Source organism: Pseudovibrio axinellae, assembly GCF_900110875.1.
Lineage (GTDB): Bacteria > Pseudomonadota > Alphaproteobacteria > Rhizobiales > Stappiaceae > Pseudovibrio > Pseudovibrio axinellae.
Genome location: NZ_FOFM01000009.1, coordinates 1 through 115,343 on the forward strand (window position 1 = coordinate 1; position 115,343 = coordinate 115,343).

102 protein-coding genes, 1 tRNA gene and 5 pseudogenes (1 of these 108 running past the window's edge) are annotated in these 115,343 nt (G+C 48.9%); 56 read left to right on the top strand and 52 right to left on the bottom strand.

Going from position 1 to position 115,343, the window contains the following annotated elements:
- Positions 1 to 316: 316 nt before the first annotated feature.
- Entirely contained in the window at positions 317 to 1,666 is a 1,350-nt protein-coding gene (locus BMZ51_RS17440; RefSeq protein ID WP_068010486.1) for a class I SAM-dependent methyltransferase, read from the bottom strand.
- A gap of 198 nt (positions 1,667 to 1,864) precedes the next feature.
- On the opposite strand from BMZ51_RS17440, the gene BMZ51_RS17445 reads away from it, so the two are divergent.
- The 7 genes and pseudogenes from BMZ51_RS17445 to BMZ51_RS17480 all read left to right on the top strand — a co-directional run bounded on the left by BMZ51_RS17445 (position 1,865) and on the right by BMZ51_RS17480 (position 12,503).
- A complete protein-coding gene (locus tag BMZ51_RS17445) occupies positions 1,865 to 3,058 on the top strand; it encodes an NAD-dependent epimerase/dehydratase family protein (RefSeq protein ID WP_068010488.1) in 1,194 nt (397 codons plus the stop codon).
- 20 nt (positions 3,059 to 3,078) lie between these two features.
- Entirely contained in the window at positions 3,079 to 4,056 is a 978-nt protein-coding gene (locus BMZ51_RS17450; protein ID WP_068010489.1) for an NAD-dependent epimerase/dehydratase family protein, read from the top strand.
- Positions 4,046 to 7,120, top strand: a complete 3,075-nt coding sequence (locus BMZ51_RS17455; RefSeq protein WP_068010490.1) for a glycosyltransferase family 4 protein — start codon at positions 4,046 to 4,048, stop codon at positions 7,118 to 7,120. The genes BMZ51_RS17450 and BMZ51_RS17455 overlap by 11 nt, the downstream gene beginning before the upstream one ends.
- A gap of 12 nt (positions 7,121 to 7,132) precedes the next feature.
- The gene (locus BMZ51_RS17460) at positions 7,133 to 9,256 is read left to right on the top strand and encodes a glycosyltransferase (RefSeq protein ID WP_068010492.1); all 2,124 of its coding nucleotides are present in this window, start codon (positions 7,133 to 7,135) and stop codon (positions 9,254 to 9,256) included.
- A 26-nt stretch (positions 9,257 to 9,282) separates the two neighbouring features.
- Positions 9,283 to 10,500, top strand: a complete 1,218-nt coding sequence (locus BMZ51_RS17465) for a glycosyltransferase family 2 protein (RefSeq protein ID WP_208979560.1) — start codon at positions 9,283 to 9,285, stop codon at positions 10,498 to 10,500.
- A gap of 597 nt (positions 10,501 to 11,097) precedes the next feature.
- A complete protein-coding gene (locus BMZ51_RS17470) occupies positions 11,098 to 11,316 on the top strand; it encodes a transposase (RefSeq protein ID WP_068010493.1) in 219 nt (72 codons plus the stop codon).
- 49 nt (positions 11,317 to 11,365) lie between these two features.
- Positions 11,366 to 12,503, top strand: a pseudogene (locus BMZ51_RS17480) (IS3 family transposase).
- Between the two features lie 882 nt (positions 12,504 to 13,385).
- On the opposite strand, the gene BMZ51_RS17490 reads toward BMZ51_RS17480, so the two are convergent.
- On the bottom strand, positions 13,386 to 14,603 hold the full coding sequence (locus BMZ51_RS17490) for a serine hydrolase domain-containing protein (RefSeq protein ID WP_203416266.1): 1,218 nt from the start codon (positions 14,601 to 14,603) through the stop codon (positions 13,386 to 13,388).
- Positions 14,604 to 14,892: 289 nt separating this feature from the next.
- Between BMZ51_RS17490 and BMZ51_RS17495 the strand changes: the two genes are divergently transcribed.
- Complete coding sequence (locus tag BMZ51_RS17495) at positions 14,893 to 15,174, top strand: transposase (RefSeq protein WP_082825748.1); 282 nt, start codon at positions 14,893 to 14,895, stop codon at positions 15,172 to 15,174.
- Between the two features lie 37 nt (positions 15,175 to 15,211).
- Here the strand turns inward: BMZ51_RS17495 and BMZ51_RS24520 are convergent.
- Together BMZ51_RS24520 and BMZ51_RS17500 are read right to left on the bottom strand one after the other, a co-directional pair.
- Positions 15,212 to 15,415 (bottom strand): annotated as a pseudogene (locus tag BMZ51_RS24520) (IS6 family transposase); the annotation flags it as partial.
- Positions 15,416 to 16,762, bottom strand: a complete 1,347-nt coding sequence (locus BMZ51_RS17500; RefSeq protein WP_074882195.1) for a sugar porter family MFS transporter — start codon at positions 16,760 to 16,762, stop codon at positions 15,416 to 15,418. It abuts the pseudogene before it with no gap.
- Positions 16,763 to 17,056: 294 nt separating this feature from the next.
- Between BMZ51_RS17500 and BMZ51_RS17505 the strand changes: the two genes are divergently transcribed.
- From BMZ51_RS17505 to BMZ51_RS17515, 3 genes are read left to right on the top strand one after another with little or no spacing between them, the layout of a single operon-like run.
- Positions 17,057 to 17,776: an SDR family NAD(P)-dependent oxidoreductase gene (locus BMZ51_RS17505; protein WP_068010503.1), complete on the top strand. Its 720-nt coding sequence runs from the start codon at positions 17,057 to 17,059 to the stop codon at positions 17,774 to 17,776.
- Between the two features lie 7 nt (positions 17,777 to 17,783).
- Positions 17,784 to 18,197 (top strand): 6-carboxytetrahydropterin synthase, encoded by a 414-nt coding sequence (locus BMZ51_RS17510; RefSeq protein ID WP_068010504.1) that lies wholly within the window; start codon positions 17,784 to 17,786, stop codon positions 18,195 to 18,197.
- Positions 18,197 to 19,270, top strand: a complete 1,074-nt coding sequence (locus BMZ51_RS17515; protein ID WP_068010506.1) for a glycosyltransferase — start codon at positions 18,197 to 18,199, stop codon at positions 19,268 to 19,270. The genes BMZ51_RS17510 and BMZ51_RS17515 overlap by 1 nt, the downstream gene beginning before the upstream one ends.
- 12 nt (positions 19,271 to 19,282) lie before the next feature.
- Here BMZ51_RS17515 and BMZ51_RS17520 read toward each other — a convergent pair whose 3' ends face one another.
- Positions 19,283 to 20,239, bottom strand: coding sequence for a hypothetical protein (locus BMZ51_RS17520; RefSeq protein ID WP_068010508.1), 957 nt, complete (start codon positions 20,237 to 20,239; stop codon positions 19,283 to 19,285).
- 48 nt (positions 20,240 to 20,287) lie between these two features.
- Between BMZ51_RS17520 and BMZ51_RS24525 the strand changes: the two are divergent.
- Together BMZ51_RS24525 and BMZ51_RS17530 are read left to right on the top strand one after the other, a co-directional pair.
- A pseudogene (locus BMZ51_RS24525) lies at positions 20,288 to 20,434 on the top strand (transposase); the annotation flags it as partial.
- Between the two features lie 70 nt (positions 20,435 to 20,504).
- Positions 20,505 to 21,263: an IS5 family transposase gene (locus BMZ51_RS17530; protein ID WP_074882199.1), complete on the top strand. Its 759-nt coding sequence runs from the start codon at positions 20,505 to 20,507 to the stop codon at positions 21,261 to 21,263.
- Here the strand turns inward: BMZ51_RS17530 and BMZ51_RS17535 are convergent.
- From BMZ51_RS17535 to BMZ51_RS17565, 7 genes are all read right to left on the bottom strand, one after another.
- Positions 21,249 to 22,067 carry an alpha/beta hydrolase family protein gene (locus BMZ51_RS17535; protein ID WP_139201419.1) on the bottom strand — a complete coding sequence of 273 codons (819 nt, stop codon included), beginning with the start codon at positions 22,065 to 22,067 and terminating at the stop codon, positions 21,249 to 21,251. The two genes, BMZ51_RS17530 and BMZ51_RS17535, sit on opposite strands and share 15 nt — an antisense overlap.
- 177 nt (positions 22,068 to 22,244) lie before the next feature.
- On the bottom strand, positions 22,245 to 23,216 hold the full coding sequence (locus tag BMZ51_RS17540) for an alpha/beta fold hydrolase (protein ID WP_074882200.1): 972 nt from the start codon (positions 23,214 to 23,216) through the stop codon (positions 22,245 to 22,247).
- A 329-nt stretch (positions 23,217 to 23,545) separates the two neighbouring features.
- Complete coding sequence (locus BMZ51_RS17545) at positions 23,546 to 24,274, bottom strand: RES family NAD+ phosphorylase (RefSeq protein ID WP_082825744.1); 729 nt, start codon at positions 24,272 to 24,274, stop codon at positions 23,546 to 23,548.
- Positions 24,271 to 24,609 (bottom strand): MbcA/ParS/Xre antitoxin family protein, encoded by a 339-nt coding sequence (locus BMZ51_RS17550; RefSeq protein WP_082825749.1) that lies wholly within the window; start codon positions 24,607 to 24,609, stop codon positions 24,271 to 24,273. The genes BMZ51_RS17545 and BMZ51_RS17550 overlap by 4 nt, the downstream gene beginning before the upstream one ends.
- A 367-nt stretch (positions 24,610 to 24,976) precedes the next feature.
- On the bottom strand, positions 24,977 to 25,654 hold the full coding sequence (locus BMZ51_RS17555) for a type 1 glutamine amidotransferase domain-containing protein (RefSeq protein ID WP_068010512.1): 678 nt from the start codon (positions 25,652 to 25,654) through the stop codon (positions 24,977 to 24,979).
- A gap of 95 nt (positions 25,655 to 25,749) precedes the next feature.
- Positions 25,750 to 26,781 carry an NADP-dependent oxidoreductase gene (locus tag BMZ51_RS17560; protein WP_068010513.1) on the bottom strand — a complete coding sequence of 344 codons (1,032 nt, stop codon included), beginning with the start codon at positions 26,779 to 26,781 and terminating at the stop codon, positions 25,750 to 25,752.
- Between the two features lie 122 nt (positions 26,782 to 26,903).
- Complete coding sequence (locus BMZ51_RS17565) at positions 26,904 to 27,494, bottom strand: TetR/AcrR family transcriptional regulator (protein WP_208979561.1); 591 nt, start codon at positions 27,492 to 27,494, stop codon at positions 26,904 to 26,906.
- Between the two features lie 455 nt (positions 27,495 to 27,949).
- Here BMZ51_RS17565 and BMZ51_RS17570 point away from each other — a divergent pair, with 455 nt between their 5' ends.
- From BMZ51_RS17570 to BMZ51_RS17580, 3 genes are all read left to right on the top strand, one after another.
- Positions 27,950 to 28,873, top strand: a complete 924-nt coding sequence (locus tag BMZ51_RS17570; RefSeq protein WP_068010517.1) for an alpha/beta hydrolase — start codon at positions 27,950 to 27,952, stop codon at positions 28,871 to 28,873.
- Between the two features lie 12 nt (positions 28,874 to 28,885).
- The gene (locus BMZ51_RS17575; protein WP_068010518.1) at positions 28,886 to 29,815 is read left to right on the top strand and encodes a nuclear transport factor 2 family protein; all 930 of its coding nucleotides are present in this window, start codon (positions 28,886 to 28,888) and stop codon (positions 29,813 to 29,815) included.
- 72 nt (positions 29,816 to 29,887) lie between these two features.
- Complete coding sequence (locus BMZ51_RS17580) at positions 29,888 to 30,550, top strand: SDR family NAD(P)-dependent oxidoreductase (protein ID WP_068010520.1); 663 nt, start codon at positions 29,888 to 29,890, stop codon at positions 30,548 to 30,550.
- 1 nt (position 30,551) lies between these two features.
- Here BMZ51_RS17580 and BMZ51_RS17585 read toward each other — a convergent pair whose 3' ends face one another.
- A complete protein-coding gene (locus BMZ51_RS17585) occupies positions 30,552 to 31,553 on the bottom strand; it encodes a UDP-glucuronic acid decarboxylase family protein (protein WP_068010523.1) in 1,002 nt (333 codons plus the stop codon).
- 451 nt (positions 31,554 to 32,004) lie between these two features.
- On the opposite strand from BMZ51_RS17585, the gene BMZ51_RS17590 reads away from it, so the two are divergent.
- Entirely contained in the window at positions 32,005 to 33,621 is a 1,617-nt protein-coding gene (locus BMZ51_RS17590; RefSeq protein ID WP_068010525.1) for an ABC-F family ATP-binding cassette domain-containing protein, read from the top strand.
- A 117-nt stretch (positions 33,622 to 33,738) separates the two neighbouring features.
- Here the strand turns inward: BMZ51_RS17590 and BMZ51_RS17595 are convergent, their stop codons facing one another.
- From BMZ51_RS17595 to BMZ51_RS17610, 4 genes are all read right to left on the bottom strand, one after another.
- Positions 33,739 to 34,239, bottom strand: coding sequence for a P-loop nucleotide/nucleoside kinase family protein (locus BMZ51_RS17595; protein ID WP_068010527.1), 501 nt, complete (start codon positions 34,237 to 34,239; stop codon positions 33,739 to 33,741).
- A gap of 373 nt (positions 34,240 to 34,612) precedes the next feature.
- Positions 34,613 to 35,506: a sugar kinase gene (locus tag BMZ51_RS17600; protein ID WP_068010529.1), complete on the bottom strand. Its 894-nt coding sequence runs from the start codon at positions 35,504 to 35,506 to the stop codon at positions 34,613 to 34,615.
- A gap of 57 nt (positions 35,507 to 35,563) precedes the next feature.
- On the bottom strand, positions 35,564 to 36,634 hold the full coding sequence (fbaA, locus tag BMZ51_RS17605; protein WP_068004887.1) for a class II fructose-bisphosphate aldolase: 1,071 nt from the start codon (positions 36,632 to 36,634) through the stop codon (positions 35,564 to 35,566).
- Between the two features lie 736 nt (positions 36,635 to 37,370).
- Positions 37,371 to 38,561: an MFS transporter gene (locus BMZ51_RS17610; protein ID WP_068004886.1), complete on the bottom strand. Its 1,191-nt coding sequence runs from the start codon at positions 38,559 to 38,561 to the stop codon at positions 37,371 to 37,373.
- A 214-nt stretch (positions 38,562 to 38,775) separates the two neighbouring features.
- On the opposite strand from BMZ51_RS17610, the gene BMZ51_RS17615 reads away from it, so the two are divergent.
- Positions 38,776 to 39,684 (top strand): EamA family transporter, encoded by a 909-nt coding sequence (locus BMZ51_RS17615; RefSeq protein ID WP_068004884.1) that lies wholly within the window; start codon positions 38,776 to 38,778, stop codon positions 39,682 to 39,684.
- A 138-nt stretch (positions 39,685 to 39,822) separates the two neighbouring features.
- Here BMZ51_RS17615 and BMZ51_RS24340 read toward each other — a convergent pair whose 3' ends face one another.
- The 4 genes from BMZ51_RS24340 to BMZ51_RS24115 all read right to left on the bottom strand — a co-directional run bounded on the left by BMZ51_RS24340 (position 39,823) and on the right by BMZ51_RS24115 (position 41,533).
- Positions 39,823 to 40,020 carry an NAD(P)-dependent oxidoreductase gene (locus tag BMZ51_RS24340; protein WP_208979562.1) on the bottom strand — a complete coding sequence of 66 codons (198 nt, stop codon included), beginning with the start codon at positions 40,018 to 40,020 and terminating at the stop codon, positions 39,823 to 39,825.
- A 230-nt stretch (positions 40,021 to 40,250) separates the two neighbouring features.
- Positions 40,251 to 40,472, bottom strand: coding sequence for a Rossmann-fold NAD(P)-binding domain-containing protein (locus BMZ51_RS24345; RefSeq protein WP_208979563.1), 222 nt, complete (start codon positions 40,470 to 40,472; stop codon positions 40,251 to 40,253).
- A gap of 186 nt (positions 40,473 to 40,658) precedes the next feature.
- The gene (locus BMZ51_RS17625) at positions 40,659 to 41,045 is read right to left on the bottom strand and encodes a winged helix-turn-helix transcriptional regulator (RefSeq protein ID WP_068004882.1); all 387 of its coding nucleotides are present in this window, start codon (positions 41,043 to 41,045) and stop codon (positions 40,659 to 40,661) included.
- 335 nt (positions 41,046 to 41,380) lie between these two features.
- Positions 41,381 to 41,533 carry a hypothetical protein gene (locus tag BMZ51_RS24115; RefSeq protein ID WP_175485044.1) on the bottom strand — a complete coding sequence of 51 codons (153 nt, stop codon included), beginning with the start codon at positions 41,531 to 41,533 and terminating at the stop codon, positions 41,381 to 41,383.
- On the opposite strand from BMZ51_RS24115, the gene BMZ51_RS24760 reads away from it, so the two are divergent.
- Positions 41,474 to 41,671, top strand: a complete 198-nt coding sequence (locus BMZ51_RS24760) for a hypothetical protein (RefSeq protein WP_483150649.1) — start codon at positions 41,474 to 41,476, stop codon at positions 41,669 to 41,671. The genes BMZ51_RS24115 and BMZ51_RS24760 overlap by 60 nt on opposite strands.
- Before the next feature lie 405 nt (positions 41,672 to 42,076).
- Here BMZ51_RS24760 and BMZ51_RS24765 read toward each other — a convergent pair.
- The 5 genes and pseudogenes from BMZ51_RS24765 to qhpR form a co-directional block, all read right to left on the bottom strand.
- Positions 42,077 to 42,204, bottom strand: a pseudogene (locus BMZ51_RS24765) (IS6 family transposase); the annotation flags it as partial.
- A 1-nt stretch (position 42,205) separates the two neighbouring features.
- Complete coding sequence (locus tag BMZ51_RS17635; protein WP_068004880.1) at positions 42,206 to 42,415, bottom strand: transposase domain-containing protein; 210 nt, start codon at positions 42,413 to 42,415, stop codon at positions 42,206 to 42,208.
- Between the two features lie 30 nt (positions 42,416 to 42,445).
- Positions 42,446 to 43,008: pseudogene (locus BMZ51_RS24770) on the bottom strand (IS66 family transposase); the annotation flags it as partial.
- Positions 42,926 to 43,132: a hypothetical protein gene (locus tag BMZ51_RS24530; protein ID WP_068004875.1), complete on the bottom strand. Its 207-nt coding sequence runs from the start codon at positions 43,130 to 43,132 to the stop codon at positions 42,926 to 42,928. The pseudogene BMZ51_RS24770 and the gene BMZ51_RS24530, both read right to left, overlap by 83 nt.
- 568 nt (positions 43,133 to 43,700) lie before the next feature.
- Positions 43,701 to 44,711 (bottom strand): AraC-like transcriptional regulator QhpR, encoded by a 1,011-nt coding sequence (qhpR, locus tag BMZ51_RS17650; protein ID WP_074882207.1) that lies wholly within the window; start codon positions 44,709 to 44,711, stop codon positions 43,701 to 43,703.
- A 288-nt stretch (positions 44,712 to 44,999) separates the two neighbouring features.
- Between qhpR and qhpG the strand changes: the two genes are divergently transcribed.
- From qhpG to BMZ51_RS17690, 8 genes are all read left to right on the top strand, one after another.
- Positions 45,000 to 46,334 carry a flavin-dependent monooxygenase QhpG gene (qhpG, locus tag BMZ51_RS17655; RefSeq protein WP_068004870.1) on the top strand — a complete coding sequence of 445 codons (1,335 nt, stop codon included), beginning with the start codon at positions 45,000 to 45,002 and terminating at the stop codon, positions 46,332 to 46,334.
- Between the two features lie 110 nt (positions 46,335 to 46,444).
- Complete coding sequence (gene peaA, locus BMZ51_RS17660) at positions 46,445 to 47,989, top strand: quinohemoprotein amine dehydrogenase subunit alpha (protein ID WP_068004869.1); 1,545 nt, start codon at positions 46,445 to 46,447, stop codon at positions 47,987 to 47,989.
- 9 nt (positions 47,990 to 47,998) lie between these two features.
- Positions 47,999 to 49,432, top strand: a complete 1,434-nt coding sequence (gene peaB, locus BMZ51_RS17665; RefSeq protein WP_068004867.1) for a quinohemoprotein amine dehydrogenase maturation protein — start codon at positions 47,999 to 48,001, stop codon at positions 49,430 to 49,432.
- On the top strand, positions 49,429 to 49,752 hold the full coding sequence (gene qhpC, locus BMZ51_RS17670; RefSeq protein ID WP_068004864.1) for a quinohemoprotein amine dehydrogenase subunit gamma: 324 nt from the start codon (positions 49,429 to 49,431) through the stop codon (positions 49,750 to 49,752). Before peaB ends, qhpC begins: the two co-directional genes overlap by 4 nt.
- Before the next feature lie 19 nt (positions 49,753 to 49,771).
- Positions 49,772 to 50,854: a quinohemoprotein amine dehydrogenase subunit beta gene (gene peaD / locus BMZ51_RS17675; protein WP_068004861.1), complete on the top strand. Its 1,083-nt coding sequence runs from the start codon at positions 49,772 to 49,774 to the stop codon at positions 50,852 to 50,854.
- A gap of 113 nt (positions 50,855 to 50,967) precedes the next feature.
- On the top strand, positions 50,968 to 52,596 hold the full coding sequence (locus BMZ51_RS17680; RefSeq protein ID WP_161941211.1) for an ABC transporter ATP-binding protein: 1,629 nt from the start codon (positions 50,968 to 50,970) through the stop codon (positions 52,594 to 52,596).
- A gap of 27 nt (positions 52,597 to 52,623) precedes the next feature.
- Positions 52,624 to 53,337, top strand: coding sequence for a S8/S53 family peptidase (locus BMZ51_RS17685; protein WP_068004858.1), 714 nt, complete (start codon positions 52,624 to 52,626; stop codon positions 53,335 to 53,337).
- A 189-nt stretch (positions 53,338 to 53,526) separates the two neighbouring features.
- Positions 53,527 to 54,723, top strand: a complete 1,197-nt coding sequence (locus BMZ51_RS17690) for a benzoate/H(+) symporter BenE family transporter (protein WP_068004856.1) — start codon at positions 53,527 to 53,529, stop codon at positions 54,721 to 54,723.
- 12 nt (positions 54,724 to 54,735) lie between these two features.
- Here BMZ51_RS17690 and BMZ51_RS17695 read toward each other — a convergent pair whose 3' ends face one another.
- The 6 genes from BMZ51_RS17695 to BMZ51_RS17720 form a co-directional block, all read right to left on the bottom strand.
- A complete protein-coding gene (locus tag BMZ51_RS17695) occupies positions 54,736 to 55,149 on the bottom strand; it encodes a GFA family protein (protein ID WP_068004854.1) in 414 nt (137 codons plus the stop codon).
- Positions 55,150 to 55,279: 130 nt separating this feature from the next.
- Positions 55,280 to 56,140 carry an ATP-binding cassette domain-containing protein gene (locus BMZ51_RS17700; RefSeq protein ID WP_068004852.1) on the bottom strand — a complete coding sequence of 287 codons (861 nt, stop codon included), beginning with the start codon at positions 56,138 to 56,140 and terminating at the stop codon, positions 55,280 to 55,282.
- Complete coding sequence (locus tag BMZ51_RS17705; protein ID WP_068004850.1) at positions 56,137 to 56,997, bottom strand: ATP-binding cassette domain-containing protein; 861 nt, start codon at positions 56,995 to 56,997, stop codon at positions 56,137 to 56,139. The genes BMZ51_RS17700 and BMZ51_RS17705 overlap by 4 nt, the downstream gene beginning before the upstream one ends.
- Before the next feature lie 11 nt (positions 56,998 to 57,008).
- Positions 57,009 to 57,938, bottom strand: coding sequence for an ABC transporter permease subunit (locus BMZ51_RS17710; RefSeq protein ID WP_175485045.1), 930 nt, complete (start codon positions 57,936 to 57,938; stop codon positions 57,009 to 57,011).
- Between the two features lie 11 nt (positions 57,939 to 57,949).
- Positions 57,950 to 58,873 (bottom strand): oligopeptide ABC transporter permease OppB, encoded by a 924-nt coding sequence (oppB, locus tag BMZ51_RS17715; protein WP_068004848.1) that lies wholly within the window; start codon positions 58,871 to 58,873, stop codon positions 57,950 to 57,952.
- 94 nt (positions 58,874 to 58,967) lie between these two features.
- A complete protein-coding gene (locus tag BMZ51_RS17720; RefSeq protein ID WP_068004841.1) occupies positions 58,968 to 60,596 on the bottom strand; it encodes a peptide ABC transporter substrate-binding protein in 1,629 nt (542 codons plus the stop codon).
- A gap of 498 nt (positions 60,597 to 61,094) precedes the next feature.
- Between BMZ51_RS17720 and BMZ51_RS17725 the strand changes: the two genes are divergently transcribed.
- Both BMZ51_RS17725 and BMZ51_RS17730 read left to right on the top strand, forming a co-directional pair.
- Positions 61,095 to 62,573: a UbiA family prenyltransferase gene (locus BMZ51_RS17725; RefSeq protein ID WP_074882209.1), complete on the top strand. Its 1,479-nt coding sequence runs from the start codon at positions 61,095 to 61,097 to the stop codon at positions 62,571 to 62,573.
- A complete protein-coding gene (locus tag BMZ51_RS17730) occupies positions 62,573 to 63,025 on the top strand; it encodes a GtrA family protein (protein WP_068004840.1) in 453 nt (150 codons plus the stop codon). Before BMZ51_RS17725 ends, BMZ51_RS17730 begins: the two co-directional genes overlap by 1 nt.
- A gap of 4 nt (positions 63,026 to 63,029) precedes the next feature.
- Here the strand turns inward: BMZ51_RS17730 and BMZ51_RS17735 are convergent, their stop codons facing one another.
- Positions 63,030 to 64,271, bottom strand: coding sequence for a glycosyltransferase family 39 protein (locus BMZ51_RS17735; protein WP_068004837.1), 1,242 nt, complete (start codon positions 64,269 to 64,271; stop codon positions 63,030 to 63,032).
- A gap of 160 nt (positions 64,272 to 64,431) precedes the next feature.
- Between BMZ51_RS17735 and BMZ51_RS24775 the strand changes: the two genes are divergently transcribed.
- Together BMZ51_RS24775 and BMZ51_RS17745 are read left to right on the top strand one after the other, a co-directional pair.
- The gene (locus BMZ51_RS24775; protein WP_074882211.1) at positions 64,432 to 64,800 is read left to right on the top strand and encodes an MFS transporter; all 369 of its coding nucleotides are present in this window, start codon (positions 64,432 to 64,434) and stop codon (positions 64,798 to 64,800) included.
- A 233-nt stretch (positions 64,801 to 65,033) separates the two neighbouring features.
- A complete protein-coding gene (locus BMZ51_RS17745) occupies positions 65,034 to 66,296 on the top strand; it encodes a multidrug effflux MFS transporter (protein WP_068004835.1) in 1,263 nt (420 codons plus the stop codon).
- 34 nt (positions 66,297 to 66,330) lie between these two features.
- On the opposite strand, the gene BMZ51_RS17750 is transcribed toward BMZ51_RS17745, so the two are convergent.
- Both BMZ51_RS17750 and BMZ51_RS17755 read right to left on the bottom strand, forming a co-directional pair.
- Positions 66,331 to 66,717: a hypothetical protein gene (locus tag BMZ51_RS17750; protein ID WP_068004834.1), complete on the bottom strand. Its 387-nt coding sequence runs from the start codon at positions 66,715 to 66,717 to the stop codon at positions 66,331 to 66,333.
- 157 nt (positions 66,718 to 66,874) lie between these two features.
- A complete protein-coding gene (locus BMZ51_RS17755) occupies positions 66,875 to 67,228 on the bottom strand; it encodes a VOC family protein (RefSeq protein ID WP_068004833.1) in 354 nt (117 codons plus the stop codon).
- 471 nt (positions 67,229 to 67,699) lie between these two features.
- Between BMZ51_RS17755 and BMZ51_RS24350 the strand changes: the two genes are divergently transcribed.
- Positions 67,700 to 67,882 carry an invasion associated locus B family protein gene (locus BMZ51_RS24350; protein ID WP_208979564.1) on the top strand — a complete coding sequence of 61 codons (183 nt, stop codon included), beginning with the start codon at positions 67,700 to 67,702 and terminating at the stop codon, positions 67,880 to 67,882.
- Between the two features lie 415 nt (positions 67,883 to 68,297).
- On the opposite strand, the gene BMZ51_RS17765 is transcribed toward BMZ51_RS24350, so the two are convergent.
- Positions 68,298 to 69,266, bottom strand: coding sequence for a quinone oxidoreductase family protein (locus BMZ51_RS17765; protein ID WP_068004894.1), 969 nt, complete (start codon positions 69,264 to 69,266; stop codon positions 68,298 to 68,300).
- 100 nt (positions 69,267 to 69,366) lie between these two features.
- Between BMZ51_RS17765 and BMZ51_RS17770 the strand changes: the two genes are divergently transcribed.
- The 3 genes from BMZ51_RS17770 to BMZ51_RS17780 all read left to right on the top strand — a co-directional run bounded on the left by BMZ51_RS17770 (position 69,367) and on the right by BMZ51_RS17780 (position 75,277).
- Positions 69,367 to 70,221, top strand: coding sequence for a LysR family transcriptional regulator (locus BMZ51_RS17770; protein ID WP_068004893.1), 855 nt, complete (start codon positions 69,367 to 69,369; stop codon positions 70,219 to 70,221).
- A gap of 307 nt (positions 70,222 to 70,528) precedes the next feature.
- Positions 70,529 to 72,307, top strand: coding sequence for an ABC-F family ATP-binding cassette domain-containing protein (locus tag BMZ51_RS17775; protein ID WP_068004831.1), 1,779 nt, complete (start codon positions 70,529 to 70,531; stop codon positions 72,305 to 72,307).
- A 231-nt stretch (positions 72,308 to 72,538) separates the two neighbouring features.
- Entirely contained in the window at positions 72,539 to 75,277 is a 2,739-nt protein-coding gene (locus BMZ51_RS17780) for a hypothetical protein (RefSeq protein ID WP_068004829.1), read from the top strand.
- Between the two features lie 78 nt (positions 75,278 to 75,355).
- Here BMZ51_RS17780 and BMZ51_RS17785 read toward each other — a convergent pair whose 3' ends face one another.
- Positions 75,356 to 76,192 (bottom strand): ferredoxin--NADP reductase, encoded by an 837-nt coding sequence (locus tag BMZ51_RS17785; RefSeq protein ID WP_082825595.1) that lies wholly within the window; start codon positions 76,190 to 76,192, stop codon positions 75,356 to 75,358.
- Positions 76,193 to 76,574: 382 nt separating this feature from the next.
- Complete coding sequence (locus BMZ51_RS17790; protein ID WP_068004828.1) at positions 76,575 to 76,928, bottom strand: hypothetical protein; 354 nt, start codon at positions 76,926 to 76,928, stop codon at positions 76,575 to 76,577.
- Positions 76,929 to 77,145: 217 nt separating this feature from the next.
- Between BMZ51_RS17790 and BMZ51_RS17795 the strand changes: the two genes are divergently transcribed.
- Positions 77,146 to 78,384, top strand: coding sequence for a serine hydrolase domain-containing protein (locus BMZ51_RS17795; RefSeq protein WP_068004826.1), 1,239 nt, complete (start codon positions 77,146 to 77,148; stop codon positions 78,382 to 78,384).
- A 48-nt stretch (positions 78,385 to 78,432) separates the two neighbouring features.
- Here BMZ51_RS17795 and BMZ51_RS17800 read toward each other — a convergent pair whose 3' ends face one another.
- Positions 78,433 to 79,155, bottom strand: a complete 723-nt coding sequence (locus BMZ51_RS17800) for an SDR family oxidoreductase (protein ID WP_068004824.1) — start codon at positions 79,153 to 79,155, stop codon at positions 78,433 to 78,435.
- 122 nt (positions 79,156 to 79,277) lie between these two features.
- On the opposite strand from BMZ51_RS17800, the gene BMZ51_RS17805 reads away from it, so the two are divergent.
- Positions 79,278 to 80,177 (top strand): LysR family transcriptional regulator, encoded by a 900-nt coding sequence (locus tag BMZ51_RS17805; protein WP_068004823.1) that lies wholly within the window; start codon positions 79,278 to 79,280, stop codon positions 80,175 to 80,177.
- On the opposite strand, the gene BMZ51_RS17810 is transcribed toward BMZ51_RS17805, so the two are convergent.
- Positions 80,174 to 80,605 (bottom strand): hypothetical protein, encoded by a 432-nt coding sequence (locus tag BMZ51_RS17810; RefSeq protein ID WP_139201421.1) that lies wholly within the window; start codon positions 80,603 to 80,605, stop codon positions 80,174 to 80,176. The two genes, BMZ51_RS17805 and BMZ51_RS17810, sit on opposite strands and share 4 nt — an antisense overlap.
- Before the next feature lie 572 nt (positions 80,606 to 81,177).
- On the opposite strand from BMZ51_RS17810, the gene gshA reads away from it, so the two are divergent.
- Together gshA and BMZ51_RS17820 are read left to right on the top strand one after the other, a co-directional pair.
- Positions 81,178 to 82,782, top strand: coding sequence for a glutamate--cysteine ligase (gene gshA, locus BMZ51_RS17815; RefSeq protein WP_068004891.1), 1,605 nt, complete (start codon positions 81,178 to 81,180; stop codon positions 82,780 to 82,782).
- A gap of 303 nt (positions 82,783 to 83,085) precedes the next feature.
- Positions 83,086 to 84,543, top strand: coding sequence for a carotenoid oxygenase family protein (locus BMZ51_RS17820; RefSeq protein WP_068004820.1), 1,458 nt, complete (start codon positions 83,086 to 83,088; stop codon positions 84,541 to 84,543).
- Between the two features lie 83 nt (positions 84,544 to 84,626).
- Here BMZ51_RS17820 and BMZ51_RS17825 read toward each other — a convergent pair whose 3' ends face one another.
- Entirely contained in the window at positions 84,627 to 85,595 is a 969-nt protein-coding gene (locus tag BMZ51_RS17825; protein ID WP_068004890.1) for a winged helix-turn-helix transcriptional regulator, read from the bottom strand.
- 387 nt (positions 85,596 to 85,982) lie between these two features.
- Here BMZ51_RS17825 and BMZ51_RS17830 point away from each other — a divergent pair, with 387 nt between their 5' ends.
- The 16 genes from BMZ51_RS17830 to BMZ51_RS17900 all read left to right on the top strand — a co-directional run bounded on the left by BMZ51_RS17830 (position 85,983) and on the right by BMZ51_RS17900 (position 102,065).
- Entirely contained in the window at positions 85,983 to 86,864 is an 882-nt protein-coding gene (locus BMZ51_RS17830) for a branched-chain amino acid ABC transporter permease (RefSeq protein WP_068004819.1), read from the top strand.
- Between the two features lie 3 nt (positions 86,865 to 86,867).
- Positions 86,868 to 87,941 (top strand): branched-chain amino acid ABC transporter permease, encoded by a 1,074-nt coding sequence (locus tag BMZ51_RS17835; RefSeq protein WP_068004817.1) that lies wholly within the window; start codon positions 86,868 to 86,870, stop codon positions 87,939 to 87,941.
- Positions 87,941 to 88,708, top strand: a complete 768-nt coding sequence (locus tag BMZ51_RS17840; protein ID WP_068004816.1) for an ABC transporter ATP-binding protein — start codon at positions 87,941 to 87,943, stop codon at positions 88,706 to 88,708. Before BMZ51_RS17835 ends, BMZ51_RS17840 begins: the two co-directional genes overlap by 1 nt.
- Positions 88,708 to 89,472: an ABC transporter ATP-binding protein gene (locus BMZ51_RS17845; RefSeq protein ID WP_068004814.1), complete on the top strand. Its 765-nt coding sequence runs from the start codon at positions 88,708 to 88,710 to the stop codon at positions 89,470 to 89,472. Before BMZ51_RS17840 ends, BMZ51_RS17845 begins: the two co-directional genes overlap by 1 nt.
- A complete protein-coding gene (locus tag BMZ51_RS17850; protein WP_068004813.1) occupies positions 89,463 to 91,250 on the top strand; it encodes an AMP-dependent synthetase/ligase in 1,788 nt (595 codons plus the stop codon). The genes BMZ51_RS17845 and BMZ51_RS17850 overlap by 10 nt, the downstream gene beginning before the upstream one ends.
- A 13-nt stretch (positions 91,251 to 91,263) precedes the next feature.
- Positions 91,264 to 92,436, top strand: a complete 1,173-nt coding sequence (locus BMZ51_RS17855; protein WP_161941210.1) for an ABC transporter substrate-binding protein — start codon at positions 91,264 to 91,266, stop codon at positions 92,434 to 92,436.
- A gap of 60 nt (positions 92,437 to 92,496) precedes the next feature.
- Complete coding sequence (locus BMZ51_RS17860) at positions 92,497 to 93,741, top strand: acetyl-CoA acetyltransferase (protein WP_068004810.1); 1,245 nt, start codon at positions 92,497 to 92,499, stop codon at positions 93,739 to 93,741.
- A 4-nt stretch (positions 93,742 to 93,745) separates the two neighbouring features.
- Positions 93,746 to 94,897 carry a thiolase family protein gene (locus BMZ51_RS17865; RefSeq protein WP_068004809.1) on the top strand — a complete coding sequence of 384 codons (1,152 nt, stop codon included), beginning with the start codon at positions 93,746 to 93,748 and terminating at the stop codon, positions 94,895 to 94,897.
- 5 nt (positions 94,898 to 94,902) lie between these two features.
- Complete coding sequence (locus BMZ51_RS24355) at positions 94,903 to 95,160, top strand: nitronate monooxygenase family protein (RefSeq protein ID WP_203416149.1); 258 nt, start codon at positions 94,903 to 94,905, stop codon at positions 95,158 to 95,160.
- On the top strand, positions 95,161 to 95,862 hold the full coding sequence (locus tag BMZ51_RS17870; RefSeq protein ID WP_203416147.1) for an NAD(P)H-dependent flavin oxidoreductase: 702 nt from the start codon (positions 95,161 to 95,163) through the stop codon (positions 95,860 to 95,862).
- Between the two features lie 221 nt (positions 95,863 to 96,083).
- Positions 96,084 to 96,758 (top strand): TetR/AcrR family transcriptional regulator, encoded by a 675-nt coding sequence (locus BMZ51_RS17875; RefSeq protein WP_082825594.1) that lies wholly within the window; start codon positions 96,084 to 96,086, stop codon positions 96,756 to 96,758.
- Between the two features lie 177 nt (positions 96,759 to 96,935).
- Entirely contained in the window at positions 96,936 to 97,346 is a 411-nt protein-coding gene (locus tag BMZ51_RS17880; protein WP_208979565.1) for a c-type cytochrome, read from the top strand.
- Positions 97,343 to 98,797 (top strand): D-arabinono-1,4-lactone oxidase, encoded by a 1,455-nt coding sequence (locus BMZ51_RS17885; RefSeq protein ID WP_068004804.1) that lies wholly within the window; start codon positions 97,343 to 97,345, stop codon positions 98,795 to 98,797. Before BMZ51_RS17880 ends, BMZ51_RS17885 begins: the two co-directional genes overlap by 4 nt.
- Positions 98,798 to 98,813: 16 nt before the next feature.
- Positions 98,814 to 100,055 carry an alanine racemase gene (locus BMZ51_RS17890; protein WP_068004802.1) on the top strand — a complete coding sequence of 414 codons (1,242 nt, stop codon included), beginning with the start codon at positions 98,814 to 98,816 and terminating at the stop codon, positions 100,053 to 100,055.
- Positions 100,040 to 101,221 carry a DUF819 family protein gene (locus BMZ51_RS17895; RefSeq protein ID WP_068004801.1) on the top strand — a complete coding sequence of 394 codons (1,182 nt, stop codon included), beginning with the start codon at positions 100,040 to 100,042 and terminating at the stop codon, positions 101,219 to 101,221. Before BMZ51_RS17890 ends, BMZ51_RS17895 begins: the two co-directional genes overlap by 16 nt.
- Positions 101,222 to 101,441: 220 nt before the next feature.
- Positions 101,442 to 102,065 carry a DUF2971 domain-containing protein gene (locus BMZ51_RS17900; protein ID WP_068004799.1) on the top strand — a complete coding sequence of 208 codons (624 nt, stop codon included), beginning with the start codon at positions 101,442 to 101,444 and terminating at the stop codon, positions 102,063 to 102,065.
- A 430-nt stretch (positions 102,066 to 102,495) separates the two neighbouring features.
- Here BMZ51_RS17900 and BMZ51_RS17905 read toward each other — a convergent pair whose 3' ends face one another.
- The 11 genes from BMZ51_RS17905 to BMZ51_RS17965 form a co-directional block, all read right to left on the bottom strand.
- Entirely contained in the window at positions 102,496 to 102,954 is a 459-nt protein-coding gene (locus BMZ51_RS17905) for an RrF2 family transcriptional regulator (RefSeq protein WP_074882213.1), read from the bottom strand.
- Between the two features lie 688 nt (positions 102,955 to 103,642).
- The gene (locus BMZ51_RS17915; protein ID WP_068004796.1) at positions 103,643 to 104,005 is read right to left on the bottom strand and encodes a VOC family protein; all 363 of its coding nucleotides are present in this window, start codon (positions 104,003 to 104,005) and stop codon (positions 103,643 to 103,645) included.
- 251 nt (positions 104,006 to 104,256) lie between these two features.
- Positions 104,257 to 105,999, bottom strand: a complete 1,743-nt coding sequence (locus BMZ51_RS17920; protein ID WP_068004795.1) for an FAD-dependent oxidoreductase — start codon at positions 105,997 to 105,999, stop codon at positions 104,257 to 104,259.
- Between the two features lie 4 nt (positions 106,000 to 106,003).
- Positions 106,004 to 106,219, bottom strand: a complete 216-nt coding sequence (locus BMZ51_RS17925; protein ID WP_074882215.1) for a 4Fe-4S dicluster domain-containing protein — start codon at positions 106,217 to 106,219, stop codon at positions 106,004 to 106,006.
- 23 nt (positions 106,220 to 106,242) lie between these two features.
- The gene (locus BMZ51_RS17930) at positions 106,243 to 107,607 is read right to left on the bottom strand and encodes a ferredoxin reductase family protein (protein WP_161941209.1); all 1,365 of its coding nucleotides are present in this window, start codon (positions 107,605 to 107,607) and stop codon (positions 106,243 to 106,245) included.
- 554 nt (positions 107,608 to 108,161) lie between these two features.
- A tRNA-Phe gene (locus BMZ51_RS17935) sits at positions 108,162 to 108,237 on the bottom strand.
- A 209-nt stretch (positions 108,238 to 108,446) separates the two neighbouring features.
- On the bottom strand, positions 108,447 to 109,835 hold the full coding sequence (locus tag BMZ51_RS17940) for a M20 family metallopeptidase (RefSeq protein WP_068004888.1): 1,389 nt from the start codon (positions 109,833 to 109,835) through the stop codon (positions 108,447 to 108,449).
- Positions 109,836 to 109,978: 143 nt separating this feature from the next.
- Complete coding sequence (pcaF, locus tag BMZ51_RS17945; protein WP_068004792.1) at positions 109,979 to 111,184, bottom strand: 3-oxoadipyl-CoA thiolase; 1,206 nt, start codon at positions 111,182 to 111,184, stop codon at positions 109,979 to 109,981.
- Complete coding sequence (locus BMZ51_RS17950) at positions 111,184 to 111,975, bottom strand: CoA-transferase subunit beta (protein WP_068004790.1); 792 nt, start codon at positions 111,973 to 111,975, stop codon at positions 111,184 to 111,186. The genes pcaF and BMZ51_RS17950 overlap by 1 nt, the downstream gene beginning before the upstream one ends.
- Complete coding sequence (locus BMZ51_RS17955; protein WP_068004789.1) at positions 111,972 to 112,826, bottom strand: CoA transferase subunit A; 855 nt, start codon at positions 112,824 to 112,826, stop codon at positions 111,972 to 111,974. Before BMZ51_RS17955 ends, BMZ51_RS17950 begins: the two co-directional genes overlap by 4 nt.
- A 794-nt stretch (positions 112,827 to 113,620) precedes the next feature.
- Positions 113,621 to 114,652, bottom strand: a complete 1,032-nt coding sequence (locus BMZ51_RS17965) for a LacI family DNA-binding transcriptional regulator (RefSeq protein WP_068004785.1) — start codon at positions 114,650 to 114,652, stop codon at positions 113,621 to 113,623.
- A gap of 151 nt (positions 114,653 to 114,803) precedes the next feature.
- On the opposite strand from BMZ51_RS17965, the gene BMZ51_RS17970 reads away from it, so the two are divergent.
- Positions 114,804 to 115,343 carry the 5' portion of an ABC transporter substrate-binding protein gene (locus BMZ51_RS17970; RefSeq protein WP_068004784.1) on the top strand. Its footprint extends 492 nt past the window's final position, so only the first 540 of its 1,032 coding nucleotides appear in the window; it begins with the start codon at positions 114,804 to 114,806; the stop codon falls past the right edge of the window.

A 115,343-nucleotide genomic window follows, 5' to 3' on the forward strand; every position in this document is an offset into this window, starting at 1 on the left:
GCGGCACTCGTCGTTAGGCTATCAATCGCCAATCGCGTTCGAGAGACAAAAAAGAAATAGTGAGACAGAGGCTCTCCATTTTCTTTAGGCCAGTCCAATCTCTCGTCGGCGGCAATGTTAGCAGGCTTCTTGAATTAAGTTAGGCAAGTACTGCATGAACTAGGAGTGGAGCCTAACATATTAAGTTGAATAAGCCTCCTTCCTACAGGCTTTAAATCAACTTCCTTTTGATCAAGGAAGGTTCAAACTTGGAGTGATTATAATCGAGGGAATTAAAGCCCGTGAACGCGGCAACTTATTTGTGTAGCCCTATGTTTCATTTCTTACTGGCAACGCAAAAGACAGCATTTGCTTCTAGCTCAGACTTCGAAATGTTTGGGAGTGCAACTCGAACTCTTTCCACAATTTGGGAGGTCAGTCTTTCCAAAACGACGGCAGGTGAATTCCGATTTTCCCAGGCTTCTATCCTAAAAAATTTCTGCGTAAGCTCGTGGAGTTCTTCAATTCGAATGCGATTGAGATTGGTATGAAGATAATGATCTCTAGGCAATTGATTCACAATATTGATATGCTTCCAATCGCAAAATTTCATATGCTCTGGGTTGTTTTCGTCCATTATTGATGGGTGGTGCGGTGGCATGTGATGTCCGCTCCAACCATAAAAATTATGATGCAAAAAGATAACTTTTCCGCCCTTTGCCAATAATGCGGAAATGTCGTGGAATACACTTTCAATCTCGAGTAGGTGCTCGGTCACGTTATGGAGACAAATAACATCAAATGTGCGAGAACCTACCAAATCTCGAGTACTGCCTTGAAAGAGTTCTATATCTGGAATTTCTGTCATTATATCACGGGCTGACCAAGGCATATTTACCCACTTCCTGACACGTTTATTCCGCATTCGCTTTGTATCGAGAGACATGGCTGGGTCAGCGCCAGTGTAACTTTGCGCGCCTGCACAAAGATAGCCCACCGCATACCCACCAAACCCGCACCCTACGTCTAACACACGCCGCCCACGAACGTATGATTCTATCTTACGTGGCCATGTGCAGTAACCGAGCTCAACAGCCGATTCAATAAACTCAGCGTCGAAGTTACTAAGCGCGCGTCTCACATCCTGACAGTTATGAAAGAAGGCAATCTTTGCTTGCATGGCATGTTTGTCCCAGTCATTAATTGGCGGAACTTTCTTTAGCCGCATGGCAGCTTCTATTTTTTGAGGTTGCGGTGTTGCTCTTGTCGTCTGCCTTGGTTCCAATATCGCAATTGCCTGTCGTATTTCTGCCTCTAAACGCATGACTTTAATCTGCTCTAGCGTTCTAAGCGCCCTTGTATGGTGCGGCTTAGTGGCTAACGCGATATTCAAATCCTTTTCTGCTTGGTCCAGATCTCCACGCGCGATGTTTATTAGTGCTGAGATTGTCCTCATCCCGGCATGCCGGGGATGCTTTGAAAGAAAGGTAAGGTGGTATTTTTCGCAATTTACTATCGACCCTTTAGTTGCCTCCACCTGACAAAGAAAGAACGTAGCTGAATGGTGGGGGTGCTGCTCCGCAAGTGGGCGAAGCAACTCTCTTGCCTTGTCGATGTCGCCATCCAGAGCCGCTTGTTTCCCAGCTTCAAAATCAGTCGCAAAATTAGTGTTTTCAGAAACCAACATCGATCCACCTAACTACTTTCATCTAGTATTAATGTGCCTACTCAAAAATAACACACCATATTAATCTACAGTTGCAGAGATATAAAATAAATTCTAGGAAGAAAAAGACGGTGTGCATATCACAAGATACCGTAATGGAAATTATCTATACATAGATAATGTTATAATTACTTGGTTATATTTTAGGGAGCTAGGGCATTGAAGGTATTGGTAATCGGAGGGGATGGGTTTTGCGGGTGGCCAACTTCGCTACATCTGAGCAGCCTTGGTCATGATGTTATTATTATTGATAACTTTTCGCGTCGAAGGATTGATGAGGATCTGAACGTTCAGTCGCTCACACCAATTTGCGAGTTAAGTGAGCGCGTCGACACTTGGTTTGAGTTAACGGGTCGAGTCATTCGGTTTGTAGAATTGGATATTGCTGAAAATTATGATGAGTTTGCAGACCTTATAAAAAATGAAGCGCCTGATAGTGTTGTCCACTTTGCAGAGCAACGTGCCGCACCTTATTCAATGAAGAACGCCACGACCAAAAATTACACGATTTCAAATAATATTTGCGGCACGCACAACATTCTTAATGCGATTGTAGAGAGCACGCTTGATATCCATTTGGTACACCTAGGTACCATGGGTGTTTATGGGTATGGCCATGAAGAACCGATCCCCATTCCTGAGGGTTATCTTGATATAAAAATTGACACGACAGACGGTAGGGAAATTTCTGATTCTATCGTTTATCCGCCAAACCCAGGTTCTATTTACCACATGACGAAGACGATGGATGCGCAGATGTTTCAGTACTATGCGAAGAACGACAGACTTCGCATCACAGACTTACATCAGGGCATTGTTTGGGGAACGCAGACAAACCTCACGAGCATGGATGACAGGCTGATTAATCGCTTTGACTATGATGGCGATTATGGAACAGTTCTTAATCGCTTTCTTATGCAAGCTACGGTCGGCGTACCGCTAACTGTGCATGGAACTGGTGGACAAACCAGAGCCTTCATCCACATTTCAGATACATGCCAGTGCATAGCGCAAGCGCTTTCACACCCACCAGTTTCTGGGGCAAGGCCAATGATCTTGAATCAAATGGCTGAAACTCAAACGCTGGCTGATTTGGCAAAACAGGTGCAATCCATGACGGATTGTAAAATTAGTTATCTCCCCAATCCGCGCAATGAAGCTGAGAGAAATGATCTTAATGTGCGAAACGACCTCTTACGGTCGTTCGGCTGGGAACCTACGTTGATAAAGGACTGCCTGCTCACGGAAATCACTGAGATTACAGAGCGCTACCGTGACAGGATCGATACTGAAAAAATTCCTTGTGTCTCCTGTTGGACAGAGCGGCAAGAGCTTGCTGAGACAACTTCCTAGTAACAACAGACGTATGGGCCATGTTGAAACGAGTTCTCATTACTGGCGGGTGCGGGTTTATTGGGTCGAACCTGATCAAAGCGCTAACCGATGCCAATTTTTGCGAAGAAATTGTAGTCTTAGATAACGAGGTTACGGGAAGTTCGGATTCTCTGAAGAGTTTCCCACATCGCTTTATTCGCGGCGATATCAGAGACCTTGACGTCGTCGAGGAAGCTGCTCGAGATGCAGAAGCTATTGTTCACCTTGCTGCTGATACGCGCGTTCTCGATTCAATCGAAAACCCGACGTATAATTTTGACGTCAATGTCAAAGGGACAATGAACGTTCTTGAAGCGATGCGACAAGAAGGAGTACGCTATCTTATCAATGCTTCAACTGGGGGAGCGATTGTAGGTAATGCTCACCCACCAGTACATGAGGCAATGCCTGTGCGCCCTGCCTCTGCTTATGGGGCGTCCAAAGCGGCGGCTGAAGCCTATTGTTCAGCTTATAGTCAAAGCTATGGTCTCGTTGCTACTTCATTAAGGTTTTCAAATGTCTACGGTCCATTATCGCTGCACAAAGGCAGCGTGGTTGCTGCTTTTATGAAAAATATCCTCAATGGAAAGCCTTGCCGAATCTATGGTGACGGCAGCCAAACGAGAGATTTCATTTTTACTGAAGATCTTTGTCAGGGCATCATCGCAGCTTTGAAGTACAGGCAAAATGGTGTCTTCCAACTGGGTAGCGGTAGGCCGACTTCAGTCAATGAGCTCATCATTCTGCTCAAGGCGGGCTTGAAACAACGCGAGGGTTTTGAGGTGACGTATCATGACTTTAGAGTCGGCGAAGTGCAGCACAACTTTACTGATATCTCAAAAGCTATGAAGGAGCTTCGTTTTAGGCCGGAAACAAACTTGTCAGATGGTCTCATGGCGACCTGGGACTATTTTGAAAAGAACCAAGAGCTTTTCGTTGTAAATGACGTAGACGAGGAGCTTCAGAATGCAGGTTGATACATTTGCAGTGGAGGAGTTTCCGAACCTTAACTCTTATGCTGGCTATAGCTCCAACAAGAAATTACGGGTTTGTATTGCAACTGAAGAAATACTAGGGCCAGTGAGGAATGGGGGAATTGCCTCTACATATTACCACCTAGCTAAAGGGTTGGCAGCTCACGGTCATGAGGTGCATATACTCTATCTGAAAGGTGAGGTGGTTGAAAACGAAACGCCGGAACATTGGGTAGAGCACTTCGCAGGTTTTGGTGTTTCTCTACATTATTTATCTCACACAACTGAGACGATTATCGGCCCATCACAAAACTGGCAGCGAAGATATAGCGGTGCTTATCAATGGCTAGCTAAACAAGAACGATTTGATGTCGTGCATACCTCTGAATGGCGGGGCGGACTTTTCTATGTGCTAATGGTGAAGAAGCTGGGCCTTTCGTTTCAAGACACCCTTTTTATTGTCAAGACGTCATCTCCACATTTATGGAACCGTCACTATCAGATGCAGCCAATAGCGAAGAAAGAGCTATTGCCGGCCAGCTTTGCTGAGCAAAAATGCGTCGAGTTTGGTGATATGGTGATCGGTGGCAGTGCGCACCTACTTTGCTTTATGCGCCATATTGGGTACCAACTTCCTGATGCAACCTATGTTCAGCCGAATATACTGGATTTTTCCGAGGTGCATGTTGAAGATCAACGCCCCAAGCGAAGTTCCGGTGACGTGGTGAAGTCGCAAGAATTGACATTTTTTGGTCGCTTAGAAACCAGGAAGGGAATTGAGTTATTTTGTACAGCACTCGACCTTTTGAAGCGAGAGGGAGTGTCGCCGCAGGCCGTGAATTTCCTCGGAAAATATGGCCAGCCACTTGCTAATCAAAAGAATGAAAAAGTCGCTGATTACATAAGACGGAAAGCGATGGATTGGGACTTTGATGTAAGTTATTTCACTGACTACAACCAACCTGAAGCGCTGTCTTATTTATGCTCAAGAGACATGATAGCCGTGATGCCCTCTCTTATTGAAAATTCTACGATGGCGGTATACGAGGCGTTGGAGAACAGCATCCCATTTATCGCGACGCGCGTTGGTGGAACGGCTGAACTTATCGCAGAGTTTGACCACTCGTCCAGCTTGGTCGCGCCAAATGCACACGAGCTCGCGGACAGTATAAAACGAGCCCTAAAAGACGGCCAAAGGATTGCACAGTCCAGCTTTGATAATAAAAAAAATCTTGAGGCTTGGTATGGTTTTCATGCTTACCTGGCAGAGCAGTTTTCGCAAAAATGCGAGGATGAGGTGGTTGCTGAAATTGCAGGTAAAACGCTTTCCGGTGCGTTGAAAGCCGCGAACAAAAAAACTCCGAAGCTAGAAGTTATTGTCCTGTTACGTGGCGATAATGATGAAATGGCGTTTGCAGAGGCTTTGGTAAGCGACCCGCCAGACAGCGTGAAGCTGGTGATTACTGATCCAGCGTTTGAACGCAGCGCACATCAATTTGTCGAGTATCTGGAAACAATCTCGATTAAGGCTAAAATCCGTAACTATATTGGATTTCCTGCAGGAGATGCAATCAGTCGCGTTATGAATAAGAGCGACGCTGATGCTTGTATTGTGTGTGATGGAACAACGACCCATTTTGTTTCCGGGTTTTGCTCTGATTTGCGTTTGGCTTTAAAAACCAGTCAGCAGTATCTGATCACTAGTTTTGTCTCTTTGCCAGACAACAAGATAGTGATGCCGATGGGTAGTGATATTGTATCAGAAATTTCGATCGGAAATTCAGTTGGGGCAAATGTTGTTTGCATCCCACGAGACCTCACTGCGAAAATTGGCAAGCTCCTGCCCTATGATCTGCGGTACGGTTTATTGAATGAGTATGTATTAAGGGCAAGTCAGCAGCACGGTGTTGACCTCATGATAATACCAGAATGCCGCCTTAAAAGCACTTCCTATTTGGAGGAACTTGCGGACGCCCAAAGGAATGCGAATTCGACCTATTTGCAGTCAATGCCTCTGATAGAAAACGAAAATATCGCATATCGAAAGTTTGCGTTGCTGGCAACTTCACACTCGGACAGTTTCGGTGTCCCGCCAGAGCTTTACCGAGACAAACATCGAGAGGACGAAGATACCGTATGGCTGCTCCATGCTGATCGGCACCGCAAGATGAATACGCCATGGCCAAGAGTCACAATTGGTTTAGATGAAAAGAAGTTTCGTGTTCTTTGTATTGCAAAAGGCCACGGAGAACGTTCAGTTGTTGTGAATGGAGAAAAACAGTCGATTTCTTTGGAACAAGAAAATGGCGAAATTTCATTGCACTGCTTCTGTATTCCGGATCATTGGGAGACCGGTCAACGGTATAATGTCAAGTTCACGCTAACAACAGCAATATCGAGCTATTCGCAAGTTCTTAGAATCATCAAGCTCTCACATAATGTATTTATTGCGGTTTCAGGAAATCCTATTTTGGATGTATTTACGATTGAGGAGATCTTTGAAAGCACGTTGAATAGTTCTCTTTGGACAGGACTACATGTATCGGAGGATAGCTTTGGTAACGAGGATCAAAGTGAACCTAAAAGTAACTTTGATAATGACCTCAGTCGTGAACAGGTCCTATTTGAACATCGGAAGCGTAGCAATCTTGAAAAAAACAGCCAACGGGGTCGTTTATTATCCATCGGTAGAGCGTGCAGAAATTTGCTACGCCTGTTCATGGGCCGTGTAGACAACCCGATTAAGGCATCAATACCGCCACGCGAGCTGCTTGAAATCTCTCCCGACTTCATTCAGGGTTGGGCTTGGGACAGGAAAGATAAAACCAAAAAACTTGTGGTCGTATTAGAGCTCAATGGTGAGCATGTTTCAGAAACGATTGCAGAGCAATATACGCATCGTTTCGGTTCAAGACATGCAGAGCTCGCAGAGCATGGGTTCAAGATTGCACTACCTCCTGAAAGCAAGAAAGAGGGAGCTGAGATTACAGTTCGCGTAAAAGAAGGCGGCAACATCGTACAAAATGGAAAGTTGCGGTATCAGTCACAGATGCTGGTAACAATGTGAGGTGTTGTTATCGTGAAAACGCTAGGACAGGACATTCAGCCTGACGCGCCACGCAGCATCAAACGCATTTGCATTATCTCCTCCGATATTCTTGGTCCAGTTAAGAACGGTGGAATTGGAACGGCCTACTTTCATTTAGCGGTATTTCTTAAGCGAATGGGTCACGATGTGTCAATTTGCTTTGTGAACGGGCTTGCTAGAAACCCTCAGAAAATGCGGCAGTGCCGTAACTTCTTTGAGGGGCAAGGAATCGAGTTTTACTGTGTAGTACCCCGTCCTGTTGCGAAAACAACAATGGCTCGAACGATGGCTCAGCCATACGCAGCTTATGAGTGGCTTAAATGCAATGAGGAGCAGTTTGATCTTGTTCACGTGTCGGAATGGCGGGGCCTAGGATATATTGCTTTACTAAGCAAGAAACTGGGCATTGCTTTTGAAAACATCCATTTTGTCATTAAGGGGTCCTCTCCTACCTTATGGGCTGCAGAGGGCAACCAACAGTTTCTGCGTGAAAAACGCCAACTTGGTTGGGTTTTCATGGAGCGACAAAGTGCAGAGATGGCTGACACGCTTATATGTGGAAGCAAGCATCTTCTAGAGTGGATGGATGCCAACAGGTACAACCTCCCTGCTCGGAGTTTTTTTTGGCCTAATGTATTCCTGGATGACCTAATCAACGAGCCAGCTAAAAACGTTGAAGAGAAACAAGAAGCAGTTAAGGAGTGGGTTTTCTTTGGACGCTTGGAACCTCGAAAAGGTATTGTTTTATTTATAAATGCTATCACCGCGATGGCCTCAAAGCAGGAGACACTGCCAGCGATCACATTTCTCGGAGGGATTTCACATAGGTTTGACGCTCGCAAATTTATCGCAGACAAATGCAAAAACCTACGCTCGCAGATAACATTTAAAACCAACTACAATGCTTTGCAAGCGATTGAGTATTTGCGCGGTGCGGGCCGTTTAGCGGTGATACCAGCCCTTTTAGAAAACTCACCTATCGCTGTATACGAGTGCCTGGCTGCTCAAATCCCTTTCATTGCTGCCGACACAGGTGGAACAGCTGAGTTAATTGATGAGGCAGACAGAGATAGAATTCTATTTAAACCACATTATCTTGCACTTGCAGAGAAATTAGAGCTTTGCAGAAAGGCGCTACCTAAGCCTGGCATCAAACACCAACGACTCGATGGTTCCCTCGCGGTGTGGAGGCATTGGCATGAACAAGACGACCCTGCTTCCAAAACAAAGCCTGTGCTGGGTGCGCATCCACCATTGGTTTCGGTATGTATAACTCACTTTGAACGCCCAGAACTTCTCTCGCAGGCTTTGAAGAGTGTTGACCAACAAAGCTACCAGAAGATTGAAGTCATTATAGTAGATGACGGCAGTCGCTCTGAAGCTGCTCAAAGGTTCCTTAAGAAGCTTAATGAACGTTGCCAAGGCCTTCCGCATTGGAAGCTCATTTATCAAGACAATATGTATGTCGGCGCAGCGCGGAATGCAGCCGCTCGCGAAGCACATGGTGAGTATCTGCTATTCTTTGATGATGATAACGTTATGATGCCGGAGATGGTGGAAAAGCTTGTTTTTGCGGCCCTCTTCTCCAAAGCTGACTGTCTTACCTGCAGTTCAATCAGATTTACTGGAATTGGCGAGCCGCATACAAAAGATAGTAAACTGGGAACACAGATTCAGTTTATGGGGCCGGCCAAAGCCTGGTCTACTAGAGTGAATGTTGTTGGAGATGCTACCTGCATTGTAAAAGCAAATATTTTTAAATCACTTGGAGGCTATACCCAAGAATATCGCACTGGAAAGGAAGATATAGAGCTGTATAATAAAATTATTTTGAATAATAAAAATATTTTTTATTACCCAGATCCATTATATTACTATCGTATTGGTGAAGTTACCATGAAAAGACAAAATAACCTCTCAGAGGAGAGTGATTTTCGACAAGTTAAACCATTTCTGGCAGATAAGGACGCTGAAGACAAAAGCCTAATATTATTTAGAGAGGGAGATTATATCTCTGATGCGTCAGAATTAGTGGGCGGAACCAAATCATATTTTCCAAGTAAAATAAAGAATATTACACGTAAACTCCATAAACTGATTAGGGTCGGATTTTGAAGATTGTCAAATCTCATGAGAATACTATGGAGGTGCAATTTCCCCTCATCTGTGTCCTGCGTGATGAATTTGACATTTTGCCTGCATTCCTAAACCACTATCGATCTATTGGTGTCACCAGCTTCTATTTTGTTGACACTGGCAGCTCAGATGGTACTCGCAATTATCTTCTCAACCAAAACGACGTCCAGCTTTACACAGCTGACGGTGGATACCCGCAAGCAAATGCTGGAGTAGACTGGGTCAACGAAATTGGCCAACAACATTGCATCGGCAAGTGGACAATCGTGGTTGATGCAGATGAGTTTTTGCAACTGCCGAGAACTGAATTGCCAGTGTCGTTGGTAGAAATCACGCAGCTGTTGCAGGCGGAGCTTGCGTTTGCGCTATACACACCATCGATAGACTTCTTTGCAAACAACCTTTCAAGCGCGCTGGAACAGCCAGCAAGTTTGGAGGAGCTCATTGCCCTAACCCCAAATTTTGTTCCTTATTCATGTTTTCGCAAACAACAAACAGTCGCATTCCCGTTCTTTGAGCTTCGATCAGAGGCAAGAGCAAAGATTTCGAAGAAACAGAGTTATCTTGTGAGGTCCCACAAAATCCCACTGGTTTATTGGAGACCTGATTTTCGTTATCTGCGCTCCACACATTCTTGTGCTCCGCTTCCATTAAGTGACAAATGCGGTTACCTGTTTCATTTCAAATACCGACCTGGTTTCGAGCTGCGTCTTGAAAGAGAATTGGAGAATCCGGATCGAATGAATGCAGATGTTTATGGGATTTCAAAAGCAATTTTGAAAAACCAAAAGGACATTATAGCACACACCTCTCAAACAGCAGATGTTGATGGGTTCTATGAGAGTGATTGGTTATCCTATGGGGGATTTTTAGAGACCTGGAAGCGCGAAAACCGCACCAAGGCGAATTACTTTGAGGTTTTCGCGCGCCAGAAAACGCCATCAGATGATGTATTAGAGGATAATTTGGAAAGGCTCACACAAACATTTAGCTGGCGTTTTACGAGGCCACTCCGTTCCTTTCTCTTTAAGCGTGGGCTTTTGCGGCACGATCATTACCCAGAGAGACTGAAGTTTGGTCACCACCCAGTCGCTGACCAAACAGTTGCAATCTATGAATCGTTCTGGTGGCTGATAACTGGGCCTCTCAGAGTACCCGTTGCAGCCTATCGCCTAGTTCTTTGGCACAAACTAAAAAGCTGGAGAAAAGCGAGCCGAAGATAGATTGCATAATTGTCAAGCGTCGTGGGGATGGTTTCAACCTGAAGCCGGAGTGAGCGAATGTAATGCGTATTTGTCTGTCGCTTGTGTTTGGTTCACCTCGTGGTGGTTTTGCCTGGCTAAATTGTGGTTTTTCAAAAAATGAATGCTCTGCCTTCTGAGGTGCCTAGGTTAAGCGCTAACTGGTATTTGACGTTAGCGCTCGGCGAAGGCGACCAGACGGGACTAAGGTTTTACATCTACCTTGCAGACGTATTTATCTGCCAGGAATTTGATCATGAAGAACAGCGAAGATCGGCGGTGGAGTGGTGTCTGCCATGGATTCAGCAAACGCACGTTCCGTCTTGCTTATGTGATTGCATAGATCCATGAAAGAATGGCCGCAAGTGCTCAAAAAACGCTACCGAAGGCCTAAACCCCTGATAGAAATACGCGAATGACCGGTTGTGGGCCACCGCGTCTGCAGTGGCTTGGTGTTGACCTTGATTTTGGCGCTGCAGCTAATGGCCCGTATGTCGTAAGCGCTCGGTAAACCCAACCTGACGATGCTAGCTTTGCTGCTCTATCGTACGTGTAGATTTATCTGCATGGACTATGATTATGACAGAAAGCCAAGGACGGCGCTGGAGTGACGATGAGAAGCGCGCGATTTGCCGTGAGGCAGTTGAAGGAAGCGATCCGGTTGCGCATGTGGCCAAGCGACATGGCATCAGAAAAGCTCGGCTTTATTACTGGCTGAAAGACCCTCGTTTCAATCCCGCCCTTGAAGAGAGGTTGGTAGAACAGAAGTGGCTCGGGATTTTAAGACAGGTAGTGTAAGTGGCTTTTGCTCCTGAAACTGGCATTATGCTGGGAACAGGAGGATGATATGGCAAGACGACCACCGCGCAATCACAGTCCGGCTTTCAAGGCGAAAGTGGCACTGGCGGCTATCCGCGGCGAGAAAACACTGTGCGAGCTGGCTCAGGAATTTGACGTACACCCGAACCAGATCAAGCAATGGAAAGATCAGGCGCTCACTGCCATGCCGGATGTGTTTGGCGCAAATAGCCAAGCCAAAGCAGAACCTGAGGTGAACCTCAAACATCTCCACACCAATCTTGGCGAGCTGACGCTGGAGAACGATTTTTTGTCCGGAGCGCTCACAAAAGCGGGCTTGCTGAGCGCCAAAAAATGATTGACCGCAGCCATAATCTCTCAATAAGCCGCCAGGCCAAAGCTTTAGGTGTTTCGCGCAGCAGCGTTTACTATCTGCCCAAACCGGCCTCACGGCAAGAGCTTGCCCTGATGCGCCGGCTGGATGAGTTACATCTGCACTATCCTTACGCCGGCAGCCGCATGCTGCAACGGCTTTGAAGGCAGAAGGCCATCATGTTGGACGTTTTAAAGTTCGCTCGCTGATGAGGAAGATGGGTATTGCAGCCCTTTATCGGCGCCCCAATACCTCTAAACCGGCACCGGGACATAAAATCTACTCGTATCTGCTGCGCGATATTGAGGTGACAAAGCCCAATCAGGCCTGGGCAACGGACTTGACATATATTCCTATGGAAAAGGGCTTTGTCTATCTGGTTGCCGTTGTTGACTGGCATACCCGCAAGGTGCTGTCGTGGAAGCTGTCCATCACCATGGAGGCCGATTTCTGTATTGAGGTGCTGTTGGAAGCACTTGCCAGATACGGCAAGCCAGAGATTTTCAATAGTGATCAGGGGTCTCAGTTCACCAGCCAGGATTTCATCAAGGTTTTGAAACGAGAAGGCATCAAGATTTCCATGGACGGCAAGGGAGCCTGGCGGGATAATGTGTTTGTCGAGCGGCTCTGGCGCACCATCAAATACGAGGAGGTGTACCGCAAAGCCTATGCCAGCATCCGGGAGGCAAGAGCATCTCTTGCCAATTACATAACCTTTTATAACCAAACAAGACCGCATTCATCGCTTGACGGCCAGACGCCTGATCAGGCTTATTTCAACCACCAGCCGCGGCCTATACAACAAGCGGCATAACAGGAGCGGATCCACTTATAAACCGCGTTCGACTGTCCAAACAAACCGGACCACCTCTGAAGGAATCCTACCGGAAACTGAATCCCCCTATATATTTAAGGAGCTTCAGAGAATAGATGGCCTTGAACCAAACTTGATAATCAACGGGCTCAAACACGGTACGGATTATGACTACGTAGAGGTAGATAAAGCCGAAGCCGTTTTTATAATCGTTCGCGCCATCTCAAAGTTTATTGCAGTTCACCATCAGTCCTGTTCAGCTTATGAAGGTTTTTTAAGGGACGCTCACGAGAAGCACGGTTTCCCTATGAACCTTCGCAAAGAACAGTCCTAAAAAGGAGGCCTTGTTTCCTTCCTCCATTTTTAGCCTAGAGACACTGACTTACAGTTGAAACCTCACCCTAGCTGAGAATGCGTCGGACACCTGCGAATGTCCGCAAATGGTCATCTGAGTAGTTTCAGATCGCCCATCAGAGCCACTGAAAATACTTTGGGTGAGCGTATCTCAACCCATGATAGAACAACCTGAATGGCAATTCATGTCCCGCCTAACAGCGATAGCATGATGTTGAACTAGGGGTTAGTGCACTGCAGCGAATGTCGGCTTTTTCCGCGTCTTACCAGTTCATACTCCGAGTAGCCAACGACAGCTGCTCAGCATGTTCTTTAATTGTTCTGATTTTTGGGCACTTTTGCAGCTTTGAGCCAGTTGGGCCAATTAGGTTGGTTCGTGAGCGCGGACTAACGGTTTTTGCTGTCTGTTACCAATCTCGCGGTGCTTTGCGGTAAGTAATTGAGGACGCCGTATGCGGTTTCCATCAACGCTGCGCTGATGGGGAGCACAGTGCTTTTCCGCGCCCATTGTCAAAAGATGCGCTTTCTTTATTGCCCCATCTGGGCCAGTACAAACAAGGCTCGATCTATTGTCTCTTTGTACTTGGCCGGAACGCCATTGTCTTCCCAGTCCTGCATGAAGACGATCGCCATGCCGGTTGGGCGATGGCTAATGCCAACTTGCCCGTAGGAGCCAAGACTGTAGATGATATCGTGTTCGGGCAGATACCAAGCTTGAGAAGCATAGGTGACTCTGGTTCCCAGCAACGCTGCTGCGCCCTGACCACCCTCCGATTTGCTATAAAGGTCCTTGTCGACATTCTCGATCGAGACATAAAAACTTTGAGGCGCCTTTCCCTGAGCGATCCATTGATGGAACAACGCATAGTCGCGCAAGGTTGCGCTGATACCGTAGGATGGGCTTGCGGTGCCATCGACGGTCAAGGCAATCGACCCTCGGCTGTTTGCGCCAAAGTCATCATAAAGGTTAGACAACAACTTGTTGAATGGCTGGCCTGTGACACTCTCGGCGAGCATCGCCAAAAGGTCGGTGTTTTTGTCATTGTAGTTGTAGACTTCTCCCGGTGCATCTGACGTTTCGGCAGCAATGACCGCCTTGCGATGCCCGGTCGGCTCTCCCGGCTTCAGGCCCTGCTCAGTTTCAAACACATAGGCTTCGCCGCCCGGTACATGATAGTCGCTTGCCGGTAACAATCCTGCCTGCATGTCGAGGACGTGCTGGATCGTTACTTTGCCGATCCCGCTTCCTTTAAAATCAGGGAGATAATTTTCAACGGTTGCAGCGGGATCAATTTTGCTATCATCGATCAGCTTTGAGGCGATGATACCGGCATAAGTTTTGGAGGACGACTGCAGCAATTGCACACTATTGATGTTCAGGAAATTGTCGTAGAACTCTCCGAGGATCAGATTATCCTTCAGAATTAGGAAACCTTTTGTCTGAGTTGCCAAAAGAGACGCGACGAAACTGCGCCCTCCTTGAAACTCCTGACCAATGTCAAAGGTGTCTTCAGCCGTGGTTAAAGTTGCGGGGGTTGCCGATGCCATGATTGGGGTGGTGCCAAAAAGGCCATACTCATCCCAGTGCGTCGATGTGTATTTATAGTAGGGCCAGAGCTGCATGTTTTCCGGTGTGATTTCACTCAACTCGAAACCGCGATAGAAATCGTTGATATTTCCGCGATCAGTTTGTGCTGATGCAATCCCGGACCCAAGAGCTAATAACAAAGCTAGGGCACTGCGCAATGACCAACTCCTCATGAGCTTTTCCCCTTCTTTAATGCAGCGTCTTATCCTGACGCCTGGTCGCAGCGTCATTATTAACCAACCGATTTAAGAAAAGCCTATTGCTACTATCGTGCCGTGATAGCCCCTGGGCTTCGTTACGCGGTGGAACCTGGGAGATGTTTGATGGCATGAGAGCTTTGATCATGCTGTAGAGCAGGAAACCTTACCTGACCTCGAACAATCCACTCTGCTCCAACTCTCAAATAGCTTCATGATCTCTTTCAAGTTTTTTGGGCAGGAGACGGGAATGGGCACGGGCCGCTCGAAATACACTGAAGAGTACAAAGCGGCAGCTGTAGAACGGCTTTATGAACCTGGTGTCACTTTGGGCAAGGTTGCTAAGGAGCTCGGACTTACGCCGACACAGCTGAAGATGTGGCGGCTTGAGATCGAGGCCGCAGGGTTAGTGGAAGCCAAACGGCGCCAGCAGGGTGGGGAAACCATGAGGAACAAGCATCTGTTCATTGCCACCCATGCCAAAGACTATGTGGTTTCCAAGTGCTGCCGTCTGTTGGTGCGATCAACTTAACTTGAATTTGGCAGTAAGAGCTTTCGCCATGCGGGTTTCAAGCGCGAAGCATAGCTGCCTGTTTACATTGTGAGAAAGCGTTGATGCGGTGGAGGTGAATGTCGATTGCAGAACGTTGGTGGCAAGGTGGAACGAACAGATTACGCAGGCCCGAGAAGACGGCCAGAAACCTTTGAAGCTGGCCTGGCGATTTAAATTTTTGCATGGCTCGCTCGCGTTTTCGCAAGGGCAAATGGGGGTTCTATTTCCTGAACAGCTGCTGGATCTGTTCAATAGGTACCCCCTTGGTTTCTGGCGCATATCTTACCGCATAGCACATTCCCAAAAAACAAGTTGTAATAAACATTGCAAACATCCAGAAGATACCGAAAGAGGCAATTAAAACAGGAAACATCAGTACAACTCCGAAATTAAATATCCAGTTGGTCATTACACCAATGACCATACCCTTGGCCCGCGCTTGGACTGGAAAAATCTCAGCGATATAAATCCAAGGTAATGGTCCAATACTCAATGCAAAAGCGGCCATGTATAGACACAGACCAAGCGCTCCTAACCAAGCGAGCTCTCCGTTTTCTAAATAGACGGGTACCATCGCAAGTATTTCCGCAAAGCCACATAGCGGCAGGCCGATTATGAGCAAAGATCTGCGCCCGAATTTATCGAACAAAAAGAGTGCAGGAATAGAAGTTAAGAACATAACCACACCCAGGCTCGTTGTTGCCAATAAGCTGGTTTCGTGTAATGCAAAACCAAGTTGAGACAAGATTTGAGGCGCGTAGTAAATAACCACATTAATACCGCTAAGCTGTTGGATCACGAAGATTGCAATTGCAAAAATCGTAATAGACCTCAACTCTGGCCCTATCAGATCTCTCCATCTGCAGGTACCCCTTGTCGATCTTTCTTCATTAATCGCCGTATTGACAGCTTTCTCACCCCAATCTTCTGCTCCTTTTGAGCCGAGCATATAAAAGACTTCCCGAGCGTCTTGGTTTCTACCGCGTAATAAAAGCCAGCGAGGGCTTCTTGGAGCAAATAGCATACCAACCAGCAAAACAACTGCAGGTATCCCTGATAAGGCAAACATAAGCTGCCAGCGATTGATAACATCGAAATCAGCAGAGATGCCTGAGATAATTTGATTGGCAACATAGGCAGATAGAACGCCTCCTGAGGTCATCATTTGATAGGCACCTATCATTCTACCCCGCACAAGCGGAGGCGCTATTTCTGACAAGTACTGCGGACCAATAGGAGTTACTATTCCAGTAGCAAATCCAACCAGAAACCTTGCTATTATTAGAGTTTCAACATGGTTGGTTGTGCCCGACATAAGCGCGCCGACTACAAAGAGTGATGCAGAAATCAGGATACTCGTGCGTCGTCCCATATGGTCGCTACTGTAAGAGGCAAATATACTCCCTAGTAACCCGCCTAATGGAAGAGCAGATGCAACTACCCCGCCTAAGAAAGGAGTGAAGTGAAACTGCTGAACAAGCAGACTATAAGCGCCGGAAACAACCCCCCCATTATAACCACTCAAGAAGCCACAAAGAACCACAATACCTGTGATAAATATGAGCATTCATCCCCGCCTAAGTTTCCATTTTAACAAAGTAAAAAAATCACACGAATTCACCATAAGCCTACTTTTGCTGTGTTATTGAGGCTTTTAACTCGTAGCATAACGTTACAAAGATATAGATACTTAAAAAAATGGGGTATTTTGCTTAAGTTGTATAGTTATTTAAAGATCATCTCAAATTAACGAGTGTTCACCTCTTACCAGCCGTGAAACTAAATTTTTAGTGTCTTATCTATAAACGTCTTAGGCTGCCTATGCCATAGTTCGCATAAGACGCCGAAGTCGGAAGGTCAGATGGAAAGAACAGCAGTCGTCACGGGAGCTAGCAAAGGTCTGGGCTATGAATTTGCTCGTAATCTTGCAGCAAAGGGATATCGCCTTGCCATTTGCTCCACAAACAAATGTCGAATAGAGCAAACAGCCGATCAACTGCGCCAGGAGCATCCATCACTCCATATCTACTCAAGTCAATGTGATATGACTGATCCGAAGTCTGCAGAGGCATTTTTTCAAAAGACACACGATGTGTTTGGTCGGCTTGACCTTACAATTAACAATGTCGGGTATCTGAAGAAAAATAACTTCATATGTACTTCTTTTGAGGAATGGGACCGATCTATTAGAATAAATTTATACTCGTGCTATTTGGGGTGTAAATATTCTTTCAAATACATGATCGGGCAAGCAGGTGTAAAAAATATCTTAAATGTCAGCTCTCTTTCTGGAATTAGGTTCGTTCAAAAATTCAAGGGTATGTCTGCCTACATAGCAAGTAAACATGGGGTGGTAGGGTTGACTGAGAGCCTTGCTGTCGAGGGGAATGAGTATAACATCAAAGTTAACTGCATTGCACCTGGCTCAATCAAGACTGAAATGTTCAGAGATAATTTCCCCGGAATATCCCCTGCATCTACACCAGAAAATGTTGCAACGCTAGGTTTACAACTTTGCGAAAACTTTAGTACATCGGCTCTAACCGGAGTAACAGTAGAGTTAACCCAGGACACGCTTTGAGGACTACATGGCAGAAGTAATCATAAAAAGAAAATTATCGTTCTCTGCAAGCCATAGGCTACATTCTAAGCATCTATCCGACGCCGAGAACTTAAACATCTATGGAAAATGCAATAACTTTCATGGACATGGTCACAATTACTACGCCACAATTGCCCTAAAAGGAGGTGTCGACCAAAAAACGGGTATGGTGTATAATCTATCTGATGTGAAAAAGGTGATGGAGGAGGTTATTACGGGCCAACTTGATCACAAAAATTTAGATCTTGATGTTGATTATTTTAAAGACAACCCATCAACAGCAGAAAATATTGCAATAGTTATTTGGGATCTCATAAAAGAGACGCCGATTGGAAAATATCTATACTCTGTTGAACTAATAGAGACAGACAATAATAGCGTTGTTTACATGGGGGAGTGATGAAAAAACTTCATCTCCTAGTAATCACGAGTGCCATCGCACCAGTTGGGTTTGGGAAAACCGGAGGTGCAGAAATCACGCTAAACTCTATGATAGAGGCCCTGGTAACCCTGGGTGGTTGTGAGGTTACTGTACTTGCACCAGAAGGATCGGTCGACAATCACCGCTGCGTTAAACTAGAAACAACGCAAGGTAATCTTCAGCCTTCCATGCAGAATAGTCAATACTTAGACGCAATGCAGGTAACGTGCAATGACATGACTTTGTCACTTATCTCCAGGGCTTTTGAAATACAGGACAAATACGATGCCATTATCAATATGTCCTACGATTTCTTTCCTATGTGGTGCAGTCGTTTCTTCAAAACCCCACTGCTCCACATCGTTTCAATGTGCAGCACAACAGCGTACATGGATGCAATAATTTGCCAAATCTACAAAGAAAACCCTCAATCGCTTACGTTTCATACACTTGGCCAATCAGCTACCTATGGAATAAATGATTTTATTGCTCCAATTTATGCAGGGTTCAATCACAAGAAATACAAATTCCATAAGAACCCAGATCAATGTTTGATATGGGCAGGGCGGATTTCTCCTGAGAAAGGTATCGAGGATGCACTGGAAGCCAGTCGTATCCTTTGCATGCCTATAAAAATTGTTGGGCTAGTTGAAGATGAAGATTACAAACTTAGTTTGCTACACAAATTTCAGGATGTTTCAATTAGTTGGCTAGGCTATATGGATCACTGCGAATTCGTCCAGGAGATTGGCAATGCTCAAGCGATGATATCAACTCCTAAATGGCGTGAGGCAATGGGGATCGTAAATATCGAAGCAAACCTAGCTGGTATACCTGTAATAACGTATGACAGCGGCGGGATCTCCGAAGTGGTCGTTTCGGGAGTCACAGGTTATGTGGCATCGAAAGAAACTCCCGCTAGTATTGCCGGATATTTTGAAAAGTCTGTTGCACTAAACAGACAAGAGATTCGCGATTTTGCAAAAAAACGGTTCTCAATTGAGGCATTCTACCAGCGCTTGTGCAAATGGATTAGCCATACAGTATCCTAATTATTCTGTTCGTTAGAATGGTGTCATGACCCACCACTCCCCACAGGAAGAGCGGTTTTCGGACAGAAGTAGCAATCGTTCGTCGTCACTAAAGTCCTTTAGCTCAGGCAATAAGTTTGTGAATCTGAAATTCTGCCGATAAATCTTTTTGAGCTTCCAGTGCTTTATCACGAGTTTTTCAAATTCGTCGTACTTTTTACCAAGATCAATACCAACAGCATCGAAATCAGGATCATTTTTATCCATGACACTCCGAGTATGTATTTCAACGATTAGAGAGGCTGCTCCGAATTGGGCAATAAAATCCCTATCAATAAGCTCATACTCTCCTCCTTCTATATCGATAAGGAACAAAAAATGAGACGGGTCAATCTCAGCAGTTTCCCCAATGTGTCTCAGGGTGTCAGAGGTGGCGTCGCCGTGCAAAACGAACTGATTTTGTTTAACACTATTTAGCTCCATACCTTGAAGTAGGTTTTCACGTGCTCCCTCAGCCCGTTCATAGATGACAGCTCTCTCAAAGAGTTGAGAATATAATACACCTATCGCAAAATACCCATCTGCCGCCCCGATATTAACCAGCACCTTCTTGCCTGCCTTTGAAAAACCAACGAGTTCTTCTTGCACTTCCTTTTCATAGCTTCCTAAAATTTTCGATGTAAGATCAGTTCCACCCCAGTACTGCTTGCGCAACAATCGCAATCCTGAAAACGGACCTTGCAATACTCTATAATTAGAGCGTTCGCCCAATAAGTTAAGCAGTTTCAACTTTATGCGTCCAAGTTCTTCTTGCTCTGTTGGTTTCAACATTAGGTACCTCTTTGAGCTACTCAAATTAAGGGTGCTATCAACTGCTTCTGTCGTAGACTTCGCAGCAATGCAGAATACTCCTGTCATCTGTGCAAATTTTTCGTAACCGTCCGGTGACCCGGCCTGTTCTTTCGGTTCGTCTTCTGACCTGCTGCCCATAGTTTCCTCCATTTTATGATAGGATTCTACCTAACATTGAGGTGGGATATAAAGCGTTCGTGTTTTACGGAGGAGCAGATCATCCGCATGATCCAGGAACTAAAAAGTGGCGTTCCAACAGCAGAAGTTTGTCGCAGGCATGGTATCAGTACAGCGTCGTTGTACAAGTACAAGGCAAAGTATGGCGGCATGGATGCGCCTTGTTGCATATATCGGCCTTTTAGGTATCCTGCGCTCATATTTTTCCTGTTTGAAGCCCTTCCTTATGCCGTTTAAGTACAATGTTGATCGTCGTCACAAGTTTAACAAAGCTGAATACAAGGTGACGAACTGGGCTCTATATAATGAGAGCTTGCGGCGGCGTGGTGATATTGCCATCTGGGTAGACGCCAGCATTGCTAACGGCTGGTTCGCTCCTGCGGGCAAGCACCGCGGGCGACCCTGCATATTTTCAGAACTCGCCATTGAAACCTGTTTGATTGCTCGTTCTGTTTTCGGGCTTGCTCTGCGCCAGGCACAGGGATTTATGCGTTCTATATTCACCTTCATGGGTCTGCTTTTACCGGTTCCTGATTGTTCCACCCTGTCCCGCACAGCTGGAGGATTAAAGCTTTCACCTGCTAAGTCAAAAGGCCAGCGTGCCCCTGCAGCCCTTGTAATTGACAGCACGGGTTTGAAGGTGTTTGGGGCTGGTGAATGGCAGGAGACGAAGTATGGAGTTAAGAGAAAGCGCAGAAAATGGCGCAAACTCCACCTTGGTCTCGATCTTGATACTGGTGAGATCCTTTGTTCTGAGCTGACGGAAGACAATGTTAGCGACCCAACTGTTGTGTCTGATCTGTTGGACCAGGTTGAAGGATCTGTTGCCACGTTTCTCGGTGATGGAGCCTATGACGGCGAACCAACAAGGCGAGAGATAGCCAACCGATATGACGGGGTCGAGATTGTCGTTCCACCGTCCAGATCCAGCGCGGCTGTTGGTTGCCTGGAAACCGCATGCTGGCAAGGCTTATGCGGTGCTTAGCGTGGCGGAGTGAGTTGCGTTGGTGTGATTTTCATTTATTTTAGAGGGTACACTCCGGTCTAAGAAGTCGAGCAGGAGACGGTGGTGCTTGTTTTCTCCCTCGCTTCCAGGGATATGACCCTCTCCTGCATAGTAATGGGCCTCTACTGGGAGTTGGTTTGCCACCCGGCGGTGCTCCAAGCGGCGTGTCATTTCTGGAGACCAGGTTGCATCTTGCAAGCCTACGGCCAAAAATAGTGGACCTGGATAATGCTCGATCGGTATTGGAGTGGTTGGTAGCAGGCTGTCGCTTTCACCGTTCCAGCACCACGCCCGGCGCTTAGCATCCCATGCCTGCCAACCGGGGTCTCCCGGGTCTCGATAGCGCTTTGCATCGAAGGCACCACATACCACATCGGGCGGGGTCAGGCAGGCAACCGCCTCTGGTAGTGCTTCCATGCCTTCTTGCGCCATCAAAGACGCGACAAGTAACGCGTGCTCAGCACCGCGAGAAACGCCGTAGAGCACTACACGGCCATCACACGCATCGAAATTGCGAAGGGCTTGTATTGCCTCAACCGTGCGCATCAGCTCGACATTTTCTATCGAGCCCGCATTCCACGCATTGCCATCAACAGAGTATCCATGTGGGTAGGCCAAAAAACCAGAGGCCGCCAATATAGCTGCATTTCGGTGAGACCAGCCTGACATCCCGCCCTCCGAACCGTGCAAAATCAGCACCGCTGGCAAGGGAGCCTCTGCAGGCGGCCCATACGTGGTGCCCCACTCTGGCAAGAGACGGCGTACAATACCGAGTGACGACATGCTAAGTTCTCCCTACTTGCAAAAAACAACCTTTAAGTGAGACTGACACGGTTTCAACCAAGCCGCAAGCTGGGGTTCCGCCGATAACGACAAGGCACTGGAAGCGATAAGATGTAACCGGATCGCACAACAACTCGAAAAGCTAAGTACCAACTCACGTCGCAACGAGGCCTGTCACTAATAGCTTATTTCAGTCTGGTCATCTGTTTCAATTGAGCTGCTGGGAATGAACTCGTCAAATGCAGTCCAGAACTGCTTTCTGAATAGGTCTGACTCCATCAAAAGCTCGTGCCTGGCATCCTTAATCTGCAGGTATTTCAATGCAGAGCTTCTTTGACACAGCTCTTCAGATGCCTTTGAAGAGACAATTTCTTCTGCGCCCGCAGTGATGATGAGCGATGGAATTGAGTATTGCCGAGCGAAGTGTGGCTGCTTGAAAATTTTGATAGAGTCTGCGGCGGCCTGAAACCAGCCAACTGTTGGTGCGGACAGCCCCAGTCCTGGGTTTTGTTCGATGATTTCCCGCATTCGGGTAAAGCGTTTTGGGCAGCTTGTAAGAATGTTTCCCTCAAATGGACCGTGAAGATCAGGCCCACCGCCTGGGATGTATGACTTGCTCAAGCCGCACATTATCAAAAAGCGCGAAAGAATCTTGCTTGCAGCGAGCAGCGGAAATGGCATGGAGAATTCCACTAGTGGAGAAGACATCACAATACGGTCAACTCTTGTCTTGAGGTGCTCGTGGGCTAAAAGAGAGATAGCACCGCCAGTAGAATGAGAGAGGATGTAATGGGGCCCGGGAAAGTTTGTGAGCGCGACTTCATCAAGAATGCAGTTCAAATCCTGTACAAAGTCACCAAAGCTTTCAACGTGTCCTTTCATAGGGTCTTCAAGGAGGCGGCCCGAGCCACCCTGACCGCGCAGATCATAAGCAACCACATTAAAGCCACGAGCTCTAAGTTCTTCTATAACCTCAAAGTATTTTTCGATATATTCATCAAAGCCTTGGATAATAGTTACGGTCCCGCTCACGGTTTTAGTCGCAGCTGCCCAATTGGCCCATCGCAATTTCATACCATCAGATACCGATAGGAAACCGAGAATAGCGCCGGGCGGTATAGGATTGCCCGGAGTTTCAGTTAAACTCATAAAAAACCCCTTCATCACATCAAGTTCTGCAGTATTTCGGGAAACCCCACAATAAAACCGGCGATAATCAACGTACTCTATAGGTATAAGCTACTATACCATGCGGGTGGTGCAAGGGTAATTATGATTGACTGCCACCTCAGTATTCCCTCAGGCTTACGATGGCGAGGGTTCAAAGTTGCAGCAGGGCCAGGTTAAGCCCCACAGTATGTAAGGCAATCGTGAGGGGAGCTTTGATACTGCTCTGCCTGAACAGCATCACCACCAGATAGAAACGCCTGTAATCAGCTTGGGTGAAGCGCTGCGGTGAGCCTTGCGGGTGGCCTGTTCTATTGTGTGATTTCGAAGACTTCACCAGTGCTGAGGTTTTTTATCATATCTATGACAGAGCCACTCCAGTGGTAGCTAAAATGGCGGGCTTGTTGAGGGGTAACGATTGTATCTGGATAGAACGCTGCGATACATTGACCGCCTGCGTCACGCACGCTTGGGTAAAGAACACCTTCCCCGCCCTTACTGCGCAGAGCGCGGGCGAAACTTTGAGATGCGCTGTAATCGTCTGGTGCATGAAGGGCTTCAAAGCGTGCATCAGTGACATCTGCGAGTTCAGCATCGACACTGCCCACAAGCTCGCGCATCTGAGAGATCCAGCCTGGAGCTTCATCGGTTGCAGCATAAAAAATACCGTTGTGATGAATAGTCTCAAACAGGGCTGTCTCAAATCTACTGGCGGCATAAAACGCGCCAAATGAGCCGTCATGAAATCGTCCAGCACGATCCGGTGAGGCATGCGTAAATGGGGCCATAAGATAAGACGCCCCTGCCCCGCTCACCCGGCGTTCCACCGGAACAAGATCCAAATTTCCAATGGTTGCAGCAAGGCGCGGATTGGTTCGGCTCTCAGCTGCCGCAAGCAACTCCCAGTCTGCCGGGTCTGCTATGTCTTCGAAGAGATCAATAGGGGGATAAGCCGAGTTTACCATGCGATAATATTGAGGCCAGCGAACTTGAATAATCGGTGCATCGAAGGGGCTTTCAACCAATGTTAATGTACTCACCAGCTGCCCCGCTGCGCATCAAGGTAACGACGCACACGCATCAGGTCCGTCAATTGGCCATGCAACATGATCTGGAGCGCGGTCTCTCCCCCAAAATCCTTATTGGGGCGTTTGATCCAGCCGTATCCACGGTTCGCGTCAGTAAATAAAAGGCGCAGAGCTTTATGTACGCCAAGGAGGTTAGAAAGCCGCGCAGCAAGGTCTACGCTCACCCGACCATATTGCTTCACCTTCCAACGTTGATAGGTGCGCGTTGCGATATCGCCCAGCAACGTACTCGCCTGCTCGTCGGTCAGTTGCCAACGGTCAAAAAGATTAATCACTGCCCTTTGCATAGCTTGAACCTCTGCCTCAGTGAAGGTTGGCCCCTCAGGTGCATTGGGTTGTTCTATTTTGCGAAGGATAGGCATGACATCTCCTGCAGCTTGGCGCAGATAGCGAACGACATATGTCATAATATATAAATTATTCGCCAAATGTCAAGAATTACGGTGTAAAGGGGCAAAAAGCTACATTTCAACGCTTGATTGGCGACTTCCGCGCAAACCAGCGCACATAGCAACGCAAATGCTTCTCGCATGGTGCTTGGCTACGACATATTGTTTGAGACAGGTATGACTTATGCCCAGTGTTGGGTGCACACAAAAAAACCGGCACAGAGAATAACTCCGCGCCGGTTTTTGAGCATTTATCTAGCTGAGCTTAACGCAGTTGCGCCAAAATTGCTTTTGCAGCGGCTTCAGAAGACGCTGGATTCTGACCTGAGATCAAGTTTTCATCTTCTAAAACAAATGAGGCCCAGTCTGGACCTTTTTGATAGATAGCGCCCTTTTCTTGCAGGGCATCTTCCACCAGCAGCGGCACAACATCGGTCAGCTGCACAGCATCTTCTTCGCTATTGGTGAAGCCAGTGACGTTTTTGCTTTTGACGAGAGGGGACCCGTCAGCTGCTTTGGTGTTGACCAGCGCCGCGGAGGCATGGCAGACAACACCGACTGGTTTTCCAGCAAAATACATTTTTTCAATCAGTGAGATAGAGTTTGTGTTGTCTACCAGATCCCAAAGCGGGCCATGGCCGCCTGGGTAGAAAACAGCGTCAAACTCGTCAGCTGAAACTGTGTCCAGCTTGACTGTGTTTGCCAAAGCTACATTTGCAGCCTCATCCGCTTTAAAGCGATCAGTTGCTGCGGTCTGGAAATCTGGCAAGTCACTACTTGGGTCCAGCGGAGGCTGACCGCCAGCTGGGGATGCAAGTGTGATTGTTGCACCAGCATCCTTAAACACGTAGTAAGGCGCTGCAAACTCTTCCAGCCAAAAGCCGGTTTTCTTGCCTGTGTTACCAAGCTTATCGTGGGATGTAAGAACCATTAGCACGTTCATAGTGATCTACCTTTCAGCGGGCATAGGGGGAATAGGCACCAGTTGCGGAGTACTGGTGCCTTTGTTGTTATTGTTATTCTCGTCTCGCTTAGAGACTATTCACCAATCTTGACCACAAGCTTGCCGAAGTTTTTACCTTCCAGCAGGCCGATGAAGGCTTCCGGTGCGTTTTCAAGACCGTCAACCATTTGTTCGCGGTACTTCATCTTGCCTTCCGAAATCCACTTTTGCATATCAGCAACAAATTTTGGATACAGGTTCGGGAAGCTATCAAAAATGATGAAGCCTTGCATACGGATCTTCTTGACCAAAAGTGTTCCCATGAGCATTCCCATGCGGTCGGGGCCTTCTGGCAAGCTGGTTGCATTGTATTGGGAAATGAGGCCACACAGTGGAATACGCGCATTGGCATTGAGCAATGGCATCACTGCATCAAACACTGCGCCGCCAACGTTTTCAAAATAAACGTCGATTCCGTCCGGACAAGCGTCTTTCAGGTCCTGCGCAAAGGTTGGAGAATTGCGGTCAAGACAGACGTCAAACCCAAGGTTTTCAACTGCGTGCTTACACTTTTCTTCGCCACCAGCGATGCCAACAACACGGCAACCTTTGATTTTACCAATCTGGCCTACAGTCGCGCCAACTGGCCCTGATGCAGCTGCAACTGCGATCGTCTCGCCTTCCTTCGGCTCACCGATTTCCAAAAGACCAGCATAAGCGGTAAAGCCCGGCATTCCCAAGATACCAAGACCCCAGGATGGCATAGCTGGCTCTTTACCAAGGTTGAACACCATTTCACCATTGGAAACGGAATAGTCCTGCCAACCGCCCATATTGACAACCCAGTCACCTTCACTGAAGCCTTTAAGGTTAGACTTCATGACAACTGAAACGGTACCGCCGACCATAGCATCACCGATCTGAACAGGATCTGCATATGATTTTGCATCACTCATACGGCCGCGCATATACGGGTCCAGTGAAAGGTAGACCGTACGCAGCAGCATTTCACCTTCGCCAGCTACCGGAATTTTAGCTTCTGCGACGCGAAAGTTTTTGGGAGCCGGAGCACCGACAGGACGTTCCGCCAACACAATTTGGCGATTTATTTCAGTATTTTGAGACATTTTAAATTCCTCTAATTAGGTCAGTAAAAGTTGGTTTATGACGTTTTATGAATTTAGTTCAGTGATGGTCCGCAGTCTTGCACATTCGCTTAGGCTACAGGAGTCGAGCACAGAGGTAGGCACTAAGGCGCTGGTAACATCATTTCCGTTACCTCCAGAGCTTTGTATAAAGGCGTCTTTTCCCGTGTGACTTTGCCGACGAGGCTTGCCCCTAACCACATTTGGTAAAGGATTTGAGCTGTCATTCTTGCATCTATTTTTGCAGAGATTGACCCATCCTTTACCCCCACTTCAATTGCATCGCCGATACGCTGCTCAACCTTGGTCGCCATCTGCGCTAAGAGTTCGCGCATATCCTCAGATATATCCGCGATCTCTGCGCTAAGCTTTACGGTCAAGCAGTGTTTCGAAGTATCCTCAGAATGTTGGTAGTTCGCCCAAAGGTGCCAGTATTGCAGCAGTTTCTCGCGCATGCTTGTTCCGTCGGAAGTAAATAGCTCATCCAAGGTATCTAGGTATTCATCCAAGTACTGCTGAACGAGGACACACCCGAAATGTTCTTTAGAATCAAAGTAGTGATAGAATGAACCTTTTGGGACGCCCGCTGTTTTAAGAAGAAGGCTCAACCCCATGCTGGAGAAGCCCTGCTCCGCTATCAACTTACGGCCAGTTTCCAAAATATGTTGTCGTGTTGCATCACTCTTTTTCGTCATCATGTGAATCGTTGTAATATAAAATAGACCGGTCGTCTAGTTAATTTTGAGATATTCTACTGAACGTGTTGTGATTGAGTATTCTGCTAGTTGGCTGGTAGAGCTACACCGGTCATATTACCATTAGCAAAACGTGCAATTATTCGTCGCGAGAAAATGTCACGCATTTTCAATCGGTTACGATCCAATTCTCGATAGAAAAAGTGTTGGGTGATGGTGTAGACCTTGCTCGCCGCCCTCCCCGGAAAATGACATCTCCCCAATCGCTCGAATGTGCCTTCTCTAAAACAACCTGCATTTGAGAGGCAAACCCTAAGGGTTTATGCGATTTTGCAGCGTCTAGGCAGCTTTGTTTTTACGATGCAAACAAACCCGTGTTTTCTATTAAAGCCATTTTTCTAGTCTACGATCCATGTTGTTTCTAACGAGCAGCGCACAGAACCAAGGATCTGCATATGCCTGAAAGGAAAGACCGCGCAAGGAATATCGAAAAGCTTGAAATGAGGCCGGTGGAATTCGAATGCCACGGTGAACTCTTACGTGGTGATCTTTACCTTCCCAAAAACAGGTCACATAACAGCAAACTGCCTTCAGTTATTGTGACTGGCGCCTGGACCTCGATCAAAGAGCAAATGTCTGGTCTTTATGCTTCTGAGTTGGCACTGCGCGGCTTTGCTTCACTTGCCTTTGATTTTCGGGGATGGGGGCTATCTGCACGTGATGACAAGGTCAAATACCTGGAGAACCCAAACCGTAAGATTGATGATATCCGCGCAGCTATCGACTTTATGGGTCGATGCGAAGAGGTCGACCCCGACAAAATCTGTGGACTGGGAATTTGCGGGTCAGCTGGCTATATGAGTGCGGCAACGGGCGGGAACCGGCATATACACTCTTTGGCGCTGGTCGGTCCGCAGCTATATAATTCTGAGATCATTGCTGAAGTTTATGGTGGTGCCGATGAAGTGATTGCACTGCTAAAGCTTGGACGAGATGCGTCAATACACGAGGTGCCGCGCTACATCGTTGCGGCAAGTAAAGTGGACGAAACAGCTCTTATGTATGGCGTTGAGTACTACACCGATGAAGATCGCGGTCTCATTCCTGAATTTGACAATAAATTCAACCTTGCCTCTTGGGAAGAGCTGCTCACCTTTGATGGCGTTGGGACAGCGGAGAAGCAAAATCAGCCTACACTGATCATCCATAGTGAGGCTGCTGCTGCTCCCAAAGGCGTAAAGGAATTTGCGCGGCGCATGGGAGACCGTGCAACAACGCTGTGGTTCGAGGATGTCTCGCAATTTGATTTCTACGATAAGTCAGCACCAATAGACCGGGCCTTGGAGGCGGTGACAGAACACTTCCACTCAACGCTTTAAACAGGACACTACATGCCGGTATCGACCCCAATTGAAAAAGCCAAGGATGTTGCTGCCATAACCTCAGTTATTGAGGGTATGGCAAACTGCTTTGATCGGGGAGACTACGAAAGCTTGGCTCACCTATACAGCGATCATTTCGAGATTGACTACAGCTCGATCTTTGGAGGCAGCGTTCTCAAGAAAACACGTGAGCAACAATTGGCGTGCTGGGCTGAGTTTCTGCCTGGGTTTGATCTTGTTCGCCATTCACTCAGCGACTTTAAAATTCGCATCGAAGAAGGGGTCGCAAATGCATCTTGCTCTGTCCTGGGCCAGTTTTATCTAGGTGAGAAAGTTTGGGAAGTGACCGGGCACTACCAGCTGCGCTTACACAAGCGAAGTAACCACTGGCGCGTATTCCAACACAGTTTCTTTCTCCATAGTGAAAACGGCAACGGAGATTTACTGCAAATTGCAAAGAGCCGTGCGAAATCTCACCCACCTGGTTTTGTCAAACGCCGACGCGCTCAAGCAGCTGTTATAAAATTTCTTAAGGCACTGGAGAATAAGGATATGGAGGCGCTCGCAAGTGTGTGGGCGGACAAAGCAATAAAAGATATGCCTTACTCTCCCGATGGATTCCCTGATGTGATTGAAGGCAAAGCGAACCTCATAGAACACTATAGCTCGTGGCCGGAGAATGCAGGTGAAGCCGATTTCACCTCGCATTTGAGGTTCTACCCCATGGTCTCTCCAGAGTGGGTGTTTGCGGAGTTCAACGGAGAGGTTGAAATTCTGACCACAGGGCGGGAATACAATCAGATTTATGGTGGCCTGTTCCATGTGCCAGACGGGAAAATTCAATATTTCCGAGAGTACTTCAATCCAGAATTATTCAAGTTTGCTTATGCACTTGATGACCATTTTCGACGTCAAGCATTCCTTGGAAAAAATGATTGAACTTGATAAGAAATAAAAAACTTGCTTTATTATCTTGAATGGAATTCGTAATTGGCAGCAGGAGAGAACCTCATGCCCAAGCGTGCGTTGGTCACAGGAGCAAATAGAGGGATCGGTTATGGCATTGCCAAAGGTCTCTTAAAGGAAGGGCTCGACGTTGTTATCGGCGCGCGGGATGCAAGCTCTGGCGCAGAGGCTGCTCAGCAGCTCCAATGCGGGCATATACAACTGGATGTGGCTGACCTTGGCTCGATCGAGCGTGCCATCGATGATATCGGGGCGATCGATGTGTTGGTTAATAATGCAGGTGTTCTTTATGAGGAACCAATGTTGGAGAACCCTGCTCACTTTGAACAAAGCATGCAGGTTATGCTTCATGGGCCGTTTCATCTGATTAGACGTGTTGCTCCTTCCATGGCTGAAAAGCAATATGGGCGCATTGTAAACGTGAGCTCTGAATGGGGCTCCTTTGCACAAGGGCTTGAAGCACCACCAGGCCCATATGGTGTGGCCAAAGCAGCTCTGAACGCGCTCACGCTTGCACTTGCCAGAGAACTCCCATCTTCAGTAAAGATCAACGCTATGTGCCCAGGGTGGGTCGCAACTGAAATGGGCGGGTCCAGCGCTCCGCTCTCGGTCGAGCAAGGCGCGGACACAGCAGTTTGGTTGGCAACTTTGGACGACGACGGCCCGACAGGTGGCTTCTTTCAAAACCGGCACCATATTGGCTGGTGACTTACAGCCTCTCAGAAACTGCAAACTCTGTGGGCTGGAGGGGCTTGGGTGAAGACATCAATTCTTCGAAATAGGCGATTGTTTTTATAAGCCCTTCGTGAATCTCTGTGGTGGGTGACCAGCCTAAGAAGTCGCGGGCTCTTTCAATGTCTGGTTTGCGCTGGAGCGGATCATCTTGCGGAAGTGGTTCCCGGATGATCTGGGACTTGGACCCAGTTAGCTCCAGCACAAGCTCTGCAAGCTGCTTGATCGTGAATTCCCTCGGATTGCCAATATTGATCGGCATCGAGATATCATCGGTGGCGTTCATCAACTTCATCATGCCGTCTACCAGATCATCGCGATAGCAAAATGAGCGGGTTTGAAGCCCATCGCCATAGAGCGTTATTGGTTTATTGGAGAGTGCTTGCATAATGAAGTTTGAAACGACGCGCCCGTCATTGGGGTGCATGCGCGGTCCATAGGTATTGAAAATACGCATCATGCGGATATTGACATTATTTTGCCGATGGTAATCGTAAAACAATGTTTCTGCACAACGCTTCCCCTCGTCATAACAGGAACGCACCCCAATCGGGTTCACATTGCCCCAATACTCTTCAGGTTGCGGATGGATTTGAGGGTCGCCGTACACTTCGGAAGTGGAGGCTTGCAATATCTTTGCCCTTAGGCGTTTTGCCAGACCCAGCATGTTGATGGCGCCGAGGACACTCGTCTTAGTCGTCTGTACCGGATCAAATTGATAATGCACAGGCGAAGCTGGACACGCCAGATTGTAGATCTCATCGACTTCTACAAACAGGGGCTGGCATACATCATGGCGCAGCAGCTCAAAGCGTTTGTGATCAAGCAAATGCTCCACGTTCATCCGGGCGCCGGTGAAGAAATTGTCTAGACAAAGCACTTCATGTCCTGCTTTCAGGAGCATTTCACTTAGGTAGGAGCCAAGGAAACCGGAGCCGCCTGTCACAAGAATTCTACGTCGAGCATCAAGTGAGAACATAAAACTAACCCGCACTACCACCAGATCACGAGAAGCCTATCAGGCTGGAGTGCACGGTAAACAATGAAAAAGCCCCCCCGATTATTGAATGTGAGCTTCCTTAGCCGCCTCTGCGGGGACACTCTGATTGAAGTGTTGTGGTCTACGCGAAAAGGAAATGTGTTCTTGGCATCAGCTGGAACGCAAAAATTACGAAGCCGCATAGGTTTAAACGCCCGTTCTAGGTCCCTATGTCAGTGTTGCAATGCTTTCTGCCATCGTGATTGTTATTGTGCTCTACAAAAAATTGAGGCAAAAAGAACACAGTTTTAAAGAGGCTGAATTCGCTGTTCTTGACTTAATCAAGAAACGGCATAGTCTCGCTACTCGTTCAAAACATAAGGAGATAAAGCGATGAACAAGAACAGGACAATCCACTCGACCTGCCCTGTTTCCGTGAAAGTTCATCACTATGCCTTTATCGATCTCCATCAACAATCTGTCATGGTCTCTTCCTGACGGCACTCCGCTTTTTTCTGATCTCAACCTGCAGTTTCCCCTTGCGCGCACGGGCCTGATTGGGCGCAATGGTACAGGTAAAACGACGCTGCTCAACCTGATTAGCGGTGCGCTGAGCCCTGTCTCCGGTTCCGTCGTTGTCCATGGTTCTATCGGCCTTTTGAAGCAACAGGTTCAAAACACGGGACAAGAAACTGTCGCCGATTTGTTTGGCATAACCGACGCCCTGCGTATCTTAAAGAATGCAGAAAACGGCACGGCTAGTGTGGACGAACTCAGCCGCGCTGACTGGATGCTTGAAAGCAAAGTGGAGACTGCCCTTGCACATATGGGGTTGGAATTTGACATGTTGCACCCACTTTCGGCGCTGTCTGGGGGGCAAGTTACCCGCTGTAGGTTGGCTGCGCTGCAGTTTCACGATGCCGATTTTTTGCTACTGGATGAGCCAACTAATAATTTGGATGCTGATGGGCGTATTGCGTTGTCATCGTTTCTCGCCAGATGGAACAAGGGGGCGATTGTCGTAAGCCATGACCGTCGTCTACTGGAGCAAGTTGACAATATTGTTGAGCTAACTACACTGGGCGCTTCAGCATTTGGCGGCAACTATAGCTTCTATAAGGCTCAAAAAGCCTTGGAACTTAGTGCAGCAAAGCAAAAACTAGCCGATTGTGAAAAGCAGATCAGCGATCTCAACCAAAAGATACAGGGTGTAGCGGAGCGCAAAGCCAGAAAAGATAGCACAGGACAGCACAGCCGCGCAAAGCGTGATCAGCCGAAAGTGCTTCTTAATGCCAGGCGAAATAAAGCGGAGAACACGCTTGGACAAAACACCAACCTAGCTACCAAATTGCGCGAGGACGCGCAAAAAAAGGCAAATGAAGCTCGTCTGAGTATTGAGGTGCTTGAGCCGCTAACTATGAGCATCGCCTCTTCTGGCATAGCGCTCGGGCAGACCGTGCTATGCGCGGAAAATCTGTGTTGCGGTTATAGCGAAGCAGAACCACAGATCGTTTCACTATCCCTCGTAATGATTGGGCCGGAACGTCGCGCAATCAGCGGGCCTAATGGGTCGGGTAAGACCACCCTGCTCAACACGCTAACTGGTCAGCTTCCGCCTTTGTCAGGGCGCTGCAACCTACACCCCACAGCGCGGATTTTAGACCAGCAGGTCAGCTTACTTGATGTAGATCTTTCAATTCTAGAGAACTTCAGGCGTTTAAACCCGGAACTAGAGGAAAATGCTTGTCGTGCGGTCCTTGCCCGCTTTATGTACCGAGGAGATGCGTCAACAAAGCTTGTTAAAACACTCAGCGGCGGCATGCTCCTCAGAGCCGGACTTGCATGCGTTCTCGGTGCAGCTCAACCGCCAAAACTTCTCATATTGGATGAACCTACAAACCATCTCGACATTGAGGCAACAAAGGCTATTGAAACGGGGTTGAATGCTTATGACGGGGCGTTGCTTGTGGTTAGCCACGACGCAGAGTTTTTGCAAAATATTGGAATAACAAGAGAAACAAACCTGAGCGATCTCGCAACCTTGCCCCAAACACTCAAACAGCTTTGACCTTCAAACCTATATTTGAGGTAAGGCCTGATCGCTTTCGCTGCCTCCCAATTAGTCAGGACCTAGGCGCTCAGATTTCGCAACCTCTTATCCCTTTGGAGACTTACAAGGTACATCTTAGACGGTCTGGAAATCGTGCAGGATAAGATTAAACCCTTCATCGGGTGTAGGTGGTTGAAAATACTTGGTAAACTGATCGAACTGCGCTTTGCTTACTGAGAACTGATGCTCACCTACTTCGTTCCGTACCCAAAGTCGCTCTTTGCACACTTCATCTGGCACTGAAAGGTAATGAAGCTCATGGGCAACCCCAGCCGCCCCAAAAAGGCTCTTTAACCATTTGCGATTTTGCACAGTGTTTGCAGGAAAATCTAACGCAACTGACACGCCTTGTTGTAACAAGTCTACTATATGTGGGCCAAGCGCTTGCCGCACGCGAGCCGAATATTTTACGTAATCTTCCAGTGTTTTCATCTCACCAGGAAAAAGCGTTGCATTCCAATGATCTTCACTGAGCAATACCGCACTGTGGTCTCTCACCAAGTGTGTCAACAGTGTTGATTTACCAGAGGCAATCTTCCCACAAACCATCAACAACTTCGTCTCTTGCGCAGTCATACTTCACCCTCAGAAGAGTATTCAAATACCTTTGTATAGAAGCAGGCTACCCAAAAAACCGCAATACAGCAGAGCAGTCTTCTCCCCTACTCCTGTTCGGTCGTAAAATCAGTACCTGATTGTTGGTACATGCTGGAGAGATTTAATGCGTGTGTTTGAAAAGGTCGCTCTTTTCCTCGGCGTATACATTCACCCTGTATGACCAAATAAAAACCCCACCTCAACGTGAGGCGGGGTTCTGTGAGTTTGCGAGTGCCACTTGAACGTTTGCCCAGTGTTGGGCGTATTATTATTTTTTTTCGTTCTTATTCTTTTTGTTTGGCTCTAAATGGCTTCGTCACTGGCGACTTCTGCACCAGAAAAGCCGCTTAGATTAATCACTCGCAGGAAAGTTTTTCTGCACATTGTCCAGATCCTGAACGGTTGGCAGAGAGGCCTCGTTTCCAAGGAACTGAATGGCATGAGCTGAGGCAGAGCGAGCCAGTTTGAAATGGTCCTCCCAGGCCCCCTTAGGGTTGGCCAGGTAACCGTAAACATACGCACCGTGGAACGTATCACCCGCCCCATTGGTGTCCAGTACACGTTCTTTGGGTACGCTCAGCGCAGCCAGACGTTTGATCGGAGACTTTGCTTCGTACCACAGCAGGCCTTTTTCGCCTTGCGTCACGCCGCCCACCTTAACGCCTTTGGCGCGCAGGTATTCCAGTGTGTCTTCAGCAGATTTGCCGAGTTGCTCACAAAAGAGTTCTGAGACGATAGCAACGTCAATATAGTCCAAAAGCTCCTCGGTGTTCTCACGCACAGCGCCGCCATCCAAAGAGGTCATGATACCGTGCTTGCGGCACGCTTTGGCGTAATGCAGAGCCGCTTCAGGAATATGACCGTCCACGTGGAGTGCTTGACAACCAGCAAGGTTCAGATCCGGAACCGGATGCAGAAAGTCGTTGTCGCGGCAGCGTACGATAGCGCGTTTGCCATCTTTGGGCATGATAAAGGAAAGCGAGCTTTCCTTTACCTTTGCGCTGTGGATGGGAATGGAATACTTGGCAGCCATATCGCGGAACATGCGCGACAGCCAATCATCGGCCATGGAACACAAAAGATCTGGAGAGATGCCCAGTTTTGCGCAAACGAAAGCTGCAGTGACGGCGTTACCGCCAAAGCTGACAGCGTAATCTTGCGCGATTGCCTTCTCATCACCTTCCGGCATGGTCTCTGACAAAAAGGTCACGTCGATGTAGGACTGGCCAATGAAAAGCGCTTTCATCCTGTACTCCATTCAAATCCAAGCCACTCAAACCATGAGTGGCTGATCAGGTCGTTCTTATTGCGCTAGAGATTTACCAGCACTTTGAAGGTCACCAAAGGCTTCTGTCAGACGAGTGACGATGCCTTCTTCGCCAGCACGCAATAGTTTGCGCGGGTCGTAGACTTTCTTATAAGGGACACCTGTGTCCGGGTCGATCTGATGTTTGAACGCATTTGGCGTTTCGAACACATAAGCACCAGCTTTTTCTGAGAATGCGAACTGAGTATCGGTGTCGATGTTCATTTTGAATACACCGTAACCAAGGCTCTCAGTGATTTTTGCTTTTTCAGAGCCTGAACCACCATGGAATACCAGTGGCAGCGGGTTTGCGCCCAGGTTGTGAGTTTCGCGAACCAGCTTCTGGCTTTCGCGCAGGATTTCAGGACGAAGCTTTACGTTGCCTGGTTTGTATACACCATGCACGTTGCCAAAGGACGCTGCAACGGAGAAGTGACCCAATGGGTTGAGGCGGTTATAAGCCTCCAGCACATCTTCAGGCTGAGTGTAAAGCTTTGGATTGTCAGAGCCGATGTCGTCGTCAGAACCAACGCCGTCTTCTTCACCACCGGTGCAGCCGAGTTCAATCTCAAGGCTCATCTGCAATGGTGCCATGCGCTTCAGCATACGTTCACTTTCAGACAAGTTCTCTTCCAGAGTTTCCTCTGAAAGGTCAAGCATGTGTGATGTAAACAGCGGGCGGCCATGGGTTCTAAAGTAATCTTCACCGTGCGAAACAAGTGCGTCGAGCCAAGGCACTAGCTTACGGTTTGCGTGGTCAGTGTGCAGAATAACGCATACACCATAATGTTTCGCGAGTAGATGCACATGTTGGGCTGCGGATACCGCGCCAAGAACACGTGCCTGGAAACTATCAGGCATCGCAGCACCAGCGTAGAACTGGGCGCCGCCGTTGGAGAGCTGAACAATAACGTCGGATTTGTTTGCAGCAGCTGCTTCAAGCACAGCGTTGATTGAGCTCGTGCCAACTACGTTAACTGCTGGAAGGGCATATTCGCCTTCACGTGCTGCCTGAATGAGGGTTTTGTATTCTTCGCCAAAAATGACGCCTGGACGCAGCTTTGTCACCTTTAAAGTCTCCCGATCGCATATTTGAGTGAGTTAAAAGCGAAGCCCGGGAGGAGGGAAAGCTGTAATGCAACAGCTGGGAACGGGCTTCGCTTTTACTCGTGTGGTTCGGTTGTTACTGGCCAGCTAAAAGGGAGTATAGCTGGCTGCAAGGCCCCGAATAAGGCCTGCCGAGGGTGGCGGCAAACCTTGTAGGTGAAAAACTTTTCACCGGGTGCAAAAAGATTTGAGCGGAAAATGCATCGAATTGCTGAAGAATGAAATAGGTTTAAATACGTATACCCGAAATGCAGAGGCAGCGACGGCTTAACCCGTGATGCGCTCCGAGACAGCGGGCTCGCTCCTGGTCGAAAAAATGACGAAGGGGAACGCTTGCATTCGTAGCGATCATACACTTCTCAAAGCACTTTGAAAGCACATATATCAGCTTGCCCTGGAGTAATAGGTATTGAAACCAATGACAGATTGTCGCCAAAAACTGTGCAATTGCAGGAATAAATATGGTTTTTGTGTCTGAGTAATGCACATTGCCGAAGAATTTTCAGGAAGCTATCATATTGACGAATAGGTCATCTGATCGAGTCGAGTGCTTTCCACGTGGCTTGCAGTCGAAGCTGGATGATTTCCAGCAAGTTTTTGAGACGCGAGTTTGATTTGTCTGCCCGTAAGCTCAGAAGCCATCGCCTCCGAACTTAACATTGACGTTTAAACTTGAAAACTGGCTGATGTCGCTCTGCTAAGCTTTAACTTCGCTCAGTTCTAAGCGGTTCGAAGACGAATAGATGAAATGGGCAAACAACGTGAACAGACCCAAACAAGTGAACATAAAAACGAACCAATAAAAATTCGAAGAAGGGAAACCCGCAATCATTAAAGCAAGCAGAAAGCCAAAGACGGATCTTTGAATGTAGGTCATGACGTTGATTACAGATAGGTAGCTTCCAAAAATATTCTTATCAACGATGCTCATGGCATAGGTGTTGAATGAGACACGGGTCGCAGAACCCGTTGCACCCAAAATTCCCGCCAAGATTACGATGACTTCCAGTGAAGGCGACAAGCTCATCACGAGCAGTGATAGCGTGAAGGTGGCCAGACAAGACCTCATGATGAGTAGTGCTGAGTGTTGCATGACGATGCGGCTAATCAAGAAACCTGATGCGGCAGCCCCTACGCCAAATGAAATCGAGATCATTGCGACAGAAGAGACTTCCAGTCCCAGTACACTATTAAAGTAGATCGGGTGTATGACATTAAGCATCATGATGGAGACGAAGGAGATGTTTGCGCTTACCCCAAGCAACAGCAAATCCTTACGCTTCAAAATAGCAAGAAAGACAATTTTCGAGACCCTGGTTTGTGGTGGTCTCACTCGTTGCTTAATAGGAATGAAGCTGAGCATAAGTGCCGATAATAAGAGCAGAAAACCATTGATCAATAAAATGAATTCAAAGTCACTGCTCTTAATGCTGTAGATCATCAACAAACCTGCAAGCAAGGTCGAGAGCTGCATTTCTACCTGCATCCAGCCATTGACTTTACCATGTTCCTTTTCAGCAAAGGCTTCCTGAATGAAGGCGGTCAAACTGTTATAAAAGAAGAGGAAAAAGATCTGAGAGGCAAAGTAGAAGACGCTCAGGCTGGTAATCTTTAAAACTGGATTGTTGTAGGCAAGTGATACAAGGTTCAGGACCACCCCCATCAAAACCACGCATACCACCAGAGTGTTGCGCCGAGGCAGACTATCTGTCAGCCGCCCGGCGATTGGCGAGAGAAAAATCAAGACGGTGCTCGCATACGTTGCCGTGAAGGCTAGAACTTTTTCTCCACCAAGAGAATTTGAGAGTTCCCAGGGAACAATCGTAAGTGCGATCCCCATCGCTACTGATGCAATAAAATTTGCAAAGAACAAAATAAGCAATTTCATTTCTATATCCTCCCAATAACAAAGCAACACATAAAGAAATAAAATACTATCTTTATTTATTGATGATTCGAATTCTCTCCGAAAAGTGATGTCAATTATTGTGTCGTTAAACTCAATATTATCTGAGTTTGTGCCCTTACCTTATTGCCATATATGATTTCTAGAGCGTGACTTATGCCTCTATAGTGAAATTGAAGAGTTGAGGAATTTTCAAATGGAACTGTGGATCCCGATCACCATTGCAGCTGCCTTTAGTCAGAACTTACGTTCTGCGTTACAAAAGCATTTGAAGGGAACCGTTGGCACCACAGGGGCTACATTCATCCGCTTTGGATTCGGGTTCCCCATAGCTTTGGCCTATCTTGGCGCTCTCCTGCTTTTTACGGGAGAGGGATTACCGGCAGTTAAGAATAGCTTTTACGCCGCGGCTGCCCTTGGCGGGCTCGCTCAGATCATTGCAACGTTTTTGCTGGTTTATTTGTTTTCTTACCGCAACTTCGCGGTTGGCACCGCCTATTCCAAAACAGAACCAGTGCAAGCGGCATTGTTTGGCTTCATCCTTTTGGGGGAAAAGCTTACGTGGTTTGGCATGACAGCCATTTCCGTTGGTATCATAGGTGTCTTGTGCATCAGCTTGGGAAAGGTCAAATTTACAGGCCGCTCGTTTACTGCCGCATTGTTTGGAAAACCAGCGCTCATTGGACTTTCAGCCGCAGCGTTTTTCGGCGCATCCGCCGCATTCGTCCGCACGGCTTCCTTATCGGTAGACGCAGAGTCCTTTTTGTTAAAGGCAGCCTTCGCGCTTGTTTGTGTCACAGGGTTTCAGTCTGTGGCGATGATGACATGGATGCTACGTGCCTGCCCAAGTGAGCTACGCGCTACGATCAAGAACTGGCGCATGTCCTGGCTTGTGGGTTTTGCAGGTATTGCTGGTTCTATCGGTTGGTTTACCGCGATGACCTTACAGCAAGTGGCTTACGTACGTGCACTGGCCCAAATTGAGCTTGTATTTACTCTTGCTGCATCCTGGATGTTCTTTCGCGAGAAAATCACAGTCATTGAGTTTTTAGGCTGTGTGTTGGTTGCCATCGGCGGCGTCGGTATCGTGCTGGCGGCGCCCTAAGGCATATTGGACCCGACTTGACCAACTGCATTGGTTGGTCTGCCCCTTGCAAAGTTATCAATATGCAAAATAACCTGGTCCCAAAGAGACTGCATTGCTTCTTCTGATGCCCAAGCCACATGCGGAGTAACAATTACATTAGGGCGATCGAGGATGGAAAGTAGCGGATTGTCTGCCTGTGGCAGGTTCGCTCATAAGTACGTCAAATCCAATACCCGACACACGGTTCTCGTTGATGGCAGTTACCAGAGCAAATTCATCCGCCAGACCCCCACGTGAAATATTAATAAGAATGGGCCTTTGACTCATTGCTTCAAATTCACATGTCGCGATCATACCACGTGTTTCAGGGGCAGCGGCGTATGCAAAGAAATTACATCACTGGTTTCCAACACCTCGCGCATGAAGTGTAACCAGCACGAACATCAGCCACCCCTTTCCGCTCAGCAAACACAACATCCATGCCCAAGGCCTTGCCGAGGCGTGCAGTAGCTTTGCCAAGTGTTCCAGCATCCAATGATACCTAAACGCGAACTAGTGAGGTCTTTTATAGGATGGCTAAAAAATCAGAAATTTCCAGATTTTTGCCATTCACCATTAATCACGTCCTGACGATCACCGAACAAAGAGCGGCGCAACGCAAAGATCAAAGCAAACGCAGGTTCTGCTAATGTGTTCACCGCATAACCACGCACGTTGGAAACAGAAATGCTCAGTTCATCACAGGTGGCAATGTCGACTTTGTCATAACCCGTTGCAGCTATGCAAATCAGTCGGAGTTCTGGCAACTGTTTGAGCACCTTGGAGGGAAGGTAACCTTATTAGTAATGCAAACCTGAACACCTTGAAGCCGATCTATCACCTCATCGGCCGTAGCGTTCTCGTATTCCGTCCATTCATAGGTCAAAGTTGGTTTCGAGATCTTAACGTTCGGTCCAGTTGTGTTGGGATCTAGAAAGGCGACTTTCAACTTACTAGCCCCCAAATGTTGGCAGCAACGCGTCGAAGACGGAGGTTGGTTCAATAGTTTCGTCGCTACCATTGCGTGCTTGCCCCCACTCGCTCATCACGTTGAGAACAGGAATCAGCGACATACCATCTTTGGTAAGCGAATATTCCACACGAACCGGCGCACTGGTAAAAACTTCGCGGCGCAAAATAGCATCATTCTCCAATTCTCGTAAGGAACGTGCAAGCATCCGATCAGAAGCTCCCGGCATTAGTTTCTGTAATTCTGAGAAACGCTTTGCGCCTGATAAAAGGTGGAACATAAGAACTGGTTTCCACTTGCCCCCAATCGTTGCAACAGTGGTTTCAATCGCACTTAAGGATTTCTCGAGAGGGATTGTCTCGCCAGCCATATTCTTAAACCGCTCATATTCCTGTCCGTTGCCACTCGTTATGCGAGTAGAACATTATAACTCGCGTTGCTACCTCAATTTTTACTCAAAATCAAATGACGGTTCAGGGGGATAGCAAGTGAAGGAATCTGTTTAAGTTGGAAGTTTTTATCCGTGTTTGAATAGCTGAAGGCCTATTTTAACCTCCGGCCGATTTGATGCGCATCTGATCCAATTGAACTATTAAATTTCTGTAAGAAACTTGGCGGGGCAAGAAGCGCGACTATTCTATGTCGACGAACGGCTACAGCAACTGAGCGATATCGGCAATCATTTGGAGGCTTACGGTCAAACTATCAATTTTGTAATTTTCCGAAATAGTCATCGCCGATGATAGTAGCAGAAGCGGGCGTACCCCTGTCGATCCAGTCCTCGTGTTCAGGACCCTGATCATTCAAGCACAGAACAATCTTCGTGATGAGCATGCCGGACTTATGAAAAATGGCCATCTGTCTTTTGTGCGCTTCCTTGGTTTGAGCTTCTACGACAAAGTGCCCGATGCAAAGACTGAGCTCACCCCCATTTCAGGACCACCCGGCGGTAAGATTTTCCAAGGGCTCCGCCTAGGTCAGGGTATCTTCTACTGAGCATTCACAGCGATGCAGGGGCTTATTTCCAATAATGACATGAGGACGAATCTCGTGTAGTCTCTACGTCAAGTCTCTAACTTTTCACCGGAATCTTAAAGGCTCAAAAACCTGCGCGCATCAAAGCATTCAGCCCCCAGAGAACCGTTAGAGCTTTCAATGACTGCATTGTCTGGCAGTATTTTCTTGTTGTGAAAAGACGAGGAAGTTATCTTTCGCGTGGGCCAAAGCAGGACAAAAACTCGCGTGCTGCAAGTTCAGTCTGGCGCTGGTCACAAAAGTTTTCTCCAGGCGCATCTTAAGCGTCAAACATAGCTGCATGTTCCCATCGCAAGAGAGTGTTGATGCAGTAGAGGTGAATGTCGATTGCGGAGCGTTCCTGGTGACCGGGGACAAATAGATTACGTAAGCCGGCCCGAACTTAAACACCACATGCGGATGGTTTCATACGAGACCACAATGTCCCGCACCAGCAGCACCTCTTCTAGTTCGCGCATGCTAAATGACAAGCGGTCATAAAGCGGAAGCGAGCGGTCAGTGCGCCATGATTTCTTCTTGACTTTGCTGTTTTGAGCACGAGTTCCAGGTTAAGAGCTCTGGAAGGAGGTTGATCTTTTGCTCGTTGATACGTGCAAGGATACCTTCGAGATAGGTTTGCAGGTTGAGACCGTTGAGTTTGACGGTCTCAATCAAAGTCAAGGCGTCAGCCAAAGTTTCACCACCTGCAATAGATCCGGCGGACATCCAGTTTTTCCTGCCCATCACCACTGGCTTGATGGAGCGTTCTGCGGCATTGTTGTCAATGGCGATCCGGCCGTCCGCAAAAACAGGGTAAAGGCGTGCCAGTGTGACAAGCCATAGGGTATGGCCTTTGTCAGGTTCGACTTTCCGGAGATCCGGTCAAGTTGCGTTTGAACCAAGTTTTGAAGTCGTTCGCTATGGGTCTGCTGTATTTCTCACGGAACTCCCGGCGGCTTGTCATTGATCTAGCGCTCGATATTGTAGAGCTTGCCTATTTCATGCAGGGCATGCTCTGCAGGTTACGATTTTGTGGCGGTAAAGATATCATAATAGCCGCGACGCCAATGAATCCAACAGGCCGCTTCTTTTATTCTGCCTGCATCGTAAAGTTGCCCGTAGCCCTCTAGGCAACTGCTAGGAAAATGCCGAAAACTCTTTGAGATAGTCTCCGTGGTTTTCGGTCTTACGATCCGCAGAGAACCACTAGGCTGCAATAGGTGAGGCCGGCGATCATCACATACATAGGTCCAGATCCGCCCTTGCTTCTTTAGCTTCTCCAGACCTGGAGCTTGCGTTGAAGTGCTGACCCAACACATCAATTGGCGTGTCACCGGTGTGCGATCCATCTGACGTCATGATCTGGTTTTTGATGAGCTCGCTTAAAGGATTGAGCGTTTTCATGGAGAGCTTAAACCAGTAGGAAAGCTTGGCGCACGGCACTTCAATGTCATTGCCTCTCTAAGACTTTCCTCTGCCGGTAGAGAGGAAAGTGATCATCAAGTTTGAAGAGCAAAATCTGGAAAAACTGGCCGACTCCAGCACTGGAATGAGCAATAGGTCGTGTTGGGGGGGGGCACTTGCACGGCCTTTTCACAAGAGCAGCAGGGTTTCTTAGGCCTTGCGTTCCATATCCCCACACACTCGAGGCTTGCCGCACATTGGTTTGATTGGCTCACCAAGTGTATCTTGAAATCAGATAAGGAACAGGTGGCTGATCTTCTTCCGCTCATGTGGCGGGTGAGGCATCTGGGCATGTTCCAGCGCCAGTTCAAGCTGCTCAATCTGGCAATCAATCTTTTCCAAAGAAGAGCCAAAACGTTATTTTCGAAGTATTGTTAGTGTCAGGCGCAAGTGGGAAATCAGATCCAAAACAAACACGTAACGCGGCCCTGAGCGGGCACTTACGGTCAAAAAGACCATTGTTTGGTGAAAGCCCACAGCTGTCTCCGTTATTCCAAGTATAGATTCCTTAGTCCACACTCGAAAACCACCCGTTCTACCGATAACCTCATTCTTCTTGGGTGTTGAGGCGGCGGTATTGGGCCGGGGTTATGGATTTCTTTTGTTTGAATGCCCGTTCAAAGGCTGTTGTGTCGGAGTAGCCTAAATTGGAGGCAATTGTGGGTAGCGACAAGGCGCAATCACTCAACAGCCGGGTTGCCACTTGCATTTTGCAGGCGGAGAGAATTTCTGAGTAGGGGCGCTGCGTTTCGTTCAGTTTCCGCCGTAACGTTCTGCGGGACATACCCAATGACTTGGCAATGTCTGTCTGGTCGATATCTCCATGACCTAGCCGGCGCATTATTTCCCGTTGCACCCTGATCTCAAGGGGAGCCATCTTCCCTAGTTGAGCTGCTTCGGAGCAAAATGGTGCGGTGATCGCACCAAAAGAGTTTATCGGTGGATTCTGCAGTGGAGGCCCGAGTAATCGTGCCGGGAACCTTAGCTGATTGACGCTTGAATTAAATATGACCGGACACCGAGGCCCTGCGTACAGGCTTCTTTGAATCGCGCTTGGCCCGTGTTCAAAAGAAACGGAAGAAGGGTACCTGTCATTTCCAGCTGCGTATCTGACCAGGCTCGCAAAGACAGCCATGGTTAGTTCCGCATCCTGCTGGCGTGGCCAGATCGAAAGATCAAGAATGCGATAGGACAGAACTGCCTCGTCCCCATCAATCGTCAACATCAGCTCTGAGTCACTTTGCACGATGGCAAAAGCTCTCTCAAAAAGAGATAAGGCCGCCCAAAGGTTCGGTGCTTCCAAACACAGTTTTCCAACCTCACCAAGGTTTGCAAGGTTGAATCGAGAGCCAACCAGCCAGCCAAAATCTGGTAGTGCAAGTTGCTCAGCAGCGACTTCAGAAAAGCGGACAAATTTGCTTAAAGGAACAGAGCCATTTAGAGCTTGGTTTTCAATGCCTGCGCGATCGCACAGCTCTCGCACGTTCCCTCCCCTCGTGCTTGCCACTTGGAATGGGTCTTTAAGTGCTGTCGAAACGATATTGGAACAATAATCCACGGTCGTTAGTTCTCCAGACGCCTACATCCTCGTAATCCTTTTCGAACGTTTTTTTGCTCTTGCTCTTTTAAGCGCTCTCTTTTCATCAACTGTTGCCGATGCACCGAAAGAAGAAAAGGCCAACTGCTGAAAAAAAGACGGGCTTCGTGTCAAATTGTCGCATTTGTCCGAAATTGTCGGATTGTTGTCCGAAACTGTCGGAGCCATCTGAATGCCTCTCATCCTAAGCTAAATCGCTCAAATTCACGGGGACGGCCGTTTAATACGCCGTGAGGAAGAGAGGCGATCATGTTTGATCTGGTTATTGCCGGAGCAGGCCCGGCTGGAGCGATAGCCGCCACCTTACTGCACCGAGGTGGGTTTCAGGTTGCCCTTGTCAGTCCGCACATCCCTCACGCAGCACCAAGTTTGAAAGAACATGCGCGCATTGAAGGCATGTCTGAACGCGTCTTTAAAATCCTATCCGAGCTTGATCTACCAACTGAGGGCGTTTTCCCGGCTCGGCAACGATCTATATATTGGGGTGGCTTAGAAAGCCGAGTGAACCGGGAGCACCTTGTCGACAGAACGGTTTTTGATCAAGCCTTGCAGGAGAAAGCCCGCAGCACAGGGGTAAGCTTGGTTTCAGGCCTTGTGCGCACCATCACTAAGGACCAAAACGAGTTGCTGCTTGATGATGGCAGCATTCTGAAAGCAGGCCTTGTTGTTGAAGCGCGTGGGCGCAGAGCTCCGAGCCGCACAAATAGCCTTCGTAGCCATCCAACACTTGCGATTTGCGGGTTTACCGCTCCAAGCATGAAAGAAACCGCACAAGCGGCTTCAATTTCTGCTTTGCCAAGCGGGTGGCTCTGGCAGGCGAGCGAGCCAGGTTTGGGCACTTGGAGCCAGCTTGTTGTTGATGCGACGTCCCTTCCCCCAGGGCAAGAGGGGCTTGAAAGTGTCTGGCGTGAGACATTAGCCGCAGCAAGCTCTGCCGCTCCAACTGGTCCACCAGAGTTTCCCAAGGACCCAGTCGTCCGCAGCTGTGAGTTGCGGCTCACCACGCCAGAACTTGACCCTCAACTTCTGACCATCGGTGATGCCGCAATCGCGATTGACCCGCTTTCAGGCCATGGACTGTTTTGGGCAATTTCATCAGCACTTATGTGCCCGGTTCTTGCCAGAGCGGTTTTAGATCGGGAGACAGGTCTTGCGAAGACGTTCTATCGCAACCGGGTGCAGGAAACTTTCTGGCGACAGGCGCGCGTTGGGCGAGACTTCTACCAGCTTGCTCATGAAGAGATGAAAAGCGTTTTTTGGTCCAACCGCGCCTCTTGGCCAGACACCAAACCCTCTCATGCGAACATAGAGAAACCGGCGATAAAACAACAAGTTATTGTGAGAGATGGGAAACTTAAAAAGGCCGATACGCTGCTATCAGCTCTGGACCCCAATGGGGTTGCTTTTATTGAAGGCCACGAGCTGATTCCGATTTTAAAGCGCCTTGGAAAAGGGCCAATGCCAAACCCCGCTGATTTCCATGCGCAAATTCTACCTGACACTGACAGAGCGACTGCTGAACACGTGCATGCATGGATTGCCCATCGAAAGCAGGCTGGTGGCCTGCCGGACACCCTCCTGTGATCGGCGCCAGATTAGCTAATCAGGAGACTACTGAGAAATTTAAACCCAAAGCAATTTGCCCGTGCGTTTTACCCAAAACGATCGAAGCGACCCAGAGGAGAGGACCAAAAATGAGGGCGACAACTTTCCAAGTGTCTGCCGTTGCACTGCTCCTGTTTACAACAGGAACCGCTGCAAATGCAGACGAGCAATTACTCGACCAAGCATGCAATGGCTGTCATAGCGAGACCAGTAATGGTCTCAGCCGGATAGACGGTCAGCGCAAAACTCCTGAAGGCTGGCTCATGACCATTGTACGCATGAGGCAAATTCATGGAATGGAACTGAGCAATAAAGACCAAGCCACACTTGTTGGTTACCTATCCGATACCCAAGGATTAGCGCCATCAGAAGCAGCAGCCTACCGATATGTATTGGAGAGAGATCCGGACATACAAGAGAGTTTTGAGGAGCCTTTCGCCTCAATGTGTACGCGCTGCCATACAGGCGCCCGTGTGGGTCTGCAGCGCCGAAGCGAAGAAGAGTGGCTTCTTCATATGGACTTTCATGTAGGTCAATTTCCAACAATTGAATATCAAGCACTTGGCCGTGATCGTCAGTGGTATGAGATTGCTAAGACAAACATTGCCCCGGCTCTCGCCGAACGTTTCCCATTAGAGACAGAGGCTTGGAAAACCTGGCAGAGCGCCCCTAAAGTCGCCGTGGATGGTGACTGGGTGGTGTTGACCGAACTTCCCGGGCTTGGTCAGGCCTACGGCACCTTCTCGGTAACCGGTTCCTCCTCTCCTCATAAGATCGAAGGCAACATCACGCTGAGCGATGGTACAGAGCATACCGTTTCAGGGAGGATGAACTTTTACACCGGCTATGAATGGCGTGCGAACGTCAAGATAAACGGCAAAACCTATCGTCAAATTTTAGCGATGTCAGAAGATGGAAAGCATCTTAAAGGCCGTCAGTTTCTCCGATCTAAAGACAGCCTGGGCGCACGTTTTACGGGTGTCAAAAAAGGTCAAGGGCCTGCAATTATAGGAACTGTGCCAGCCGCCCTGCCCGCTGGTCAAAACACCTTACAGTTTGTCGGCACTGAACTTGAAAACCTCAGTCTTTCCGATGCATCAGATAGCGCTATTATGGGTTCCGCTTCCACAAATAATGCAGGAGCGTCGCTATCACTGCAAACCACCGGAAACGGTCAGCTCACGTTAGAGGCAGATAACGTTGGCTATAAACTATCCCACTACGACAGCATTGACCGGTTAGTCGTTGAACCAGCCTTCACAATTGCGCGCGTCGGTGGTGGGTCTGATGTCGGCCCGGACCGCGTTCCTGCACGGTTTAAAGCTATCGGATACTGGAATGGTCCGGACGGAGAGCCAGGCACGCAAGACGATGTTCGCATTGGTGAAGTCCCGGCAACTTGGTCCATGAGCAACCATAATGAAGCTGCTGCTGACATGGGAGACGCCAAGTTCGCTGGATATCTCGACCAGACAGGTATTTTCACTCCAGCCGTTGCGGGACCGAATGCTGAGCGTCGCTTTTCAACCAACAATGCTGGTGACCTCAAAATCTCTGCTGAGGCTATGGGACTAAAGGCTGAATCTCAGCTCATTGTCACCGTTCAGCGTTTTGTTGATCCACCGATCCGATAGGAGCTAATAATGGGATATCTTCACTATCACCCATATAACGGGCACCATGTTGAGGTGGAAGGCAAGGAGCTTTTGTTCCATATTCCCACCACTTCACTATTCGAAATTGATGCGCTTGACCGCAAATTGCTGGATTTCTTTGCGCAAAGGGGTTCGGTCAATCAGGACGACATTGCAACCAGTTTCGCAGGGGAAGTACCACAGGATCTGGCTCAGCGTATTCAAGGCTATCAGGAACTGGACCTGATCGGGGACACCATCGATGCCAAGGCAGAGCGTTCGCCTGTTAAGATCGAGAACTTCCCACTCACTACAATCGTTCTCAACGTCAATACGGGCTGCAATCTGGCTTGTAGTTACTGTTACAAGGAAGACTTGGAGACGCCATCACGTGGGCAAAAAATGGCGCTTGAAACTGCGATCAAGTCCATCGACCTGCTGCTGAAAGAAAGTCCAGATCGCGATAGCTACAATATCGTTTTCTTCGGCGGCGAACCCCTTTCAAACCTGAGTCTTATCCGAGACGTTGTCGAGCATGCGGAGCCTCGTTTTGCAAAGCTCGGCAAAAAAGTTGACTTCAGCCTCACAACAAATGCGACCCTATTAACAGAAGACATGGTGGACTGGCTGGATGCCCATCGGTTTGGCCTGACAGTCTCCATGGATGGGCCGAAAGCTCTTCATGACCGAAACCGAAAAACCATCAGCGGCAAAGGGACCTATGACGTCGTGGCAACAAAAGCCAAGATGCTCCTGTCACGTTATCGCTCTCGCCCTGTTGGTGCACGAGTCACACTGACAGCTGGGGTGACAGCGGTTGAGGAAATCTGGGATCACCTGAAAAATGACCTTGGGTTTGCTGAGGTCGGCGTTTCGCCAGTTACATCGGGGGAGTTTGCTGTCTTCAACCTTAGTGGAGAGGAACTCCAGACTGTCTTTGAGGGAATGAAGTCACTTGGCCGTCATTATTTGGCTGAAGCTCTGCAAGGCCGCAATATCGGTTTCTCCAATATGCACCAGTTGATGCAAGACCTTTACGAGGGCCGTTCCAAAGCCCTGCCTTGCGGTGCGGGCGTCGGCATGCTGGCGGTGGACAATGAGGGTGACCTAAACCTTTGTCATCGTTTCACCGGATCAGACATGCAGCGCTATGGCAACGTTGACGATGGCATAGCACGCAAGGAGCTTTCCCAGTTCATAGAAGCGCGCGCAGATCGTACCGATAAAGGGTGCTCCACCTGCCGCATTCGCAACCTGTGCGCCGGAGGGTGTTATCACGAAAGCTACGCTCATTTCTCAGACCCATTGTCACCCACCTATCACTATTGCGACCTGATGCGCGACTGGGTTGATTTTGGGATCGAAATTTATAGCGAGCTGATCAACAAAGCTCCCGAGTTCATCATCACACACATTGCGCCGCGGAGGGCGAACGGAAAATGAAACCGCTTAATCAGAAAGCTGAGCGCGTCCAACGTGCCGCCGCAACAGACAAGATGGATGAAGTCCGCGCAATGCAAACCATAACGGCTGGGTGCTCGGCAACATTTGACCCTGGTTGGGAGGTTGACCCGTTTGGTGGCGTAGCCGCCCTTTGCCAGCCTATGGAAGCTGATCTTTATGGTTGCTCGGACCCGTGCTGGTGGCCTGCACAAGTTCCGGACACGATGGTGAGCCACCCGAAATGGACCAGCGGCGCGGATAACGCGGGCAAGGACTGGCGTTCACTCGGTTCCGTGTTTCCATCTGACTCTGAAACATAATAGCGAGGGAAGACAAACCATGCTGAAACAATCCCTGATAGCGATCGTGTGTACCGTGGTGTTCGCTGGTCCATCGCTCGCAAGAGATTTACTTGTCACCGCGGCTCGACCTGGCAATCTTTACGTTTTTGAAGCCCAGAACAGGAAGCTAATAAAAGACTGCGATCTTGGTTCATCTCCTGTCCCCGGTGTCATCGCCATGTCGCCAGGTGGCAAAGTCGCATACGTGCTCGTGAATTTGTGGCAGGATGTGGTCGGTATCGACATTGAAACATGCGAGAAGGTATTTTTTGCTAAGCAGTCAGAGGGGGACGTTACACGACGCTCCATCGCATCTCTGGCGGTCTCCAAAGATGGAAAAGAGCTGTACACCGTTCGCAATCCGGTTCGAAAACACTCTGACAGACTAGAAGTCATGCCAGCAGAATTTGCTGTATATGACACCAATGCAGGGCTCCAGGCAGAGCCGCGCTTGGTCCATGAGGCACCAAGACGTTCCACTGTTATGGCAACTGATCGCAAAGGGGCGGTCTATGTGGCTGGACATGATATTTACAGTATTGATCCCGCCACAGGGCAGACCGACATCGCGATAGCCAATGCCAGTTGGAACCGGCCAACTTACAGCCCACCAGACGTGTTAGCTTTCTGGCCAATTGGCAGCCAAAATGATGAGTTCATGTTGCTCTATACTGCCGCCATCTTTGCAGATGAGACGAAGTCCGAACTTGCCGATTTTGTGTGGGGCTATCAGAGCGTTGATTTAACAACAGGCGAGAGCGTCATTGAAGACTTTACCTCCATGGAGGTCTTGATGTTCTCTGCTGTGAGGTCACCGGTTGATCAATCTAAGCTCTACGGAGTTTACACTCAGCTCTCCAAGCATGACGTTGAAACAAAGGAGTTGATCAAGCGAATTGATCTGCCACATACCTATTATGTCATCAACATTTCCTCCGATGGTAAAGAGATTTATGTCGGCGGCACATCAGATGACATCGGCGTATATGACGCTGAGAGCTTGGAGCGTATAGGTGAAATGCGAATTCCGTCCGGTGGTGATATGTCCGTTTCCACCATTCAAATTGTTCAGGCCAAATGAGAGTCCCCTCTCAACCATTTGGTTTGAAAAATGTGTATCCCGGCCTTTTCAAGAGGCCGGGTGCAAACAAACCTGATCAGCCTATAAGCCCTTTCCAACGACTTTGCCAACTCGTGTTTGGCACTCAGGCATCGCACTGGCTTGAGCCAATTATTGCGCCATTTCGGCTGAAACTTTTGTTCCTCATCGGGTTGGGGATGTTCTCATCGATCCTCGCCCTGACCCCTCCTTACCTGACTAAGCTGGTAATTGATGATGGCCTAATGGCGGGCGACAGGTCAGCTCTAATCACCTGGTCACTTGCACTTCTTGGTCTTGGTATGCTTGCACTCGCGTTAGGTGCAGTTAATAGCCTGATCCATATGCATTATTCTGTCTCGATGCTTGCGCAATTGCGAGGTTGGCTTGTGCACACAGTCTTGAAATCGCATCCAGGCTGGCGGTCAAACCAGCAGACTGGTGATCTGTTAAGCAGGCTTGATGGTGATGCAGGAGAAGTACAGCAGTTTGCTTTCAATGCCTTACTTACTGGTCTTTCCTCGATGTTCCGCCTCATTGGCGGAGTAGCGATGCTCATGGTCTTGAACTGGCAACTGGGATTAATTGCTATGGTATTGGCACCGATCGAAGGTGCATTTCTGGCATGGGCACGCCCGAAGACAGAAAATCACGCACGAGCAGTACGAACTCAAAAGGGAAAATTTGCCTCCCGCCTTGCTGAGATGCTTCACGGCCTCGTCACAATCAGAATGATCGGTGCTGAAGGCGCATCTAACGAGGCCATCTTGCGTGATCAAACCGGCCTCAACCGTGACCTGTTATCGGCCCAAAGATGGGGCGAATTTACCCGGGCGATACCGCAGGCCCTTTCCGCAGTCATGCGTGCAGCTATATTCCTGATTGGGGGGCTGATGGTTCTTGATGGTCGTTGGCCTCTAGGATCACTCATCGCATTTTTGAGTTATCTCGGTTTTATGACGGGACCAATGCAGTCCCTGCTTGGTCTATGGCATGCACAAGCTCGCGCAAAGGCATCCTTGTCGCGACTAAACGAACTCGTGCAGGAAACACACCAAAACCACCCCCCTCTCAACCTGAGCAATATAGATGGTGAGAGTTCCGTCCTTGATCTTCCAGAGGCCGCAAAAATTCGTCTGGCTGGCCCAAGTGGGTGCGGAAAAACCCGTTTTCTATCGAATTTCAGGTTTCCAACACCCACCTTAAAGGGAGTTGTACGCTTGCACGGAATGAAACTTGAGGATTGGTCTCTTGAAGAGCTTAGGAGGGACGTCGCCTTTGTTCCGCAAGTCCCATTTTTAATTCGCGGCACAGTTCGAGAAAACCTCACGCTGATCAACACCGAAAGCTCAGAGACGGAGCAAATCAAGTGTCTGGAATTGGTTGGGCTTCTCCAACGCTTCACAGGTCGGCAGCGCAAAGGCGAATGTATTCACTCTTGTCTGGACGTGATGATCGGCGAAACTGGCCTCACGCTTTCTGGCGGCGAACGTCAACGCCTTTGTCTGGCGCGGGCGCTTTTGACCAAATTCAGTGTGCTTATACTTGATGAAGCTCTGTCTGAAGTCGATCCTGAACAAGTTGGCCGGATTATCAAGATCATTGATGCAAAGTGGTGCCATACGACCCGCATCATCACTACTCATGGCATGGCTGACGCACATGGTGCGTTCGATATGGTGATTGAGCTACCTGAACACCGTGCCTTGGAGGTTGCAAATTAGGGTGCCGGTTCTGGACGGGAAAGTGATATGAAAAAACTAAGAATTGCGCTTATTGATGGGCCGTTACCAGAGAGTTATCCAGGGCTACGTAAGCAGGTTTGGGTTTCACAACGCGATCAATCAGCCAATTTCAAGTCAACCTCAGAGCATTGTCAAGACACCCCAGCGCGTCAACATGCAATGTCTATGGGTGATGCAATAACCGTGCATCAAGCTTCAATCGAGCTGGTCAATTATGTTGTTTTTTCCGAAAAGCTGACCACCACTCATGACCATGTCCTCGCTGCACTCCGCCTCGCATCAGATGACAACATAGACCTCGTTCACTGTTCCTTAGGTCTGACCCAAAACACGTTCTCGCTCTCTACCACCGTTAAGGCATTGCAAAATAGTGGATGTAGTGTCGTGGCATCAGCTGTTGCACAAGGGGGGCCTGTGTTCCCAGCTGCGCTTCCATGTGTTATATCCGTACAGGGCGATGCTAGGTGTGGAGGGGACGACTGGTCCAACCTTAATCTCCCACATGCAAAATTTGGTGCACATTCAGGTACCAAGGGCGATGCAATTCGCGGAGCCAGTCTAGCCGCGGCTCATTTCACAGGCCTACTTGCCCGTCAGCTACAAAACCGAAGCTTGCTTGCGAGTGGCAACACATCCAACACCTTAGGCCCATGCCTCGATTTTTTCCAAAACAATGCCAAGTATCAGGGGCGTGAGAACCGAACCCTTTCCGGGGTTTAATTAAACCCACCGGAAATTGAAAAGCACGGCGAGTTTTATTGAGGATAATTCACATTATTAAGTCGGTTGAGCCCTTGCTCACCGTACCTGTGCTGATAGCATTGTGGTCATATTACCTCATGCATTAAACCAGCTCTCTGTTCCACGATCGAGAGTGGTTCATACCAAAAAAATTACCGAAGGGCGCAAATGCACTCATCATTTTCAGCCAGCGCTACCAGTGCTGGAATCCTGTCCGCGTTCGTTGGGTTTGCCAGCTCATTTGCAATCGTTTTGCATGGGCTAAGTGCTGTAGGGGCTACGCCTGAGCAAGCGACATCCGGCCTTATGGCGCTTGCAATTGCTATGGGTTTATGCAGTATCCTTTTCAGCTTATGGAAGCGCATGCCAATCACCGTTGCATGGTCAACGCCGAGTGCGGCACTTCTGGCGACTTCAGGCATTCCTGAGCAAGGGTTTTCCGCCGCCGTCGGAGCCTTCATATTTGCCAGTGTTTTGGTCGTCATCACCGGTCTCTGGAGACCTCTTGGACGTTTTGTTGAGCTGATTCCAGTCACTCTTGCACAAGCCATGCTCGCCGGTGTCATTCTGCCGTTATGTTTGATCCCGTTTGAAGCTGTTACACAACTCCCTGCCCTTGCTCTTCCGATCGTTTTGACTTGGTTTGTTATTGGCCAGATCAGCCGTCTTTTTGCCGTGCCTGCCGCCCTCCTGTGCTTTTTTGTCGTTCTATATTTCCAAGCAGATCTGTCCGAACTTACATCACTTGCGGCGGTGCAAGCACCGGTATTTGTAATGCCTGTTTTCTCTTTGAGTGCTTTAATCGGAATAGGGATTCCAATCTATATCGTGACCATGGCCTCCCAGAACATCCCGGGTATCTCAATCCTGCGTTCATTCGGGTATCAGCCAACACCTGGCCCATTATTCAGCTGGACTGGAATAGCGTCTACACTGAGCGCGGTATTCGGTGGGCATGGGGTATGCCTCGCCGCGATCACCGCCGCAATATGCGCAAATGAAGACGCACACAAAGAGCCATCCAAGCGATATTGGGCTGCTGTGGTGGCGGGCATCGTCTGCGTTATTTTCGGAGTATTTGCCGCCGGTTTAGTCGGCTTGGTCGAGCTGGCACCACGCATACTTATCGGAAGCGTTGCAGGACTAGCATTGATCGCGACTTTAACAACTTCCGTTCAAGGAATGCTGAAAGAGGAAAAGGGCCGCGAACCTGCTATTCTAACCTTCCTGATTACAGCATCCGGCTTGTCATTTTTCGGGATCGGCGCGGCATTTTGGGGGCTACTCGTAGGGTTGGTTCTCAAGTTCTGGCTTGATTGGAGACAGAAAGGCCTGCGAAGCGAACCAACGGTGGAAGAGGCATAAGGACGAACCTCTTTATACCTTTTCTGGCAATTCATCGAAGTGCGGTGCAGCTTCTAACTTGTCATCCCAGTTTGCCCTGCTTGCATGAAAAATATGCGCTGAAGGCTCCGTTTTTACAGGTGTATCCAGGGAGCCGGCTGGCACAACAAGAAAGCTATTTTCATGGTCGTAAGTGGGAACTGGAGAACCACAACTTTCACAAAAACTGCGTTTGTGCTGGGTAGAAGGAACGTTGTAGGACTTAACTGCTCCCGCGCCTCTGCTAAAGGAGAACTCAGCGTCAAACGAAAATAGATTTGAGCCATGAGCAGACCCGCTGCCTTTTCGGCAATGACTGCAATGGCAAAAGAAGAACTTTTTGAATGTGCCTTGAACTTCAAATTGAACGGTTCCACAGAGGCACGAGCCCGTATGTGCTGTAGTCATAATAATGGCCTTGAGAAGCAGAGCGTAATGAGGCTCTCACTGTTACAGTGATCAAGCTTAAATGCAAAGCAAAAAAGTGGCGGAGCAAAGGCTCCGCCACTTTTCGTCCCACCCATTCTGATAGGCTTGTTTACGTACCCGCAGCCAGTGCGCGGCGCTCGGCAATGCGCTGGCGCTCCACGATTGGGTCCGGCGTTGGCACGGCGTTGATAAGCTCACGGGTGTACGGGCTTTGCGGATTATGAATAACATCATGCGCATCCCCCAACTCCGCGATATCACCAAACTCCAGAACCATGATGCGGTTGCTGATATGCTTCACAACACTCAGATCATGCGCAATGAACAACAAGGAAAGACCCAGTTCTTTTTGGAGATCCATCAGCAGGTTCACCACCTGCGCCTGAACGGACACATCCAGTGCCGAAACTGGTTCGTCACAAATGATCATCTTTGGATTGGTGATCAAAGCACGGGCGATCCCGATACGCTGACACTGCCCGCCAGAGAATTCGTGAGGGTAACGGTTGATCATTCTCGCAGATAGACCAACCTTCTCCATGAGTTCGCGTACACGTTTTTTAGTTTCATCCTTGGACGTTTTCGGAAAATGCGTCTTCAAAGGCTCCGCGATAATCTGGCCCGCTGTGAGGCGCGGGTTCAAGGATGCAAGCGGATCCTGGAAGATCATCTGGATTTCCTTGCGGATTCCCAAAAGCTCCTTTGGATTCATCTTCATCAAATCACGGCCCTGCCAAATGACCTCGCCAGCCTGCGCCGGGATCATTCGGATGATAGCACGTGCAAGGGTAGACTTACCGCAGCCAGATTCACCGACGATGCCTAGTGTTTCGCCCTCAGCAAGGTCGAATGAAACACCTTTCACAGCGCGCAGGATATCTGGTTTGTGCCAGGGAAGGGCATTTTGTTTTTTGATCTGGAATTCCACCCGCATATCGCGGACGGATAGGATTGGCTCGCTCTTACTCAAAGCTGTTCCTCCGCCATCTGGGCTTCAAAGCTGCGGTCGAGTGTCATCAAACGCTCTTCATCCTGATCCAAACGCGGAACCGCGCTGAGCAGGCCCTTTGTATATGGGTGAGTTGGGCTACCGAAGATGTCTGTTGTCAGGCCCTGCTCCATCACTTCGCCTTGGTACATCACCATTGTACGCTCACAAGAACCTGCAACGATGCCAAGGTTATGAGTGATCAAAACAATTGCCATGTGGAATTCTTCTTGAAGTTCCACCAGCAGGTCCATAATGCGAGCCTGCACGGTTACGTCCAAAGCGGTCGTCGGCTCATCAGCGATCAAGAGCTTTGGCCGACATAGCAATGACATTGCAATCATAACGCGTTGCCGCATTCCACCAGAAAACTCGTGCGGGTATAGGTGAATGCGGTCTTTTGCATCTGGAATCTTAACAGATTCCAGCATCCGTACACATTCGGCAATCGCATCCTTTTTCTTCATGCGTTTGCCGTCAGGCGCATTGTAAATGAGCGTTTCCGCCATCTGATCTGAAATGCGCAAGTACGGGTTCAATGACGTCATCGGATCTTGAAAGATCATCGCGATTTCATTGGAACGCAGCTTATTCATTTCATTTTGAGAAAGCCCGATAACTTCCTGGCCCTGATATTTGATTGAGCCGGAAACCTTTGCATTGTGAGGAAGCAAGCCCATGGTTGCAAACGCCGTCTGGCTTTTGCCCGAACCTGACTCACCAACAATTGCAAGCGTTTCGCCCTTATCAACTGTTAGGCTCACATCTTTTACGGCCTCAACAACACCTTCTGGTGTGTCGTAGGTGATCCGCAGATTTTGGATATCTAAGAGTGCCACGATATCACCTCCTACCGTTCTTTAGGATCGAGTGCATCACGCAGACCGTCGCCGATAAAGAAAAAGCTGAACAGAGTTATGATGAAAAAGAACATCGGGAACACAAGCTGCCATAAAGTGCCGTACTGCATGTTTCCCGCCCCTTCATTGATGAGCGCCCCCCAACTTGTGTTGGGTTCTTGAACACCAAGGCCGAGGAAAGAGATGAAGCTTTCCGTGAGGATCATCTGCGGAACAAGAAGCGTTGCGTACACAACCACGACACCCAACAGGTTCGGCACGATGTGGCGCAGGATGATCGTCAATGGTTTAACACCCGTGGCAATCGCCGCTTCGACAAACTCTTTGTTTTTCAGTGAAAGCGTTTGGCCTCGTGCGATACGCGACATGTCGAGCCATGATATCAATCCAATACCCACGAACAACATAAATAATGAACGCCCGAACACCACCAGAAGCAGGATTAAAACGAACATGTAAGGGATAGATTGGATGATATCTACAAAGCGCATCATCACATTATCGACTTTACCGCCGGTATAGCCCGCAATCGCACCATAAAGTGTTCCCACGATCACAGCGATCAACGCACCAACGACGCCAACCATCAAGGAGACCTGTGTACCTTGAATAACGCGGGAGTATAGATCCCTACCGAGTTGATCAGCCCCAAAAAAGTGACCATTCTCGATGTTTGGCGCGCCCAACTCGGCAATTTGACCCAGAATTCCCCAGTCAATTTCCTCGTTAGACCACACGGCTATGGTCCGACCAAAAACCGAAAAGACAACAACAAGGCTTAGGACAATCAGACTAACAACTGCGGCTTTGTTATGAAAGAAACGGCGTCTTGCGTCCGCCAGCAGCGAGCGGCCTTTAACTTCTTCTTGAGCAGCAAGATTTTCTGCAAACTGCTCCATTTTTTGAACATCTACCATCATGTGCTCAGCCCTCAGTATCTGATCTTAGGGTCGACCCATGCGTACAGGATGTCGACAATCAGGTTGAAGAGAATGGTGAGACCGCCAATGAGAATGGTGATGCCCATCATAACGGCATAGTCGCGGTTGAGCGCAGAGTTGACGTAGGACTGTCCAATACCACCCGTTGAAAAGTACATATCAATGATCACAGAACCAGTGATCATGGAAACAAATGCAGGGCCGAGGTAGGACATGACCGGTAACAGCGCTGGCTTGAGAGCGTGTTTAAAGACGATCACCCGGTATGGCAGCCCTTTTGCCATGGCTGTACGAATGAAATTGGTATGCAGAACTTCCAGCATGGAAGAGCGGGTCAGTCGTGCGATAGAGGCCATATAACTGGTCGACAGTGCAATCACAGGCAAAATCAAGTGGTTCCATTGCCCACCATTCCAGCCCCCACCGGGAAGCCAACCAAGCCATAACGTGAAGACTAGCACAAGAAGAGGCGCCATCACGAAGTTTGGGAGAACCTGCGCACCAACCGAGATGCCTACGGCGAAATAGTCGAGCCAGCTGTTTTGCTTGAGCGCTGCTGCGATACCAAGCGCGCCTCCAACAATAACAGCAACTGCGAATGACAGAAAACCGTAGGTCAGCGTGACCGGGAAGCCGGTCGATATGATATCATTTACACTTCGGTCCTTGTATTTAAAGGACGGGCCGAAGTCGAAACTCGTAATAATTCCACCAATATAGTTGATTATCTGGACGTAAATTGGCTCATCCAGACCATACTTAGCCTCGATATTCGCCAGTACTGCAGGTGGAAGGGGGCGCTCTGATGTGAATGGGCCGCCGGGGGCCGCATGCATGAGCAAGAAGGAGATTATGATGAGTAGCAGCAATGTTGGTATTGCGATGGCTACTCTTCTTAGGATGTAGCTGAGCATTGTTATTAATGTCTCTTATGAAGAACGGGTCTTTCAGCGACAAATTGATGCAAGAACACCGGCGTCATGGACACCGGTGTTCTTGATCGCGGTATTACTTAGCAACCTTGTAAAGGTTCTTGGCATACCAGTTTTGTTCAGCGTTTTTGATTGGCCAGTTCTTCAACTGAGCATTCATCATGTACGTGTTGGTGTAGTGATAGATCGGAATAACAGGCATTTCAGCTGCCATGATCTCTTCAATACGGGTGTAGTTACCCTGTGGTTGTGCAGAGGATTTTGCATCTGCCAACAGCTTATCAACTTCAGCATTGGTAAATTTGCCGTCATTATAACCGGAGTTTGTGTCCATCAGGTCCAAGAAGGTTGATGCTTCGTTGTAGTCACCACACCATGCACCACGAGCAAGTTCAAAGTTCCCGTTGCGGCGCTCATTCAGGAATGTTTTCCATTCCATATTATTCAAGGTAACTTCAACACCTAGCTTTTGCTTCCACATCTGGGTCATCGCAATAGCGACTTTCTTGTGAGCCTCTGAGGTGTTGTAGACCATATCAAATTCGAGCGGATTGTCCTTGGTGTAACCCGCAGCTTCTAAAAGCTCTTTTGCTTTTGCATCACGCTCAGGCTGCGACCACCCGGCATAATCTACTTTAGGCACTTCGAAGCCAGCAGTTACAGCAGGCGTAAAGGTGTAGGCTGGGAACTGGCCACCCTGTATAACAGCGTCGGTGATTACACGACGATCAATTGCGTATGCCAGTGCCTTACGAACCCGAGCATCTTGGAACTTTTCAGGTCCAGATGCAGACTGGTTGAAGGTATAGTAGTAAGAACAAAGACGCGGGAACACCACGGCTTGATCTGGGTATTCTTTCAGGAGACGCGGGAACTGACCAGCTGGCGTTTCAGTACGGTCAGTCTCGCCTGCAAGGTAACGGGTCAAAGCAACGTTTTCATCGTTAATTACAAGGGCTTCAACCTTGTCGATAATGGTACTTTCGTTATCCCAGTAGTTGGTATTACGCTCCATACTAACAGTTTCCTGCGGAACGTGCTTTACCATTTGGTATGCACCGTTGGAAACGATGTTTCCTGGCTTGGTCCACTCAGTACCATGCGCTTCAATAGCCCATTTTGGAGATGGGAATGTGGTCGCATGTGTGGTCATCAATGCAAAGTATGGCAGTGGCTGAGTCAGCTTAACTTCCAATGTATGGTCATCGAGAGCTTTAACACCAAGCGCAGAGGCTTCCATATCCCCGGCAATAACTTCCTTCGCATTTTCCAGCGACATCAGCTCCATGTACCAAGCATATGGTGAGGCATTCGCAGGGTCAGCAGCGCGCTGCCAGCCATATACGAAGTCACCTGCTGTTACAGGCTTGCCATCGGACCATTTTGCATCGTTACGCAGCTTAAAAGTATAAGTCAGGTTGTCATCAGAAACAGCATGGCTCAGAGCAACACCTGGAACCAGATTGCCAAGGTTGTCCTGGTTGTACAGACCTTCAAACAGGTTGCGCACGAGCTCAGAACCAGAGACGTCCTCTACAATAGCCGGATCAACAGAAGAGTGCTCATCAAGAACGCGATATGTAAATGTCTGGTCGTCAGCGAGTTTTTCGCCGGTTTCTGGATGAACGCCCGCAGCAAATGCAGAGGTAGAAAGCAATGCGGTGCCAACTACACTCGCCAAAAGATAGCTTTTGCTGAATTTCATCTAGGAATCTCCTCACTACATCGGTCGCCTGTTCCCCAACAGCGCCGACTTGAATACATATTCTCAATAGGGTCTAGAGCTCACCTCAATCATAAGGTGACCTCGAAAAATTGCATATTTTCCTGAGAGCAACGCAAAATTGAAATTATTTGCACTTTAGCAGCTCCCCACGAGTGGCTTTATGCTCAGTTCCCCTCGCTGCTGGCATATACGCATATCCCGGTACGTACCTTAACGTAGTTTTTATCTTATTCAATTGTATTCTTCGCTAGACGGGCACACTGCGGCTTTTGTCCAAGTAGGTTTCGGTACAATGATTCTCTTTCAACCTTGCTCAATCCTTACGTTCCTAAGTGTTTACGGTGTTTTTTTACCTAATAAATTTTCCAAGGAAAACTATCCGAAACATTCAAAACTCACGTTAACCAAAAAATCGAGTAATTGATTAGGTATTAATGGCACATACTATTTGCAGGGCAGAGTCTTCAGGTGGGGAATATGGAAGACCAACAGGAAGTTTATTCATCTGCGGATACAGATCTACAGATTCCGCTTGTTTTGGACGTCGACTACACGCTCATAAGAACAGATTGTTTCTATGAGGCTCTGGTGCTGTTCATCAAAGCAAACCCATTGAATTTATTAATTGTTTTCTATTGGCTCCTCAAGGGCAGGGCTTATGTAAAACAACAGCTTGCGGTCCATGTAGATTTAAAGATTGATCATTTACCTTTAAACGAGAGTGTTGTTGCTTATGCTCGCTCTGAAGCTGCAAAAGGCCGCAAAGTGCACATGGCAACGGCCGCAGACGAGATTCTCGCTATCGCGATAGCAAAACGACTCGGTTTTGTGGAAGAAATTCTCGCAAGTGATGGCAAGATCAATCTAAAAGCCGAAAACAAAGCTGCCTTACTAAAGCAAAAGTTTCCAGATGGCTTTGCCTACGCGGGAGACAGTATATCTGACCTCCCAGTTTTTAGGAGCGCCGTGCAGTCGCTCATCGTCCATCCCTCCAATAGTTTTTGGCAAAAGGCCGCAAAATGTGGGGTCATTGAGAAGACTTTTATCCGGCCAGACGGATTTTGGCGGCCATTTTTAAAAAGTCTGCGATTGCATCAATGGGCAAAGAACACACTGGTCTTTGTGCCGATGATACTGGGGGGACAGGCTTTAAACGCCTCTGCATGGGCCAGCGCATTGCTTGGCTTTATAGCCCTTGGGGTTCTGGCGTCTTCAACGTATCTGCTCAATGACCTGTGGGATCTGGAGGCAGACCGGCAGCACTGGAGTAAGAAGAACAGGCCGTTAGCGTCGGGAAAATTAAAAATTGTCCACGCCCTGCTCGCCATACCAATTGGCCTTGCACTCAGTTTTACAATTGCAGCATTTTTGGGTGTCGCGGTGGTAATTGGCTGTTTTGTCTATCTGGTCACGACAGTTTCGTATTCCCTTTATTTCAAGCGGCTCCCTCTGCTCGACACAGCTATTTTAGCAGCTCTCTTCACCATGCGCCTTGGTATAGGCGTAGCCCTTGTTGGTGTGCCGCCCTCCCCCTGGCTGTTTGTTTTTTCGATGTACTTGTTCCTCTCGCTGTCTATGGCTAAACGCCACACCGAATTGGCACGCCATATAGAAACAGGAACCAGACACGAACTATCAGGGCGCGGATACCGCAACATAGACCTGCCGGTCTTGCTCGCACTGGGAACCGCAAGTGGCCTTGCGGCGACATTGGTGATGGTCCTTTACCTCACGAATGAAGCATTCAATGCAGCCTTCTACTCTGCTCCAGCTCTTTTATGGGGCATGCCGCCTGTGCTCTTCCTCTGGCTTGGCAGGGTGTGGCTTAAGTGCCAGCGATTGGAACTCAACGACGACCCTGTCGTCTTCGCCCTAAAGGACAAACAAAGTTTAGTCCTCGGCGGCGTGTTGACCCTGCTCTTTCTAAGCGCATCCTTTGGAGGCTATCTAATCTAATGATTGTTGCACGACTTGCCGCGCTCAAAGTTTCTTATGACACCACCCCAGAATTCAAGCAGGTCGTCCGCTTCCTGCTCGCAGGCGGATTTGCTGCCTTCGTAAACTGGGCACTAAGGATCGGCCTAACCGTTTTCATGCCGTTCTGGTTAGCAGTGCTACTGGCCTACTTTTTAGGTATGAGCATCGGCTTCACGCTGTACAAACATTTTGTTTTCAGCAGAGCTGCCAAACCAGAAAGCGTGAAACGACAAATACTCATATTTCTCGGCGTAAACATGTTTTCCGCAACTGTCGTCCTCGGGCTGTCAGTTGGGCTCAGCGCGAGCTTCCAAACAGTTCTGCCACTCTTCATGGCCCAAGCACTCGCCCATGGTCTTGCCATCGGCATAGGGGCTCTGACCAATTATTTTGGGCACAAACTTCTCACTTTCCGCGCAAATTCAACATAACAGCTCAAACGTTCACGGCGAAGGCAAGTACTTGCATAACAACGCTTAAAAACAACGCCTGAGCAACCAGCAACGCAAATATCCCCTTATCAACGCTCCTCACCGTCCTAACAACAAACAACATCATCAACGGCAACCAGTCCAAGGTGTAGCGTTGCACAGAATATTGCGAAAAGCCGTTTGAGTGATAAAAAAGCGTTAGACCGGCGATAAGCAATATGGTCAGAACCGCAAACAAATACTCGCGGCTCCATTGGGCCAGGAAAAAGTAAAACAGGAAGGGAGCGCCGATAAAGAGCGCAATTCCTTTGTCGCCAAAACCGCTTAGCTGTGTCAGGTACCTCCCAGAAAACTCTACATCAGGTCCCTGAACAAAGAAGTGAACCAAATTAAAAAGAAAGTAATCGCGATGGAAAAGCCCTAGCTCCTGCACACGGTGTTCAATCCACGCCGTCAAAGGTTTTCTCAGAGCCTCCCATTCTGGCGGGAAAATGTAGGCGTAACCTGTTTGCAGCGGATCGCCGAACCGCGCGTAGTTGTAAGCAAAGTATACTAAAATGGCGCAGGCTGGAAATACGGCCAGTTTAAGAAATCGCCGGAAACTCTCCACATTGATAGCAAAGACAGATCTATCTGGTGACGACATCAAGACAAAGAAAAAGGGCATATAAAGAATGCTCATCTGGCGGCTCAAAAAGGCAAGCCCGATGAACAAACCAACCAGCCAGGCATTCTTTTTCACCAGAGCGGACCAAAGCGCAAGTGAGGTCAGCATCACCGCAACGGCCTGAGCAAAAAACCAAATTCCATCTGCTCGTAGCACGCTATATTGCAGAGGTGTCGCAAATAAGAATGCGAGAACCAATAAGGCTGCTAGCTGTCTGTCAGTTTGGTAAACTCGAGAAACCTGCCACCACACGACTGCGGTAACGGTAAAGCACAGCGTGCCTAACACAATAAAATGCTGGAAACTGGCACCAAAAATTGCAACGAATGGCAGCGCAATGAGGGCTGGGACTGGCGGGAAGATAACAAAGATTTTTTCTTCAAACAGCGCGCAGTCGAGGTCAAAACAACGAGTAGCATCGAACCTGCCTTGCAAGAAGGCTTCTGCAAGTAACGCATAAGAATTGCTTTCCGGCTGCTCGCCAAGAATACGAAAGACAATCGCTGCCAACAGAATAACAGACAGCCCGCCGACCACAAACGGCAGGAGCGCCTCTCGAAAGCGTTCAATAAAAACCATGATGCCCCCCCAAATATATGAGAGTAATAACATCAAGTTTCCTAGTGTATTCTTAAGAGGCTAACCCGATTTTCAAAGTGGAGCTGATAAGAAACCAACTTAGGGAGAAACCGAAATAAAAAGCCAGGATACGCTGGAATTTGTAGCTCTGATATCAACTTTGATAAGCCTTAAAGCACTTTCGGTCCACGCTGTTTTACCTGCACTTTCAGCCATCGGACGAGACCTGGATATTGTAAGTTCGCAAAACATAGGGCTCATAACTTCAGGATTTTTCCTCGGCCTGAGCCCTGGGCAGCTTATACTTGGTCCTGCCTCGGACCGTTTTGGCAGAAAACCAACCATCTATGCTGGTACTGCTCTGTTCGTTCTTGGTTCAATTTTGACCACAATGGCAACCGTGAGTAAGCACTACAAAAGAGACGAGTTGATCGACGTTTTATTGTGGCACAGATTCACCGGTACAAATTTGCTAAGTGTGGTCCCCCAAGATAGGATACTTGCGTTCCGCCAAGCAAATAAATCCTGAGCCCTTGAACGAATTAAAGAACGGGCAAGCTACCCAGACGTGGACCAACAGGGTCGCTTCATCGCACCGAAATAGCCAAAATGGCCTTTTATTAGAATTTATCTCATTTCTTGATTTCAGCGATGTTGGCTGTTAGGAGAGAAAGCTCACTCCCACAGACTACGCCGAAATCACGGCAGATCCTGAACTAAGGGCTTTAAACCAAATCAGGATCAAGACAGGAATATATTGAAATGTCGGACACTCCCAAAACCGCAGGTGCGAGCCTGGGACCGGTTGAATTTGTCGCCCTTATGGCTTCGCTGACATCCCTCACAGCACTTTCAATCGACGCCGTTCTGCCAGCTTTTTCTGTCATTACAAAAGACCTGAAACTCGAAAATCCCAATAATATCCAGTTTATTATCTCTGCATTATTTCTGGGTTTGAGCCTGGGGCAGTTTATTTTTGGTCCGGTCTCTGATCGGTTTGGAAGGAAACCAGCCGTCTATGCAGGTTCTGTGGTGTTTGCGATTGGCGCAATCCTTGCTGCGACTGCAACATCTTTGCCAATGATGATTTTTGGTCGACTGCTACAGGGCATCGGCGCAAGTGCGCACCGCACAGTGGTTATGGCGATTATTCGCGATAACTATGCTGGTGCTGAGATGGCGCGCATTCTATCATTCGTTACAGCTGTATTTATTATTGTACCCACCTTAGCACCTTTGCTCGGTCAGGCTATCCTGCTTGCAGCGGGGTGGCGTGCGATCTTTGTCATCATGCTCATTATGGCATCTGTTGGATGCATCTGGCTCGCTTTGCGACAACCAGAAACCTTAAAGCCAGAAAACCGCAGGACGATAACTCCCCGTGTTTTATGGGCTGGAGTTTTAGAGGTTACAAAGCACAGGGCAACGCTGTTTTACACGGCGGCAACAGGCTTCATTTTCGGTGCGATGATGAGCTATCTAAGCATGGCCCAGCCAATATTTGCAGATATTTACAACATCCACGAAACGTTTCCACTTTATTTTTCGGGCATTGCGATCGTCTTTGGCATTGCCTCTATTGTGAATGGCAGGCTCGTAAGACGTATCGGCTTGCAGAAAATGTGCCGTCTGGCGCTTAGCGTCCAGCTGGCGGCTAGCATTATCTTTCTTCTCTATCTAGTCCTTGTAAACCCCACGCCTACCCTATGGCAGTTCATGAGTTATCTTTCAGTCGCGCTTTTCTGCCAACCAATGTTGAATGGAAACCTCAACGCGATGTCTATGGAGCCACTTGGTCACTTAGCCGGATTGGCTGCAACCCTGATTGGTGCCTCAACCACCTTCATCGCGCTCATACTCTCAGTAATCGTAGGGCGCTTCTACGATCAAACCTTGTTACCACTATCAGTCGCATTTTTCGTTTTTGGTAGTGTGGCGCTCCTGCTGGTAACCATCGGGTCAAAGCTACAACGAGCTGAAGAAACCGCTTCAAACATTGGTCTATCAGCTAAGGCCAACGCTTAACCTGCAAGATACAACAGAAGATAATTGATGCCGGCTATTGTTTTTTGGGAAGTGTTCTCACCCAAGGAATAGCCGGCATTTCCACGCCAGCTCCAGGGAACCAATCGTCGCGCACGTCTTCATGACCTTCTTTGGTGCAAACGATCTGAGCATCTTTGTACTCTTGCGGAATAACAAGCTGCCCAGGACTCTTAACGTGAAGATTCTCAGCAAACCCATCCAAAACGCACTCGGCACCGGATGGGTTGGTCTCAATGGAAACAACATATGCATCAGACGGTGCCGTCGATAAATCAGGTTCAACATCACTTGATTGGCACGCAACAAGCAGTGTCCCTAATGTAGCTATAAAGCTGGCACCAGCCCCACACGAAATGAAAGAGCGGAAGTGACTGCTTTTTGAAACTTTAGCAAAGCGCACGCGAATCTCCTGAGATGCAGTTCCACTTGGAAGCTACGCGCATTCGCAAAGTTGGGTGAACCCCCAAATTAAACATGACTATTTATGCGGTACCGCTTTGCGAAGGTCACATAACATTACCCGCCTAAATGATTTTGGAAACGGGACCGTCCTTTGTTTAACTGTCTGACCACACCGCCAATTCATTGTTGTTTGGGTCGAGAAAATGAAAGCGGCGCCCTCCAGGAAACGAGAATATTTCACGGCAAATTTTCGCACCGTGTAAGACTAGCGTTTCTCGTAATTTTTCCAGATCATTTGCATATAAAACGACAAGTGCTGCGCCACTTGCCGCGGAGGATGAGAGGGCTGACTTAAAAAATCCACCGTCAAACTCACCATCGTTGAAAGCGATATATTCAGGCCCAAAATCTTTGAATTTCCACCCAAGTGCGTTGCCATAAAAAGTCTTCACAGCTTCTAAGTCTGCGGCTGGCAGTTCGATGTAATTGATCTTTCCAGACCCTGTCATTTTATGACCCTTTAAAGAGTGCAGTAACAATTATCCTAGACCAAATTACACGCAGCGTCTCATATAACGAGCGACATGCTCTCGTCTGCCTGTAAATCTTGAATATTGCGAGCGCTTAATATGAGTGTGATGATACAGCCATCCCCTCATCATAACAGTAAGCAAGGTATCGAGCTGAAAATTCTAGATTTTCTTATCTTCAAAACTGCAACTCTAACGGTGTTCGCTGTTTCTTGTGTTAGCGCGACATCGAGTTTTGCCCAGCCCGCACAAAATGATGTTACGGGAGTGGTTAGCAGCCCCAAAATGACTACTCATCAGCACGGAGACTGCGTATTGGTGTGTTATGACCCGGCAATCAATAGCTTAAGCTGTCAGATTAAGCAGCGCGTAGTGCATTTCGAAAGTAGCCGGAACATTCTTCAAATGATGACCTATAACTCAAAAGACAAGAGTGATATCGCATAATATGTGCTCTCACTCGATTTTCTATTGGGACCAGGTGTCGGTGTAAATGTTGGAGACCACCAGGCAGTAGCACGCATGAGCCGCTGCACTGCAATCGGGTGCGTCATAGAAGGTAAAACGGAAGACGCTTTCACCAAAGCAATGAAGGCGGTAACAGAGCAAGGGCGATTTGTGATTATGTCCTAAGCTGGCACAAAAGTCGGCATCAACTTCTCTACTTCCGGCTTCACAAAAGCCTATAACGAGATGCGAGACCAAAACACTCAATAAGTCTCACAAACGCTTAGAGGCTTAACAACAGAGCTGCTGGCATTCAGACCAATGAATACACATAGGGCATGGTCAGAACAATGCGGTTCGGCAGGCTGGTTTGTCGTTGATGCTCTCTGACTGAAGTGATGGTGGCTCTGGTTTTCGAACAACTCTGGATAAGAGAAAACCGCGCTGTAAGAAACGTCGGCGATTTCCCTTTTTGATAGATGTGCTTGTCGACAGAGATCCTTAGCTGGTTCAGCCGCAGAAAATATAACTATGGCCATGCGATGGAATTCATTATTTGAAGACGCGCTTGCGCTTTATTAAGATAGGAACGAGCCTTGGTTCAGGTTGGCAAGAGAATAGTACTCCCAGTTGTTCTGCCTGCTTCCAATTCTGTATGTGCAAGCGCTGCATCCGTGAGAGCATACTCTGCTCCGATCGCGTTAATGAGCCCCGACCTCAAGGCAGAAAACAAGTCCGTTGCTGCTAACCTATAATCTGCAATGTTCTTGATATAGGCAATCACGCTCGGCTGGCTCAACTTGATAGACCCGATCTCTTCAACGTGGAGGGGAGGAACCGCCCCGGCCGGTTGGCCTAGATTTGCAAGAGTTCCAAACGGCCGTATACAGGCGATGGTTTGCTTCAACATATTTCCACCAATGCCATCGCAGGCAAGGTGAACACCTTGGCCTCCTGTAAACTCTATCACTTTTTTCGCCCAGTTTGGATCACTGTGAAGGAAAACAGCCTTCGCGCCTGCATTTTTTGCGATCGCAATTTTTCTTTCAGAACCAACCGTAGCAATAACGATGGCCCCAAGTTGCGTCGCCCACCGAGATACCAATTGCCCTAACCCACCTGCTCCGGCATGCACAAGGACAAACTCCTTTGCGCTAACCGAATGAACCCGGCGTAAAATCATTTGGGCTGTTAACCCACGTAGCATACTACTGCCTACCAACCTGTTCGAAAGGTCATCTGGCACCCCAATTAAGCAACCTTGCGGAATGTTTCTAGTCTCAGCATAGCTTCCAGGTGGGGTAGCAGCATAAGCAACCCGTTGTCCCACATGGAAATTTGCAACATTGGTCCCCACAGCTACAACGACACCAGCCCCTTCAACACCAAGCACTGCAGCGAATTGAGGGAGAGGGTAAAGGCCTTTGCGATGATAAATATCGACGTAATTAACGCCAATTGTGGTCTGGCGAACTTGAACCTCCTCAGGGGTGGGGTCCGGCACAACAGTGTTCACCGTTGCAAAGACTTCGGGGCCACCAACGGTTTGTAATTCAATAGATAACGACAATTTTCCAGCTCCAGTTGAAACACTTGCTCTGCCAAAATACACATCTGAAAAGAAGAGAAAATTCCTGTAATTTGCCCAGCTCATGTGCAATAATGCACATATGTTTGATTGGCAGGACCTCCAATTCTTTCTAGCACTGTCCCGTTCGGGCTCCCTGTCTGCCGCAGCCCGCGATCTAGGTGTGGATCATGCTACTGTTGGTCGTCGCGTCTCCTCCCTAGAAACGGCCCTTAACCTCAAACTCGTCGATCGCCTTCCGCGTCATTGCCCGTTGACCGACAATGGCCGCCTCATATCTGCACTAGCAGAGGATGTTGACGGGTTGGCTCATGAGATCAAACGCTTGGCAAAAGGTGCAGCCACATCATTGTCAGGTACAGTTCGCATCAGCGTACCGCCCGCTTTGTCAGCTTGCTGTATAGCGCCTCAGCTCGCCTCACTCCGACAACGCTACCCAGAGCTGAAAATCACATTATTGAGCTCGCCCGATTTTGCAGACGTTGGCCGCGGAGAAGCAGACATTGCTTTACGCTTGAGCCAACCCAAAGAAGCTGACGCCATTACCCGCAAAGTCGCGGCAATAGGCTTTGCTGCATACGCAACACCCGAATATATGGCTCGCCCCGCATATTCTTGGGAGTTTATCGCCTTTGACAGTGGTATGGATCAGGCGCCGCAACAGCAGTGGTTACAAGGCATACTGAAGGGCCGTTCCATTGCTTTAGAGGCAAGTGACCTTTTTGCGCAGGAGGTGGCGGCTCAAGCTGGTGCAGGGGTTGCTGTGCTGCCGACCATTGTTGGAGATAAGAATCCAGCGCTATCAAGAGTAGAGACTGACGTTCCTCCGCCAATAAGAGACCTATGGATCATAACCTACCCAGACTTGCGTCGCTCGCCGTTAATTCGCGTGACAATGGACTTTTTGATTGAGTGTTTTCGCGGTAAATCCTCTTGAAAACACAATCAAGTCAAAGGCCTCTAGTGTTGGCGTTACCTTTAAAGGCGGCTTAGCCTCGGCGAAAACCAAAGCCCTTGCATACCGAACTGCGCGATCTTAAGCCAAGATATAAACGCGTTCATATGGTCATGCGGAAGATAGGCCGATCTCGAGATCCAAATAAGATGTGTGATGCAAAGTCCCTTATTCTACCAAAAGCTGTTGTTTTGTTCGTGCACCTTGTTCTGACAACTCTTGGATGCATGACCATCTTTCTCTAAACTGTCGTCTTTGTTCATGTCGGAACATTGGGGGAGAATATTCGATGGCAAAATCCAGTGGCACGCCGTTGATAACCGTGAGCGGTCTTTCGCAGCAATCGCCAGAACAACAGCTATTTGAGGACCTCTCCTGCGGTTTGAATGTCGGTGACCGCATCGGTCTCGTTGGACATAATGGATGTGGTAAATCGACTTTCCTAAACCTTCTTGCAGGTCGAAGTCAGCCAAATGAAGGCAGCATTTCTGTTTCTCGCGCTGCTATAGTTTCGTGTGTTGAACAACACCTTCCCAACCACTTGATTGAATTGAGTCTGGCGGACGCTGTTCGAGAAGCCCTACCAGCAGATAAGCGCGATTGGATGAGCTGGAAGGTGGACATCAAACTCCCGGAAATAGGGTTTGAACCGCATCAGTCGCAAGTGCTTTGTAAAGACTTAAGTGGCGGGCAAGTCACCCGGTTGATGCTTGCACGAGCATTGATGAGTGAACCGAACCTCTTGCTGTTAGATGAGCCAAGCAACCACCTGGACCTGCCAACCATCATTTGGCTTGAGAACTTCCTGAAGTCGTGGAAGGGAAGCTTTCTGATCATTTCCCATGACGCGAACCTGCTGGATGCTGTCACTACCCACACTTGGGTTCTACAGGACCGAAAACTACAGGCGTTCAATTTACCCTGTACCACTGCATTGCAAGTACATCAGGTTTTGCTCGAGGGCAGGATCTCCCAACGCGAGGCAGAAAGCAAAGAAATCAAACGGGTGGAAGCCAGCGCAAAACGTATCGCTGAATGGGGCAAGACATTTGATAACCCAAGCCTTTCCCGCAAGGCCAAGTCTATGGAGAAATTGGTCGACCACATGAAAGAGGACCAAACCGAAGCCGTGGACGGTTACCCTTGGAACCTCTCCATTGGCGGAGAGAAGATTCAAGCGGACCGATTAGTTCAGCTCAAAAACCTCCCTATAACGCCGGCAGGTGTCCCAGTAATTTTATACAGGGTGGAAGAGAGGGTTATTCGGCCTGGAGATCGGATCGCCGTCATGGGTGCCAATGGCTCGGGTAAGTCCAGTCTACTGCGTTGTTGTTGGGAAAAGCGCTTGAGCGAAGCGGGGGAAGTTGCGGTACATCCAAGATGCAAGATCGCCTTTTACGATCAAACACTCCAGCAGTTGCCCAATAATGCAAACCTAGTGGAAGGGATGGTAACAGTAGCTGAAACGCTTGGCGTAGATCTGCGTGCTGAGGATTGTGAAAAGATCATTATTGGCGCCGGTTTCAAATACAGTCAGTTACAGCAAAAAGTTTCACAATTAAGCGGAGGTGAGCGAGCGCGATTGCTTCTCACATCCCTCTCTCAGGCTAAATCAAACCTCTTGATGCTGGATGAGCCAACTAACCATTTGGACCTGTACGGAAGAAACGAGCTCTCCAATCAACTACAATCGTTCAATGGAGCCTTGCTCCTGGTATCGCACGACAGACATCTTGTGGAAGCAACATGCAACCGTTTTTGGGTGGTGCAAAATGGAGCACTACAAGAGGTGAATGACGTTGAAGCAGCTTATTCTATGATCGCAGCCACCGAGCCAAAGCCCCAAGTTGATCCCAGCGTGTTGAAAGAAAGTGTACTGGTCGAACTGGCAGAAACCGCTATTCCGAGCAGCGACGATGCGGAAGAAACCCTTGAACGCTTGATTGAACTGGAAGAGTTGATGGAGGCTGACCTAGCACGCCGCCCAAATCGACAGTCTCCTCATTTACATGGCAAGTGGAAGGACGAAATAGAACAGCTCCAAAAACACCTAGAGTTAGGTAACTAAACTTATTTACTTCAGAAGTACACGTGGAAATTGCGGTCTAGGTATCAAAACATGAGCCAGATTAAGAGTTTATGGGGACTCAACAACCTAAACTCAGCTACCAACATTCCTGAGAGATTCAAATCGTCAACTCGCCTTAATAAACACCAGTTCATATGATTTTTTCAAATATGCTAATAAGTGTAAATTTATCTTTTACGCTTTTAAATTGCACTTTGTGGAGTTCATATTTTGAAAAAGATAGATATATATTCATTATTTTACGCAGTTAAATTTCGACCAACAAGAAGTAAATTAAGGAAGGCAGCAATCAATCTTGTTGCATGCATCGCAGTCGGCTCACAGCTCGAACTGACGTCATCTGTCAACGCTGCTGACCTACCCGAAGAAATATTGATCGGGGTCTCACTACCTAACCTTACCTATTCAGAGCATGGCTTCAAAATAATAGAAGCTTATAGACAACCCCTTGGATTTGGCGTTCCGTTTATCAAAGGCGACATGACCCAGGAGGGTTTTTTGAATACGACGGTTAGTTGTATCGTCGATGAAAAGAGAGAGACAATCCCATCCCATCCACTAGTCAAGAACATTTGGAGCGATGACAGCGTTCGTTGGGCATGGGTGGACTTCTTGTGGGCATCAAATATGTCGGATTGTCACCTCGACACGGGCAATCAACTTGCAACAGGAACGATAGCAGTTAGTAACACGCCCGTTACGACTAAAGATCTTTCTGGCGGTGCACTTGAGGTAGACAACGGCAATCTAAAACTGACATTCGGAACATCAAAACTCTTTCCTGAAGCTATCGAGCAATTTGATGGTGATAGTTACAAGAGCGTGTTGGACGAGACGGTCGACGCAAATTTCTACATCAAGGATCGATATGAATGTGACTCTTCAGAGTGTGATGAGCCTGCTTTGGCAACACTTTCAGGTAACATTCACTGGGTGGTAGAAAGAGACAGTCCATTACGAACGGTTATTAAGGGCACAGCCTCTTACATCACTCAGGATGGAGTTTCGCTCGCCCAAGCAGTTCTTCGCTATACTATTTTTAGCAATGCCAAATACATCGATATCGAGCATCGTTTAGTCAATAATCGAAAAAATGTCGAATACACGGAGATGGGCATTGAGCTTGGCCTTTCACCCGAATTTACGTTGCTAGCACTTGAGGAAGAAAAGGCCGAACAACAAGTTTACGCAGGTCTGCAGAACGTTCTGGCAATCACAAACACGCAAGATCACCGCTTTAAGATCTGGTCCGCCGAGGAAGATGAACGTTTCGACTATATCGACTACAGGCCAGAAACGGTTTTAAAAAGCTTCCCTCAAGACTATCAGGACACCCTTGATGGAATCTTGGGCTACACGTCAGATCTAGATACTGTCGTAGACTGGCTGGAAAATGTCGTCCCGCCAAGCGCCTTAGGTGTCGCACGCACACACAACTTGAGGCTGGCTCTTTCACAAAAATCAAATTACGATCTTGAGAGGGAGAAATTCCTAGTTGGTACGTTTGTTCAACCAATCCTTTCCTCAATTGACCCTAAATACCTAACCCACCGCCACAGCTCTCTATTCCCCGTCATGGCAACGTATGAGGAGGGCAACGAATATAGCTCCGAACTGGAAAACTTACGTTCACAATGGTTCGACAATTACATAAGTCAGGGAGATTGGTACCCTTCAGCCGGGTGGTATGACTATGGTCGTGCGCCTTACAACCGTTTCATGAAAAACGAACAGCCAAATTCAGACGGAAGTGAGCGAATTTACCCCAACTGGTACCGGCAAACAATCTCGCAATATCACATTATCCGAAACAGTATTTTCAGTTGGGCTCGTTCTGGCGACCGCAAGTATATGGATTTTGCGCGTAAATCGAACCGACATACAAGGGACTTTCATTTTGTCCATGATGTGGTAGGCGACCTCAACTCCGTTCAAAAAATTGCAGGCCAGTATATGGGAGGGTTTGATTCACGTTTCCCTATTTACTGGTCAAGGCCTGGTAGCCAGGGGATTCAACAATTCAATGATGGAGAAGATCTTTCTGCATTTATGTATGAATATTTTCTGATGGATAACCTATCAAGCCTCGATGTACTTCAAGGTTATTATAGCGCCTTGCAGTATTATCTTGAGAGTTTTGATACCACTATGGATCCAGCAAGCAAGCGTAGAACGATAAAAGAGAACTACTTTAATACAACGCCCTTCCCTTCTATGTCTGCCATGTTGAGCACCTACAAAGCTATCGAAGGAAACTTTTCTGATGGGCAGGCAGTTCACCACGAAGACCTCAAATCATGGCTAGAAGAATTCCTACCCCTTTTCTACGATGCAAATGACATTTACGGTTTATCTCCTGCATACTGGACTGAAAACTTTGAAGGCCATAACACTTGGACGCCCTACTATAAGCTAGATCGGAAACTCTCCTTTCTCTTGGACGCTTATCACTTCTTTGAAGTAGAACCGCCGACGGAATCAGCCGAACTAGATCTATCCCTTTTACCGAGCAAACTTGCAAATGTGTATTCAAACCCTGAACAGAGCGAGACCTTCAAAAAGGGGGTTTTCATTTCGCAGAGTCTGGCACCTTTGTTTTACGGTGTAGGATATGAGGCAAGTTGCAGCGAACAGGCGAAAATTGCACTCAACTGGAATTTAGAGATGGCTAAAGGACTCGCCAAAGAGCTCTCCTCTCCCCCTGATATCTATAAGGATAAGATCGATATCATGCCAACGAGAAACAATAGCTCGGGCTGGTCCACACATGTCTCGCAGTACCTTACGGATAACCCTGACCTGAGTTGTCTTGATAAGGATGATCCAGACGAGGGTTGCCTGTATTTCGAATACCACATCGAGCCATCACGAAACTCTTACATGCTTTATGCCTTGCCTGTCGCAATTGAACATGCACGCTCTGCAGCTTCGTATTGCGAGAGCCCCTAGGAGTGCGGTTAAGTGTGGTCACAATGAAAAAGCCCGCTGAGATTTCAGCGGGCTTTGTGTTTAAACTATGAAGATAGGTTAACCAACGAAGGCGCGCTCAACCACAAATGTTGAGGGGGCAGCGTTGGAGCCTTCTTCAAGACCATTCTTCTCAAGAAGTGCCTTGGTATCGTTGATCATGTCCATAGATCCGCAAATCATGCCACGGTCGATAGCTGGGTCCAGCGGTGGTAATCCGAGATCTTCAAAAAGCTTTCCGCTCTCGATGAGTGTCGTGATGCGTTCCTGGCAAGGGTAAGGTTCACGGGTCGCTGCTGTATGCAAGCGCAGTTTACCAGCCGCAAACTCACCGACGAGTGGATCGTTCAGCACCTCTTCAACCAGTTCTTTGGCGTAGCTAAGCTCACTGACTTCACGGCACGTTTGTGTCAGGATAACCTCTTCAAACTTCTCATAAGTTTCCGGGTCACGGATGACTGATGCGAATGGAGCAACACCGGTGCCAGTGGAGAACATATAAAGGCGCTTACCCGGGATTAGTGCGTCATGCACAAGCGTGCCGGTTGGCTTTTTACGCATCAAAACAGTATCGCCTGGCTGAATCTTCTGAAGATGCTCAGTCAGTGGGCCATTAGGAACCTTGATGGAGAAAAACTCCAGTTCTTCATCCCAGGAAGGGCTCGCGATGGAATAAGCGCGGAAAGTCGGTTTTTCTGCGTTGGGCAGGCCAATCATCACGAACTCGCCAGACCGAAAGCGGAAAGAACTGGGGCGTGTGATGCGAAATTTAAACAGGCGGTCAGTATAATGCTTAACAGAAACTACCTTTTCCGCAAAAACCCCTGCAGGAATAGGGAAATCGGTCTTGGCTTCCTGATCAAGCGCAGGAGCTTGGGCCAACACTGTGTCGGTCATTTGCAATCCTTAGATTGTTTTGATTAGGCCAAAGTCCCGATACCTGGCCAATTGCTACCTCGCTTTATCTGAGCAATAGGAGAAAAAGCAACCGTTTTATAAGTAAAACTTCAGAAAATTGACCTTAAAAGAGACTAAGTCATCTTTAGTTTTCAACGAACAGTGAAATTCACAGAGAAAAGCGCGGGTGTGAACGTTCAGGCTCGTTACGGACTAGGTAAAATTACCATCCAACCCATCAAACCAGCAAGGATCGGTAAGCGGTAGTCGTTGAAAGCGCTTATGACGCGGGAACAGACTTATACCCGTCAATGCATTTCTAAACATGTGCTTGCCCAGGTCATTTGCTGCAAAATATCTACTTCAGTCAGAGACTTAGCGTTTAGTTCTGCAAAATGCTGTTTTCTTCCTTAGTTTCTTGCCCTTCAACGATATCGCCATCCTTATTGATTTCTTTGATGCATGCTTGCTTGTCTGAATCTGATAATTGAGCGAACCCAAAGTCGGCTGGGTAACCCATTGCATCAGAGCCAGAGCCGCCAGAACGATACTTCGACGCGATATCGGGGCAGTCTGTCACCGGGCTCACAATATCTGGATACTCCGACTTCAAAGGGTCGGAGTTTGCATTGGCGGCTGGGTCCTCTGCAAATTCGTTGATTTGTGCAAATCCATAACTCATTGAAATCAATAGAATACTGAGAGCAATCAATAGTGTTTTCTGGTTTGTCTTCATAGTCTCTTGTCCCGGTGCTCTGTGGAAATGGAAGCTGATGGCATTAAACAGGAGACTCTGAAAGGTTATGTGAGCGCTTTGGTTTTAATTGCGCGGATATTGGTAAGGATCGCCTTTTGGTTGTGCCTTACCAGCTTTACAAGCAATTTACCTATGCGTAAGCTCTGGGCACACGCTGGAGGGTCTTGATACCTCCCAGCGAAATGGGGGGGACATTATGTTAAAGAAGATTGGCTGGAGTGTTCTGGCTGTCGTGTTGTTGCTTGCCGCTGGTGCTTTTTACTTTCGCCAGGACATCGCCGAAATTCGAGCTGTGATGGCATACGCTGACGCATTTAAGCCTGAGAAAATCGACCAGAAGTTTCGCTCTCTTCATGTAGAATATCCAAGTATTTCGATCCCGGCGCCGGAACAAACCTATGACCTGCCGCGGGAGCACCAAGCAGCTCCCATGCCAGCAAGTTTTATGTACAAAGGCGAGCCAAGTTCTACCGCCGATTATATTGTAGACTCGCATACCACCGGCCTTGCCATTATGCACAATGGGAAGTTGGTCCATGAGTACTACGATCGCGGAAACACTGCGGAAACGCATGCCATTCAAATGTCAGTGTCAAAGTCCATGGCATCCATTCTAGTTGGTGTCGCGATGGACGAAGGCTATATTGACAGTGTTGAAGATCAGGTTGTGAAATACGTTCCTGAACTGAAAGGGACCGCCTATGACGGGGTCCGCCTGAAAGATGTGCTTGAAATGTCTTCTGGCGTACGCTGGAACGAAGACTATGCCGACCTCAAATCAGATATCGTCCAGTCCGTCGTTGCAATTCTACTCGGCTCGCAAGATGAATTCACCAAGGAAGTGCCACGGGAGTTTGAACCTGGGACTTTCAACCGCTACTCCTCAATTGATACACACGTCGTCGGTTGGGTGCTGCGTGCCGCAACCGGAAAACCTTATAAGGATTGGTTTCAGGAGAAGCTTTGGTCGAAGATTGGAGCGGAGTCCTCTGCCAAAATCATGGTCGACACGGTTGGCGAACCTGTCGTTTTTGGGGGCTTAAACATACGCCTTCGCGATATGCTGCGCGTTGGAATGGTGCTGGCAAGCGGCGGTGTGAACCACAAGGGTGAACGTATTGTTTCTGAGGAGTGGATCAAAGCGTCTGTGACGCCAGATGACCCGCGACTGATGCCAGGCTACAAAAATCCGCAGAGCCCGTCTCCGCTCGGCTATAAATATCAATGGTGGCTGCCGATGGAATCCGATCAGGGAGACTTCACAGCAATCGGCATTCACGGTCAATTCATTTACGTTAACCCAAGCCGCAATGTTGTGATTGCCAAGACGTCAACTTTCCCTGCCTACCAAGAAAACAAAGAAATGATAAAATTGAAAGCAATCGCCATGTTCCAGGCAATTGCGCGCCACTTAGATGAAGTGCCTAACTCCTAAGAGACTGGCCGACTCTTTACCGAGTCGGCCTTTTGCAGCCAAGAGCAATTAAGCCGGCTGCCCAGTAGCGGCCAGCAATATTTCCCGTATATTCACGTTCTGAGGTTGCTGGTAGACAAACAATACGGCGTTTGCGACATCCTGTGCGTTCAGGACTCCGCCCATCTCTGTCTTCCACTGCTCATAACCATCTACGATTTCCTTCGAGGTTGTGTGAGACAGCAATTCGGTTTCAACTGCGCCGGGCGCAATAGTCATGACCCGCACATTATCAGCTGAAACCTCTTCACGCAGGTTCTCGCTGATCGCATGAACCGCAAATTTGGTACCGCAATACGCCGCATGAGCTGGAAATGTTTTGCGGCCCGCAATCGAGCTGACATTGATAATGGAGCCGCCACGCCGGGCTTTCATACCAGGCAGCACCGCGTGGATGCCGTTCAGCACGCCTTTTACGTTCAAGTCGATCATGCGGTCCCATTCAGCAGGGTCCTGAGTGGAGAGATCTCCCAGCAGCATACAACCAGCGTTGTTGACAATTGCATCTGGTGCGCCATACGCCTTCTCAGCTTCCTCAACCGCTGCAACAAGCTGCTGTCGGTTAGTAACATCGACAGCACGGCACAGAGTATTGGGAAGGCCTTGGGCTTCCATTTTCTCAACGCGCCGCGCGAGCAAAAGCAACGGATGGCCAGCGGCACTGAAAGACTTCGCAATAGCTGCGCCAATACCGGAACTTGCGCCGGTGACAATGATAAGTGGCTTTTTCATTTTGTTTTCCAGTCTTCTCAGGCTTTCTTTAAGCAAGGCGGCCTTGTTTTGTATTGGCGCGATTGTATAAATCCCAATCACTGTGATAAATGCGGGTAATTCGAAATTATTGTTAGGCTGAAATGAACAATATATATTGGAATGGGGTACGTTCGTTTCTCGCTGTCGCAGAGCATGGCAGCTTCACGTTAGCCTCGGAGGCAATAGGCCTTTCAAAAGCCAGCTTGAGCCAACAGGTAACCCAGCTGGAAGAACAATTAGACGTCCAGCTGCTTTATAGAACGACGCGTAAACTGCGCATGACCGAGATTGGCGAACGCTATTACGAAATGTGCCGCGCAGGCGTAAAGCAGATCACTGATGCCTCTGACCTTGCAGCGCAGGCGACGGACAGCTTGACCGGTTCAATTCGTATGAACGCGGTAGGCGGATTGATTGGGGAAGAGCTGATTGCACCACTGCTCATCGAGTATCAGCAGGCTCATCCAGCAATTGAGGTAAAGCTGGAGTTCTCCAGTTCCCGCGTTGATCTTCTGGAGAATGACTGTGATCTTGTACTACGCATGGGAGAGCTAGAAGACAGCACTCTTATCGCACGTAAACTGCACACCATCACCACCAGATACGTTGCAGCTCCCTCTTTCATAGCCAGCCATCCAAAGATAAACCATCCCTCCGATCTGAAAGGCCTTCCGTGTATCTCAGGCAGCGTGCAAGAGTGGATATTCGCTCGTGGCCAACAGCGCATTGTTGTCCAAGCAGAACAGGGATTTCAGATCTCTAATGGCCGTGTCATGTGTCAGGCTGCTGCGGCTGGTTTAGGCATTGCGCGCTTGGCAGACGTGTACACCGATGCACTCATCAAACGCGGGGAATTAACGGAGGTTCTTTCTGGCTGGCAGCAGACAACACCTCTTTGGCTCGTGAGCCCACCTACGCGGCACCAATTGCACCGGGTGCGTGAATTGATGGACTTTCTCGCGCGCAACTTTAAACATCGCTATCAAATAGTTTTGACCTAGCGACGATACGTGCCAACAAAACCATCGGGGATGAGCGCCCCTGCTGGGCCTGAATTGGGGTCATCGACACCCACTGGTATAAAGACACGCTGAATTATTATCTTTTCTCCATCCGGTGGTGGAGGACCAGGTAAGACCGCACCACGCGTGGTTTTAAAGCCCTCCAGCTCACAAATCAGCGAGGTCTTCTCAAATCCTTCGGGCACGACCATCGGACCGGGAGTATGTTGGACGAAGATAGAAGAACGATAGCCACTCAGATAACAAAATGCGCCGTCAGGCGTCGTATTTACTGTTACGAGCGTTGCACCAAACGGAATGGCAATCTCAGGCGTAAAGGCCTGTGGTAACCGTTCCTCTTCTGATATACAGCCGCTCAAGCAAAGCAAAGCGACCACGAGAGTGCTTAAGGTATGTCCGCTTTGCAAATCGGCCTCCATCTTTTACCAGTAAGCCGAACCTAACTGCGGAGCCTAAGCAGAAAAATCCACCAGATAAACTGGCGTTGTTCTGACGAGGGAGGCATTTGTAAAAAATACACATGACCTATACGCTCACACACCGATTTATCATGAAGTTTGAAAAATAGTTGATGGTTGTATTAGGCTGGGAGAAATTGTGTTTTCACAGCAAAAACACGCAAAAAAGAGTGTCCTGAAAGTGTTTTTAAATATGAAGGCTAGTTAAAGTGAAAATTTTTATCGCTGTTATTGTTTCTCACTATTTTTGCTTTTCTAGGTGTCTAACAAATAGAAGTAGGTTTTTAAAAGTTTTTCGCAAGTCACACACTTCTTTTATGAGAGAAACCGTGTTGATTAGATGAGTTTCATTCACGGTTTTGGCGATCAGTGTTACCCGCAAAACACTAATTGAGAAGTGAAAAGGCTTTGTGCCCTTGCATCCACAAAATTACAAAGTATCTATGAGAGAGAGTACTCCCCAAGGGCTTCACGAAGACTGTGAGCCTTTGTACAGTTTTGCGCAGATTAACGGAATGAGAATGACAAAACTTAGTGAAGCCACACTCAAGCTGCTAACTGATGAATCTGTTCGCAGTGGCCTTGCTGCACTTCGCGTTGGGATCGAAAAAGAAGCCCTTCGTGTGAGCAGTGAAGGCTTTATGTCATCGCATGATCACCCAGATGCATTGGGCAAGACACTAACGCATAAGTTCATCACTACCGACTTTTCTGAGGCGCAGGCGGAGTTCATTACTCCGACGGCAAATACAGTTAAAGAAAGCCTCGACTTTCTGAAGGAGCTTCAGGCATTTGCTGCGCGCAATACTGAGGCTGGCGAATACCTTTGGAATTCTTCGATGCCGCCAGAGATCCAGAGCGACGAAAGTATCCGGGTTGCACAGTATGGAGAATCGAACTCGGCGCAGATCAAAACGCTATATCGCAAGGGGTTGGCGCACCGCTATGGTAAGCGGATGCAGACGATCTCAGGCATTCATTACAATTTCTCCATTTCCGAAAGCCTTTGGAGTGCCTTCCATGAGCAGTGTAGCTCTGGCGGTAGTTTGCAGGATTTCCGAAGTGCCGCCTACCTCGGCCTGATCAGGAATCTTCAGCGTCATGGCTGGCTGGTACTCTACCTGTTTGGTGCCTCCCCTGCTTTGGACAGGAGTTACCTTGCGAAACCCCATCCAACTCTTTCGGTGTTGGGTGAGGACACTTACTACGGTGAGTACGCAACCTCGCTGCGCATGAGCGATCTTGGTTATACCAGCGTCGTGCAGAGTGAGTTGGACATCCACTTCAACTCCATCTGTGAGTACATAGAAGGCCTACGCGGTGCTTTGGCCACGTCAGTTCAGCAATACGAACAAATCGGCGTTTTTGAAGAAGGCGACTACAAGCAGATCAACACCCACCAGCTTCAGCTGGAAAATGAGCTTTATGGATCAGCACGACCAAAGCGCAATACTCAGGATGGTGAGCGACCAATCGCTGCCCTATGCCGTAGAGGCGTCGAATATATCGAGTTGCGGTCTCTTGATATCAACCCGCTGAACCCTATCGGAATTGGCGAGCAGCAAGCTTACTTCCTCAATACCTTCCTGACCCATTTGGCCCTTGCGCCGTCGCCTTGTATTGAGGCAGCTGAGCAACTGGCATTGAACGATCAACAGCGAATGGTTGCATGGCAGGGACGTTTACCAGATCTCGTGCTGCCCACTTACGGTGCAGGCGAAGTCACCCTTCGCGAAGCTGGCAATAACTTGCTTGACGACATGCGGCATACGGCAGAAATGATGGATGATGTCTATGGTGGCACCGGCCATATCGACGCGCTTAATGCCCAGGCTGCAAAGCTGGATGATCCAGATCTGACTCCGTCTGCACAGATCTTGAAAGGCGTGAAGCAAAATGGCTCTTACGCTGGCTTTATCGCAGAGCTCTCCAAAAATCAGTCGGATCACCTGAAAGCACTCCCGCTCTCAGCTGACCGCTTAAAGTTTCAGGAAGCAATGGTGGCACAGTCAAAAGCGGCCTACGAGCAAATTGAGTCCCGGCAAGGCTCAAACAATTTTGACCGTTTCCTTGACTCGCAGAATAAAACTGACCTTCTACCGCCGGAATGTCTTGGCGAACGTTAAGGGGTAGCTTAACTCCCTTTTTGAATAGGATTGCAGTGCAATCAACTTCTGCACTCAAACGCTAATCTATACTCGCCGCGCTAAAAACAAGCGCGGCGATGCACCAAAGTGGCCACCTGAAAGTTTTTGCAGCCACACAAAAACCCCCACATCCATCTGAAATCCATAGGATTTGGCCTTCAACAAAGGCTCATGAACAGTGTTCACTCCAATACAGATATGCCTTTCTTCTTGAAAACCAAAGCATCTTAAGCTCTACTACTTGCATAACCGTACGAACTTCCACTGGCGGAGGAACATGCAATGGACAAAGCACTAGATGAGCCTGAAGCACCGTTTGGCCTGAACCACGGCCCAATGCTGACAGGAGCTTTCGCACCGATTTCACATGAGGAAATAATCGATACACTTGACGTTGAGGGCACAATCCCAACCGACCTGAACGGTGTGTATTTGCGTAATGGGCCTAATCCACGGCATGAACCAAAAGGCAGTTATCACGTATTCGACGGTGACGGCATGTTGCACTCCGCCGAGTTTCGCGGCGGCAAAGTGGTTTATCGCAACAAGTGGATCCGTACGGAGGGCTGGTTGCAGAACGAAGAGAGCGGTGAAGAGCGGTATTGGGGTGTCATAAACACCGTCAAAGGAAACCCGGACCGCCCGATGAATGATGTCGCCAACACAGATGTTGTAGGCCATGCGGGCTATGCGGTCGTCTCCTGGTATCTGTGCGGCACTCCTTATCTCGTAGATCCGATGACACTGGAAACTGTCCGCTCAGCTCCTGATTATGTAGCAGGACCCGGCCAGGGCATGTCCGCGCACACCAAAGTCGATGAATACACTGGCGATATGATGTTCTTCGATTACTTCAATGAAGCGCCTTACATGACTTACGGTGTTGTGAATGCCCAGGGAAAGCTTGTCCATCATGTGCCGATTGAACTCCCCGGTTCACGCCTGATGCATGACATGGCGGTGACCGAGAACCATTCGATCCTGCATGATGTACCCGTTTACCATCAGCAAGAGGCTCAGGAAAAAGGCCGGCATAAAATCCGTTTTGACAGCTCCCTTCCGATGCGTTTTGGCGTGATCCCAAGGTTTGGGCAGTCCAATGAGGTCCGGTGGTTCGATTTCACACCTTGCTTTGTGTATCACGTTGTCAACTCCTGGGAGGAAGGCGACGAGGTGGTGATGGTACTGTGCAGGTACATGCCAACCCTTCACGCTGATGGCACGATTGACGAAATTGAAACGGCAAAACGAATAGGCCGTTTGAAGATGGATGCCCGCCTTTGGCGCTATCGCATGAATGTTAAGACCGGTGAATGCTCGGAGGAATGTCTGAACCCGGACCTGAATGTAGAATTTCCAGGCTACAACAGCGCAGAGACCGGGCGCTACACCAAATGGGGTTATCTCATTGATCACGACCCTGAGATCCTGCGCTGGACAGGACTGCGGAAATTCAATCTGGACACCGGAGAGAGTGTCGCTGAATGGTCGGATGACCCAGATCACTGCTGGTATTCGGAGCCATGGTTTGCCCCCGCTGATGAGGCGACGGCAGAAGACGACGGCTACGTCATTGTCTTTTGCTGGAACGATGCAACGCGTTTGCAGGAAATGCAGGTGTTTGATGCGCGCAAAATCAGCGAGGGACCTGTAGCACGCATCAAGCTACCACACCGATTGCCTCCGGGTTTTCATGCTTGCTGGATGAAGCCAGAACAAATCGCATCTTGGAGCAAGTAATCCCAAGCTGTGGCCGGTTCGAGAGAGCCCGCCACAGCCCCACGCAGCAGTGAACCATTTTTGCGTTACGCTCAGACGCGTTTTCACGCCTCTTCAATTGGGTTGGCAAAGTTCTGCTCAACCCCATCTGGCCACTCAAGTTCGTACGTTACGTCATGAACATCCAGTTCTTCCCTGCACGCTGAACAAGCGACAACTGGCGAAAGGTTATGTCCGTTTGGCTCGTGTGTTAGCAGCACCGGCGCGCCTTCTGGAGAGGCGTAGTAAGTATCTCCCCAACGCATGAGCATCAGCAATATCGGAAAGATATCTGTAGACTTACGCGTCAGCCTGTAGCCTGTTTTCTTTCCGCCTGCCTCCTCGTCGTTATGGTTTACGAGGCCGAGAGTCTGCATCCAGTTTAACCGCTCAGTCAGAATGTTGGTCGCGGCACCGCTATCCTCGCGGATCCTGTCAAAACTATTCAATCCGGTAAACAACGCGCGCAGCACCAAAACGGCCCATCGATCGCCCATAATCTGCGCCACTTCTACCATGATGGCTGAGCCTGAGTTTCGTTCCGCAATTGCATCCCGGTGCTGGCGTCGCCGCACGTAATTTGCCGCCATAGTGCCAACACCCGGCCCCTCTTCCCAGTCCACCTCAAACGCTGAGTATTCATGCCCGCAGGTTGCACAAAGTGGGAGCGGCTCAAATATCTGACCACACTTCTTATGGGTCAGCTTCACCTTCACCACTTGACTTTGATCGCCCCAAATGCGCTCCCACCGAAGCATCATGAGCGACATCCAATAAAGCCCCTGCCCCTTTTCGGTGAGCCGATACTCATAGCGTGCCGGTCGTTCGGAATAGAGCGCTTTGCACATGACGTCTTTTTCAACGATGCGCTTTAGCCGATCGCTAAGCAAGGCACGTCTCAAGCCCGTCGCATTTTGAAATTGCCCAAAGGTGCGTGCGCCCAGCCATGCTGCCTCCAGGATCATCATAGCCGAGGAGTCGCCCATAATTTCAAGCGCCCGCCAGATCGAGCATGATCTCACCAATTTAGTCATAGGCAACCCATGTTGTTCTTTTTTAAAACCAACATTTTCGAGACCTCGCGGGAAAGGATTTCCATCCATGCATTTAAACATTTTGTTCGGATATGCAAATTCAGCTTTTGCTAAACAACCTGTCATCACAGCGCTCAATGAGACCAAACCATTCATATCTGATCGAAACCTAACCATCTGAAATATATCATACCTTTAGGTGCGTTTCATTGATAATGATCATTCATCAAAATTAATACTTATCTCTTTCTTCAGATATCACAGGATCTTCACTAAGTCATTTTACTTGCATTAGCGTACTCACTTGCTATCGTAAACCCGATTCTTGACGTGCTTATCGTCACAGGAACAAACCGCCGGAGCCTCGGCAGGACGGGAGGGGAAGCGATGCCAGATATCGAACTATTTGTGCAGTCGTTAGCCAATGGTGTTTCTGTAGGTGCGATTTATGGGCTCATAGCGCTTGGTTTTGTGCTGGTTTATAAATCCACCGAAGTGGTCAATTTTGCACTTGGTGACCTTTTGATGTTCTCGGCTTTTGCGGGGTGGAGCTTGAGCGTTGCTCTAGGTTGGCCAATCTGGCTGGCCGTTCTGGCCGCAATTTTCCTCACCTCCCTTTTATCGGGTATTATCAATGAGGCCGTTGTCTCTCGTATTATTGGACAACCCCAGTTCGCCCATATTCTCCTGACTTTGGGGATCGCCTTTACGCTACGTGGACTGATTTTACTCATATGGGGTGCAGACCAGCGCTCGCTTGATTCCCTTGCACCAGACACGCTTTTAGAAGTCGCCGGTATTACACTAAGAGCCGAACGTGTGCAGATTATCCTGATCACTCTTGTCTTGGTGATCGCATTACAGTTCTTCTTTCGCAAAACCCGTTTCGGGCTGGCCTTGCAAGCACTTGGTGAAAACCAAATGGCTGCCTACTTGATGGCAATACCAGTCCGGCGGGCCATCTCTGGAATTTGGATGCTCTCAGGGGCAATCGCAGCAATCGCAGGCCTGATGCTGGCCCCTCTTTTGCTAGTGGATACGAACCTGTGGCTCGTCATGGTCAAGGGCCTGATCGTCGCGGTAATGGGCAGTTTTCACTCTGTTCCCGGTGCATTGGGCGCCGGTATTCTGGTTGGCGTAATAGAGCAACTCGCTGGGGTATACCTAGATGCTGAATACCGGGACCTCGTTGTCTATGCTTCCTTTTTTGCGATCCTCGCGGTGTTTCCGAAAGGCCTCTTCGGTGGCCAGTCAGCCAAGAAGGTCTGATCCATGTATTTCGATTTCAAAACCAGTTACAATGATGATATCCGATTGATAAGGCGACCACTTTCCGGTCTTTTTTACGCCATTGCATTCGGTACCGCTCTTTTCTCACCCCTTGTTATTTCTGAATTCTACATCACCGAGTCCAGTGCCATATTCGTGCTCGGGATCATAATCATTGGCTATATGATTTCAGCAGGTATGGCAGGGCTCGTTGGGCTTGGGCACGCTGCCTTTGTTGGCGTTGGCGCCTACACTCATGCCATATTGTTGGGTGCTGGTGTCCCGTTTCTTATTTCAATTTTCTCAGCCATTGCAGTTTGCGCTCTTTTAGGCGTTATGCTTGCGGTGATTTCGCTGCGCCTTTCCGGGCTCTACCTTGCCATTTCGACATTGATCTTTGCACTAGCCGTTGAGCACATACTGGGGTCATGGGAAACCCTGACAGGCGGATATGAAGGGATCCTGGTACCTGATCCTATTATCTTCGGGACAAGTTTCGCTTCCAGCATAAACTATTACTACCTAACGCTTTCTGCGCTGGTATCTGTTATTATTCTTGCGGCTAACTTGATGCGCTCGCTTTCGGGCCGTGCACTCATTGGACTGCGCGATAGTGAGCAAGCAGCTGCATCCCTTGGGATCAATGTTCTTAAGACAAAATCAGTTGCCTTTGCCCTGTCAGGTGCCGTTACGGGGTTTGGCGGCGCCCTCATGTCCCATCAAATCTTCTTTATCACTCCAGAAGCATTCAACATGATGCTCTCGCTTCAAATCGTTTTAGCTGCGGTCATCGGTGGATTGGGGAGCATCACCGGGGCCCTTATAGGGGCGGTTGTGATTGGCTGGATGCCTGAGTTGATCAGTCAAATTAAAGCACTTTTACCTGTCAGTATTCGCTACCAACCAGGGCCGGATTTAGTGATTTATGGCGCGGTTCTCATTGGCTTCGTCCTGTTCGAACCTCTGGGTCTTTATGGTCGCTGGAAGAAGATCGAGAACTGGTTGCTGACATTTCCGCTCGACCGTAAAGCCACATTTGCAAAAACCCGTACCTACATGAAATCCGAGCGGGTGTGATGATGAAGTTACGAGTGGCCGGGTTAAAACAGTATTTTGGTGGGCTGAAAGCGGTGGACACCGTCTCACTGGATGCAAAACAGTCTGAGATCCTGGCGATCATTGGACCTAATGGCGCGGGCAAAACAACGGTAATCAACGCGATCACCGGTCTGCGCAAACCCACGGCAGGTACTGTCTGGCTAGGCGATAAAACGATCACTGGACTTGCCGCCAACCGCATCGCAGAGCTTGGCATTGCGCGGACCTTTCAAAACATAGAGCTCTTTGAACATGCAAGCGTTCTCGACAACATTCAGTTGGGTTTTTATCGTCACCGCAAGGTCACGCTATGCGCGGAACTCTTTAACCTTCCCTCTGCGCGGGCAGAAGCAGTAAACGCCCGGCTCGCCGCCGAAAAAATCTTGCACTACCTGGATCTCGTGTCGTGGCGGGACAAAGCAGTCTCTGGCCTTTCTTATGGCATTCGAAAACAGGTCGAGTTGGGCCGCGCTCTTTGTTCTGCACCAAGCTTTCTTATCCTCGACGAACCTGCCTCCGGCTTAACTCGGGAAGAGACACTCGATCTGGGATATTTTTTGCGTGATCTGGCAAAAAATCGAGGCATCGGCATTTTGATGATTGAGCATGATATGGGTTTGGTGTCGCGTGTCGCGGACCATGTTATCGCTATGAATGAAGGCCGGATACTCGCGAAAGGTAGCGCGCCAGAGGTGCAGTCAAACGCGGATGTCATCGAGTGCTATCTGGGTTCGGAGATGGTGTAATGACTATTTTATCAGCAAAGAATCTTGAGAGCTTCTACGGCCCTGTTCCTGCATTGCGAGGGGTGAGTGTTGACATCTGTAAGGGTACTGTCACGGCAGTAATCGGTGCCAATGGCGCAGGCAAGTCAACCCTGCTCAATACTCTTTCCGGTCTGTTGGAAGCTCGCTTTGGGCATATTGAGTTTCTTGGTGAGCGCATCGAGATGCTGAGCGCTGATCAAGTCGCCTCGCGTGGTTTGGTATTGGCGCCAGAGGGCCGACAAGTATTCCCTGAAATGAGCGTTCGCGATAACCTTCGATTGGGCGCCTTTCGTAAGGATGCACGAGCGCACGAAGAGCGTAATCTCGCTCGTGTACTGGCTTATTTCCCAAGACTTGAACAACGTTTTGAGCAGCGTGCTGGAATGATGTCTGGGGGCGAACAACAGATGCTTGCCATCGCAAGAGCACTCATGGCTGCACCCGATATGCTGATGCTGGATGAGCCTTCACTGGGTCTCAGCCCAAAATACGTTCACGAAATCTACCAAATACTTGCGCGTATCAATGACGAAACCGGACTAACGGTTCTTGTCGCCGAACAAAATGCCTCAGTCGCACTATCAGTTGCCCATTTTGCATACGTGCTGGAGCTGGGCCGGGTCGTATTGCTCGGCCCTGCGGAAGAAATGGCAACGAAAGAGGTTCTGCAAGAGAGTTTTCTGGGATCGACAAACGTGACCATGGATCAAAAACGGTTCAGGAGAAAAAAGAAATGGCGCTAGACCTTGCTGACTCTCCTTCAGTCATTCACCTTTTGCGCCAACGAGCAGTTGATTGGCGTGGCCGCGTTGCCATGTACCACAAGGTGCTGGGGCTTTGGCAGCCGTTGAGCTGGGATGCATATTATACACTCATTTGCGAAGCAGCCACCGCTTGCAATTTTTTGGGCCTGACGCCCGGAACAGGTGCTGCAATCCTTTCTGAAAACCGGCCTGAGTGGTTGATAGCCGATTTCGCTGCCATAATGTGTGGCCTCCTATCAAATGGAATATACACCACCTCCTCAACAGAGCAGATTGCCTACCAGATTGAAAAAAGCGGGTCTGAAATTCTTTTTGTTGAGGGAGGTGAGTTGCTCGACAAAGTGCTGGCAATGGACGCCCGCGTACTGGCAAAACTGAAAAAAATCATCCTGTTTGATATGGATGGCCTCCAGGATCTAGACCATCCCTTGTGTGTGAGTTGGGACGAATTTCTCAAACTTGGGAGAACCGCACTAGAAAGCGAACCAGACATTCCTGATCAGATGATCGACGAGCTGACAATCGACAAAATCGCCATCCTTATTTTCACATCAGGAACAACCGGTGCACCTAAGGCGGCGATGATCTCTCATCGCAACATACTGGTACAAACCAATGCGTGGATGAGCCATTACGAACTGAGCTTTCGCGATCGTGTTATCTGCTATCTGCCGCTTTGTCATATTGCAGAACGACAGTTTTCTGGCATGACACCGCTCGCCACCGGGGCTGTCGTTCATTTTGCCGAAAGCATGGAAGCGCTCGGTGAGAATATGCGTGAGGTGAAGCCAACTGTCCTGTTCGCTCCGCCCCGCATCTATGAGAAACTAAGTGCGCAGATTAATCTCGCCATTGCCGAAGTCCGCCCTTTAAGTGCCTATGCCTATCAGGCCGCCCGCCGCCGGATATCAAACGGTGCAACCCCGCTCATGCGCTGGGTTCTAAAAAAGACTGTGCTGAACAATGTTCTGAGAGTCATGGGGCTTTCAGAGCTTCGTCTGGGGATCACCGGAGCTGCTGCAGCTTCTGAAGAACTCGTGGATTGGTACTTGAGCCTTGGCATACCGCTTTACGAACTGTTTGGCATGACCGAGACAACCGGAGCCGTGACCCACATAAATCGAGATGGGACCCACCAGTTTTGTGGCCCACCAATAGAGGTCGGCGAGGTTCGAATTGGCAGCAACAATGAGCTTCAAGTACGCGGACCCCAAGTCTTTTGCGGATATTACGGCGACCGGGAGAAAACCGCTGAAGCCATTACTCCAGATGGCTGGCTGAACACCGGCGATCAGGCGCGCATTGATGAGGCTGGCAATATCCAGATTATTGGGCGGATCAAAGACCTTCTCATCACATCAGGCGGAAAGAATATTGCCCCTTCCAAAATCGAAGGCAAGATCAAAGCTTCGCCATATGTCGTTGACGCTATGTTGGTTGGAGAGGGACGAAAATTCATCACTTGCCTCGTGATGATCGATCAGGAAACTGTTTCCCGCTTTGCGCGCGACAATGGGATCTCATTTACCGACTACAAAAACTTGTGTCGTCAAACAGCCGTCGAAGAGCTGGTGCGCAGCGAGATTGCACAGGTGAACAGTACCGTATCACGCGTCGAACAGGTCAAGGATTTCAAAATTATCGATGTCGATCTGGACGCAGAAGATGACGAGCTGACACCAACGCTAAAACTCAAACGTACTCAAATTGAGAAGAAGTACTCAACGCAGATTGAAGAGATGTATTCACATGCTTGAAAGGGAGGGAAGCATGACGTTCAACGCTTTTAAAAAGGTTTTCGTCGCATGTACGCTGGCACTTGGCACAACAACGACAGCCCTGAGTGACACCCGCGGTGTCTCAGAGGACGAGATCATTATCGGAACGCATCTGGATCTGTCTGGCCCAGTCGCTGCAGCTATGCCCCCTCTTGTGGCAGGCATACAAACACGCCTCCAAGAGATAAATGAGGCCGGAGGCATCCACGGCCGTAAGCTGCGGCTGCTCATAGAAGACAACGCATACCAACCCAAACAGGCCGTACGTGCCGTACAAAAAATGGTAACCAAGGATCAGGCCTTTCTGATTTTCAGTCCCTTTGGCACTGGAACCTCCGCCGCTGGCTATGCTTTTGCGCAGAAGTTCGGTGTCCCCCACGTTTTTCCATGGTCAGGTGTACCTGCAATCTTTCACCCAAAAGGCACTGAAGGAAGTTTCACATATGTAGAGGACTACGCGTGGGCCACTGGTGCTGGCGTGGATTGGATCATCAAAGACAAAGGCTTTAAGCGTATCGGTGTGCTTTATCAGGACGACGCTTTCGGAAAGCTCGTGCTTGCCGGGGTTGATGAGGCTCTTAAATCCAATGGGCTAACCTTGGTTGAAAGTGCTGGTTACAAACCCGGAGATGTCGACTTCTCGGCCCAAATTGCGAAGCTGAAAGCAGCAGATGTTGACTTGGTGGTGCTGGGCACCGTGATCCGTGAAACCATCGGAGCCTATAGCAGCATCCGCAAAGTAGGCTGGGGTGTGGATGTTATTACAACCATTCCAGGGCGCAGTCAGGTTGTGCCCCTGCTCGGAAAAAGCGCAATGGATGGTCTCTACGGCGTCGGGCAGTGGAATATTCCCGGCACTGGCAATGACAGCGCAGCGGCGCAAACCTGGCTGGCAAAGTTCAATGAAGCAAACCCCGGAGTACCTGCGGAAAATGCTGCCATCGCCTATTTGATGACCGACTGGCTGGTGCAGGCTTTAGAAGCTGCTGGGCCCAACCTTACAGTCGAAAGCTTCAACACAGCGTTCGAAGGCTCCAAGTATCAAGACATTTTTGGCAGTCCAGAACTCACGATGACGAACGGGCACATATCTCCAGAAGTCGCCTCTGTCTGGAAAGTCGATGGTTTGGGCTGGGTAAAGGTTTCAGACGACATCACAAACTAAACCCGTACCGCTCCGGTCTCTGTGATCGGGGCGGACCACCTCAGCAACAAGAGGCCTACCATGAGCCAATCTGCCGTGTATGTACTGGGTGGTGCCCAGACGGATTTCGCCCGCAACTGGTCCCGCGAGGGATTGGGCCTTGAAGACATGATGCGCTCCGTCCTCATTGATGGACTTGAGGCTACTGGACTTGAAGCAAACCAAATCGAAAAAGCACACTTGAGTAACTTCACCGCAGAACTTTTTTGTGCGCAAGGTCAACTGGGCGGCCTCTTCGCGGCGCTTGCTCCAGAGCTATCGGGCGTCCCTTCCACGCGGCACGAAGCAGCATGCGCCTCAGGGTCGATGGCTCTCCTATCCGCGATGGCCGATATCGAGGCGGGGCGCTACGATTTAATTTGCGTTCTTGGCCTCGAGTACATGCGCAACGTTCCTGGGCAAACAGCCGCAGAGTATCTGGGCTGCGCTGCATATGCAGGCGAGGAATGGAGCGATGCCACCTACCTGTGGCCCCGTGCTTTTTCAGATTTAAATGAAGCCTACAGCGAAAAATATGGCCACCCAGTAGACTATACCCACCTTGGGGAAATTGCCCGAATAAACTACGAGAATGCCCGGCGTAATCCAAACGCTCAAACACGCAAGTGGCAGTTCAATACTGAGAGTTTCACCGAGAACGATGACACCAACCCAGTGATTGAAGGCCATGTGCGACGCAATGATTGTGGGCAAGTGACTGATGGGGCCGTGACCGTGTTTTTGGCATCGGATCGCTTTATGCGCGCACACGCAAAAAAACAGGGCAGGACACCCAGTGATTATGCGCAGATCGAAGGTTGGGGGCACCGCACTGCAACCATGCGTTTTGCAGATAAGCTGGAGGAAGGGCAAAATACGCGCTTTGTCCTGCCGCAGGTCAATCAGACAATACTGGAATGCTTTGCTCGCGCAGGTATCGACAGTCCTTTTGCACTGGACACGATTGAGACTCATGACTGCTTTGCAATGACAGAATACGCCGCCATCGACAGCTTTGGCATAACCAGTCCGGGCGAAAGCTGGAAAGCGATTGAAAATGGCACAATCGCTTTTGACGGACGACTCCCGATCAACCCCTCTGGAGGGCTGATTGGTCTGGGACATCCCGTTGGGGCTACCGGTGTGCGAATGATGTTGGATAGTTTCAAACAGGTCACCGGACAGGCGGAAGACTATCAAGTTGAGGGAGCAAAGCGCGCAGGCATCTTAAACATTGGAGGATCTACGACCACGATTGCATCGTTCGTGGTTGGCAGAGCGGGGTAAGACCATGCAAACATACATATATGACGCTGTGCGCACAGCCCGTGGTAAAGCAAAACCGGAAGGTGGGCTCGCGGCTGTAAAGCCCGATGAGCTGGTGGCTGCCCTGAGCGACGCGATCACAGACCGGGTCGGACAGTTTAAACCCGAAGCATTACTGCTGGGCTCCGTCGGACAAGTCGGGGCTCAGGGTGGCAATATCGCTCTCGTTTCCAAATTTCGCGCCAAACTGCCCGATGAAACTGTCGCCTGGACCATCAACAATTTCTGTGCCTCTGGACTCACTGCAATTGGGCAAGCTTCTTCCATGGTCGCGACAGGGCAAGCAAACCGTGTGCTCGCAGGGGGCGTAGAAATGATGTCGTGTGTGCCATTTATGGCAGATGATGCGCACTACTACGTGGACACCACCTTACCCGAACGCCACCGCTATCTGCTGGTTGCACTCGCCGCTGACAAGCTCGCAGAGGATTTGGATATTAGCCGTGCAGAAATGGACACTGCCGCGCTGCGGTCCCATGCTCAGGCTTTGCTGGGTGATGATAATGGGAAAAATGCGTCGCGGATCATCGTGAATGGTTTGAACCGTGAAGAGTGCGCAAAGAAAATGGATCATGAAAGCATAGCAGCACTGCAACCGGCATTTGCTGCACTTGCCCCTCAATACGCTCAGGTTTTGGGACGTAAGGTTGACCATCGCCATACAATAGCACACGCCCCGCCTATGACTGACGGAGCAGGTCTGGCAATGGTCGGCACCTACGGTGCGATTGATGCCCCTCCCCGCGCCCAAATTGTTGCATTTGCCGAAGTCGGTGGTGATCCTGCCGTTTCACTGGGTGCTGGTTTCGCTGCGATGGATCAGGTGCTCGCAAAGAGCGAGTTATCCTTGGAGGATATGGACCGCATCGAGTTCATGGAGGCATTTGCAGTCACCATCGTAAAGTTCTTACGTGACCACCCGCACCTTGAAGATCGGGTCAACACCAGTGGTGGGCACCTCGCAAAAGGCCACCCACTTGGAGCCTCTGGCGCAATCTTAGTGTCCACATTACTCGATACACTGGACATGGTGCAGGGACGCTACGGGCTCGTTGTTGCCTCCGGTGCGGAAGGCATTGGCAGTGCAATGATTGTTAAGCGGATGGACGAGGGCTAAAGAAAATGAGTTATGACTTAGTCCCCCATCTCAGACTTCCGGTGATCTGTGCACCCATGTTTTTGGTGTCTGGTCCTGAGCTAGTCATTGCTGCCTGCAAATCCGGTATTGGCGGGGCTTTCCCCTCAACCAATTGCAGAACCCTTCAAGAGCTTGAAAGCTGGATGTTGCAGATTTCAAACTCGATTGAACCGGGTGATGCTCCGTGGATTATGAACCTCATTACCCACTCCACCTATCCTAGGCTTGAGGAGGAATTGTAATTGGTTGCAAAATATCAACCTCCTGTCGTCATAACCGCACTTGGCTCGCCAAAACCAGTCATTGAAACTGTCAGATCGTATGGTGGTATGGTTTTTGCCGACGTCGTGAACCTGAAGCTTGCGCGCAAGGCGGCGGATGCAGGTGTCGATGGATTGGCTTGTATTAGCGCAGGTGCAGGCGGTCATACAGGACATCTGTCACCTTTCGCCTTCATTTCTGCGATCCGGGAGTTCTATAGCGGTAGAATTGCGGTGGGCGGGGGTATTTCCGATGGAGCAGGCATAGCAGGGGCGATCGCAGCCGGAGCTGATCTTGTCTATATGGGAACACGTTTTCTACCAACATTTGAAAGCGTTGCCCAACCAGAATACAAACAGATGGTCGTGAATTCAGATGCAGACGACCTTATCGTCAGTTCAGTTGTTACCGGAACAGATGCTTCTTGGCTTCGTGCAACACTGGAAGCTGCCGGAATAGATCCAAACTCGCCTTCACATGCGCGTAATTATTCCGGCAAAGATGCTGCGAAGCGATGGCGAGACATTTGGGCGGCTGGACAGGGACTGGGTCGCAGTAAACAAATCGAACCACTCTCAAAAATCGTTGACGATCTGCACCGAGAGTACACGACAGCGATTGAGCGGGTTTATCGCGTTACCGGCATTTCAATGCAAAAAGGGCTGTCTGTCTCTCCACCTTGAGCAGTGATGAAACCACCAAAATCAAATCTACATGGTTCCTGATCTTCAGTGAACTCTAAAAGCAAAGCCGAGTTATAGCTTCAAATCAGGAAACGGAAATTTATTCAGAAAATTATTCTCTTTTATTCCATCTCGTCATTCCGCATAGTAATATACGTAGAAATAAGTAGAATCAGGCTTTCCGTTCTCTTGCGGTCGGAAAGCTCTTGGGGCGAGAAGAAATGAAATATACGTCAATGCAAGATTTACAGGCGCTGGCGAGCAATAAACTGAAAACACGGCCCACTCCCAAGCAGGCCCGTGCATTGTTGCGCGTCCAGGAAATCCTAGTGACCACAGCGCAAGTTCTTGAACGGCACCCTCCAGCAGACCTCTCAACCACATTAATCGCCGAGAATGCAGGGATTCCGGTTAGCTCTATCTATCGCTATTTTCCTGGTATCGAAGATCTTTTGGACGAGCTTTATGAGCAGGCAACGGAGCAGTTGAACGCACAAATCATGGCGGTGATGAATGAATGGACGCCGGCGGAAGACTGGAAAGAGAAACTTTATAAAGCACTGAGTGTCATCCGGGTCTTCCTCAATGAACACCCATTTTACCGCGCACTGCACCTGCTGATCATGGCGCGTCGCGGCCCGCAGACATTGCAGGAAGAGCGCCATAAGCCTTTTACCCAGTTCCTGGCAGAGCGCTGGCGTAACGGGCTTGATGGTTTTTCCGGCGGGGATGCAGATGTGGTGGCTCGCATTAGCGTCCAGATGGCGCTGACATTGGAAGATTTGATGGCGCGCCAGACGGATCCAGAAAATGAGACTGTGTATTTCGATGAACTGAACAAAGCCATGCAACAGTATCTGCGGCTTTATCTCAGCCAAAACGAAGCAGTTGACTAAAGCTATTTTTGAACAGGAGATGTTCAAAAAACGGGTTAAAGCATTGTGGCATAATATTTTTTGCCGCCCGAAACTAAGCAATTTGACGGGGAGTTCTAACGCTTCACAAGGGCACCGATATCTCTGTCAGGTTGAAACATATGTAACAGACTTTGCGCATTCCGGTGGGAGGGAAGAGTGAGAAAGAATGTATTGGTTGCTAGCGCCCTATTAGTTTTGTGCGCAGCAGCTTTAACAGGTGGCATCATGTGGTGGAATGGCGGCTTCGCCGTTCAGGCTACAGTTATTGCGCCATCCAAAGCCGATATTTCAAGAGCAGAAACTTTGATGCCAACAGATGGCTCACTTGCAAAAGTCTACGCACGTTCCTGCATGGCTTGCCATTCCGTGGCAGACGCACAGGCCCCACTGACGGGTCACATAAATGGGTGGACCCAGCGGTTTTCAGAGCGTGGCTCTCGCGGGCTTCTCAAATCCGCAAAAGAGGGCTTTGGCAACATGCCAGCTATGGGCCTGTGCACCGATTGTACGGATGAACAATACACCGCATTGATTTCTTTCATGTCTGGTAGGGAGGACAGCCAATGAAACTTTCACGCAGAACTCTATTGAAGCTTGGTCTTGGAGCCGGAGCACTCTTGGCGGTCCCTGTCGGTATGCAGGCGCACTGGAGCAGTAAAGATTTTACCCGTTCAGACTACTCCCCTACGGCCCCCAAAGCCCCGGCGGGACGCCGCAGTTGGCGCAACTGGTCAGGGCGCTATACCGCAACACCTCAAGAGATTTACTCTGCACCCTCAGAAGGTGAGCTGGCTGAAAAAATAGCCAACTGGGAAGGTCGAATCCGTCCAGTGGGCAGCGGGCACTCCTTCATTGACATTGTGCCTACTGAAGACTTGATGATTGATGTGGGACAACTGTCCGGCCTTTATGATGTCGACAAAGAAAACAAGACTGTCACATTCGGTGCAGGGACACGCTTACGACAAGCAGCACGTTTAGCGGCAGAGCAAGGTTTGGGTTTTTCAAACCTGCCTGATGTCGATGTACAAACACTTGCTGGGTCTTTCAGCACGGGAACCCACGGCACCGGACGTACATTGCACGCCCTGCATAATACGGTCAAAAACTTCCGATTGATCAGGCCTGACGGCGAAGTCCTTAATGTCTCCAGAGATGAAAACCCAGAGCTGTTTGATGCTGGCCGTGTTTCGCTCGGGTCCTTGGGGGTGATCAGCCAATATACCTTGCAACTGGTTGATACCTACGCGTTGAATCGGAAGATTTACTTCCTCAAAACAGAGGATGTGCTCGACCAGTTCATCGAGCTCTCAAAGGCTCACAGGAATTTTGAATTCTTTATTCTTCCCAACACCGGGTACTCCGCTCTGCTAACACACGATTTGTACGAGGGAGAACTTGAGGGGCGGCCACCAAGCCAGGATGAAGACTTCATTCTTACCCTCAAACAGCTGCGCGATGTACTTGGCTGGTCGCCTTGGTTGCGGCGCTCCGCTTTCAAGGCATATGTGAACACGCTCATTCCTGAAAGCGGCCTGGCCGAGGACACGACTGATGAATACTGGAAGCTTCTCTCCAGCTCTCGCATCACAAAAATGAACGAGATGGAATATCATATTCCGGAGGCCAACGCGCAAAAGGCAGTCAGGGAAGTGGCCGCTGTTATGGACAGCAGTAAGGAGTCTTTCTACCCCATCGAGGTTCGCTTTACTGGTCAGGATGATGCTTGGTTGAGCCCGTTTAACGACGGCGTCCGGTGTTCAATCGCAGTACATACGCTCCACAGTGAAAGTTACATGCCGCTTTATGATGCGGTGGAACCAATCGTCCGAAAATATGGCGGACGGCCTCACTGGGGCAAGTTTCACTCACTGGATGTGCAACACCTGGACGAACTCTATCCCAATTTCGCGCAGTTCAGAGAACTGCGCCGAGACATGGATCCAACCGGAAAGTTCCTTAACACACGCCTTGCCAGCATTTTTGGTGAGGACTTTGGCGCTAGTTCCACAAGTTAAACGGGTAACATCGACAATGGAAAAGCCAGAGGCCGAGTACTTTCATAATGTGACAGCCGCGTTGAGAGCCCACGGTGTGTGCCAGCCTACGCTGGTTCTGGACCTCACACGGCTGGACCATAATACAGAAGCAGCGATGTCCGTGGTTCGAAACGGCTATAATCTGCGGATCGTGACTAAATCGCTGCCTTCGCCCCCGCTCCTCTCTCATATTATGGAGAAAGCAGGCACGAAGCGGCTGATGTGCTTTCATATTCCGTTCCTGCTGGAACTGACCCGCACTTTCCCTTCCGCGGACATCTTGCTGGGCAAACCGATGCCAGCAAGTGCCGTAAAGTGGTTTTACGAACAACAAAGGCCTGCCGGTAACTCATTCGATCCGGCAAAAAGCCTTCACTGGCTCGTGGATAGTTTGGAGCGGCTGAAGGACTACGAAACGATAGCCCTTTCCCTCGGGCTGGACCTTCAAATCAACCTGGAAGTCGACATTGGTTTGCATCGGGGCGGTTTCTCCTATCAGAGCCATAAGGAGTTTGGTGAGGCGCTGGACTACATCCACAACTCCTCCTGCCTGCATCTTAGTGGCTTGATGGGCTATGATGTTTTTATCACCCACGTACCGCAAATTTTATGCGGGAAGCAGAAGTGCATTGAGGCCGCTCATACACGGTATCGGCAGTTCCGTGGGATGGTGGAGGCCAAATTTACACCAGAAGACGTTGCAGGCATGAATTTCAATACAGGAGGGAGCACGACATACCCTTTGTACGATCAAGCTGGGCCTGCTAACGAAATCTCGATGGCCTCTGCACTCATTCAGCCAACTGACTTTGATAGAAAAGTGCTCTCGCATCATCAACCGGCAGCCTTCATTGCAGCACCGGTTTTGAAAGTCATCGACAAGCCACAAATACCCATGCTGCCCCGGCTTTCCAAGGTCCTGCGCATGACAGGCCAAGTACCGCACAAAGCCTGCTTTCTTTATGGCGGCAACTGGCTGGCTGAACCCTACTACCCAAGCGGGACGAAATGCTCTTCTTTGTTCGGGCGCTCCAGTAATCAAGAAATGTACGAGTTGCCGAGGGACAGTAACCTGAAAGTAGATGACTACGTATTTTTCCGACCCACGCAGAGCGAAGCGGTTTTGTTGCAGTTTGGCGATATTGCTGCCTTCGATGGCACCAACATTGTCGACCGGTGGCCTGTATTAGGGCAAACCCATAAGGAACAAGAGGCGGGACTATGCTCATTATCCTGATATTGTTAATCATCCCAGCGTTTATGATTGCGCTGGCGCAAAAATTTCCTTTGCTGGATCGGTTTGGCGTTGTCCAGCTAACTTTTGCTATTGGTTTTGTCATCGCGGCATTCGGAATCTTCGGCAATATTGACGAAGGCATGACTACGCGCACGAGCCTGGCTGAAATCAGCGTGGCATTGGCTTTGCCCATGATCCTGTTTGCTTCAAACATTAAAAAGGCACTGAGTGACGCCCGCGAAGCACTGCTTGCAATGGCGACTGCCGTATTCTCTGTCATCTTGGTGAGCTTTGTCGGCGTTCTCATCTTCTCCGAACAAATCAATGAAATCTGGCAGGTTTCCGGTATGGCGGCTGGAGCTTATACCGGTGGCGGCGTCAACATGGGGGCCATCAAGACCGCCATTAATGGCGATCACGATATTTTCCTGTCCATGGTCACCTACGACATCATTTTTTCAGGCTTATACTTGCTAGTGATTTTGTTCTTTGGGCAAAAACTAGCAGGCTTGTTTCTGCGTCCCTATGAAGGCCGCAAGGCATTGGAACCGGTCGTGACAGACGATGCGGACCCAATGGCAGATGAAACTGCTCGTGGTTACAACCGTTTGCTCAAGGTCTCTGCGTTGCCAGGATCTGTTTTGTCACTTGTAGCGTCTGTGCTCATCGTTGGCGCTTCAGTTGGTATTTCTCAGCTCTTCTCCACGGAAGTCGCGCCGATCGTTATTATTCTCAGCATCACGACATTGGGCTTGCTAGGGTCTATGATCCCGCGCCTTCACGCCATCGCAACAAGCTTCCATCTGGGAATGTACCTGATTATGGTCTTTTGCGTGACCACGGCCACCATGCTGGACATCTCAGTTTTCACCAATATCAACTGGGCACTCGGCGGCTACTTCACCCTGATCCTTGCCGGATCGATGTTGCTTCAGGGAATATTGTGCCGACTGTTTAACGTGGACCGCGATACCTATCTGATTGCCTCGGGTGCTGCCATCATGTCCGTACCGTTCATTCCCCTCATTGCAGGTGCCCTCAAAAACCGGGAGATCCTCATTCCGGGTATTGCGATTGCGGTTATTGGCTATGCGCTCGCGAACTACATGGGCGTCATTGTAGCAACCGCCAGTCGTTCACTCATAGATACCGGGCTCCCCTTTTAAGAGTTGGACTGGTGCGAAACATTACATAGGCGGGGTGTTGCAACTAATATGACGCAACACTCCGTTCTCAAAACGAGAATATACGGATAAGCTCTTGTTTTCAATTGCGAAAATGTCATCTACGAGCATCACTTCACAAGAAGCGCCTTAGGACTATCTGGAGGTGGCATAAGATCGCTGTAACAAGCTAAATTAGCGGGGGGATTACCATATAGCAGATGTGCAGACAAATTTACCAGCGGAGACAACTGAGGAAGAGTTGTTTGACGCGATAACCAATCAACTACATCTCTGTTATCAAACGCTGAACTTTCAAGCTATTCCGGAGGAACTTGGTTTCGGCATTTTTCAAGATCGCTGGAACAACTCCACCATTTCATTGCAACAATATAGGAAAGAGTTTAGAAAAATCTGGGACGGGAAAAATTATCTCGATAAGTTTTATAAGATAAACGAGGGTGTTCTTAAACAGCTTCAATCTTCTAGAATACTATGTCTGACCCGGTCCGCCTTCATGCATAATATGTGGGGGTATTACGGGGAAAGTCACAAGGGGGTGGCTTTGGAGTTTCAAGCTCCAATCTGTACTCAGTCGAGATTTACCCAAGCTTGGGAAGTAGATTATCTCGATCAGCCCCCTGTAATTGCAAGTTTGAATGACATCGTCGGATGGCTTTTTCAGCAGCTTGAGCCTCTTCCAACACAAATTGCAAGGGCAATGTTTACTACTAAGCACACCGATTGGCTGACTGAGAAAGAGTATCGAATAATCACCACGCGTGAGAATGCTAACTCGGATTTTGATGATCTCCCGTTTGAGGACAATGAGCTGAGAGCTGTCTAACTAGGCGCAAATATGTGCGACAGTAATAAGGACGAGATTTTGGAAATTGTTACAGAAAACTACGACTCCTCTGTAGCAGTAAAGAAAATCAAAAGGGTTGAGCGGAGCTATGGGCTTGAAGCAGTTGACCTAAAGTTCGCGCCCTAACTGTGAACTTAGATTTGAAGCAGGGTACCCTTTCCCAAAAAAAGTGGTCAGCGCTAACCTCGTCTCGCATAAAATTACAAACGGGCGGTCACAGTTGATATGGAGCATTAGCCAGATACCTATCTACTAAAGCCCGCCTAAACCCGCCTTTCAGATCTTTGCAATCTCTCCATCGATACCATCTGCTCCAATATACAAATCATAACCGCGAGCATGGTCAAAACGTATTAAGCAGTGGCGGCTCGTTATCAGGGTAGCACGCGCCACCACACCAAGCAGATTGTTACATGAGTTTTTGGGTTGTATCGGTTAAAAGCGCTTGCGGAACAGGGAGTCCAGAGACTGCAGCTTCGACTGTCATTTCGTCAAGCACTTGAAGAAATGCGTTTGACGCACGGTGCATCAACGGCTTTAGCCGGCACGATGGAAGAAAGCAGCATTGGACGTCTTCAGGCTTCTGGTGCCGCAGGCATTCAACGACTGCAAAGTCGCTTTCAACGGCTCGTACTACATCACCGACCGTAATTTCTTTCGCATTTCGGCCAAGTTTGAAACCACCTCCGCGCCCGCGCATCGTCTCAAGGATCCCTGCATGTGAAAGCTGGTTGACCAACTTCATCACATGTCCTTTAGAAAAACCCTGCTGAAGGACGACCTGGTCGATCCGATGATTGGTCTCGGGTTGCATGGCACACTGCATAACGAGTCGCAAAGCGAAATCACTTGCCTGATTTAAGCGCATAGAGAGGCTCCAAAGATATATTCTGTATGTATCATAATATCATAATTTTCGAAAACTCAATTCGCTTGATCAGATCCAACCTGTTTAACATATTGAAAAAACAATATTTATAGAAGCCATCGATTCAAAATTCAAAGGCTAAAAGATCTAAAGTAAATATTTCTTTTAGTCGAAATTATGTGCTAAAGATATATTCAATGTATATCTTATAGTGGAGGTGCATCAATGTTACCAGCCATAGTCTTGATAGCTGAAGTACTCGCTGTTGCGTGGTTTGTTATCTTCTTGACGATGATAACGAGCACATATCTTGACGGGAGAAGCTACGGTCTAGGAAAGAAAAACAAGGTAGAGCTGGCCTTTCTCAGGCATATCCGCATCTTCGTAATAATCGGGGTTTCTACCGCTTGCCTTCTGTCACTTGCAGATGCTTTCGAAATGATCTGACGGCTAACGGAGAGACATATGAAAATATACAACTACCTACCCGCTTTATTTATCTGGGGTATCGTCCCTGCGCCATTATGGATCTGGTTATGCCTGTCTTTCCTGATCTAAGCCGCACCTAAAGACCACACAGATCTGCGAGTAACAAATGAAATTTGCTGGGTATTGCATCCAGCCGAAGAAAAGCCAGAAGCGGGGGTGCCCTCCGTTTCTGGCGCAATTTCACTCAAGCAAATAGTGGCTAACAGTGGAAATTTAGCTTGTTGCCATCAGGGTCTCTGCAATAGGCACCGTAAAACGATTCACCGCGCAGCCCAGGAGCTCCTTCATCGTCAGCCCCCAACCCCAGCGCAATCGCGTGCATTTCGTCTACAGTTTCCTTATCAGGCACACGTAACGCCACCATGCTGCCATTGCCAAAGCTGGCATCATGGCCATCAAACGGGGTGTTGAGGACGATCAACGGTTTGTCTTTCCCAAACCCCCAAGCAAATAGCTTATCATTTTCATAAAGTCGTTTCGCGCCAATTTTTTCCAAAATGGCATCATAAAATGCACAGGCGCGTGTTAGGTCGTTTGTGCCCAAAGTAACATAGCCGATCATGAGGTATCCTGATCTAATTGATGTACTTGAAAATTCATAAAAGCGAGCGCAGAACCCGCCTGGAGACCTAAGTAAACAACATGGATGCCGTAAAGTAAACAGAAGACTGGAGCATGCGACAGGTGTCTTTTTTAGAGAGCTGGGCTTGCGCAGGCATAAACTGAAACCGGACATCTACCTGCGGCAGGTAGGTGGGATCCGTGGCAGGCGCAAAGCTCCCCACGGATCGAGTTTATCAAATCATGGATTCATCAACCGGAAGCTGGCCATGCATCAAAGTTTTGCTTTTCAAACTGCATGCCCCCTTTTTCATCCTGCCACATATTGATCCAGGCCTGCCAGTTCTCAATATCCACCTCAGGGTAATCCAAGCGATAGTGACCGCAACGACTTTCGGTACGCATGATTGAAGCCTTGAGTTTCATCTCAGCCGTTATAATCATGTTCTCCGTTTCATGAGCCAGACGCAAGCGATGCAAGTCATCTGCCACAAGCATAGGCACGTGGTGGTCCCGAAGTTCTTCCACATAAGCCAAAGCACCTTGCATCATGCGTTCTTTCTTCATGTAAAGCACAAAGTTCGGAATCATAACGCCTTGCAAGACCTGCGTGACCCATGCTGGGCTGTAGCCTCTTTCGCGAACGAGCGGGGCGAGCATTTCTTGTTGTACACGTTTGAGCTGCTGGTGGGAGGCAAAGAGATCTTTGGCGTCTTTACTGGCCTTAGCTGCTGCTTCGCCCGCAATTGCCCCTTGTACCGCTGACCCAGTTATCGGCGCCCCCATCTGGTTAAAAATACACCCCTGCATGTAGGAGCCGAGCGCATCACCAGCTGCATAAAGCCCAGGAAGAGTCGTCAAACCCGCTTCGTCTATCGGTACGAGCCCTTCCGCCTTGTGCATGGCCATACCAGCCGTTGAGCCTCCAACAAGTTCCCTGTTCGGATCAGGAGCAGTCGAGGTCATGTTCTTAGTCAGACCAAGCAAACCACCTGTCTCATCAGGGGCGGGCGCTGGGTCAAAACTTCTATAGCCCTCCGGAGCATGAGGCGCGTCATCTTCGCTTGTATGCTCCATCTTTTCAGGCGTACGCGCCGTAACAGGTCCGCCCTTTGTGTAGGCTTCATAGTTCAACGCCATACTGTGATGGTAGGTGATATCCTCTGCAATCACGGAAGGCATTTGTTCTGTACGGCCATTCCAGTTGTCGTAGCTGGATCCGGAATCCTCCGCAGTTGTCAGCCGACCGTCGTTCCACTCCTTACCAGTCACCTTTGCCCCGATTTTGTACGCCATAATCGTACCATCGTGGGTAAGGTCACTAATCGGATAACCATTGGGCTTGAATGCGCCAGCACCAGTGCAAAGGATGGTTGTTTTGGTGTGGAAGTGTATCACCTTGTTTTCATTCAAGCTGAAACCAGATGCACCGACAACGCGCCCTTTTTCCTTCAAAAGGTGAGTGATCATCACCCTTTCGTGCAAGGGAATCTCGCGCTCATTTATAGGGCGCATAAAACTCTCATTGTACAATGGCGAGTTGAAGAAGCCCCATTTCTTTAAGTCATATATCCGCTCTGCCGAATGTTCTGCCAATTGGCGGGTGAACACTGGGTTATTGGTATAGACCGAGGACTTTGAAATGTTCTTCACAAAGTCATCAACACTCATCGTGCTGTTGTCTTTGTCAAAGCTATAAAATCTCTTCGCGTGAGGTGTCAGGCCCGAGGCGCCTAGGCGTCCCTTCGACACCATAGTAACATGCGCCCCGTTGTCATGCGCGTTTACCGCTGCAAACAAGCCTGCCATGCCCCCACCGATGATCAAAACATCCGTTTTGTGCTGCTCGACGGTAAACTCACCTGGTGCCGCCTTGCGCGGGTTTTGTTCCACAACACCAGCTTGTGTTGGAAGTGAGGAAAGGGCCGCCGTACCAAGAATGCCGCCTGCAGCCCCAAAAAGCTGCCGCCGTGAAAGATTCAGTTTATTCGTCATAACGTTATCTCCACGCAACCATTACCGGCACAGACTTTTCCGGATTGATAGAAATAGCATCAACCGGGCAATACAGACGGCACAAATGGCAAATCTGACAGTCTTCTGGGTAAGCAATAAAGGCCTTCTTGTTTTCCTGATCCATCTGAATAACGTCAGTCGGACACGTCTCAACGCAGGTCTGGCACCCTATGCAGCCCGAAATTTCACTGATGGGCATAAAATTGACTTTCTTGTTTCATTCTAAAAGGAGAGCTGTTCGAAATTGACGTGCTTATCGCGGACTTGCAGGCCCTTGAGGTGGCCGCAAACTGCATTCACCATTGGCTGTGGTCCGCACAGATAGAAACACCAGTCCTCAATCTCGTGACTCTCTAGATTTTGCTGAATCGACACACGGTCGATGAAACCTTGGTAGACCCCTGGTTGCTCAGTGGCCTGCGCGCACACCAGTTGCTGACAGAAGTCGGACATTGTCTGTTCCAACGCTGTGATTTCGTCCTGACACACCATCTGCTCAAACTGGTTATTGCCGTAAATGAGGCGAATAGGGCGCTGATCATTCCGTGCGGCAAGCTTTCTCAGCATTCCGAGCATCGGCCCAATTCCTGCCCCGCCAGCAATGAGAACAATACCTTTGGCTCTTTCGCAGCACCGCAAACTAACGCTTCCATAAGGTCCGTCGACGTAAACATCTTGACCGATGGTCAGATCGCCTAGCTTCGAAGTGTAATCTCCCAGTTCACGAATGAGGAACGACAGATAAGGAAGGTTCTCCCGACAGGAGGCAATGGAAAACGGGTGTTCGTTAACGCCGTGCGCACTACCGCTGGTGTTGATCCATGCGAACTGTCCTGCCTCAAAATCAAACTTGGCATCATCGGATTTTTCAAGAGTAAGCTCCCAGTCTGAGCTACTAACCTTCTTGATGTTGGCTAGTTTAAAAGGCCGGCTTTTCAACTTCCGCGGTTTCAGCAAGTAATTATAGCCAACCATTGCAAGAGAACCTGAGCACAGGAAAAGCCACAAGACGTTAAACATTGGCTGGAACTGCCCGTGTCGACCAACACCGGTAATGTGCAAAGTCGCGAGGGTCGCGATTACCACAAACCCAAGCATGTGGGTAAAGCGCCAAGTCTCGTATTTGATCGGTAGCTTATTCTTGAAGATAGATGTCAGAATCCAAAGGACCATGATCCCCCACGCGACGACACCAGTCAGCGATTGAGGGGCTGTCAAAAGCTCGTAGGCGCTGGTCATTCCCACATCAAAGGAAACAAAAAATCGCGGAGCAAGAATAAGAAATGGATGGAGGAAGAATATATATCCGAGCCATTTCCCAACTTGTCTGTGCCTGGTCATACTCCAATCAATATTGGCAAAGAGCCCGATAGCCTTGATCCGACTACCAAGAGGGAACTGGATGAAAAACGCCATCATCGCGATGCTGTTTATCAGAGCAAGAATTGCCCCGTACCATCCCTTATTATCCATCCCAAGCATGTACGTTGCGGCATATGGAAGTATGAGGAGAGAGAGATACCCCATCGCTAACTGTGTTTTTCGTCCAGTCCCGAAAATGGAAGCTCCATTTAAACGAGAGGGCATAGCTATCTGGCCCACCATAGTATTTACCTAATCTCTTTCCAACGGCCCACCCAACACTAAATCAAGTATTACTAAGACCAAAAACAACATTCATTATTCACGAACAATGGCGTACTAATAAATATTATTGATTCTTTAAATAGAAAATATGTGGATTCACATAAAATATTATTTACACTTATACTATACAACTTCTTATTTACTACTAATAAAATTGTATTAAAAATTATCTTCTTATACTGATTTGATATTTACTAGCCATTACATAAATATTTAATCATATACCCAAAAACGGCAGAAGATTCGTAATTCCAACGATTTCAAAGGAACTCACCAGCAAGGTGAATGCTTATTGAGGGGGTTCTAGGAGAGCGGGAATAGGGTATTTTTCTTGCTTTTCCCGAGCTTACAAGCTTGCTGTACATGTGTAACAGCGTCTAAATACAAAGAAGTAGGCTCAGATTATCAACCTGAAGCGAAACACTACACTTGTGTATAAACCAGTAAAACTTTCGTCGAACTAGTCAGCTCTATTATTTTTGTGAGGGGAAAAGTGGTGCCCGAAGGCGGATTCGAACCACCGACACGCGGATTTTCAATCCGCTGCTCTACCAACTGAGCTATTCGGGCACTTTCTGCTGGGCGGGTTTGTTTCCGTCCTGCGAAGGTGAGCGTCTTATAGGGTGCCAATTTTCTCCTGTCCAGCGGCCAAATGCATTTTTTTGGAAAGAAACCAAGTTTCTCCACTGCCAGCTTACTGAATATTCATAAGCCCCTTAAATCATGAGGTTTTTTGCGGCTTATAAACGCGCTGATACATCTGAAAAGACTATCCTACATCAAACAGGAGCCCCATTTTCAGAAATATCCCAGAACAACGCCGCCATATTACGAAGGGCGTCTCGGGCAACAGGTTTCAAGATATGCTCGTTAGGCGCATGTTGGGAACACCCTGCATATGAATGCGGAACCCACACTGTTGGCAGACCCAGCGTATCAGCAAAACACTCATTAGGAAGAGACCCGGCCAGATTCGGGAGCAAGTGGACTTTCTTACCACTGGTTCTTTCCAGAGAAGCCACTGTCATTTGCACCCATGGGTCTTTTGTAGAAAGGCGGGAAGCTTTAAAGTAGCACCGCTCGTCTTGTTGGATCTCCACATCCTTAAACCCATACGCATCCAAATGTTCCCTGAGTGCTGGAATGATGTTGTCTGGGTCGGTGCCCACCACAAATCTAAGCTGGCAGGTTGCAAATGCAACACCGTCAATTGCGTTTACCGGCGCTTCAGGAACCCCAGATTTTAAAGCAAGCACAGCAAATGAGTTCCAGCCATAAGCCCGTTCTGCTGGCGTAAGGCCCTTCTCCCCCCAGTCTTTGCTGATTTCCGGTCCTCGTGCATCCCCAACTGGCAAACCTTTCAAGGATTCGCGAATTTCTGGCGTCAAACTATCTGGGCGCCATGCGGGAATATGGATTTGCCCACGCTCATCTACTATTGAGGAAATCGCATGGGCCAAAATAATCGCTGGATCGGCAAGCAAGCCGCCCCAGTTCCCAGAGTGGTTTGCCCCTTCACGCAATTTCACCTGCAAGGTAAAAGTTTGTGCCCCGCGCACGCCAGTAAACACTGTTGGCGTATCAGCCTGCAAACGCGGACCATCAGAGGCAATTAGAACGTCCGCTGAGAGTAAATCTTGATGATCCTCGAAGAATTCCAATAGTCCCGCGGACCCTGTTTCCTCAGAGGTTTCAATTATGACCTTGCAGTTGAAGCCCAATTTCTCTTTATCCTGAAGAAGGCACTCAAGTGCTTTCAGGTTGATCAGGTGTTGGCATTTGTTATCTGCCGTACCGCGCCCGTATACTCGCTCGCCATCTTCTTTCAGAACGAACGGATCCAGATCATCCCTCCAGCTTCCGGCCTGCCCACGAACGACGTCGCCATGACCGTAAGTGAGTATGGTTGGCAGGTCTGGGTCCTCAATTCGTTCTGCGACCAGAAAGGGGCCGCCGGTTGAAACGGGGTTTTCAAAAATCCGGACTTCAAATCCAAGCTGCTCAAGAAGTGGCTGCACCTCTTGTGTCAGGTAACGCATCAGCTGATGTTTTTGAGAGGGTTTCTGACTTTCTGTCGGGATTGCGATAAGCCGCGCCAAGTCGGATAGGAATTCACCACTGTCAAAGTAGGCTTCCGCTCTTTTTATTACCTCATTACGGCTTGTCATCATCATTCACCTTGTCAGCTGCCTTGTGCTACTCGTGATCTACAAAACGACCGATATTTCGCTTGAGCGCCGCCGATCCACGGATAGTCGGCGCTCAAGTTACGAAATGCAGAAAGTTAAGCTTCTAGCGAGGTCACTGCCTATCAATCTCTTTCAAGTGCAATTGCAATCCCCTGCCCTACGCCAATACACATGGTTGCCAACGCTCGTTTTTTACCTTGCAGGCTGAGTTCAAGAGCAGCCGTTCCAGTAATCCGCGCGCCAGACATCCCCAACGGATGACCTAATGCAATCGCACCGCCATTTGGGTTGATATGCTCGGAAGATTCATCCAGACCCAACTCCCGCAACACCGCAATGCCCTGACTTGCGAAGGCTTCGTTCAGTTCAATGACATCAAAGTCGGCAGGTTCCAGCCCCAAACGACCACAAAGTTTCTTGGCAGCAGGTGCTGGGCCAATACCCATAATACGTGGAGCAACACCCGCTGTCGCACCACCTAATACACGTGCAATCGGGGTCAAACCATATTTTCTCACAGCAGCTGCCGAAGCCACAATCAACGCAGCAGCACCATCATTCACCCCGGATGCATTGCCTGCCGTAACGCTTCCGTTCTCGCGAAATGGAGTTGGAAGCTTTGCAAGTTTTTCAGCAGTTGTGCCTGCACGTGGGTGCTCGTCATTTGAAACGATGATTGGATCCCCTTTTCGCTGAGGGATCGTTACATCCAAAATCTCTCGTGCCAGGCGGCCGTTTTCTTGTGCTGCCGCTGCTTTCGCTTGCGAACCAGCTGCAAATGCATCCTGATCAGCACGGGAAACGCCATAATCTTCAGCGACGTTCTCCCCAGTCTCTGGCATGCTGTCGATACCGAATTGCTTTTTCATCTTCGGGTTTACAAAACGCCAGCCGATGGTGGTATCGAATACTTCGCTTGACCGTGAAAACGGTGAGGTTGCTTTTGGCATCACAAACGGTGCCCGGGACATAGATTCAACACCGCCCGCAATCACCAAGTCACACTCACCCGTTTTGATGGCGCGAGATGCAGCGATGATCGCATCCATTCCGGACCCACACAGCCGATTAAAGGTTGTACCTGGAACCGCCTCTGGCAAACCAGCCAACAAAGCAGCCATGCGTGCTACGTTTCGGTTATCTTCACCAGCCTGATTGGCGCAGCCGTAATAGACTTCATCAACGGCCTCCCAATCGACGGAAGAGTTTCGCTCCATCAGCGCTTTAATCGGCAGTGCTCCAAGGTCATCTGTACGCACAGAAGAGAGCGCTCCGCCATAACGGCCAATTGGTGTTCTAATATAATCGCAAATATATGCCTCAGACATCAGGCCGTCTCCACTTTGTTACCCGCCTGCGCCGCCGCCGTTCGCGCTTTAAGTGCGCGCAGAACAGACAACTCCTCCTCAGTCGGCGCAGGGGTTTCCTGCAAATCATCGCTGAAACGTACAGCCCAAGACACTGTTTGTTGCACCCGTTCTTTCGTCGTACGCGGATGCAATGAGACGACTGTCAGCTCTTTGGTGACAGGATCCGGCTTCCAAATAGCAAGGTCGGTGATGAGCAAAGTCGGCCCTTTGCTTGCAATACCCATACGCGCACGATGGTCTCCACCCTCTCCGTGACCGAACGATGTGAAGAAGTCGATCTTTTCCACAAAGCCACGTTTACTCTGTTTCATGGTGATATAAATCTCCTGCGAGGACGAGGCGATCTCTGGCGCACCCCCACCCCCTGGCAGTCTCACTGTCGGGTGTTCGTAATCACCAACAACGGTTGTGTTGATGTTGGCAAAGCGGTCGATCTGAGCAGCCCCCAAAAAACCCACCGTGATTTTGCCGCCCTGCAACCAATAGCGAAACATTTCTGGAACAGAGACCGTGGTCAAAGCGGTATCGCACAGCTCACCATCGCCGATAGAAAGCGGCAAAACATCAGGCGCGGTACCAATGGTGCCACTTTCATAAATCAGCGTAATGTCTGGAGCATGTGTCAAACGGGCAATGTTGCATGCAGCGGAGGGAGGGCCGATCCCGACAAAACAAACATCGGTGTTCGTTAAAGCACGCGAGGCAGCAATTGCCATCATCTCATCAGGGGTGAAGTCCAAATCACTCATTGGGTCACCTCCAGACCTTTTATGCGATCAGCAAAAACACCAGGGTCTTGCTTCAAAACATGCTCTTCCATCCATGCCTGGAATTTCCCCCGATCAACCGCAATTGTATCCCAATCAATATAGGTTTTGTTGTCCCGGCGATAATAGCCCTGCGTATATGAAGGATGCGCCCCACCTGGAACCTCGCAAATTGCAGAGACTGCCCAATGAGGTAAAATCGTTGCGTTCATGTGCGTATCCAGATCATCAACAATCTCTTCAACTGTCACGATGGAGCTTTTTGCAGCCATCACGGCTTCTTTCTGTACACCCAGGATCCCCTCAATAAGCACATTCCCTTTTCGGTCTGCCTTGAGGGCGTGAATGAATGCAACATCTGGCAGAACTGAAGGAACTGCGGCGAGTTCTTCGCCTGTAAAAGGGCACGTGATGGATTTGATATTGGGATTTACACGCTGAAGGTCTGTCCCAAGGTAGCCCCGAAAAACCGCGCAAGGCAAGCCTGCAGCTCCGGCTTCATACGCATTGGCAAGCGCGGCGTGAGAGTGTTCTTCAAGTGTGATAGAGCGCGGCCAGCCATTTTCGACAGCGTCACGTACGCGGCGCAACAACCCAACTCCTGGGTTGCCCGCGTAAGAAAAAATCATTTTCTTGACGAGGCCCATGCCGATCAGCTGATCATAGATAAGATCAGGCGTCATACGTATAACAGTCAGCTCATCAATGCCTTGCCGTATGACTTCGTGGGCAGCAGCGTGGGGAATAAGGTGCGTAAAGCCTTCAAAAGCAGCGCTATCACCGCTTTTAAGGTACTTGGTTACAGCATCCTTTAAGGAAAGAAATTCAACCATATTTTTCAATCATGTATCAAAGAAGGCGCTTCACTTAGCCTTCAATGGAAATATCAATGGTGTAAGTGTCACCATTTCATGGGATTTTGCGGATAATGGATAGAAACGTAAGGTTCCGGCTCGCGGCCTCGACAACATCAAACGATGTTCTTTTCCTAAGAAAGGGATCAGCGGGATCGGGAGTGCGAGCAAGAATTCATTGGGGCATTGGTGAGAAATAATATGCCCTGCGCCTGAAACAGTACGGGCCTCAGGAACCGAATTAAAGTGTATATCGTTTAGCAACCTCCCCGAGTGCTAATTACCAGAGCTACATGGCGAAGGATAGGTGTCAAAATTGGGGAAGTAAGTCACAAAGAGACATTTCTGCCCTTCTCTAAGGATTCGGTTGCCCAGCTTACGCGCGCGGTTAAAGATAATTTCGTCTTCTCCTGCCAACCCAGAGTATCCCTGAGAAGCTGGTAAGGCAGGAAACCTAACCCATCTTTCTGGTAGAACAGTACGAAGACAGCGGCTGTAGGGGGGAACTCCCCAAAATAGCTTCGCCACTGATCGATGAACCTTTTCACTCTTATGCAACCTTGTCTCAACCAATCAACAAGTCCACCTAATTTTCAATGAGACATAGTTGAGATTGGTTCGAATTCCCCTAGGTATTTTGCTGCAATCCTCTTTGAATTTGCTGGAATCCCGCAGCATGCGCGGCTTCGGATACCTGGTGTGGCAAGGATTTACAGGGGCGCTTTAAACACGGGGCAAGCAGTTCAAATTGGTTTAATGGGGTTCTCTTAGTCTTACTGTGACTGAGCCACCAGCACCTTTTGTACACTGTTACGCCAAACAAACCGCGCAGGAAGTTTTACTGCTTCGGTAGAAGGTTGCTGGGTCGTGCACCACTCAAGGCATTTATCGATAATGAGATCAGTTGGTTGGGCAAAGGTTGTAAGATTGTAGCCCTCCCACTCTGCCTGAGGAATATTATCAAAACCGATGACAGAAAGGTCTTCAGGCGTCCGTAAACCAAACCGTTGACGGGCAGCATCAATTACGCCGCACGCAATCAAATCTGTCGTACAAAACACACCATCTGGACGATCTTCCCGATCCATCAACCTGGTCCCGATTTCAAGCCCGGCCTTGTATGAGGTAACGCCGGCAACCTCGCAGATTACATTCACACCCGCTTCAACGGCTGCTTCTAAAAACCCTTCTTCACGCTCCAAAATTCCAGAAGTAGCGTTTGAAGAGTTAGACAGAGCGATTCGCTGGCATCCAGCACGCAAAAGAGCGTTGAATGCTGTCCTGCCCGCGGCCTTGTTGTCTGGGCCGATCTGTAACGAACCGGGAAAATCTTCCTCACGGTTGATCAGAACCAGCTTCATACCGTTGCTAAAACAGGTATCAGCAAGCGATGGATCTGGTGCGCCAGACAAAATAATTGCAGCTTCTGTGCGAAAGCTAATGGCCTGAAGCAATGCATCTTGTACACGCTCTTCATATCCGCTGGTGTTGATCAGCATCGTCACCTTACCAGCAGCCTGAAGCTTTTCTGAAAGCTCAGCGATCATCGTAGCGCGATGTGGCGTCTCGATCTCAGCGGCAATCAAAGCAACGATCCCGCTCTCTGAGCGGTTAAGGCTACTGGCCAATCGATTTACGTGATACCCCAGTATTTCTGCGGATTTCAGTACTTTAGCACGCGTGGAAGCGGAAACACTCGCCCCTGGTGTAAAGGTTCTGGAGACAGAAACACGGGACACCCCCGCGTGGCGCGCGACATCCACAGCTCTCACTTGCTGCTTTCTTGAAGACACTTTTTCGGACATTAATTCTGCTGACTTGTGAACACGTTCGCATCTGCATATCAAGAAATATCCAGAAAACAAATTAGTCTTTATTGGAATAAAGTTGACATTGATAAAATATATAAGATTATTGTATGTACACGTGTACACAACGTGTTTGGGAGGAGTTAATATGAGATCTATCAAGACAGCCTTGTTAGGGGCAACACTTATTGCGGGTGTGGGAGCGACCGCAAGTGCAGCCTCAGCAGACGAAGTAAACATTATCTGTTCAGCTGACAATTCGCTTTGCGAAAAGCTCGCAGCGACGTTTGAAGAGAAAACCGGTACTGACGTAAGTATGATCCGACTTTCGGCTGGCGAGGCTTATGCAAAGATCCGCGCAGAAGCGCGCAACCCGCAAACGGACGTCTGGTGGGGCGGCACCGGTGATCCGCATTTGCAAGCTGCAAACGATGATCTCTCAGCATTTTACAAATCACCAATGTTGGAAGAGCTTCTTCCATGGGCTGTCGCTCAAGCTGAAACCTCAGGCTTCCGCACAGTTGGCGTCTATTCGGGTGCTCTAGGTTGGGGTTACAACAAAGAGATCCTTGCAGAAAAGGGCATTGAAGGGCCTAAATGCTGGTCTGACTTGCTCAACCCAGCTCTTAAGGGCGAAATTTCTGTTGCTGACCCGAACTCATCTGGCACCGCCTATACTGCTCTTGCA

Bases quoted from the DNA above. Each gene is read 5' to 3' on its own strand.
- BMZ51_RS17465 (WP_208979560.1), top strand. From the start codon at position 9,283: ATGGAGGTGCAATTTCCCCTCATCTGTGTCCTGCGTGATGAATTTGAC.
- BMZ51_RS17590 (WP_068010525.1), top strand. From the start codon at position 32,005: ATGCCTTTATCGATCTCCATCAACAATCTGTCATGGTCTCTTCCTGAC.
- BMZ51_RS17845 (WP_068004814.1), top strand. From the start codon at position 88,708: ATGACTATTTTATCAGCAAAGAATCTTGAGAGCTTCTACGGCCCTGTT.
- BMZ51_RS17565 (WP_208979561.1), bottom strand. From the start codon at position 27,494: ATGACGAAAAAGAGTGATGCAACACGACAACATATTTTGGAAACTGGC.
- BMZ51_RS17500 (WP_074882195.1), bottom strand. From the start codon at position 16,762: ATGCTCATATTTATCACAGGTATTGTGGTTCTTTGTGGCTTCTTGAGT.
- BMZ51_RS17470 (WP_068010493.1), top strand. From the start codon at position 11,098: ATGACAGAAAGCCAAGGACGGCGCTGGAGTGACGATGAGAAGCGCGCG.
- oppB (WP_068004848.1), bottom strand. From the start codon at position 58,873: ATGCTCAGCTACATCCTAAGAAGAGTAGCCATCGCAATACCAACATTG.
- BMZ51_RS17905 (WP_074882213.1), bottom strand. From the start codon at position 102,954: ATGCGCTTAAATCAGGCAAGTGATTTCGCTTTGCGACTCGTTATGCAG.
- BMZ51_RS17830 (WP_068004819.1), top strand. From the start codon at position 85,983: ATGCCAGATATCGAACTATTTGTGCAGTCGTTAGCCAATGGTGTTTCT.
- BMZ51_RS17720 (WP_068004841.1), bottom strand. From the start codon at position 60,596: ATGAAATTCAGCAAAAGCTATCTTTTGGCGAGTGTAGTTGGCACCGCA.
- BMZ51_RS17585 (WP_068010523.1), bottom strand. From the start codon at position 31,553: ATGTTCTCACTTGATGCTCGACGTAGAATTCTTGTGACAGGCGGCTCC.
- BMZ51_RS17730 (WP_068004840.1), top strand. From the start codon at position 62,573: ATGATTGTTGCACGACTTGCCGCGCTCAAAGTTTCTTATGACACCACC.
- BMZ51_RS17735 (WP_068004837.1), bottom strand. From the start codon at position 64,271: ATGGTTTTTATTGAACGCTTTCGAGAGGCGCTCCTGCCGTTTGTGGTC.
- BMZ51_RS17805 (WP_068004823.1), top strand. From the start codon at position 79,278: ATGAACAATATATATTGGAATGGGGTACGTTCGTTTCTCGCTGTCGCA.
- BMZ51_RS17800 (WP_068004824.1), bottom strand. From the start codon at position 79,155: ATGAAAAAGCCACTTATCATTGTCACCGGCGCAAGTTCCGGTATTGGC.
- BMZ51_RS17770 (WP_068004893.1), top strand. From the start codon at position 69,367: ATGTTTGATTGGCAGGACCTCCAATTCTTTCTAGCACTGTCCCGTTCG.
- BMZ51_RS17835 (WP_068004817.1), top strand. From the start codon at position 86,868: ATGTATTTCGATTTCAAAACCAGTTACAATGATGATATCCGATTGATA.
- BMZ51_RS17930 (WP_161941209.1), bottom strand. From the start codon at position 107,607: ATGCCCTCTCGTTTAAATGGAGCTTCCATTTTCGGGACTGGACGAAAA.
- BMZ51_RS17875 (WP_082825594.1), top strand. From the start codon at position 96,084: ATGAAATATACGTCAATGCAAGATTTACAGGCGCTGGCGAGCAATAAA.
- BMZ51_RS17790 (WP_068004828.1), bottom strand. From the start codon at position 76,928: ATGAAGACAAACCAGAAAACACTATTGATTGCTCTCAGTATTCTATTG.
- BMZ51_RS17855 (WP_161941210.1), top strand. From the start codon at position 91,264: ATGACGTTCAACGCTTTTAAAAAGGTTTTCGTCGCATGTACGCTGGCA.
- BMZ51_RS17625 (WP_068004882.1), bottom strand. From the start codon at position 41,045: ATGGCTGGCGAGACAATCCCTCTCGAGAAATCCTTAAGTGCGATTGAA.
- BMZ51_RS17850 (WP_068004813.1), top strand. From the start codon at position 89,463: ATGGCGCTAGACCTTGCTGACTCTCCTTCAGTCATTCACCTTTTGCGC.
- BMZ51_RS24115 (WP_175485044.1), bottom strand. From the start codon at position 41,533: ATGGCCATTTTTCATAAGTCCGGCATGCTCATCACGAAGATTGTTCTG.
- BMZ51_RS17940 (WP_068004888.1), bottom strand. From the start codon at position 109,835: ATGACAAGCCGTAATGAGGTAATAAAAAGAGCGGAAGCCTACTTTGAC.
- BMZ51_RS17615 (WP_068004884.1), top strand. From the start codon at position 38,776: ATGGAACTGTGGATCCCGATCACCATTGCAGCTGCCTTTAGTCAGAAC.
- BMZ51_RS17450 (WP_068010489.1), top strand. From the start codon at position 3,079: ATGTTGAAACGAGTTCTCATTACTGGCGGGTGCGGGTTTATTGGGTCG.
- BMZ51_RS17530 (WP_074882199.1), top strand. From the start codon at position 20,505: ATGCCGTTTAAGTACAATGTTGATCGTCGTCACAAGTTTAACAAAGCT.
- BMZ51_RS17555 (WP_068010512.1), bottom strand. From the start codon at position 25,654: ATGAACGTGCTAATGGTTCTTACATCCCACGATAAGCTTGGTAACACA.
- peaB (WP_068004867.1), top strand. From the start codon at position 47,999: ATGGGATATCTTCACTATCACCCATATAACGGGCACCATGTTGAGGTG.
- gshA (WP_068004891.1), top strand. From the start codon at position 81,178: ATGACAAAACTTAGTGAAGCCACACTCAAGCTGCTAACTGATGAATCT.
- BMZ51_RS17965 (WP_068004785.1), bottom strand. From the start codon at position 114,652: ATGTCCGAAAAAGTGTCTTCAAGAAAGCAGCAAGTGAGAGCTGTGGAT.
- BMZ51_RS17600 (WP_068010529.1), bottom strand. From the start codon at position 35,506: ATGAAAGCGCTTTTCATTGGCCAGTCCTACATCGACGTGACCTTTTTG.
- BMZ51_RS17505 (WP_068010503.1), top strand. From the start codon at position 17,057: ATGGAAAGAACAGCAGTCGTCACGGGAGCTAGCAAAGGTCTGGGCTAT.
- BMZ51_RS17825 (WP_068004890.1), bottom strand. From the start codon at position 85,595: ATGACTAAATTGGTGAGATCATGCTCGATCTGGCGGGCGCTTGAAATT.
- BMZ51_RS17595 (WP_068010527.1), bottom strand. From the start codon at position 34,239: ATGACTGCGCAAGAGACGAAGTTGTTGATGGTTTGTGGGAAGATTGCC.
- pcaF (WP_068004792.1), bottom strand. From the start codon at position 111,184: ATGTCTGAGGCATATATTTGCGATTATATTAGAACACCAATTGGCCGT.
- BMZ51_RS17820 (WP_068004820.1), top strand. From the start codon at position 83,086: ATGGACAAAGCACTAGATGAGCCTGAAGCACCGTTTGGCCTGAACCAC.
- peaA (WP_068004869.1), top strand. From the start codon at position 46,445: ATGAGGGCGACAACTTTCCAAGTGTCTGCCGTTGCACTGCTCCTGTTT.
- BMZ51_RS17635 (WP_068004880.1), bottom strand. From the start codon at position 42,415: ATGTCCGCCGGATCTATTGCAGGTGGTGAAACTTTGGCTGACGCCTTG.
- BMZ51_RS17455 (WP_068010490.1), top strand. From the start codon at position 4,046: ATGCAGGTTGATACATTTGCAGTGGAGGAGTTTCCGAACCTTAACTCT.
- BMZ51_RS17795 (WP_068004826.1), top strand. From the start codon at position 77,146: ATGTTAAAGAAGATTGGCTGGAGTGTTCTGGCTGTCGTGTTGTTGCTT.
- BMZ51_RS17865 (WP_068004809.1), top strand. From the start codon at position 93,746: ATGCAAACATACATATATGACGCTGTGCGCACAGCCCGTGGTAAAGCA.
- BMZ51_RS17925 (WP_074882215.1), bottom strand. From the start codon at position 106,219: ATGCCCATCAGTGAAATTTCGGGCTGCATAGGGTGCCAGACCTGCGTT.
- BMZ51_RS17580 (WP_068010520.1), top strand. From the start codon at position 29,888: ATGCCCAAGCGTGCGTTGGTCACAGGAGCAAATAGAGGGATCGGTTAT.
- BMZ51_RS17755 (WP_068004833.1), bottom strand. From the start codon at position 67,228: ATGACAGGGTCTGGAAAGATCAATTACATCGAACTGCCAGCCGCAGAC.
- BMZ51_RS17560 (WP_068010513.1), bottom strand. From the start codon at position 26,781: ATGTCTCAAAATACTGAAATAAATCGCCAAATTGTGTTGGCGGAACGT.
- BMZ51_RS17710 (WP_175485045.1), bottom strand. From the start codon at position 57,938: ATGATGGTAGATGTTCAAAAAATGGAGCAGTTTGCAGAAAATCTTGCT.
- BMZ51_RS17785 (WP_082825595.1), bottom strand. From the start codon at position 76,192: ATGACCGACACAGTGTTGGCCCAAGCTCCTGCGCTTGATCAGGAAGCC.
- BMZ51_RS17610 (WP_068004886.1), bottom strand. From the start codon at position 38,561: ATGAAATTGCTTATTTTGTTCTTTGCAAATTTTATTGCATCAGTAGCG.
- BMZ51_RS17515 (WP_068010506.1), top strand. From the start codon at position 18,197: ATGAAAAAACTTCATCTCCTAGTAATCACGAGTGCCATCGCACCAGTT.
- BMZ51_RS17860 (WP_068004810.1), top strand. From the start codon at position 92,497: ATGAGCCAATCTGCCGTGTATGTACTGGGTGGTGCCCAGACGGATTTC.
- BMZ51_RS17440 (WP_068010486.1), bottom strand. From the start codon at position 1,666: ATGTTGGTTTCTGAAAACACTAATTTTGCGACTGATTTTGAAGCTGGG.
- BMZ51_RS17520 (WP_068010508.1), bottom strand. From the start codon at position 20,239: ATGGGCAGCAGGTCAGAAGACGAACCGAAAGAACAGGCCGGGTCACCG.
- peaD (WP_068004861.1), top strand. From the start codon at position 49,772: ATGCTGAAACAATCCCTGATAGCGATCGTGTGTACCGTGGTGTTCGCT.
- BMZ51_RS17550 (WP_082825749.1), bottom strand. From the start codon at position 24,609: ATGCAAAGGGCAGTGATTAATCTTTTTGACCGTTGGCAACTGACCGAC.
- BMZ51_RS17745 (WP_068004835.1), top strand. From the start codon at position 65,034: ATGTCGGACACTCCCAAAACCGCAGGTGCGAGCCTGGGACCGGTTGAA.
- BMZ51_RS17725 (WP_074882209.1), top strand. From the start codon at position 61,095: ATGGAAGACCAACAGGAAGTTTATTCATCTGCGGATACAGATCTACAG.
- BMZ51_RS17495 (WP_082825748.1), top strand. From the start codon at position 14,893: ATGGGCACGGGCCGCTCGAAATACACTGAAGAGTACAAAGCGGCAGCT.
- BMZ51_RS17690 (WP_068004856.1), top strand. From the start codon at position 53,527: ATGCACTCATCATTTTCAGCCAGCGCTACCAGTGCTGGAATCCTGTCC.
- BMZ51_RS24340 (WP_208979562.1), bottom strand. From the start codon at position 40,020: ATGATCGCGACATGTGAATTTGAAGCAATGAGTCAAAGGCCCATTCTT.
- BMZ51_RS24355 (WP_203416149.1), top strand. From the start codon at position 94,903: ATGAGTTATGACTTAGTCCCCCATCTCAGACTTCCGGTGATCTGTGCA.
- BMZ51_RS17695 (WP_068004854.1), bottom strand. From the start codon at position 55,149: ATGACTACAGCACATACGGGCTCGTGCCTCTGTGGAACCGTTCAATTT.
- BMZ51_RS17540 (WP_074882200.1), bottom strand. From the start codon at position 23,216: ATGAGTTTAACTGAAACTCCGGGCAATCCTATACCGCCCGGCGCTATT.
- BMZ51_RS17955 (WP_068004789.1), bottom strand. From the start codon at position 112,826: ATGGTTGAATTTCTTTCCTTAAAGGATGCTGTAACCAAGTACCTTAAA.
- BMZ51_RS17840 (WP_068004816.1), top strand. From the start codon at position 87,941: ATGATGAAGTTACGAGTGGCCGGGTTAAAACAGTATTTTGGTGGGCTG.
- qhpC (WP_068004864.1), top strand. From the start codon at position 49,429: ATGAAACCGCTTAATCAGAAAGCTGAGCGCGTCCAACGTGCCGCCGCA.
- BMZ51_RS17890 (WP_068004802.1), top strand. From the start codon at position 98,814: ATGGAAAAGCCAGAGGCCGAGTACTTTCATAATGTGACAGCCGCGTTG.
- BMZ51_RS17510 (WP_068010504.1), top strand. From the start codon at position 17,784: ATGGCAGAAGTAATCATAAAAAGAAAATTATCGTTCTCTGCAAGCCAT.
- BMZ51_RS17575 (WP_068010518.1), top strand. From the start codon at position 28,886: ATGCCGGTATCGACCCCAATTGAAAAAGCCAAGGATGTTGCTGCCATA.
- BMZ51_RS17685 (WP_068004858.1), top strand. From the start codon at position 52,624: ATGAAAAAACTAAGAATTGCGCTTATTGATGGGCCGTTACCAGAGAGT.
- BMZ51_RS17885 (WP_068004804.1), top strand. From the start codon at position 97,343: ATGAAACTTTCACGCAGAACTCTATTGAAGCTTGGTCTTGGAGCCGGA.
- BMZ51_RS17535 (WP_139201419.1), bottom strand. From the start codon at position 22,067: ATGTCGTCACTCGGTATTGTACGCCGTCTCTTGCCAGAGTGGGGCACC.
- BMZ51_RS17570 (WP_068010517.1), top strand. From the start codon at position 27,950: ATGCCTGAAAGGAAAGACCGCGCAAGGAATATCGAAAAGCTTGAAATG.
- BMZ51_RS17950 (WP_068004790.1), bottom strand. From the start codon at position 111,975: ATGAGTGATTTGGACTTCACCCCTGATGAGATGATGGCAATTGCTGCC.
- BMZ51_RS17920 (WP_068004795.1), bottom strand. From the start codon at position 105,999: ATGACGAATAAACTGAATCTTTCACGGCGGCAGCTTTTTGGGGCTGCA.
- BMZ51_RS17775 (WP_068004831.1), top strand. From the start codon at position 70,529: ATGGCAAAATCCAGTGGCACGCCGTTGATAACCGTGAGCGGTCTTTCG.
- BMZ51_RS17895 (WP_068004801.1), top strand. From the start codon at position 100,040: ATGCTCATTATCCTGATATTGTTAATCATCCCAGCGTTTATGATTGCG.
- qhpG (WP_068004870.1), top strand. From the start codon at position 45,000: ATGTTTGATCTGGTTATTGCCGGAGCAGGCCCGGCTGGAGCGATAGCC.
- BMZ51_RS17915 (WP_068004796.1), bottom strand. From the start codon at position 104,005: ATGATCGGCTATGTTACTTTGGGCACAAACGACCTAACACGCGCCTGT.